This is a genomic window from Microbulbifer maximicatervae (SeqCode), assembly GCF_056231245.1.
Genome location: NZ_CP174334.1, coordinates 1,172,501 through 1,287,843, shown reverse-complemented (window position 1 = coordinate 1,287,843; position 115,343 = coordinate 1,172,501). Strand labels below are relative to the sequence as shown.

The 115,343-nt window shown below is 50.6% G+C and carries 100 protein-coding genes, 1 tRNA gene, 2 rRNA genes, 1 pseudogene and 1 riboswitch (2 of these 105 running past the window's edge); of the genes and pseudogenes, 44 read left to right on the top strand and 60 right to left on the bottom strand.

Going from position 1 to position 115,343, the window contains the following annotated elements; translation table 11 throughout:
* Together thrC and ACJJIS_RS05605 are read right to left on the bottom strand one after the other, a co-directional pair.
* Positions 1-385 carry the 5' portion of a threonine synthase gene (gene thrC, locus ACJJIS_RS05610; protein WP_445358741.1) on the bottom strand. The gene continues 1,016 nt to the left of window position 1, outside the view, so only the first 385 of its 1,401 coding nucleotides appear in the window; it begins with the start codon at positions 383-385; its stop codon lies beyond the left edge, outside the window.
* Between the two features lie 86 nt (positions 386-471).
* Positions 472-1,794: a homoserine dehydrogenase gene (locus ACJJIS_RS05605; RefSeq protein ID WP_475710335.1), complete on the bottom strand. Its 1,323-nt coding sequence runs from the start codon at positions 1,792-1,794 to the stop codon at positions 472-474.
* A gap of 404 nt (positions 1,795-2,198) precedes the next feature.
* Here ACJJIS_RS05605 and ACJJIS_RS05600 point away from each other — a divergent pair, with 404 nt between their 5' ends.
* The 3 genes from ACJJIS_RS05600 to aspA all read left to right on the top strand — a co-directional run bounded on the left by ACJJIS_RS05600 (position 2,199) and on the right by aspA (position 5,706).
* Complete coding sequence (locus ACJJIS_RS05600) at positions 2,199-3,212, top strand: asparaginase (protein ID WP_475709667.1); 1,014 nt, start codon at positions 2,199-2,201, stop codon at positions 3,210-3,212.
* Positions 3,213-3,317: 105 nt separating this feature from the next.
* Positions 3,318-4,133: a helix-turn-helix domain-containing protein gene (locus tag ACJJIS_RS05595; protein WP_475709666.1), complete on the top strand. Its 816-nt coding sequence runs from the start codon at positions 3,318-3,320 to the stop codon at positions 4,131-4,133.
* A 106-nt stretch (positions 4,134-4,239) separates the two neighbouring features.
* Positions 4,240-5,706, top strand: a complete 1,467-nt coding sequence (gene aspA, locus ACJJIS_RS05590) for an aspartate ammonia-lyase (RefSeq protein ID WP_475709665.1) — start codon at positions 4,240-4,242, stop codon at positions 5,704-5,706.
* Positions 5,707-5,759: 53 nt separating this feature from the next.
* Here aspA and ACJJIS_RS05585 read toward each other — a convergent pair whose 3' ends face one another.
* From ACJJIS_RS05585 to ffh, 6 genes are all read right to left on the bottom strand, one after another.
* Positions 5,760-6,509 (bottom strand): DsbC family protein, encoded by a 750-nt coding sequence (locus ACJJIS_RS05585; protein ID WP_475709664.1) that lies wholly within the window; start codon positions 6,507-6,509, stop codon positions 5,760-5,762.
* A gap of 319 nt (positions 6,510-6,828) precedes the next feature.
* Positions 6,829-7,185, bottom strand: a complete 357-nt coding sequence (gene rplS, locus ACJJIS_RS05580; RefSeq protein WP_282934563.1) for a 50S ribosomal protein L19 — start codon at positions 7,183-7,185, stop codon at positions 6,829-6,831.
* Between the two features lie 73 nt (positions 7,186-7,258).
* A complete protein-coding gene (gene trmD / locus ACJJIS_RS05575) occupies positions 7,259-8,023 on the bottom strand; it encodes a tRNA (guanosine(37)-N1)-methyltransferase TrmD (RefSeq protein WP_475709663.1) in 765 nt (254 codons plus the stop codon).
* A 12-nt stretch (positions 8,024-8,035) separates the two neighbouring features.
* Entirely contained in the window at positions 8,036-8,575 is a 540-nt protein-coding gene (gene rimM, locus ACJJIS_RS05570; protein WP_108735295.1) for a ribosome maturation factor RimM, read from the bottom strand.
* Positions 8,576-8,597: 22 nt separating this feature from the next.
* Entirely contained in the window at positions 8,598-8,837 is a 240-nt protein-coding gene (gene rpsP / locus ACJJIS_RS05565) for a 30S ribosomal protein S16 (protein WP_108733998.1), read from the bottom strand.
* Positions 8,838-8,992: 155 nt separating this feature from the next.
* Complete coding sequence (gene ffh / locus ACJJIS_RS05560; protein WP_444893186.1) at positions 8,993-10,405, bottom strand: signal recognition particle protein; 1,413 nt, start codon at positions 10,403-10,405, stop codon at positions 8,993-8,995.
* Between the two features lie 205 nt (positions 10,406-10,610).
* Between ffh and ACJJIS_RS05555 the strand changes: the two genes are divergently transcribed.
* Positions 10,611-11,411 carry a cytochrome C assembly family protein gene (locus tag ACJJIS_RS05555; RefSeq protein ID WP_413662808.1) on the top strand — a complete coding sequence of 267 codons (801 nt, stop codon included), beginning with the start codon at positions 10,611-10,613 and terminating at the stop codon, positions 11,409-11,411.
* Between the two features lie 79 nt (positions 11,412-11,490).
* Complete coding sequence (locus ACJJIS_RS05550; protein WP_413662809.1) at positions 11,491-12,753, top strand: HlyC/CorC family transporter; 1,263 nt, start codon at positions 11,491-11,493, stop codon at positions 12,751-12,753.
* 12 nt (positions 12,754-12,765) lie between these two features.
* Here ACJJIS_RS05550 and rnhB read toward each other — a convergent pair whose 3' ends face one another.
* The 16 genes and pseudogenes from rnhB to rpsB all read right to left on the bottom strand — a co-directional run bounded on the left by rnhB (position 12,766) and on the right by rpsB (position 29,342).
* On the bottom strand, positions 12,766-13,386 hold the full coding sequence (gene rnhB / locus ACJJIS_RS05545) for a ribonuclease HII (RefSeq protein WP_475709662.1): 621 nt from the start codon (positions 13,384-13,386) through the stop codon (positions 12,766-12,768).
* Between the two features lie 6 nt (positions 13,387-13,392).
* Positions 13,393-14,562 carry a lipid-A-disaccharide synthase gene (gene lpxB, locus ACJJIS_RS05540; protein WP_475709661.1) on the bottom strand — a complete coding sequence of 390 codons (1,170 nt, stop codon included), beginning with the start codon at positions 14,560-14,562 and terminating at the stop codon, positions 13,393-13,395.
* Positions 14,563-14,663: 101 nt separating this feature from the next.
* Positions 14,664-15,443: an acyl-ACP--UDP-N-acetylglucosamine O-acyltransferase gene (gene lpxA / locus ACJJIS_RS05535; protein WP_475709660.1), complete on the bottom strand. Its 780-nt coding sequence runs from the start codon at positions 15,441-15,443 to the stop codon at positions 14,664-14,666.
* Positions 15,444-15,549: 106 nt separating this feature from the next.
* Complete coding sequence (gene fabZ, locus ACJJIS_RS05530) at positions 15,550-15,990, bottom strand: 3-hydroxyacyl-ACP dehydratase FabZ (RefSeq protein WP_108734005.1); 441 nt, start codon at positions 15,988-15,990, stop codon at positions 15,550-15,552.
* A 78-nt stretch (positions 15,991-16,068) separates the two neighbouring features.
* The gene (gene lpxD, locus ACJJIS_RS05525) at positions 16,069-17,130 is read right to left on the bottom strand and encodes a UDP-3-O-(3-hydroxymyristoyl)glucosamine N-acyltransferase (RefSeq protein WP_475709659.1); all 1,062 of its coding nucleotides are present in this window, start codon (positions 17,128-17,130) and stop codon (positions 16,069-16,071) included.
* 14 nt (positions 17,131-17,144) lie between these two features.
* Entirely contained in the window at positions 17,145-17,660 is a 516-nt protein-coding gene (locus tag ACJJIS_RS05520) for an OmpH/Skp family outer membrane protein (protein WP_413662813.1), read from the bottom strand.
* A gap of 68 nt (positions 17,661-17,728) precedes the next feature.
* Positions 17,729-20,281, bottom strand: a complete 2,553-nt coding sequence (gene bamA, locus ACJJIS_RS05515; protein ID WP_475709658.1) for an outer membrane protein assembly factor BamA — start codon at positions 20,279-20,281, stop codon at positions 17,729-17,731.
* A 61-nt stretch (positions 20,282-20,342) separates the two neighbouring features.
* A pseudogene (bamA, locus tag ACJJIS_RS05510) lies at positions 20,343-21,620 on the bottom strand (outer membrane protein assembly factor BamA); the annotation flags it as partial.
* 111 nt (positions 21,621-21,731) lie between these two features.
* Positions 21,732-23,087: an RIP metalloprotease RseP gene (gene rseP, locus ACJJIS_RS05505; protein WP_475709657.1), complete on the bottom strand. Its 1,356-nt coding sequence runs from the start codon at positions 23,085-23,087 to the stop codon at positions 21,732-21,734.
* 60 nt (positions 23,088-23,147) lie between these two features.
* On the bottom strand, positions 23,148-24,332 hold the full coding sequence (ispC, locus tag ACJJIS_RS05500; protein WP_444958334.1) for a 1-deoxy-D-xylulose-5-phosphate reductoisomerase: 1,185 nt from the start codon (positions 24,330-24,332) through the stop codon (positions 23,148-23,150).
* Positions 24,333-24,441: 109 nt separating this feature from the next.
* Positions 24,442-25,287, bottom strand: coding sequence for a phosphatidate cytidylyltransferase (locus ACJJIS_RS05495; RefSeq protein ID WP_475709656.1), 846 nt, complete (start codon positions 25,285-25,287; stop codon positions 24,442-24,444).
* 122 nt (positions 25,288-25,409) lie between these two features.
* Positions 25,410-26,165 (bottom strand): polyprenyl diphosphate synthase, encoded by a 756-nt coding sequence (gene uppS, locus ACJJIS_RS05490; protein WP_475709655.1) that lies wholly within the window; start codon positions 26,163-26,165, stop codon positions 25,410-25,412.
* Positions 26,165-26,722 (bottom strand): ribosome recycling factor, encoded by a 558-nt coding sequence (frr, locus tag ACJJIS_RS05485; RefSeq protein ID WP_282933674.1) that lies wholly within the window; start codon positions 26,720-26,722, stop codon positions 26,165-26,167. The genes uppS and frr overlap by 1 nt, the downstream gene beginning before the upstream one ends.
* On the bottom strand, positions 26,719-27,456 hold the full coding sequence (gene pyrH / locus ACJJIS_RS05480) for a UMP kinase (protein ID WP_282933675.1): 738 nt from the start codon (positions 27,454-27,456) through the stop codon (positions 26,719-26,721). The genes frr and pyrH overlap by 4 nt, the downstream gene beginning before the upstream one ends.
* Before the next feature lie 162 nt (positions 27,457-27,618).
* The gene (tsf, locus tag ACJJIS_RS05475; RefSeq protein ID WP_282933676.1) at positions 27,619-28,482 is read right to left on the bottom strand and encodes a translation elongation factor Ts; all 864 of its coding nucleotides are present in this window, start codon (positions 28,480-28,482) and stop codon (positions 27,619-27,621) included.
* 113 nt (positions 28,483-28,595) lie between these two features.
* Positions 28,596-29,342 (bottom strand): 30S ribosomal protein S2, encoded by a 747-nt coding sequence (gene rpsB, locus ACJJIS_RS05470; RefSeq protein WP_282933677.1) that lies wholly within the window; start codon positions 29,340-29,342, stop codon positions 28,596-28,598.
* 325 nt (positions 29,343-29,667) lie between these two features.
* Between rpsB and map the strand changes: the two genes are divergently transcribed.
* The 7 genes from map to dapE all read left to right on the top strand — a co-directional run bounded on the left by map (position 29,668) and on the right by dapE (position 37,841).
* Entirely contained in the window at positions 29,668-30,438 is a 771-nt protein-coding gene (map, locus tag ACJJIS_RS05465; RefSeq protein ID WP_282933678.1) for a type I methionyl aminopeptidase, read from the top strand.
* A gap of 122 nt (positions 30,439-30,560) precedes the next feature.
* Positions 30,561-33,266: a [protein-PII] uridylyltransferase gene (locus ACJJIS_RS05460; RefSeq protein WP_475710334.1), complete on the top strand. Its 2,706-nt coding sequence runs from the start codon at positions 30,561-30,563 to the stop codon at positions 33,264-33,266.
* Positions 33,267-33,297: 31 nt separating this feature from the next.
* Positions 33,298-34,470 (top strand): succinyldiaminopimelate transaminase, encoded by a 1,173-nt coding sequence (gene dapC / locus ACJJIS_RS05455; protein WP_475709654.1) that lies wholly within the window; start codon positions 33,298-33,300, stop codon positions 34,468-34,470.
* Between the two features lie 74 nt (positions 34,471-34,544).
* Entirely contained in the window at positions 34,545-35,213 is a 669-nt protein-coding gene (nth, locus tag ACJJIS_RS05450; protein ID WP_413662821.1) for an endonuclease III, read from the top strand.
* A 2-nt stretch (positions 35,214-35,215) separates the two neighbouring features.
* Entirely contained in the window at positions 35,216-35,560 is a 345-nt protein-coding gene (locus ACJJIS_RS05445) for an ArsC family reductase (RefSeq protein WP_475709653.1), read from the top strand.
* A 21-nt stretch (positions 35,561-35,581) separates the two neighbouring features.
* Positions 35,582-36,613 (top strand): 2,3,4,5-tetrahydropyridine-2,6-dicarboxylate N-succinyltransferase, encoded by a 1,032-nt coding sequence (gene dapD / locus ACJJIS_RS05440; protein ID WP_475709652.1) that lies wholly within the window; start codon positions 35,582-35,584, stop codon positions 36,611-36,613.
* A 94-nt stretch (positions 36,614-36,707) separates the two neighbouring features.
* Complete coding sequence (dapE, locus tag ACJJIS_RS05435; protein WP_475709651.1) at positions 36,708-37,841, top strand: succinyl-diaminopimelate desuccinylase; 1,134 nt, start codon at positions 36,708-36,710, stop codon at positions 37,839-37,841.
* 70 nt (positions 37,842-37,911) lie between these two features.
* On the opposite strand, the gene ACJJIS_RS05430 is transcribed toward dapE, so the two are convergent.
* Positions 37,912-38,055: a hypothetical protein gene (locus tag ACJJIS_RS05430; protein ID WP_413662825.1), complete on the bottom strand. Its 144-nt coding sequence runs from the start codon at positions 38,053-38,055 to the stop codon at positions 37,912-37,914.
* A 157-nt stretch (positions 38,056-38,212) separates the two neighbouring features.
* On the opposite strand from ACJJIS_RS05430, the gene ACJJIS_RS05425 reads away from it, so the two are divergent.
* The 5 genes from ACJJIS_RS05425 to ACJJIS_RS05405 all read left to right on the top strand — a co-directional run bounded on the left by ACJJIS_RS05425 (position 38,213) and on the right by ACJJIS_RS05405 (position 46,673).
* Entirely contained in the window at positions 38,213-38,944 is a 732-nt protein-coding gene (locus tag ACJJIS_RS05425; protein WP_444896528.1) for a cupin domain-containing protein, read from the top strand.
* Positions 38,945-38,966: 22 nt separating this feature from the next.
* Positions 38,967-39,833, top strand: coding sequence for an SDR family oxidoreductase (locus ACJJIS_RS05420; protein WP_444933836.1), 867 nt, complete (start codon positions 38,967-38,969; stop codon positions 39,831-39,833).
* A 461-nt stretch (positions 39,834-40,294) separates the two neighbouring features.
* On the top strand, positions 40,295-42,370 hold the full coding sequence (locus tag ACJJIS_RS05415; protein ID WP_475709650.1) for a S9 family peptidase: 2,076 nt from the start codon (positions 40,295-40,297) through the stop codon (positions 42,368-42,370).
* A gap of 166 nt (positions 42,371-42,536) precedes the next feature.
* Positions 42,537-44,591: a S9 family peptidase gene (locus ACJJIS_RS05410; RefSeq protein ID WP_475709649.1), complete on the top strand. Its 2,055-nt coding sequence runs from the start codon at positions 42,537-42,539 to the stop codon at positions 44,589-44,591.
* Positions 44,592-44,717: 126 nt separating this feature from the next.
* The gene (locus ACJJIS_RS05405; RefSeq protein WP_475709648.1) at positions 44,718-46,673 is read left to right on the top strand and encodes an alpha/beta hydrolase family protein; all 1,956 of its coding nucleotides are present in this window, start codon (positions 44,718-44,720) and stop codon (positions 46,671-46,673) included.
* An 80-nt stretch (positions 46,674-46,753) separates the two neighbouring features.
* Here ACJJIS_RS05405 and ACJJIS_RS05400 read toward each other — a convergent pair whose 3' ends face one another.
* The 4 genes from ACJJIS_RS05400 to ACJJIS_RS05385 all read right to left on the bottom strand — a co-directional run bounded on the left by ACJJIS_RS05400 (position 46,754) and on the right by ACJJIS_RS05385 (position 49,085).
* Positions 46,754-47,215 carry a Spy/CpxP family protein refolding chaperone gene (locus ACJJIS_RS05400; protein WP_444914382.1) on the bottom strand — a complete coding sequence of 154 codons (462 nt, stop codon included), beginning with the start codon at positions 47,213-47,215 and terminating at the stop codon, positions 46,754-46,756.
* 266 nt (positions 47,216-47,481) lie between these two features.
* The gene (locus ACJJIS_RS05395) at positions 47,482-47,850 is read right to left on the bottom strand and encodes a hypothetical protein (protein ID WP_444925558.1); all 369 of its coding nucleotides are present in this window, start codon (positions 47,848-47,850) and stop codon (positions 47,482-47,484) included.
* A gap of 6 nt (positions 47,851-47,856) precedes the next feature.
* A complete protein-coding gene (locus tag ACJJIS_RS05390; RefSeq protein ID WP_475709647.1) occupies positions 47,857-48,399 on the bottom strand; it encodes a flavodoxin in 543 nt (180 codons plus the stop codon).
* Positions 48,400-48,620: 221 nt separating this feature from the next.
* Positions 48,621-49,085, bottom strand: coding sequence for a Spy/CpxP family protein refolding chaperone (locus ACJJIS_RS05385; protein ID WP_475709646.1), 465 nt, complete (start codon positions 49,083-49,085; stop codon positions 48,621-48,623).
* Positions 49,086-49,253: 168 nt separating this feature from the next.
* On the opposite strand from ACJJIS_RS05385, the gene ACJJIS_RS05380 reads away from it, so the two are divergent.
* The 3 genes from ACJJIS_RS05380 to ACJJIS_RS05370 all read left to right on the top strand — a co-directional run bounded on the left by ACJJIS_RS05380 (position 49,254) and on the right by ACJJIS_RS05370 (position 52,111).
* On the top strand, positions 49,254-49,958 hold the full coding sequence (locus tag ACJJIS_RS05380) for a response regulator (protein ID WP_444914384.1): 705 nt from the start codon (positions 49,254-49,256) through the stop codon (positions 49,956-49,958).
* Between the two features lie 10 nt (positions 49,959-49,968).
* Positions 49,969-51,345, top strand: a complete 1,377-nt coding sequence (locus ACJJIS_RS05375) for an ATP-binding protein (protein WP_475709645.1) — start codon at positions 49,969-49,971, stop codon at positions 51,343-51,345.
* 88 nt (positions 51,346-51,433) lie between these two features.
* Positions 51,434-52,111 carry an SRPBCC family protein gene (locus tag ACJJIS_RS05370; RefSeq protein WP_413662837.1) on the top strand — a complete coding sequence of 226 codons (678 nt, stop codon included), beginning with the start codon at positions 51,434-51,436 and terminating at the stop codon, positions 52,109-52,111.
* Positions 52,112-52,178: 67 nt separating this feature from the next.
* On the opposite strand, the gene rluB is transcribed toward ACJJIS_RS05370, so the two are convergent.
* The 5 genes from rluB to ACJJIS_RS05345 all read right to left on the bottom strand — a co-directional run bounded on the left by rluB (position 52,179) and on the right by ACJJIS_RS05345 (position 56,928).
* On the bottom strand, positions 52,179-53,045 hold the full coding sequence (gene rluB / locus ACJJIS_RS05365) for a 23S rRNA pseudouridine(2605) synthase RluB (RefSeq protein ID WP_444907630.1): 867 nt from the start codon (positions 53,043-53,045) through the stop codon (positions 52,179-52,181).
* Complete coding sequence (gene scpB / locus ACJJIS_RS05360) at positions 53,042-54,169, bottom strand: SMC-Scp complex subunit ScpB (RefSeq protein ID WP_475709644.1); 1,128 nt, start codon at positions 54,167-54,169, stop codon at positions 53,042-53,044. Before scpB ends, rluB begins: the two co-directional genes overlap by 4 nt.
* 10 nt (positions 54,170-54,179) lie before the next feature.
* A complete protein-coding gene (locus tag ACJJIS_RS05355; RefSeq protein ID WP_413662840.1) occupies positions 54,180-55,202 on the bottom strand; it encodes a segregation and condensation protein A in 1,023 nt (340 codons plus the stop codon).
* A 53-nt stretch (positions 55,203-55,255) separates the two neighbouring features.
* Positions 55,256-55,879 (bottom strand): L-threonylcarbamoyladenylate synthase, encoded by a 624-nt coding sequence (locus tag ACJJIS_RS05350; protein ID WP_282933701.1) that lies wholly within the window; start codon positions 55,877-55,879, stop codon positions 55,256-55,258.
* A gap of 92 nt (positions 55,880-55,971) precedes the next feature.
* The gene (locus tag ACJJIS_RS05345; protein WP_444933847.1) at positions 55,972-56,928 is read right to left on the bottom strand and encodes a PHP domain-containing protein; all 957 of its coding nucleotides are present in this window, start codon (positions 56,926-56,928) and stop codon (positions 55,972-55,974) included.
* 196 nt (positions 56,929-57,124) lie between these two features.
* Between ACJJIS_RS05345 and ACJJIS_RS05340 the strand changes: the two genes are divergently transcribed.
* The 7 genes from ACJJIS_RS05340 (at position 57,125) to rlmB (ending at position 62,047) form a co-directional block, all read left to right on the top strand.
* Entirely contained in the window at positions 57,125-57,844 is a 720-nt protein-coding gene (locus ACJJIS_RS05340; RefSeq protein WP_282933704.1) for a VC0807 family protein, read from the top strand.
* Positions 57,845-57,878: 34 nt separating this feature from the next.
* Positions 57,879-58,178, top strand: a complete 300-nt coding sequence (locus ACJJIS_RS05335; RefSeq protein ID WP_444933848.1) for a YciI family protein — start codon at positions 57,879-57,881, stop codon at positions 58,176-58,178.
* A 30-nt stretch (positions 58,179-58,208) separates the two neighbouring features.
* Positions 58,209-58,889: a TIGR04211 family SH3 domain-containing protein gene (locus tag ACJJIS_RS05330; protein ID WP_282933705.1), complete on the top strand. Its 681-nt coding sequence runs from the start codon at positions 58,209-58,211 to the stop codon at positions 58,887-58,889.
* Between the two features lie 154 nt (positions 58,890-59,043).
* Entirely contained in the window at positions 59,044-59,637 is a 594-nt protein-coding gene (locus ACJJIS_RS05325) for a peptidylprolyl isomerase (RefSeq protein ID WP_444933849.1), read from the top strand.
* Positions 59,638-59,640: 3 nt separating this feature from the next.
* Entirely contained in the window at positions 59,641-60,399 is a 759-nt protein-coding gene (locus ACJJIS_RS05320) for a pyridoxine 5'-phosphate synthase (RefSeq protein WP_475709643.1), read from the top strand.
* A complete protein-coding gene (locus tag ACJJIS_RS05315; RefSeq protein WP_475709642.1) occupies positions 60,399-61,268 on the top strand; it encodes a Rossmann-like and DUF2520 domain-containing protein in 870 nt (289 codons plus the stop codon). The genes ACJJIS_RS05320 and ACJJIS_RS05315 overlap by 1 nt, the downstream gene beginning before the upstream one ends.
* Positions 61,265-62,047, top strand: coding sequence for a 23S rRNA (guanosine(2251)-2'-O)-methyltransferase RlmB (rlmB, locus tag ACJJIS_RS05310; RefSeq protein WP_475709641.1), 783 nt, complete (start codon positions 61,265-61,267; stop codon positions 62,045-62,047). Before ACJJIS_RS05315 ends, rlmB begins: the two co-directional genes overlap by 4 nt.
* A 357-nt stretch (positions 62,048-62,404) precedes the next feature.
* On the opposite strand, the gene guaA is transcribed toward rlmB, so the two are convergent.
* The gene (gene guaA, locus ACJJIS_RS05305; RefSeq protein ID WP_444893162.1) at positions 62,405-63,982 is read right to left on the bottom strand and encodes a glutamine-hydrolyzing GMP synthase; all 1,578 of its coding nucleotides are present in this window, start codon (positions 63,980-63,982) and stop codon (positions 62,405-62,407) included.
* 100 nt (positions 63,983-64,082) lie between these two features.
* Entirely contained in the window at positions 64,083-65,570 is a 1,488-nt protein-coding gene (gene guaB, locus ACJJIS_RS05300; protein ID WP_475709640.1) for an IMP dehydrogenase, read from the bottom strand.
* Between the two features lie 174 nt (positions 65,571-65,744).
* On the opposite strand from guaB, the gene xseA reads away from it, so the two are divergent.
* Positions 65,745-67,097, top strand: coding sequence for an exodeoxyribonuclease VII large subunit (gene xseA, locus ACJJIS_RS05295; protein WP_475709639.1), 1,353 nt, complete (start codon positions 65,745-65,747; stop codon positions 67,095-67,097).
* A gap of 129 nt (positions 67,098-67,226) precedes the next feature.
* A complete protein-coding gene (locus ACJJIS_RS05290) occupies positions 67,227-69,527 on the top strand; it encodes a transporter substrate-binding domain-containing protein (protein WP_475709638.1) in 2,301 nt (766 codons plus the stop codon).
* A gap of 14 nt (positions 69,528-69,541) precedes the next feature.
* Here the strand turns inward: ACJJIS_RS05290 and ACJJIS_RS05285 are convergent, their stop codons facing one another.
* From ACJJIS_RS05285 to ftsH, 3 genes are all read right to left on the bottom strand, one after another.
* Positions 69,542-70,519 (bottom strand): NAD(P)H-quinone oxidoreductase, encoded by a 978-nt coding sequence (locus ACJJIS_RS05285; protein ID WP_475709637.1) that lies wholly within the window; start codon positions 70,517-70,519, stop codon positions 69,542-69,544.
* 204 nt (positions 70,520-70,723) lie between these two features.
* Positions 70,724-73,021, bottom strand: coding sequence for a TonB-dependent receptor (locus ACJJIS_RS05280; protein WP_475709636.1), 2,298 nt, complete (start codon positions 73,019-73,021; stop codon positions 70,724-70,726).
* A gap of 588 nt (positions 73,022-73,609) precedes the next feature.
* The gene (gene ftsH, locus ACJJIS_RS05275) at positions 73,610-75,583 is read right to left on the bottom strand and encodes an ATP-dependent zinc metalloprotease FtsH (protein ID WP_475709635.1); all 1,974 of its coding nucleotides are present in this window, start codon (positions 75,581-75,583) and stop codon (positions 73,610-73,612) included.
* Positions 75,584-75,948: 365 nt separating this feature from the next.
* Here ftsH and ACJJIS_RS05270 point away from each other — a divergent pair.
* Positions 75,949-76,025 (top strand) — tRNA-Arg (locus ACJJIS_RS05270).
* A 446-nt stretch (positions 76,026-76,471) separates the two neighbouring features.
* Here the strand turns inward: ACJJIS_RS05270 and ACJJIS_RS05265 are convergent.
* Genes ACJJIS_RS05265 through ACJJIS_RS05250 form a run of 4 tightly spaced genes read right to left on the bottom strand, consistent with a single transcriptional unit; the run spans position 76,472 to position 79,912 of the window.
* Positions 76,472-77,314: a sulfite exporter TauE/SafE family protein gene (locus ACJJIS_RS05265; RefSeq protein WP_475709634.1), complete on the bottom strand. Its 843-nt coding sequence runs from the start codon at positions 77,312-77,314 to the stop codon at positions 76,472-76,474.
* Between the two features lie 25 nt (positions 77,315-77,339).
* Positions 77,340-77,852, bottom strand: coding sequence for a flavin reductase family protein (locus ACJJIS_RS05260; RefSeq protein ID WP_444907615.1), 513 nt, complete (start codon positions 77,850-77,852; stop codon positions 77,340-77,342).
* 25 nt (positions 77,853-77,877) lie between these two features.
* The gene (locus ACJJIS_RS05255; RefSeq protein WP_475709633.1) at positions 77,878-78,906 is read right to left on the bottom strand and encodes a methionine synthase; all 1,029 of its coding nucleotides are present in this window, start codon (positions 78,904-78,906) and stop codon (positions 77,878-77,880) included.
* 28 nt (positions 78,907-78,934) lie between these two features.
* Entirely contained in the window at positions 78,935-79,912 is a 978-nt protein-coding gene (locus ACJJIS_RS05250) for a DUF1852 domain-containing protein (RefSeq protein WP_475709632.1), read from the bottom strand.
* Positions 79,913-80,064: 152 nt separating this feature from the next.
* Here ACJJIS_RS05250 and ACJJIS_RS05245 point away from each other — a divergent pair, with 152 nt between their 5' ends.
* Positions 80,065-80,967: a LysR family transcriptional regulator gene (locus ACJJIS_RS05245; RefSeq protein WP_475709631.1), complete on the top strand. Its 903-nt coding sequence runs from the start codon at positions 80,065-80,067 to the stop codon at positions 80,965-80,967.
* 179 nt (positions 80,968-81,146) lie between these two features.
* Here the strand turns inward: ACJJIS_RS05245 and ACJJIS_RS05240 are convergent, their stop codons facing one another.
* On the bottom strand, positions 81,147-81,905 hold the full coding sequence (locus tag ACJJIS_RS05240) for a substrate-binding periplasmic protein (protein ID WP_475709630.1): 759 nt from the start codon (positions 81,903-81,905) through the stop codon (positions 81,147-81,149).
* Positions 81,906-82,089: 184 nt separating this feature from the next.
* Here ACJJIS_RS05240 and ACJJIS_RS05235 point away from each other — a divergent pair, with 184 nt between their 5' ends.
* From ACJJIS_RS05235 to ACJJIS_RS05210, 6 genes are all read left to right on the top strand, one after another.
* The gene (locus ACJJIS_RS05235) at positions 82,090-82,512 is read left to right on the top strand and encodes a nuclear transport factor 2 family protein (protein ID WP_444907610.1); all 423 of its coding nucleotides are present in this window, start codon (positions 82,090-82,092) and stop codon (positions 82,510-82,512) included.
* Complete coding sequence (locus ACJJIS_RS05230) at positions 82,509-83,357, top strand: M90 family metallopeptidase (protein ID WP_413662861.1); 849 nt, start codon at positions 82,509-82,511, stop codon at positions 83,355-83,357. The genes ACJJIS_RS05235 and ACJJIS_RS05230 overlap by 4 nt, the downstream gene beginning before the upstream one ends.
* Positions 83,358-83,483: 126 nt before the next feature.
* Positions 83,484-84,188 carry a thiaminase II/PqqC family protein gene (locus ACJJIS_RS05225; RefSeq protein WP_444896503.1) on the top strand — a complete coding sequence of 235 codons (705 nt, stop codon included), beginning with the start codon at positions 83,484-83,486 and terminating at the stop codon, positions 84,186-84,188.
* A 141-nt stretch (positions 84,189-84,329) separates the two neighbouring features.
* On the top strand, positions 84,330-84,815 hold the full coding sequence (locus tag ACJJIS_RS05220) for a DUF6892 domain-containing protein (protein WP_444914405.1): 486 nt from the start codon (positions 84,330-84,332) through the stop codon (positions 84,813-84,815).
* Positions 84,816-85,075: 260 nt separating this feature from the next.
* Positions 85,076-85,405 (top strand): YceK/YidQ family lipoprotein, encoded by a 330-nt coding sequence (locus ACJJIS_RS05215; protein WP_413662864.1) that lies wholly within the window; start codon positions 85,076-85,078, stop codon positions 85,403-85,405.
* A gap of 478 nt (positions 85,406-85,883) precedes the next feature.
* The gene (locus tag ACJJIS_RS05210) at positions 85,884-86,486 is read left to right on the top strand and encodes an acetyltransferase domain-containing protein (protein ID WP_475709629.1); all 603 of its coding nucleotides are present in this window, start codon (positions 85,884-85,886) and stop codon (positions 86,484-86,486) included.
* A gap of 139 nt (positions 86,487-86,625) precedes the next feature.
* Here ACJJIS_RS05210 and ACJJIS_RS05205 read toward each other — a convergent pair whose 3' ends face one another.
* Complete coding sequence (locus ACJJIS_RS05205; protein ID WP_444959510.1) at positions 86,626-87,576, bottom strand: IS5 family transposase; 951 nt, start codon at positions 87,574-87,576, stop codon at positions 86,626-86,628.
* 39 nt (positions 87,577-87,615) lie between these two features.
* Between ACJJIS_RS05205 and ACJJIS_RS05200 the strand changes: the two genes are divergently transcribed.
* From ACJJIS_RS05200 to ACJJIS_RS05190, 3 genes are all read left to right on the top strand, one after another.
* The gene (locus tag ACJJIS_RS05200; protein WP_475710333.1) at positions 87,616-88,182 is read left to right on the top strand and encodes an acyltransferase family protein; all 567 of its coding nucleotides are present in this window, start codon (positions 87,616-87,618) and stop codon (positions 88,180-88,182) included.
* 88 nt (positions 88,183-88,270) lie between these two features.
* Complete coding sequence (locus ACJJIS_RS05195) at positions 88,271-88,795, top strand: hypothetical protein (RefSeq protein WP_475709628.1); 525 nt, start codon at positions 88,271-88,273, stop codon at positions 88,793-88,795.
* A gap of 127 nt (positions 88,796-88,922) precedes the next feature.
* A complete protein-coding gene (locus ACJJIS_RS05190) occupies positions 88,923-89,684 on the top strand; it encodes a hypothetical protein (RefSeq protein WP_445355922.1) in 762 nt (253 codons plus the stop codon).
* A 40-nt stretch (positions 89,685-89,724) separates the two neighbouring features.
* On the opposite strand, the gene ACJJIS_RS05185 is transcribed toward ACJJIS_RS05190, so the two are convergent.
* From ACJJIS_RS05185 to ACJJIS_RS05170, 4 genes are all read right to left on the bottom strand, one after another.
* A complete protein-coding gene (locus tag ACJJIS_RS05185; protein ID WP_475709627.1) occupies positions 89,725-93,732 on the bottom strand; it encodes a translocation/assembly module TamB domain-containing protein in 4,008 nt (1,335 codons plus the stop codon).
* Positions 93,732-95,531, bottom strand: a complete 1,800-nt coding sequence (locus ACJJIS_RS05180) for an autotransporter assembly complex protein TamA (RefSeq protein ID WP_475709626.1) — start codon at positions 95,529-95,531, stop codon at positions 93,732-93,734. The genes ACJJIS_RS05185 and ACJJIS_RS05180 overlap by 1 nt, the downstream gene beginning before the upstream one ends.
* Positions 95,532-95,681: 150 nt before the next feature.
* On the bottom strand, positions 95,682-96,056 hold the full coding sequence (locus ACJJIS_RS05175; protein WP_108734070.1) for a hypothetical protein: 375 nt from the start codon (positions 96,054-96,056) through the stop codon (positions 95,682-95,684).
* A 94-nt stretch (positions 96,057-96,150) separates the two neighbouring features.
* A complete protein-coding gene (locus tag ACJJIS_RS05170) occupies positions 96,151-98,130 on the bottom strand; it encodes an acetoacetate--CoA ligase (RefSeq protein WP_475709625.1) in 1,980 nt (659 codons plus the stop codon).
* Positions 98,131-98,296: 166 nt separating this feature from the next.
* On the opposite strand from ACJJIS_RS05170, the gene ACJJIS_RS05165 reads away from it, so the two are divergent.
* Positions 98,297-99,175, top strand: coding sequence for a LysR family transcriptional regulator (locus ACJJIS_RS05165; protein ID WP_475709624.1), 879 nt, complete (start codon positions 98,297-98,299; stop codon positions 99,173-99,175).
* Positions 99,176-99,208: 33 nt separating this feature from the next.
* Here ACJJIS_RS05165 and ACJJIS_RS05160 read toward each other — a convergent pair whose 3' ends face one another.
* From ACJJIS_RS05160 to thiC, 7 genes are all read right to left on the bottom strand, one after another.
* Complete coding sequence (locus tag ACJJIS_RS05160; protein ID WP_108734073.1) at positions 99,209-99,682, bottom strand: Dps family protein; 474 nt, start codon at positions 99,680-99,682, stop codon at positions 99,209-99,211.
* Between the two features lie 248 nt (positions 99,683-99,930).
* Complete coding sequence (locus tag ACJJIS_RS05155; protein ID WP_475709623.1) at positions 99,931-100,680, bottom strand: HesA/MoeB/ThiF family protein; 750 nt, start codon at positions 100,678-100,680, stop codon at positions 99,931-99,933.
* Complete coding sequence (gene thiE, locus ACJJIS_RS05150) at positions 100,674-102,227, bottom strand: thiamine phosphate synthase (protein ID WP_475709622.1); 1,554 nt, start codon at positions 102,225-102,227, stop codon at positions 100,674-100,676. The genes ACJJIS_RS05155 and thiE overlap by 7 nt, the downstream gene beginning before the upstream one ends.
* A gap of 7 nt (positions 102,228-102,234) precedes the next feature.
* A complete protein-coding gene (locus ACJJIS_RS05145; RefSeq protein WP_445355916.1) occupies positions 102,235-103,041 on the bottom strand; it encodes a thiazole synthase in 807 nt (268 codons plus the stop codon).
* Between the two features lie 2 nt (positions 103,042-103,043).
* On the bottom strand, positions 103,044-103,244 hold the full coding sequence (thiS, locus tag ACJJIS_RS05140; RefSeq protein ID WP_475709621.1) for a sulfur carrier protein ThiS: 201 nt from the start codon (positions 103,242-103,244) through the stop codon (positions 103,044-103,046).
* Positions 103,244-104,320: a glycine oxidase ThiO gene (thiO, locus tag ACJJIS_RS05135; RefSeq protein ID WP_475709620.1), complete on the bottom strand. Its 1,077-nt coding sequence runs from the start codon at positions 104,318-104,320 to the stop codon at positions 103,244-103,246. Before thiO ends, thiS begins: the two co-directional genes overlap by 1 nt.
* A gap of 111 nt (positions 104,321-104,431) precedes the next feature.
* The gene (thiC, locus tag ACJJIS_RS05130; protein WP_413662875.1) at positions 104,432-106,342 is read right to left on the bottom strand and encodes a phosphomethylpyrimidine synthase ThiC; all 1,911 of its coding nucleotides are present in this window, start codon (positions 106,340-106,342) and stop codon (positions 104,432-104,434) included.
* An 85-nt stretch (positions 106,343-106,427) separates the two neighbouring features.
* A riboswitch (TPP riboswitch) is annotated at positions 106,428-106,526 on the bottom strand.
* A gap of 262 nt (positions 106,527-106,788) precedes the next feature.
* Here thiC and ACJJIS_RS05125 point away from each other — a divergent pair.
* Positions 106,789-107,715: an SGNH/GDSL hydrolase family protein gene (locus tag ACJJIS_RS05125; protein ID WP_475709619.1), complete on the top strand. Its 927-nt coding sequence runs from the start codon at positions 106,789-106,791 to the stop codon at positions 107,713-107,715.
* A gap of 61 nt (positions 107,716-107,776) precedes the next feature.
* Here ACJJIS_RS05125 and ACJJIS_RS05120 read toward each other — a convergent pair whose 3' ends face one another.
* Complete coding sequence (locus ACJJIS_RS05120; protein WP_475709618.1) at positions 107,777-109,321, bottom strand: thioredoxin domain-containing protein; 1,545 nt, start codon at positions 109,319-109,321, stop codon at positions 107,777-107,779.
* Between the two features lie 775 nt (positions 109,322-110,096).
* Here ACJJIS_RS05120 and ACJJIS_RS05115 point away from each other — a divergent pair.
* Entirely contained in the window at positions 110,097-111,239 is a 1,143-nt protein-coding gene (locus ACJJIS_RS05115) for an SDR family oxidoreductase (protein WP_475709617.1), read from the top strand.
* A gap of 26 nt (positions 111,240-111,265) precedes the next feature.
* Positions 111,266-112,381: a DUF3419 family protein gene (locus ACJJIS_RS05110; protein ID WP_444907597.1), complete on the top strand. Its 1,116-nt coding sequence runs from the start codon at positions 111,266-111,268 to the stop codon at positions 112,379-112,381.
* A gap of 685 nt (positions 112,382-113,066) precedes the next feature.
* Here ACJJIS_RS05110 and ACJJIS_RS05105 read toward each other — a convergent pair.
* From ACJJIS_RS05105 to ACJJIS_RS05095, 3 genes are all read right to left on the bottom strand, one after another.
* On the bottom strand, positions 113,067-113,201 hold the full coding sequence (locus ACJJIS_RS05105) for a hypothetical protein (RefSeq protein WP_475709616.1): 135 nt from the start codon (positions 113,199-113,201) through the stop codon (positions 113,067-113,069).
* Between the two features lie 29 nt (positions 113,202-113,230).
* Positions 113,231-113,346, bottom strand: a 5S ribosomal RNA gene (gene rrf / locus ACJJIS_RS05100).
* Between the two features lie 204 nt (positions 113,347-113,550).
* Positions 113,551-115,343 (bottom strand): 23S ribosomal RNA (locus tag ACJJIS_RS05095); it runs 1,089 nt beyond the window's last position.

Below are 115,343 nucleotides of genomic sequence, written 5' to 3'. Positions count from 1 at the left end.
TTTTCAGCAGGTGATCAAAGAGTTGACCGAGGAACTGCAAGGCAAAATCTTTGAATGCCAGGGTGGGCCCGTGAAACAACTCGAGCACCCACTCATTGGTGTCCGTCTGCACCAGCGGGGCAATAGCCTTGTGGCGGAAGTGCTTGTAGGAGCGTCCGATAATACCGCTCAGCTCTTCATCACTGAGATCATCCCCCACAAACGGCTGGATAATGCGAAAGGCCAGCTGCTCGTAATCGAGCCCCGCCATAGAGGCAATTTCCTCGCGAGAAAACTTCGGCAAAGTCTCGGGAACATAGAGGCCTCCATCGCTGGCAAGGCCTGTTAGTACAGTATCGGCGAAGGAGAGAGACGGCGCGCTGCCGCGTGTGCTGACAAATTTCACAGTATTTCTTGGCTCTTATCGCTGGCTGGGGAGTTTATTGATTGGGGCACCGAGCCCGGGGTTATGTCACTCGGCGCCCGCGAGGTTTATCCGAGGCTCTCGACACGAATCCTGACGACTTCACCTTCGACCGTTTCCAACGCCTCTATTTGTGCAACCGCTTGGCGGAGGCTGGCTTCATCGGCTCGGCTGGTCAAAATCACCACCGGGACAAGTGCCTCACCTTCAACCGGTTCGTGCTGGATCAGAGCCTCGATGCTGATGCCCTGATCACTGCAAATGGTGGCCACCTGAGACATAACACCGGGCTTGTCGTGGGCGGCGATACGCAGGTAATAACTGGTAATAACATCTTCTTCCGGCAGAACCTGGGTTCCCCCTTGATCCGCAAGAGCGACACCCGCTGCCGGCACTCTGTGCTCCGGCTTGGCCTCAAGAGTGCGGGCCACATCAACAAGATCGGCGATCACTGCCGATGCCGTAGCTTCATCGCCCGCACCAGCGCCGTAATACAGGGTTGGTCCCACAGCATCGCCGCTGACCAGCACCGCATTCATAACGCCGTTTACGTTGGCGATCAGGCGGCGCTGGGGGATTAAGGTCGGGTGCACCCGCAACTCCACGCCCTTGTCGGTGCGACGCGCAATCCCCAGATGCTTGATACGGTATCCCAGCTCATCGGCGTAGCGAATATCTTCACTACAGATCCGGCTGATGCCTTCGGTGTACACCTTGTCAAAAGCGAGCGGCATAGCAAATGCCAGGGAAGCCATAATCACAAGCTTGTGGGCAGCATCGATACCTTCCACATCAAAAGTGGGGTCCGCTTCCGCATATCCTAAAGCCTGGGCCTGGGCCAGTGCCTCATCGAAACTGCGCCCTTTCTCCCGCATCTCAGTGAGGATGTAATTGCCGGTGCCATTAATGATTCCGGCGAGCCACTGCACCTGGTTGCCCACCAATCCTTCGCGCAGGGACTTAATAATAGGAATACCGCCGGCTACTGCCGCCTCATAGGCAATGGTGACGTTGTGCTTTGTGGCCAGCTCAAACAGCTCGTTGCCGTGTTCGGCAATCAACGCCTTGTTGGCGGTGACAATATGCTTGCCATTTTCAATCGCTGTGCGCACCAGCTCCTTGGCTACCGTAGTACCACCGATAAGCTCCACCAAAATATCCACGTTGGGATTATTGGCGACATCGAAAATTTCCCGGGTAACGTTTATCTGGCTGGTATCACAGTGTGCGTTATCGCGGCGCGCACCTATTTGTTCAATGACCAGGGCGCGACCGCATCGGGCTGCAATTTCCCGCCCATTGCGCGCCAATACATTCACCGTTCCACTGCCGACAGTACCCAGGCCACAGATACCGATCCGCACGGCACGGGGTGCCTTTTTTACAACCACCTGAGCCTCCGCCTCCGCAGTCTCTTCCACTGTTGCGCTCACAATGTTCCTCCGCGCAACTATAGGGGCAGCGAACCAGACCGGGATCTACCCCCGATTACATAGAAAGTGCCACCACAGGAAGCCGCGCAATAAATGCAAATAAAATTGACAAAAGATCATCAACCTTACCGAGCGGAACGTAAAAAAGTCAATATAATTGCGCCATAAAGGCACCGCTTCCGGCTAGAGTAGAGTCGAAACTTCTGTCACCCAAAATCACCTCTTGAAACCAACAGCGTCCTCAGTAGATGCTATAGAAGCATCTACTAGCATCAGGTAACAGCAACCTGCGAAATTGCATCCACCGCGCCTTTGCACAAAATAGGGGCGTACTGAATCCGGACTCAGATAGTGGTCGAGTAATGAAGAAAACCCTAATCCTTTATACAGGCGGAACCCTGGGAATGCGCCGAAGCGAATCGGGCTATGTGCCTGACGCCGACCTGGAAGGCGCTCTGGGCCGCCTCTTACAAGATGTTATCGGCCAGCTTCCACAATACGATTTCCAAGCACTCGACCCACTGCTGGATAGCGCCAATATGCGACCAAAGGACTGGTATCACATTGCCAGCCTGATACGCGACAACTATAGCCAGTACTCAGGCTTTTTGGTGTTGCACGGCACCGACACCATGGCCTACACCGCCTCAGCACTGTCCTTTGCCCTACAAGGCATTGAAAAGCCCGTGGTCGTCACCGGTTCCCAGATTCCCTTGCGGGAGATGCGTAGCGACGCCTATAACAACTTAATTGCGGCGCTATTATTAAGCGGCTCCGACGATATCAGGGAGGTTTGCCTCTACTTCAACGGCAAGCTTCTACGCGGCAACCGTGCAGTGAAGGTCAGTTCTGGCTCACTGGATGCTTTTAGCAGCCCCAATTACCCCTGTCTCGGGGAAGTGGGTATCCAGGTCAATATCGACCACAACGCCCTGCTGGTGCCCACCGGTGAACCGCAGTTTCAGATTCCCACCAATGCCAATGGCGGAGTGATTTTACTGAAACTATTTCCCGGTATATCTCCCTCACTGATTGAGAAAATTTTAGAGAGCCGCACCAAGGGCCTGATTATTGAAACATACGGCACCGGCAATGCGCCGACTGACGACAGCGCATTTACCGAGCAGCTTGAGAAGGCCTCAAAGCTCGGCACTATTTGTGTAGCAGTGTCCCAGTGTTTGGAGCACCAGGTGGATCTGGGTAAATACGCTGCGGGCTCCGCACTGCTTGATGCCGGCGTTATAGGTGGTCTGGATATGACCAGCGAAGCCTGTTTTGTAAAGCTCAACCACCTGTTGGCAATGGGCCATTCCGATACGGAAATTAAAACCCTATTACAGCGCCCGCTGTGCGGTGAGTGCAATCACCCCAACTGATAAAAACTGAAACTATTGGCGAGGCTATATGGCTTCGCCTTTAAAAAGGGATCGAGTGATTAACAGGGATTGAAGGGATAACCTCTATCCAGAAGCAAAATACCGATGAGCAACGATTTTTCGCAAAACCTCCGCCTTCTGTGCAGCTTCTACCCATCCATAGCCGAGGTGTGCCGGCGAATTGGGGTGAACCGTGCCCAGTTCAATAAATATATCAACGGTAACACTCAACCCTCCCAGTATACCCTGGGAAAGATATGTCATTTTTTTGGCGTAGAGCCCCATGAAATCGTGATGCCCCACGAGCAATTCAGCCAAATTGTTCGCGTGCGCAGCGCACCCGTCTCCGACAGCCTCCCCGCCAGGCCCTACAATCGCGATATTGATATTCTGATGCGGGAGTCCCAGGGGCGGGCCGATAAATATTTAGGCTTCTATTTCGAGTACCACTACTCCATGACCTTCTCCGACCATATTATTCGCAGCCTGCTGCATATTGAGTCGGATGGTGATGGGTATTATTTTCAGCGCTTCGAACGAATGCGCTACCCAGACAGGGATGAGTGGTATAAATCCCGCTATAAAGGCATGCTGCTCTTTCTTGCCGATCGTATTTTTTTGGTTGGCTATGAATCACTGACTCACAATGAAATCGCACAAACTATTTTATACCCTACCTATAAAAGCCGAGTCAGCTATTTATCCGGATTAAAACTGGGAGCATCCGCCAGTGACAGGCGTGAGCCAGTCTGCACAAAAGTAGTTCTCGAATCTCTCGGTCGCAACATCAGCATTAAAAACGCACTGAAATTATGTGGTGTTTTTGGTCCTGAGTCCGAAGAGATAAACAAAAACATCCGCGAGAATATTCGCGCAACCTCTACAGAGGGGCCGCAGAGTTTCTTTGCGACACCACTCTAAAAATACTTCCCAATTCATTACTAAATTACCCCAACACGAGGCTTGCGGGAGGTGGAGATATTACCCCACCCCACACAGGCCCATACGATGAAGAGAAGAGAAACTGATGACCAACGATTTCCACACCCTCAAACCAATGCCGGTTTTTAGTGCAGGAGCAGAAACCCGCTTGGAAAAAGATCTATTGGGTGAGCGCGAAGTACCGGCAGATGTCTATTTTGGTATTCAAACTTTGCGCGCTTTGGAAAATTTCCAGATTACCGGAATTACCCTGAATCACTTCCCCAATCTGGTAAAAGCACTGGCGATGGTTAAAAAAGCTGCCTCCATCGCCAATGGACAGCTCGGCTACCTCGAACCCAAACTGCAAGATGCCATTGCCACCGCCTGTGACGAGATTATCGATGGCAAACTGCACGATCAATTTTTGGTAGATATGATTCAGGGCGGCGCCGGCACTTCTACCAATATGAATGCCAATGAGGTGATTGCCAACCGCGCGCTGGAATTACTCGGTCACAACAAAGCCGAGTACAAAAAAGTACACCCCAACAACCATGTAAACCTGTCGCAATCTACCAATGATGTTTATCCAACCTCGATAAACCTGGCCATTCTGCTCAGCTACAGCGACCTGGTTCAGTCCATGGAGAGCTTGTGCGTTGAGTTCGACAAGAAGGCCAAAGAGTTTGCCTCAGTAATTAAAATGGGGCGCACCCAGCTGCAAGATGCGGTACCTATGACCCTGGGCCAGGAGTTTGCCGCCTTCGCCGCCACTGTGCGCGAAGATGTCGACAGAGTTAAGGAGCTGGTCGCCCTATTCAAAGAGATCAATATGGGTGGTACCGCGATCGGCACCGGCATTAATACCGACCCGGAATATCGCCAGCTGGTTGTTAACGCGCTGTCAGAAATTTCCGGCATCGATTTTATCTGCGCAGAAAACCTGGTGGAAGCCACCTCCGACATGGGCGCCTTCGTAATGTTCTCCGGCGTCATGAAACGCATCGCCGTTAAGATCTCGAAAATTTGCAGCGATTTACGCCTGATTTCCAGCGGCCCTCGCGCTGGCCTCAATGAAATTAACCTGCCGCCGATGCAACCCGGCTCATCCATTATGCCCGGCAAGGTCAACCCGGTTATTCCCGAAGTGGTTAACCAGGTTGCCTACCAGGTGATCGGCAACGACCTCACGATTACCCTGGCTGCTGAATCCGGTCAGTTGCAGCTCAATGTAATGGAGCCAGTGATCGCCTTTAACCTGCTACAGTCCATGCGCCTGATGACCCAAGCCATGACCACGCTTGCGGATCGCTGTGTAAGCGGCATCACTGCCAACGAAGAGCACTGCCTGCAACTGGTTGAGAACAGCATCGGCCTGATTACTGCGGTAAACCCGTTTATTGGCTATGAAAATGCCACCCGCATCGCCAAGCAGGCACTAATTACCGGAGCCAGTGTGAAGCAGTTAATCCTTGATGAGGGGTTACTGAGTGAGGAGGAACTGAACGATATCCTCGCGCCGGAGAATATGACCCAGCCGAGAAAAGTAGAAATTAAAAACCCTGCTTAAAAACAAAAACCGGCAACCTCTCGGTTGCCGGTTTTTTTAGCTATCAGCCGGGCTTAGATTCCCAGCTCTTTAAGCAGGCGATCCGGTGGTAAGTAACCGGGAACAACCCGACCATCTTCCATCACGATAGTCGGCGTACCGCGCACATCGATAGCCTCGTTGCCCAACTTGTATTGAGCTGCCACCGGGTTTGTCTTACAGACATCCAAAGGCACGTTTTCACGGTTCTTAAGTGCAGTCAGCGTCTTGTTGCTATCTTCCGCACACCATGCAGTTGCCAGTTTGCGATATCCCAGGGAGTTAAGACCACCGCGCGGGAACGCCAGGTAGCGCACTTCGATACCGCGCTTGTTCAACTCGGGCACATCCTGGTGCAGCTTGCGGCAGTAACCGCAGTCCACATCGGTAAATACATAAACGCTTGCCTTGGTTTCACCTTTCGGGGAGAAGACAATCATATCGTCTGTATCAAGGGCGCCCATAACCGCAGCGCGGCGCGTCGCTCTACGCTGCTCGGAAAGGTTGGCAACACCGCCAGCCTTCACCTGGTAGAGATCGCCATAAACAAAGTGATTGCCATCAGCAGAGACGAACAGGGTCGTGTTGCCGTCATCGACATCCACTTCGTAAAGCCCTTCAATTGGACTCTCCCGTACCTCTCCATAGGTTGCTTTGGGATTACTCGCCTCAAGGCGTGTCTTGATGGTTTTAACAACGTTGGTATCGACTTCTGCCAACGCTGCAGAGCCCACCAGACTGAGTAGCGCGCCAGCGATTGCCAGCGGCTTCTTGATAAGCGTCATTACCAATTGCTCCTTAAATTCTCATTGGGCTTCGACTTAATCATCGGCCTTCAGTTCCAGCCAGTATGGCAGCTCTTTGCCGCTGCGAACCTAATTGGCACGTTTTAACATATCCAGTCACCTTGGACTACGCAAAACACCGCAAGACGTGAGCGCTTTAGCGAAATTGACTGTATCCCCGCGCCAGGGCAAGCCCGTGTCCATTTATGTCAGTTAAGGCAAGCAGACCCCATCTGGCACACCAAATAAGCTGCTCGTAACCCACATACAAAAAAGGCCGAAGCGTACGCTTCGGCCTTTTTCTGCGATCAAGGAGAGCTTAGTTGAGCTTCTCTTTGATACGTGCAGCTTTACCAGTCAGGCTGCGGAGGTAGTACAGCTTGGCCTGACGCACGTCACCGCGACGCTTAACCTTGAGGCTGTCAACCATCGGGCTGTGAGTCTGGAAAGTACGCTCAACGCCAACACCGTGGGAAATTTTACGCACGGTGAAGGAGGAGTTCAGACCACGGTTGCGCTTACCGATAACCACGCCTTCGAACGCCTGCAGACGCTCACGGTTGCCCTCTTTTACTTTTACCTGAACGATTACAGTGTCGCCCGGTGCGAAGGGAGGTACTTCGCTCTTCAGCTGTTCCTGCTCCAGCTGCTGGATAATTTTGTTAGTCATTTGGATCGCTCCCAAATACAGATTGTGTAGCTTCTCAGCTAGTTCACCGAACTACTCGCGCCTCCCGGCGAATTCGGCCTCAATTTTCTTCGAGCTTCTGTTCCCGCTGGATCTCATCCAACAACAACTTCTGCTCATCGCTCAGCTCCAACCCTTGCAATAAGTCCGGGCGTCGCTGTTGCGTGCGCGCCAATGCCTGTTTCAGGCGCCAGCGGCGTATTTTTTCATGGTTGCCAGAAAGCAAAACTTCCGGTACCGCTACTCCCCGATATTGTTCCGGTCGGGTGTAGTGTGGGCAGTCCAGCAGGCCAGAGGAGAAAGAGTCCTCAACCGCCGACTGGTTGTGTCCAAGTGCGCCGGGAATCAAGCGGGTAATAGCATCCACCATCACCATAGCAGCCAGTTCGCCACCGCTGAGGACATAGTCACCAATGGACCACTCCTCGTCGATCATAGATTCGACGATACGCTCATCCACACCTTCGTAGCGCCCCGCCAACAACACCAGGTTGCCAGCTGCAGACAGCTGCTCCACTCCACCCTGATCGAGCTGTCGACCCTGGGGAGACATGTAGATACTGCGTACAGATTCACCGTCTTCACCAGCCCAAGCTCGAGCAGCCTCGAGAGCCTGGTAAAGGGGCTCAGCTAACATCACCATTCCCGGTCCGCCGCCGTAAGGGCGATCGTCCACAGTCCGGTGCCTGTCACTGGTAAAGTCCCGAGGATTCCAACAGCGAACTTCTAAAAGGCCATCTTTCACAGCCCGTCCACTGACGCCATACTCGGTCAATGCGGCAAACATCTCCGGAAAAATGCTTACCAGAGCGATTCGTTTTGTCATCGCTCCTACGCCTTAAAAAGCCGGGTCCCAGTCGACGGTTATTACACCGACTTCCAGGTCAATATTGGTAATAAACTGATCAGGTAGATAGGGAATCAAGCGCTCGCGCTTATCCGCTCCACCGCGCACCACCATTACATCGTTGGCGCCAGTTTCCATCATGCGAGCGACGGTACCAAAGTCGTGATCTTCGCCATCGAAATGGCTGACAACCTTTAACCCTTCGAGCTGGTGCCAGTAATACTCACCATGCTCAAGCTCAGGCATCAGTTCACGAGCTACAGCAATATCGCGCTGGCAAAGTCGAGCCGCCAAATCGCGGTCATCAATGCCTTTCACATGCACAATCAAGCCCTTGCCGTGACGCTTACCAGCGTCAATTTCGAGAGCTTCCCAACCTTTCGGCCCCTGCAAGCGCCAATTAGGGAACTGCAGGATGTTGTCCATCGGCTCGGTATAGGAGTGAACCTTGACCCAGCCGCGCACACCATAAACGGTAGTAACGCGCCCAACCGTGACCAACTCTTCGGAAGGTTTTCCGTTATCTGTCACAGGAGCACCACTTACGCGCAAATTAAGCAGATTCTTTCAGAAGCTTGCCGACGCGGTCGGAAACCTGTGCGCCACGACCCAGCCAGAAATCAACACGCTCGCGATCAACACGCAGACGCTCTTCCTGACCACGGGCAACCGGGTTGAAGAAACCAACACGCTCAATAAAACGACCGTCGCGAGATTTGCGGCTGTCGGTAACGGTCAGATGATAAAATGGGCGCTTTTTAGCACCACCACGGGCCAAACGAATGGTTACCATGTAACTTTCCTATAGGTTCAACACTAGGCAACCGCACTAAGCAGTCACCACAACAACTTTTTACCGGCAGCAGGGCCGGCAGAAAGGCGGCGTATTCTAATGTACCACCCCAGATTTGTATAGGGTCGCCAAGCCGCCCGGAGAACCGCGGTTCTCTACTTCTTTTTGAGGCCCGGTGGCAGGCCTCCGGGCATACCGCCCATACCGCCAGGCATACCACCGCCCATACCGGGCAGGCCGCCGAGGCCGCGCATCATTTTACCCATGCCCCCGCCTTTGAGCTTCTTCATCATCTTGCCCATCTGCTTGTGCTGCTTGAGCAGGCGATTCAAGTCCTGTAGCTGGGTGCCGGAACCGGCAACGATGCGGCGCTTGCGCGAACCGTTAAGAAGGTCAGGATTGCGGCGTTCGGCCGGCGTCATGGAGGAAATCAATGCGTCCATACGCTTAAATTCTTTGCCCATATCGGCCTGTTGTGCAGCCTGCGCTACACCGCCCATGCCGGGCATTTTCTCCAACAGGGAGCCAAAGCCACCCATATTTTGCATTTGCTGCAACTGATCGCGCAGGTCTTCCAGGTCAAAGCCTTTACCCTTCTGGACCTTCTTAACCAGCTTTTCGGCTTTCTCTTTATCAATCTTCTGCTCTGCTTCTTCAATCAGAGACAGAATGTCACCCATACCCAGGATACGGGAGGCGATACGATCCGGGTGGAAGGTTTCCAGAGCGTCGGTCTTTTCACCAACACCGATAAACTTGATTGGCTTACCGGTGACGTGACGCACGGAGAGAGCGGCACCACCACGGGCATCGCCATCGGCCTTGGTGAGAATCACACCGGTCAGCGGCAGCGCATCATTAAAGGCACTTGCGGTATTTACCGCATCCTGACCGATCATTGCGTCGATCACGAACAGGGTTTCCGCCGGGTCCAACTCGCTGTGCAGCTCACGGATTTCATCCATCAACTCGGAGTCCACATGCAGTCGACCAGCAGTATCCACAATCAGCACATCGGCAAATTGTTTGCGGGCAGCGTCCACAGCACCCTTGGCAATATCCAGCGGTTTCTGCTCAGCTGTAGAGGGGTAAAACTGTGCCCCCACTTCACCGGCCAGGGTCTCCAGCTGTTTAATAGCGGCGGGGCGGTAGACGTCCGCACTCACCACCATGACTTTTTTCTTTTCACGCTCCTGCAGGTATTTGGCCAGCTTGGCCACACTGGTGGTTTTACCAGCGCCCTGGAGGCCCGCCATCAGGATTACCGCCGGAGGTTGTACGGCGAGGTTGAGAGGCTCTGCAGCCGCACCCATCACCTTAACCAGCTCATCCTGAACAATCTTGACGAACTGCTGACCCGGGTTGAGAGCCTTGCTAACCTTCTGTCCTACCGCAGCGGTGCGCACTTGCTGAACAAACGCCTTAACCACTGGCAGAGCGACATCCGCCTCCAACAGCGCCTTGCGCACTTCGCGCAAAGTATCGCGGATATTGTCATCCGTAAGGCGCGCTTTACCGGTAACTTTCTTTAAGGCCGCCGATAAGCGGTCACTCAGGTTATCGAACATAAATTCGTCTCGATCTCTCCGTTTACGGACTCAACCCCAGTGCGGAGGGGCGCGAAATTAGGGGGGAGCAAACTGCAACTCCCTCTCTGAGGCGCGGCAGTATAGCCCAGGTCTCGCCACAGCCGAAATATCGCAAGTCTTCCTTGTTTCAACTGGCTATGACACACTCCTGCCCTAACGCAATAATGAAGACACGGATTTACCCATGGCGGCTTTCGCCCACTGGACAGCTATCGCTCTCTACCTGGCCACAACCATAGTTGCAGGTGCGGCTCTGGCCCAAAAACAACAGCCGAATTCCAAACTGCTTCTCAGCCTTTTGGCGGGTGCACTTGTCACCCACGGAATATCCCTGGGACACGTTCTCTTTTCACCCGAAGGCTATCGCTTCGACCTGCTGGCAATGCTCTCGCTGATTTCCTGGGTAGTTAACTTTCTATTATTGATCCTGGCCGTTGGCCGGCCACTTACTCTACTTATTCTTATTTTCGCACCAGTGGGAGCCGCCACTGAATTTGCTGCATCCCATATTTGGGGCACCGTAACGCCACATCAACAGATCTCTGCCGGCATTGCGGTACATGCTCTACTGTCTATTTCTGCCTATTCGCTGCTGACCCTGGCTACCCTTCAGGCGATCTATCTCTATTACCTTAACCAGCAACTGCACAACCACAGGCCGGTAGGCGCCACCCGTCTTCTGCCACCATTGCAGAGCATGGAGTCACTGCTGTTTGGCCTGATCACTTTCGGGCAACTACTGCTCACCGCCTCCCTGCTGACCGGTTTCGTCTTTGTTGGCAATTTGTTTGAAGAGGGGCCAATACACAAAACCATCCTCTCTATGGTCGCCTGGGTTCTCTACACCATACTCCTATGGGGACACTGGAGGTTGGGCTGGAGAGGCAATACCGCTGTGCGTTGGACCTTAAGCGCTTTCGCCGCCCTACTACTTGCCTATTTTGGTAGTAAGCTGGTTATGGAAGTCATTCTCCAGCGCGGGTAATCGAATATACGACTGCAAAGCTTGCGGAGGTCGGCAATATGTTCCAATATCTCCGCTTGGAAATAAAAAGAGTTCTCCCTTGAACGAGATGCCCACGGGCCTGCTATTCGGTTTGCTGGCCCTATTGATACTGATATCCGCCTTCTTCTCCAGCTCCGAAACCAGCATGATGGCGCTTAACCGCTATCGTCTGCGGCACCAAGCCAAAAGCGGGCACCGCGGGGCAAAGCGCGCCACCGAGCTACTCGCACGCCCGGACAAGCTGATCGGCTCAATTCTAATCGGCAACAATCTCGTTAACGTTCTTGTATCCGTAATCGCCGGCTCGGTATTCGCGCAAATTTACGGAGAAATACTCACCACCATAGTCTTAACTCTTGCCCTACTGATTTTTGCTGAGGTCACACCAAAGACTATTGCCGCTCTACACCCGGAAAAAATTGCTTTCCCCGCCTCATTTATTTTGCGCCCGCTGCAGTGGTTGCTCACTCCCCTGGTGCTGTTGATTGGTGGCATATCCAACGGCCTGGCGCGTATGCTGGGAGTCGAAACAAAAGCGAATAGCGAAGCGGAACACTTGGCCCCCGAAGAACTCCGAACCGTTGTATTCGAATCAGGCGCCCTGCTTCCCAGCAAGCACAAAGGCATGTTGCTCAACGTGCTGGACCTGGACCAGGCAACCGTTGAAGACATCATGATTCCGCGCAATGAAGTCATGGGCGTTGACCTGGAAAATAGCGCCGAAGAGATCCTGCAGCAGCTAGCGGAAAGCTCCTACACTCGCCTCCCCGTATATCGCGGTGACATCAATCGAGTAGTAGGCATACTTCACCTGCGAAAAGCGGCGCAAATACTGCGGGACGGACCGGAAAATTTAACGGCAGAGCGACTCAACTCCTTCACCGATGAGCCTTACTTCGTACCCGAGGCAACACCACTCCCCACACTGCTGATGAACTTCCAGAAAACCAAGCGCCGCATGGGGCTGGTAGTTGATGAGTACGGAGAGGTAATGGGTATCGTTACCCTGGAAGATCTGCTGGAGGAAATTGTCGGCGACTTCACCGCAAGTCCAGTACCCAGCGATGACGAGGAGATAGTCGCCATAGAAGATGGCTGGTACATGATCGAGGGCGGCACTTCTATTCGCGATATTAATCGTACCCTGGGCTGGGAGCTGCCCACTGACGGGCCAAAAACTTTTAACGGCCTGGCAATGGAACACCTGGAGAGCATCCCCGACGGCAATATCAGCCTGTACATCCTCAATTACCTGGTGGAAATTGAGGAGGTCTCAGACAAGATGATTACCCGGGCCAGAATCAAGCGAATCGATAAATAGCGCTACAACCGTTTATCTCTCAACCTCTTCTAGCAAGCGCCTTACCGGTGCAAAGCTGGTGCGGTGTATTGGAGTGGGACCCTGCAACTGTAAAGCTTCCATATGCGCCTTGGTGGGATACCCTTTATGACCTGCAAGGCCGTAACCGGGATATTCTGAGTCCAGCACCACCATTTCCCTATCACGGGTCACCTTAGCCAAAATAGATGCCGCCCCAATTGCAGCGACACGACCATCGCCCTTTACAACGGTATCGCAAGGGTAATCCCAGTTCGGTTTTTTATTGCCATCCACCAACACAAATTCGGGCTGCACGGATAGCTGCGCAACTGCACGATGCATCGCCAGTAAACTTGCCTGCAAAATATTTAGCTGGTCAATTTCCTCAACTGTTGCACGAGCTATGGAGTAACTGAGCGCTCGCTCACAAATCTCATCAAACAACCGCTCGCGCTTTTTTTCAGTCAGCTTTTTGGAGTCGGCAAGCCCGGCAATTGGCTTGTTAGGATCAAGAATCACAGCTGCGGCAACTACATCACCAGCTAAGGGGCCGCGCCCAACCTCATCGACACCTGCAATCAAATCACCCTTGAAAGGGCAAACATAGGGGGGCAATTCTGTTTTACTACTCATAACTAACTACTCGGCAGATTCAGGCTTAGCTTCCAGTAGCCCCACCACGGCATCGGCAGCCCGCTCAGAAGCATTGCGTCTCAACTGTTGATGCATTTCGAAAAACTCGCGCTCTAAATGATCCCCAAGAAGCGGATCTTCAAAGTACTGCATCACCGCCGCACCAAGATTCTCCGGAATAGCATCATTCTGCAAAATTTCCGGTACCAGTTCTTTTTGGGCAAGTAAATTTGGTAGCGAAACCCATGGGGTATGCAGCATCCGCGAGACGATCATAGACGTCAATCTGCCCAGCTTGTAGGTAACGACCATGGGCTTTTTAAGCAACATCGTTTCAAGGGTTGCTGTACCCGATGCAATGAGCACACAGTCTGCCGCAGAAACGGCCCGTCTCGATTGCCCCTCAAGTAAAGTGATAGGGAGTTCAGGGTAATCTTTAAGCTGCTCTTGAATCTCCTCCATACGCTGCTTGTTGGCAGCGGGAATAACAAATTTAATATCCGAGTGACGCTGGTGGCACCATCGGGCCGTCTGCAGAAACAACGGCCCCAGCATGCGAACCTCACCTCCACGACTGCCTGGCAAAAGGGCAATTACCCGGTCGTCTTTCTCAAAGCCCAATGCTTTGCGTTCGCCGGCGACATCCACTTGCAGGGGAATTTCATCAGCCAAAGGGTGACCAACAAAGGTCACCGGTACTTGGTTATCTCGGTAGAAATTCGCTTCAAATGGAAGCAGGGTCAACATGTGGTCGACAGCCCGCGCAATCTTTTTAATTCGACCCTGCCGCCAGGCCCAAACCGAAGGACTGACATAATGGACGGTGGGGATACCCTCAGCCTTGAGTGCAGCCTCAAGAGTCAATGTAAAGTCCGGGGAATCTATACCAATAAATAGATCGGGAGGGTTATCAGTAAAGTGGCGACGGAGAGATCTGCGGATTTTCAACAGTTCCGGAAGGCGCTTCAATGGCTCTACCAGCCCCATTACCGATAGCCGCTCCATAGGAAATAAACTTTTAGCACCCAGTTCCTGCATGCGCGGCCCGGCAATCCCCTCAAACTCTACATTGGGAAGCCGAGTTTTTAATGCGGCCATCAAACCAGAACCGAGGATATCTCCTGACGCCTCACCGACAACGATACCAATTCGTATCGGCTTATTTTTTTCTGACACGCCTAAATCCCTCCTCTTGGGGAGCTGTTTACGTTGGAATTAAATGGGAGTTGCATAAAGTGCAATCGGAGCCGCACGAAACAGCTCCAAAGAGAAGTGAATTACCGAACAATGCCGCGAGCAGAAGACTGCAAAGACTCTATCCACGGCTGAATAACTGGAGATTGTTCGCGCAACTCCATCAAGGCCTGCAGCGCCTCTTGCATAGTAAGACCGCGACGATAAACGGTCTTGTAAGCTTTATTGATCAGGGCAATATCTTCTCTAGAAAAGCCCCGTCTGCGCAGCCCTTCTGAGTTAATGGTCTTTGCTTCGGCAGGGTTTCCGGCAACCATAACATAAGCAGGGACGTCTTTACCGATAGCAGCGCCCATTCCCAGGAAAGCATGCTCTCCCACAGTACAGTTCTGGTGAACCAAACTATAACCACTCAGAATCGCCCAGTCCTTAACAACAACATGACCGGCCAAACCACAGTTATTCACCATAATAGTGTGATTACCAACAACACTATCGTGGCCAATATGGGCATAGGCCATGATCAGGTTTTCGTCACCAATAGTGGTCTCACCTCGGTCCTGAACGGTACCACGGTGGATCGTAACCCCCTCGCGAATCACGTTATTGTCGCCAATAACGAGTGTCGTCTCTTCACCACGATACTTTTTGTCCGGGGTATCCTGCCCTACGGAAGCAAACTGGTAGATTCGGTTGTTCTTCCCCAGTTTGGTCGGCCCACTAAGCACCACATGAGAGGCAATATCACAGCCATCACCTATCTCTACGCCGGCTCCAACAATGGTGTAAGCACCAATACTCACCCCGGAACCAATTACTGCCGTAGAGTCGACAATAGCTGTAGGGTGGATACTTGTCTGCATTCTGGGATCTACTCCTCGGCATTAATCGTACTGGGTAACCTGTACCCTTAAAAACAAAGGCTACCCGGAAAATCCTGAATCTAACTCTCCAGCGAGCTTTACAGAATTACTGAACCTTTTTGACGGCACATAGGATATCAACAGAAGCTGCCAGCTCGCCATCAACACTGGCTTTACAAGCGAATTTCCAGATATTTCTGCGAACAGATACCGCTTCAGACTCGAGCTCAAGGCGATCACCTGGGATCACCTGACGCTTAAAGCGCGCCTTATCAACCCCACCGAACAGATACAGATATCCATCTTCCGGTTTTTTGCCAAACGTTTTAAAGCCGAGGATTCCCGAGACCTGAGCCAGGGCTTCAACAATCATCACTCCCGGGAAAATAGGCATTTCCGGAAAGTGGCCATTAAAAACTTCTTCATTTCCAGAAATGTTTTTATAGCCTTTTATATACTTCCCTTCTTCGAGTTCTACTACACGATCCACCAACAAAAAAGGATAACGGTGCGGCAGATACTCGCGAATTTCACGTACATCCATCATTCCAAATGCCCCCAGAAACCACTTCGGGGCGTAAAACGCCCCGAAAACAACAAAGCCAAATTAATTAATAACTAAAGTTCAATCGTCTGTCCCACTCTTTTGGGACAGTGCCTGAACCTGTTTTTCCAAATCTTTCAATCTGCGCGCCATTTGATCCAACTGACCAAAACGCACAGCATTACGACGCCAGGTAGAACTATCGGCAAAGGATAGCGCTCCAGAGTAGCTACCAGTATCCTTTATCGACTTAGTAACAAACGTGTTACCCGACACCTGACTGCCATCTGCAATCGTTATGTGCCCGTTAATACGGCTACAGCCACCGAGAAGACAATGCTTCCCTATCTCAGCACTACCGGCAATTACGGCACACCCGGCTATGGCCGTGTAGTCACCAATCTTCACATTGTGCGCGATTTGGACCAGATTGTCGATCTTGACTCCTCGCCCAATCACCGTATCACCCAAAGCTCCACGGTCTATACAGGTATTGGCTCCAATTTCCACATCTTCGCCAATTTGCACTCCACCAAGCTGGTGAATTTTCACCCAGCTGCCTTTATTAGGCGCAAACCCGAAGCCATCGGCTCCAATAACCGTCTGGCTGTGAATAATACCGTGTGCACCGATAGAGCAGTTATGATGAAAAACAACGCCGGCATACAGGCGTGTTCCTGCACCGACTAAACTGCCCTCGCCAACATAGCAGTTAGCACCAACAATCGCTCCAGGCTCCAATTTTGCGTAGGCCTCGACCACAGAGCCGGGCCCCACACTGGCACCAGCACCAATCTCTGCCGTGGGGTGAACTACTGCAGAGGGGTGAATACCAATAGGTGCTTCAGGAGTTGTATCAAACAGGGCTGTTGCTCGAGCAAAGGCCAGGTAGGGGTCCGCAACACATAAAGCCGTTACCGGGCACTCTTCAACAAACTCTTCCGATACCAGCACTGCGGCAGCTTTGGTCGTTTTCAGAAAGCGTCGATAATTAGGGCTTGCAAGGAAAGCCAAGTGCTCTGCACCGGCATCCTGCAGTGTATTTAAACCCTGAACTTTTTGATTGGAATCTGAACCGGGCGCCAACCGCAAGTCGGCCCCCAGCTCTTGCGCCAACTGGGCAAGAGAAAAGCTATCTTTCATAGAAGACTATCGACTTACTTGGCTGCGTTCATACGCTTAACAACAGCCTCTGTCAGGTCGACGCTGGGACTTACATAGTAGGCAGTATTGGAATCCAGCACTACGTCAAGCTTCTGCTCTTTAATCAGTGCGTCCAGGGCATCCCTGGCCTTTGGTCCCATAGAAGCCTGGATCTCTTGACCCACTTGAGCTTCCATTGCACGCAATTTTTTCACCGTTGTCTCAAAATCTGAGCGCTGGAAATTCATTTTGCGCTGGTACTCAGTCTTTTGCTCATCGGACCAGGTCACACTGTTTTTCTTGGCATCTTCAGCCATTTTTTGCAGTTCAGAACGAATTGACTCGGCACTGCTCTGCAGCTTCGAATATTCAGAGCTGGTCTTCAAGGAGTTAACCTTGGTTTTCGCTGCATCTGTGCTCATGATCGCAGCTTGTAGGTTAAGTACCGCAACCTTGGTTTGCGCCAGCGCTGCGCCGGACAAGGTCATACCTGCAAGTAATACTGCAACAATTTTTACATTCTTAAGCACGTCGGTCTCTCCAATAGATTTTATTTTAATTGCGCTGATATACGCCTAATTCATTTTATCTGACAAATTTAGAAGCTGTTACCCAGAGTGAACTGGAATACTTCCACATCGTCATCTTCATTTTTCTTAAGGGCTTTTGCCAAGCTAAATGTCAGCGGACCAAAACCGGTAATCCAGGTCAGGCCAATCCCCGCGGAGACATTCATCTTACCAAAGTCCACATCGTAACAGTTGATTTGGGTATCTCCACAACTGGTATCGAAAACGTTACCCGCGTCAACAAAGAAAGCGGTTTGAAGTGATCGCTGATCCTTGACAAATGGAAGTGGGAAAATAACTTCTGCGCTGCCTTCAATCAGGATATTTCCACCAAATGGATCAGCGTCATCATAGGAGTTAACTACCAAATCACCATCATCGTCGACAAAATAACAATACTCTGTAATCTCCCCATCCTCAGTGGCACAACCAAGAGCCGAATAGTATTCATAAGGCGTAGAACGAGGGCCTAGAGTATTACGCTCAAATCCGCGTACGGAGCCAAAACCACCTGCATAAAAGTTCTTAAAGAAAGGCAGCTCATCAAGATCACCAAATCCATCGCCATAGCCCAATCGGGTACGCAAGCGCAAGGTAAGGCTCTTAGTTAATGGTCGAAAGTACTGCCCGGTATAAACCAACTTGTAATATTCGAGGTCACTGCCGGGAACGGTAAATTCCAAAGAGAGATTCTGTGAGGCCCCTCGAGTTGCTAAAACTCCTCTGTTCAAGGTGGAGCGGGCGTAAGATGCTGTTAAGGCAACATTGTCAAACGAGTCTCCGTAGCGATCGATAAATCCATCAGAAGTAGTATTAAACTGACTATCGTCAATATCCATCGCAAGATCGAGGGTCTCATCTTCTGCAAGAGCTTCCAGAATCAAATCATAGTTATCTTCTGTAATTCCCTTCCGGGCGACACCATCAAGAAGGCTTGGGCTTGATGCAATCTCCTGGACAGTACCTGAGCCCGTAGATAGCTCGAGGTGGTTAAAGCTCACATTAAGGCCGACACGAGATATTTCCGACATCGGGTAACCAAAACTAACACCACCACCATAAGTCGTGGTGTTGTAGTCAGAAAGGTTAACTTCGGAGTAATCATTCTCTGTGTAGAAGACATTAAAACCGCGACTCACACCATCCGGTGTGAAGTAAGGGTCAAGGTAAGAGAAGTTCACAGAAGTCTGGTAGGTGGAGGCATTCATCCCAATACCTACGGATTTACCCGTACCTAACCAGTTATTTTCCTGGATATTGGCTCCCAGTACCAAGCCACTGCTCTGGGCCCAACCAATTGTGCCGCCGATCGACCCTGAAGGCTGCTCTTCAACCGTGTATTCAACATCAATCTGATCGGATGTACCCGGTACTTCTGAGGTTTCCACCTCAACTTCTTTGAAGTAGCCCAGGCGTTCAAGGCGGACTTTAGACTGCTCTATACGGGCAGAGGAAGCAGAAGCTGACTCCATCTGACGCATCTCGCGGCGCAAAACCTCATCTGTGGTGCGAGTATTACCTCGGAAGTTAATTCGACGAACGTAAGCCCGCTTGCCGGGGTTGATAAAGAAGGTAATTTTTACCGTTTTCTCTTCTTTATTCGGCTCAGGGATACCATTAACCTCAGCAAAGGTATAACCCTCATTCCCCAGGCGCTTGGTAATATAATCCGAGGTTGTTGTCATCCGAACCTGGGAGAAGGTCTGCCCTTCCCGTACCAGCAGCAAGCGCTTAACTTCTTCCTCTGGGACTACAGGATCACCCGCCAGGTCCACTTCACTAATGGTGTAAACATCGCCTTCATATACATTGACGGTGATAAATACACTCTCTTTATCGGGACTCAGGGATACCTGGGTGGAGTCAATTTTAAAATCCAGGTACCCACGATCCAGGTAGTAGGATTCGAGACGCTCCAGGTCGCCGGTCAATTTTTCGCGGGAATACTTGTCATCACTGCGCAACCACGACAACCAGCCGGTGGTTTGCAGCTCAAAAATCTCTCCAAGCTCTTCATCGGAGAACGCTTTATTGCCGACAATATTGATGTGCTTAATTGCGGCTACTGAGCCTTCATCAACAATTACGCGAAGCTCAACCTGGTTGCGCGGCAACTCTTTTACTTCAGTTTTAACACTGGCGTCATAGCGTCCCTGGCCAACATATTGACGCTGCAGCTCCTGAGCCAACCCCTCAAGGGTTGCGCGCTTGAAGATCTGCCCCTCTGAAAGGCCATTCTCCTGCATGCCTTTCAACAAGTCTTCTGTTGCAATCGCCTTGTTACCCGTAATTTCAATCTTGGAAATTGCAGGTCGCTCGCGCACAGTGATAACCAGGACACCATTCTCCTGGCCAATTTGAATATCCTCAAAGTAACCAGTGCGAAACAGCGCCCGAGTGGCACTCTGAATTTCCAGAGTCTCCACCTCATCCCCCACTCGCACAGGGAGAGCTGAGAATACGGTACCGGCAGAGACGCGCTGCAGCCCTTCCACACGGATGTCATCAACTACAAATGACTGTGCTAAAGCACTGAGAGGCAGTGCCAGACTAAGAGAAGCCGCTTTCAGGAAATGTTTCATCTACTAATTCCAGGTGTTTTTATTCGCAATCCAGGAGTTACAGCGCCAACTAGCGCCCCGCTCCCCCAGAATCAGAGGGTTGCCCCTCTACCATGTAATCAACATCGGGCCGGTCTGAGGTGCCGGACACCTTAGTTGTTTCAACTTTCACTACCTTCAAGTATCCAAGGCGCTCAAGACGCACTTTGGATTGCTCTATACGCGCAGAGGAAGCCAAAGCTGACTCCATCTGGCGCAGTTCACGCCGCAAGACTTCATCTGCGGTGCGAGTGTTCCCGCGAAAACTAATACGTCGCACATAAGTGCGCTTTCCCGGATCAATAAAGAAGGTAATTTTTACTGTACTCTCGTCTTCATTGGCCTCAGGAACACCATTCACTTCGGCAAAAGCGTAACCTTTGTTGCCCAAGCGTTTAGCAATATAGTCTGAAGTGGTCGTCACCCTCGCTTGGGAAAACCGCTGACCTTCTCGCACCAATAGCAGGCGGTTGATTTCCTCCTCCGCTACTATCGGGTTTCCAGCAATTTCCACCTCACTAACCGTGTAAACACCACCCTCAACCACGTTAATAGTAATGAATACACTCTTCTTGTCCGGCCCTAGAGATACCTGAGCCGAATCAATCTGGAAACCAAGATATCCACGATCCAGGTAATAGGACTTTAAGCGCTCCAAATCACCAGTGAGTTTCTCACTAGAATACTTATCATCGCTGCGCAACCAAGAGAGCCAGCCAGTAGTTTTAAGCTCAAAAATCTCTTCCAGCTCTTTATCAGAAAAGGCTCGATTTCCTACGATATTAATATGTTTTATCGCAGCAACAGCCCCTTCATCGACAGCAACCCGTAGTTCAACCTGGTTGCGTGGCAGCTCCTTGAGCTCCGCTTTAACACTGGCGCCATATCGACCCTGCGCCACGTACTGGCGTTCAAACTCCTGGGTCAACCCCCTGAGGGTCGAACGCTTTAGGATCTGGCCTTCGGCGAGACCGTATTCCTTCATCGCCTTCAGTAGATCCTCAGTGGCAATCGCCTTGTTCCCGGATATATCTATCTTTGATATAGCCGGTCGTTCTCTCACGGTAATAACAAGAACGCTGTTTTCGTGGCCAATCTGAATATCTTCAAAAAAACCAGTGCGAAACAATACTCGGGTTGCATCCTGAATCTCGCCAGGCTCAACTTCGTCGCCTACCCGAATCGGAAGCGCTGAAAAAACTGTACCTGCAGAAACCCGCTGTAACCCGTCTACTCGGATATCGCTGAGAACGAACGACTGTGCCAAAGCGCTGAGAGGCAGCACCAGGCCCAGAAAGATCGCTTTCAGCAAATACTTCATACCGCTTCCGAGTCGCTTTTACTCACAACACAATCGTGCCAAGACAAAACGTCTCACACGTATAAAAATCTCACTCACATTATCAGCCCGGAAAAAAGCCAATCCAGGGCACTACAAACGTAAAATATCGTTGTACAGAGCCAACCCCATAATGCAGAGCACCAGGGCCATGCCCACCTGTAAACCAATCACCTGCACCCTCTCTGACACAGGGGACCCCTTGATCGCCTCAATACCGTAGTAAAGGAGGTGACCACCATCGAGTACCGGGATAGGCAACAGATTGAGTACACCAAGACTAATACTGAGCAACGCCAGCAATGACAGGAAAGACTGCCATCCCGCTTCCGCGGAAGTACCCGCCACTTTAGCAATGGTAATGGGGCCACTCAAGTTTTTGGTCGAAAGTTGACCAAATAATAGTTTCTTCAAGCTATTCAGGGTAAAGACTGTTTTATCCCAGGTCTCCTGCAAGCCCTTTACTAAAGCGCCGCCCACCCCATAGTGGTAAATCCGTACTCGATCATCGGGCCAAGTCTCTGATACCGGCTGCACTCCGACCTGCCCTATGGTTTCACCGCTGTCCAGCTTGATCTCCGCCGGTGTTACGGACACCGTCAGCGGTTCGCCTCCACGCTCGACAGTGATATCCATTGGAACACCAGCGCGGGCTCTCACATAATCGGTCCAGCTTTGAAAAGATGAAAAGTCACGGCCATCGGTCGAGACAATCTTGTCTCCAGCCTTGAGTCCAGCTGAGGCTGCCGGACTCCCCTCCACTACATTATGAAGAGTCATACTCACCGGTGGAGTCCAGAGCTGCAGTCCAATCTCCCCGAGCGGATCGGGAACTTCACGGCCGGCAAGCCAGCGATTGATATCCGCCACCATATGGTATTCGAGGTTGGAATCCGAATAGCGCACAGAGAATTCTATGGTGCCACTATCACCCAGGCGGTTTGCCAGGCGCCAATTGAGGGCCTGCCAAGTGGGGGTAGCCTCACCATCAACAGCAACAATTTCCTGCCCGGACTCAAGGCCTGCCGACGCAGCAATACTCCCGGGCTCAACGGATTTCACAATAGGAACCGGGCCCGCTGTTCCACCGAGGAACACAGCCCAGAAAAAGACTACCGCCAAAAGAAAGTTAGCGGCAGGGCCGGCAGCGGCAATCGCCATCCTCGCCCATACGCTCTTGCGGTTAAACGCCTGATCCAGCTCTTCAGCCGCTACAGGCCCCTCGCGCTCATCGAGCATTTTTACGTAACCACCGAGGGGGATAGCGGAAATAGTGAATTCGGTACCGTGGCGATCATAGCGGGAGATCAACCGGCGGCCGAACCCCACAGAAAAGCGCAGCACCTTAACACCACACAGACGTGCTACAAGAAAGTGCCCAAACTCGTGGAAAGATACCAGTACACCGAGAGCCACCAAGGCCCAGATTACCGTCTGAATTAGATCCATACTCAGCTACAACTTCTTGTCATACGCAATTTAGCGGCCATTATACGCCGGGCAATGTGTTTAGAGGGCGGCAAGCGCCTGCTTGGCCAGTTCTCGCGCATTGAAATCAATGGCTTCGACTGCCTCGAGTCCCGACAGTTCAACAACGGGAGCCCTATTCATCACTTTTTCTATCACCAATGCAATATCAGTAAATGCTAAACGCCCCTCCAGGAAGGCTTCTACTGCAATTTCATTCGCTGCATTTAAGACTGTTGGAGCACTTTTTCCCTCATTAACAGCCTCTCGCGCCAAACGCAGACAAGGAAAACGATTAAAATCCGGGGCCTCAAAATCCAGCCTGCCTTGCGCAATCAGATCCAAAGCTGGCACCCCTGCATCAATGCGCTGGGGAAAAGCCAGGGCATGGGCAATAGGCGTGCGCATATCCGGATTACCCATCTGCGCCAGTAAAGAGCCATCCCGGTACTGTACCATCGAGTGAATAATACTCTGGGGGTGCACGACTATCTCAATCTGCTCAGGGCGCGCATTAAACAAATAGCACGCTTCTATAAACTCGAGCCCTTTATTCATCATTGTGGCGGAGTCAACAGAGATCTTCCGGCCCATCGACCAATTGGGGTGTGCACAAGCTTCATCCGGCGTCACCGCCCCCAACTCATTCGCAGCCCGTGTGCGAAATGGCCCGCCCGAACCCGTAAGCAGTATTTTTTCCACGCCCGCAGCTTCGAGATCCTCACAGGGGAATGGCAAACATTGAAAGATTGCATTGTGCTCACTATCAATCGGCAACAGTTGCGCGCCACTCTTATTCAAGGCCCTCTGAAATATTGGGCCCGCCATAACAAGCGCTTCCTTGTTCGCCAGTAACACTTTCTTGCCCGCATCTACTGCCGCCAAGGTTGGGCGCAATCCCGCAGCTCCTACGATCGCCGCCATGACTGTATCGACCAGAGTATCGGAGGCAACACGACACAAACCCTCCACCCCACTTAGGACTTCCGTATCCACTTCATCGCCAAGCAGTACTCGCAACTCTTCAGCTCGCGCCTCATCGACAACAACAGCATATTGAGGCTTAAACCGCCGACACTGCTGAGCAAGATCGGCAACCCTTTCACGGGCGGTAAGGGCAAAAACAGAATATTTTTCCGGGTGTCGCGCCAACACATCCAGAGTGCTCACGCCGATCGAACCAGTGGAGCCGAGAACGGTAATTTGTTGCGGGGGAATTACTTGCATAGGCCCTTTTCGTACCTCTGATAGCAATATTGCTGCCACCAAACAATTGCACGCCCAGCATTAAGCTGGGCGCTAGCGAATAAAACACAAAACTGGAGCGGAAACGCCTCTACAGGTATTTCGGCAGCTCGCTCGCTAGTGCGGCCATCGTAAACACTGGAAGAGCCGCGGAAAGGCTATCTATCCGATCGAGGATGCCACCGTGCCCCGGTAACATATGACTACTGTCCTTAATCCCTCTGTGCCTCTTAAACATGCTCTCCACCAGGTCCCCAATAACTGACGCCAGTGCAGTAACCAAGACACCAAAAGTGAACAAGACAGTATTTTTCAGTGGAAGCTCAAATAGGTAGGAAGTTACGAGAGCCAAAATCAAGCAAGCACCCAAGCCACCGAAAAAGCCCTCCCAGGACTTGCCCGGACTAACTTCTCTAGCCAACTTCCGCTTACCAAACTTGCGGCCTACAAAATAAGCACCGACATCCGCCGCTGCAACGATCGCCACCACATAAAGAACCAGCCAGGCTCCGTGATCCAAGCCTCGCAAAACTACCAGTGACAACCAGGTTGGAACTAACACAACAAGGCCTATCAGGCCTCGTACCCATCGGTTGCCCCACAGAGCAGCACTGGACGGGTAGCTTTGCACCCACAAGAAAGCGAGCGCCCACCAACCACAGGCTACAGCCAGAATCTGGCGGCCACGATCGATATCTGGATCATCAAAATTCATTGAAAAGACGTATTGAGCCGTGACCATTAGGGTTAACCCCAGTGCGGCCAAAAAAACGACGCGCAAGGCTCGATTCAAATTCGAGAGGTTGGCCCACTCCCAGCCCGCCAGCAAGATAACCGCCACAAATATCAGTGAAAACCACTGCATTGGAAGTAAAAACAATACCCCCATGAACAGTGCCAATAGCACCAAAGCAGTAATTATTCTTTGTTTTAGCACCGCAAACCCCTTTGTTAGTAACTTGACCACTCTGTCTGGATACTCTGTACAGATCAAGAGCGTGTCGGCAAAGATTTCCAACCAATTTGTATCGCAAGCCTAGCGCCGCAGACTTGCCCGGATCACGCCTGAGCGATCGCGTCATCCCCCTCCGCGCGACCGCCGAAGCGGCGATCACGTAACTCATATTCTGCGATAGCCTTATCCAGTTCGGCTTCGTCAAAGTCGGGCCAAAGCGTATCAGTAAAATAGAATTCACTGTAAGCGGCCTGCCAGAGGATAAAGTTGCTAATACGCTGCTCACCGCTGGAGCGGATCAAAAGGTCTACCGGTGGCAGTTCTTGAAGCCGTACGTACTTACCAAGTACATCCTCAGTAATCGACTCTGGGGAGCGCGTACCATCGGCAACCTCTTGAGCCAATCTACGGGCCGCCTGAGCTATATCCCAGCGCCCGCCGTAATCAGCAGCAATTATCAGGTCGCCCTCAGTCCCTTCGCGGGTGATATCTTCCGCTTCGGCTATAGCGCGCTGCAAGCGAGGAGAAAATCGGTCCCGTCGACCAATAACTCTCAGGCGAACCCCCTCCTCCCGCATCCGCCGGGCCTCTTTGCGCAAATAGGAATTAAACAGGCTCATCAACAGCTCGACCTCCTTCGGAGGGCGCTGCCAGTTCTCGCTGGAGAAGGCGAACAGAGTAAGCGCTTTAACGCCGCGAGCTTTACAAGCTGAAAGCAGGTCGCGGATACGCTCGACACCGGCCTTGTGGCCGGCTGAAGGGGAAAGGCCCTTTCGGGCAGCCCAGCGCCCATTGCCATCCATAATAATGGCGATGTGACGTGGGCCGGGAGCATGTAGCTCGGTACCACCGATGCTCATTAAATTTCCATCAGATCTTTTTCTTTCGCTGCCAGTGCTTTGTCCACATCAGCGACAAACTGATCGGTAATTTTCTGAATGTCGTCACTTGCGCGACGCTCATCGTCCTCAGAAATTTCCTTGTCCTTGACCAGTGACTTCACGTCCGCCAGCGCATCGCGACGAATATTGCGAATGGAAACCCGCGCCGTCTCTGCCTCACTTTTTGCCTGGCGAGTGAAGTTCTTGCGGGTCTCTTCGGTCAGCATAGGCATTGGAATACGGATAACCGCACCAGCTGTGCTGGGGTTGAGGCCCAAATCGGACTTCATAATGGCCTTTTCGATATCCGGGACCAGGTTTTTCTCCCAGGGAGTTACGGAAAGAGTGCGCGCATCCTCAACAGTAACATTGGCAACCTGAGATAACGGAGTATCAGAACCGTAATAGGAGACGTGGATGCCATCGAGAATACTCGGGTGTGCACGGCCGGTGCGAATCTTGTTGAAATTTCCAGCCAGGGCATCAAGTGCCTTACCCATACGAGCTTTCGCGTCTGTTTTTATATCTTCAATCACGATTTCACTTCCTCTTCAATTAAGGTGCCTTCCACGCCGCCAACCACAATATTTAACAGCGCTCCGCTTTTATCCATGCGGAATACACGTACAGGCATATTGTGTTCGCGACACAGGCAGATAGCGGTCAAATCCATCACGCCGAGCTTCTTGTCGAGAACCTCATCGTAAGTCAACTGGTCATAGCGAGTTGCTGTCGGGTCGAGTTTGGGATCAGCAGAGTAGACGCCATCGACCTTGGTCGCCTTCAAAACCAATTCGGCTTCAATTTCGATACCGCGCAGACAAGCTGCAGAATCAGTGGTAAAGAAAGGGTTGCCGGTACCGGCAGCAAAAATCAGAACTTCGCCACGCTCCAGGTAGCGAATAGCCGCACGGCGATCGTAGTGATCGACAATACCGCTCATTTGAATCGAAGACATCACTCTCGAGGAGATGTCAGATCTTTCCAGGGCATCGCGCAGTGCCAGGGCGTTCATTACCGTGGCCAGCATTCCCATGTGATCACCGGTCACACGGTCGAGACCTGCAGCGCTCAACGCAGCCCCACGGAACAGGTTGCCGCCGCCAACAACCAAACCCACCTGGACCCCAATACCGACCAGCTGCCCAATCTCCAGGGCCATTTTGTCCAGCACCTTGGGACTGATACCGAAACCCTGATCACCCATCAGCTCTTCGCCGCTGAGCTTTAACAAAATTCTCTTATACTTGCGGTCTTTAATACCGGGCATTCGTTAGTCCCCTTCAATGTACCTGTTAGTGGCCAGGCCTTGCCGCTGAACATTACAACAATTTCAGTCATTTACACAGAGGGGTGCTCCACTGTGGGTAAGAAACCCCAGCGGAAGCACCCCACTGCGATTGAGCGCCCGAGGGCACCCAATAATATGCGATTAAGAAGAGGACTTAACCTGGGCCGCAACTTCCGCTGCGAAATCCACCTCTTCCTTCTCGATACCTTCACCCACTTCGTAGCGAACAAAGGAAACCACATCGGCACCGGCATCTTTAACCAGTTTGCCAATGCTTACGTCCGGGTTCTTAACAAAAGGCTGCTCTACCAAGCTGTTCTCTTTCAGGAACTTCTTGATGCGGCCACCCATCATTTTCTCTACGATTTCAGCCGGCTTGCCTTCCATATCCGGCTGAGCCTTGATGATGTCCTTTTCTTTTTCCAGGACGTCAGCAGGCATATCTTCCGGCTTGTTCACCTGCGGGTTAACCGCAGTCACGTGCATGGCAACATCTTTGGCCAGCTCGATCTCTCCACCGCTCAGAGCTACCAGGGCAGCGATGCGGTTGTTGGAGTGAACGTAAGCACCTACAACTGGGGCTTCAACCAGCTCGATACGACGCACGCCGATGTTCTCACCGATTTTCTGAACCAGTGCTTCACGAGCAGTTTCCAGCTCGCCTTCCATCAGGGCAGCTACGTCTTGCTGGCGATCGGCAAATGCCTTCTCCACAACCTTGGCAACAAACGCCTGGAAGTTTTCATCGCGAGCAACGAAGTCAGTCTCGGAGTTCACTTCAACCAGTACGCCGTAGCTGCCGTCTTCTGCAACTTTAGCGGCAACAACGCCGTCAGCAGCGGTGCGGCCAGCTTTCTTAGCGGCCTTCAGGCCGGAGGCTTTGCGCAGGTCTTCAATCGCCTTTTCGATGTCGCCATCAGCAGCCGTCAGAGCTTTCTTACACTCCATCATCGGCAGGCCGGTACGCTCGCGCAGTTCTTTTACCATAGACGCGGTAATCGCCATGATTCAATCCTCGGGGTTCTGTCACTAAAAATTAGAAAAAAGGGGCCGTAATTCGGGCCCCTTTTTGAGTTCGTAGTGTAAAACGACTGTGTTACACCACTTAGCCCTGCAAATTACTCTGCAGCGGCTTCGTCATCGTTAGCTTCGACGTACTCGTCCTTCGCAACGGTGTTACCAGCTTCTGCAGCGCCAGCAAGTACTGCGTCGGCTACAGCTGTGGTGTACAGCTTGATTGCGCGGATAGCGTCGTCGTTACCGGGGATCACGTAATCAACACCAGCGGGATCGCTGTTGGTGTCGACAACACCGATTACGGGGATACCCAGCTTGTTAGCTTCCTGGATAGCAATGCGCTCGTGCTCAACGTCGATTACGAAGATCGCGTCAGGCAGGCCACCCATATCCTTGATACCACCGATGGAGCGCTCAAGCTTATCCATGGCACGGGTACGCATCAGAGCTTCTTTCTTGGTCAGCTTCTCGAAAGTACCGTCCTGAGACTGGGCTTCCAGCTCACGGAAACGCTTGATGGAAGCGCGGATGGTTTTGTAGTTGGTGAGCATACCACCCAGCCAGCGGTTGCTGACGTAAGGCTGGCCACAACGCTCTGCCTGCTCTTTGATAGACTTCTGTGCAGCACGCTTGGTGCCAACAAACATAATCTTTTTCTTTTGAGCAGTCATGCCCTTGATGATCTGCAGGGCTTCGTTGAAAGCCGGTACAGTGTGCTCAAGGTTGATGATGTGAATCTTGTTGCGGGCACCAAAGATGAATTGACCCATCTTCGGGTTCCAGTAGCGGGTCTGGTGACCAAAGTGAACACCAGCCTGCAGCATATCGCGCATACTTACTTGCGGCATAATAAACCTCTATATATACGGGTTAGTCCTCCACGTATCCCATGCGTCAACCCCTTTCAGGGCACCCAGACACATGTGTCGATGCGTGTGCGGCTTTTACTCGCCCAGGGAGTATCCCCAGGCGGCGCGCTTTATACCACAAGTGCACCCCATAGTGAAGAATTGGCACCGATTTCGCGCAAATGATCACGCCTCAATACTATTGGCGGGACGCCTGGGCCACGCTTGCGCCAATAGCGGCAAAATGTGTCCTACAGCCAGCAATCCGCTACAATAGCCCGCCTCTTGGGCGCTACCCGCCCCAACCCAGAAACAAAGGATACGCATGACCTCAGCCATTAAGACCCCAGAACAAATCGCCAAGATGCGCACCGCAGGCCGCCTCGCCGCAGAGGTGCTGGAAATGATTGGCGAGTATGTCGTTCCAGGAGTCACTACCGAAGAACTGGATCGACGCTGCCACGAACACATCGTGAAGGTACAGAAAGCGATCCCGGCCTGCCTCGGTTATCGCGGCTTCCCAAAATCTATATGCACTTCCGTCAACGAAGTGGTGTGTCACGGTATCCCCTCCGAGAGCAAAATTCTCAAGAAGGGCGACATCATTAATATCGATGTGACCGTTATCAAAGATGGCTGGTACGGTGACACCAGCAAGATGTTCTTTGCCGGCAAGCCCGCCGCCCACGCTGAACGCCTGGTACAAATCACCCAGGAGTGCATGTACAAGGCCATCGAAATTGTCCGCCCCGGCACTACCCTCGGCGATATTGGCCACGTCATCCAGCAGCACGCTGAGAAAAACTATTACTCAGTGGTACGCGACTTCTGCGGACACGGCATCGGCGACGTCTTCCATGAAGACCCACAAATTCTTCACTACGGTCAGCCGGGAACTGGTGAAGTGCTCAAAGAGGGCATGACCTTCACCATTGAACCCATGATTAACGCAGGCAAAGCGGCCACGCGCGTGCTGGGAGATGGCTGGACTGCGGTAACCAAGGACCGCCGTCTCTCCGCCCAATGGGAACACACCATGGCAGTGACTAGCGACGGGGTAGAAGTACTCACAGCACGTAGCGAGGAGAACTTCTAAAGCCGTACTGACAGTGCCGCGAGGAATAATTGCAATACTCGCGGCACCACAGTAGCGAATCTCCGCAAACCGAACCCAAGCCGCCCCCACCTGCGGCAGCCCAAGAGCAAAACGGACTTCCCATGCAGCCAGTCAGCCCTCCCTACTTTGAACGCCCCCTGTTTTTCTTTGATCAGTCTCGTTTTCGCAGGGATTTAAGCTCCGGTGACAAACCCACTCTGGAGATATTCAAAGATGCTGTCGGCGCAGCCGAACGGCAAATGGCAGAGCGCTTTCGCGAAGGAGAGGACGTTGTCACACTGGTACACGAGCGCGCCCTGTTTGTTGACTGCCTTCTGCATTACGCCTGGCACCAGTTCGAGTGGAGAGACGGTATCGGGCTTCTCGCTGTGGGCGGATACGGGCGCGGAGAGCTGCACCCCCACTCCGATATCGATTTACTCATCCTCTCCAGCGATCACCCAACCCCGGATACCATCGACAACATAGAGCGCCTGGTAGCCTTTTTATGGGACCTGGGCTTGGATATCGGCCACTCTGTACGAAACATCGAGGAGTGCCTGGAGTTGGCCGCGAAGGACATCACCGTGGCCACCAACCTCACCGAATCTCGCACAGTTGTCGGCGACAGCACTGTTGGCGAGCAACTAACTGCACAAATGGAACACAAAAGGCTCTGGCCCACCGAAGAATTCTTCAAGGCCAAGCTCGCCGAACAGAAAAAGCGGCACAGCAATCAGCAGGCTGCTGAATATATTCTCGAGCCCAATATTAAGAACTCTCCCGGGGGCCTGCGGGATATCCAGACAATTGCCTGGGTTGCCAAATATTTTTTCCAGGTGCGCACCCTGAAGCAACTGCAGGGAAAGGCATTTTTTACCGAGGAAGAGTTCGCCATATTACAGTCCGGGGAAACCTTCCTCTGGCGTGTGCGCTACGGCTTGCACCTGCTCGCCGGCCGCGCGGAAGAGCGACTATTGTTTGACTACCAAAGAGAACTGGCGAAGCAATTCGGTTATGTAGATAGCGACACCCAGCTCGCCGTTGAGCAGTTTATGCACAACTACTACCGCATCGTGATGGCACTGCAGGAATTGAACGATGTACTTCTCCAATATCTCGGCGAAGCCATCCTTCAGCGCAAAGGCAGCCAGCTGGTCATTCCGCTAAATGAGCGATTCCAGCTGCGCGACGGCAATATTGAGGTTACCCACCCCCAGGTATTTAACCAGGAGCCCTCGGCCCTGCTCGAGATCTTCGTGCTGATGGCCAACAACCCGGATATTAGTGGGGTACGTGCCTCCACCATCCGCCTGATTCGCGAGCACCGACACCTGATCGACGACCAGTTCCGCGCAGATCCGAAAAATACCCAGTTGTTTATGCAGCTGCTTCGCTCACCCCGGGGCTTGTCGACACAGCTATCCCGAATGACCCGCTACCGCATTCTCGGGCGATACCTACCAGAATTTGGGCAGGTAACCGGGCAAATGCAGCACGACTTATTCCATATCTACACCGTGGATGCCCACACCTTGCAAGTTGTGCGCAATATGCGCAGCTTCCGGAGCCCCGAGGCGCGGGAAAAATTCCCGATTGCAGCGGACATTCTCGAGCGCATGCGCCAACCGGAACTGCTGTATATCGCCGGCCTCTACCACGATATCGCCAAAGGGCGCGGTGGCGACCACTCCAAACTGGGCGTTGTGGATGCAGCGGAATTCTGCCAGCGCCACCACCTGCCCGCCCGCGACCGGCGTCTGGTTTGCTGGCTTGTAGAAAAGCATCTATTGATGAGCCAGGTTTCTCAGAAGCAGGACATCAGTGATCCCGAAGTCGTGCACGCATTCGCCCGCGAGATGGGTGACCGCGAACACCTGGACTACCTGTACGCCCTCACTGTCGCAGATATCAATGCCACCAACCCGGAGCTCTGGAACAGCTGGCGGGCCAGTTTGATGCGCCAGCTCTACCAGGCCACCCGGCACGCCCTGCGCCGAGGCCTGGAAAACCCCATCGACCGGGAAGAAATCATCGAGGAAACCCGCTGCCAGGCAATGGAAAAACTGGACGCTATGGGACTTCCGCAAGCTTCGGTGGAAAATATCTGGGCACAAATGGGGGATGACTATTTTGTTCGCGAGACCGCTGACAATATCACCTGGCACACTTCAGCCATCCACGAACTGCACAGCAGCCCCGACACCAGCCAAAAAGACACCCTGGTTTTAACGCGAAACTCGGGGCCCGGCGAGCACGATGGCGCTACCCAGGTTTTTGTCTACACGCCTGATAGAGCCAACGTATTTGCCGCAGCGGTTACCGGGCTGGATATGCTCAACCTGAACGTTCACGATGCGCGCCTGTACAATTCTGCCTCTGGTTATACGCTGGATACTTTTTACGTGCTGGATGAAGCGGGCCAACCGCTACTGGACGAACCCCAGCGCCTAGCGCAGATTCGCGACACTCTACAGCAGGAGTTGGCCCTGGTTGAGGACTACTCAAAGATCATTCAGCGACGTACGCCCCGCCGCCTTAAAATGTTTGAATTGAAGAGCCAGGCTCATCTCTCCACTGAGCCCGGCGATCATTACAGCACCCTGGAAATTACCAGTGCCGACAGACCCGGCTTGCTGGCCCGCATCGCGCGTATTTTTATTTCCCACGATCTGCGCCTGCACAATGCAAAAATTTCGACACTCGGCGAACGAGTCGAAGATATTTTTCACATTACCGACGCCGAGGGATCACCACTTACCGACATCGAGGCCAACGGCGCACTGGAAAAAGCCATTTGCCTGGAACTGAACAACCAAGACGCCTAACCGAAAAAACGCCCGAGGCCCGCTCACGACCATGAACCCAAATCTGGAACAGCTGCAGCCCTATCCATTTACCAAGCTGCAAGCCCTGAAAGAGGGCCTCCAAGCGGCGGACAAACCGCATATTGCACTATCCATCGGTGAGCCCAAGCATGCGCCACCGGAGTTTGTCAGTGCAGAGCTTGTTCGACACCTGGACAAGCTTGCCGCCTACCCACTGACCAAGGGAATAGAGCCCCTGCGGCAGGCGATCGCCAATTGGCTGAGCCAGCGTTTTCAGCTATCCAATGTGAGCACAGATAGCCAGGTGCTGCCGGTCAACGGGACCCGGGAAGCACTTTTTGCATTCGCCCAGGCGACCGTTTCCGCAGGCAGCAAAGTCCTGATGCCCAATCCCTTCTACCAGATCTATGAGGGCGCGGCCCTTCTCGCCGGGGCGCAGCCGCACTTTATTAACTGTGTAGCAGAAAACCAATTCAAACCAGATTTCACCTCGGTGCCGGAATCGGTTTGGCAGCAATGCGAATTGCTTTACCTCTGCTCTCCCGGCAACCCCACCGGCGCTCTTCTCGAAGCTGAAGATTTTAAACAGCTGATAGAGAAGGCAGACCGCTACGATTTCACCATCGCCTCCGATGAATGTTATTCGGAGCTGTATTTTGACGAGTCATCACCGCCGGTAGGATTATTACAGGCCTGCGAGGAAATGGGGCGAACAGACTTTCGCCGCTGTGTAGTATTCCACAGCCTATCAAAGCGCTCGAACTTACCCGGGCTTCGCTCGGGCTTCGTCGCCGGTGATGCCGATCTGCTGCAAAAGTTTTTGCTCTATCGAACTTACCACGGCTGCGCCATGCCGCTGCCCAATCAATATGCTTCGATCGCAGCCTGGCAGGATGAGGAACACGTCCGCCAGAATCGCGCGCTTTACAGTGAAAAGTTTTCTTCAGTTCTCGAAATTCTCGACGGCTGCCTAGAGGTACAACAGCCACAGGCAAGCTTTTACCTATGGCCCAAGGTCGGGGATGGTGAGCGTTTTGCCAAGGAACTCTACGAGGCGCGAAATATCACGGTACTTCCCGGTGCATTTCTCGCCCGCGATAGCATCGGCTTGAACCCCGGTCGCGAGTATGTGCGTCTGGCACTGGTAGCGACACTGCAAGAGTGCATCGACGCAGCGCACCGTATAAAGGCATTTTGCAGGTAAGGCCAACTCACTTTTCAAGAACAACTGACAACTCGAGCACATACAGGAACTCCACGCCCAGGCATATCTTAACAATGGCAGTAAAAAATCTACTCAAGCAAGAGCGCGTTACTTATATTTTGCAGCGCCTGGAGGAACTCTACCCGGAAACTCCCGTTCCTCTCGATCACAAAGACTCCTATACCCTGTTGGTTGCGGTACTCCTATCCGCGCAATGCACCGATGAGCGTGTCAACCAGATAACCCCTGCGCTCTGGCAGCTGGCAGACAACCCCAGGGATATGGCGCAGGTCCCAGTAGAGGAGATCCAGAAAGTCATTCGCCCCTGTGGCCTCTCACCGCAAAAATCCAAAGCCATCAGCAAGCTCTCGCAGATCCTGATCAACGAATACCACGGCGAAGTGCCCGAGAATATGGCCGCACTGGAGACCCTGCCCGGGGTCGGACACAAGACGGCGAGCGTGGTTATGTCACAGGCTTTTGGGCACCCGGCGTTTCCCGTCGATACTCACATTCACAGATTGGCCCAGCGCTGGGGCCTGACGAATGGCAAAAATGTCACCCAGACGGAAAAAGACCTGAAGCGGCTGTTCCCAAGAGACAAGTGGAATAAATTGCACCTGCAGATTATTTTCTACGGTCGCGAGTTCTGCTCTGCGCGAGGCTGCGACGGCACCGTCTGTGAAATCTGCACAACCTGCTACCCCAACCGTAAAAACCCCAAGAAAACCAAAAAGGCGTAACCGTGATTACTCTGTACGGCATTAAAAACTGTGACACCGTAAAAAAAGCCCGCAAATGGCTGGAGAAAAATGGAGTCGATTATCGCTTTCACGATTTTCGCGTAGACGGCATGGAAGATGTTCCCCTACAAGCATGGCTGGATAAATTTGGCTGGCAGGAGGTCCTGAATCGCCGCTCAACGAGCTGGCGTGAACTGAGCGATGAACAGAAAAACAAAATGGACAATGCACTCGCCTTAGATCTGGCCAGTGCGACCCCTACCTTAATCAAACGCCCGGTCACCACCACCTCAAAGGAAACCCTTTTCGGTTTTAAAGAGGCGACCTTCGAACAACTGCAAAGCTAGTCGAATTAGGAGATAACCACCATGAGCAATATTTACAGCATCGGTTTTGGTGTCGGCACTTGTAACAGCAAGGGCGACTGGCTCGAAGTTTACTACCCCAAACCCCTGTTTAAACCCAGCGCAGAAATCGCTAACGCAGTTACTGAAACTCTGGGCGTGGCAGAGGGAAATCACAGCCTGCCTCTGGACTCCACCCAGCTACAGAAATTAGCCGATGCTCTCCACAGTGCAGGCGCCGCTGACCAGGCGGAAATCCTGCAGCAATTCGCCAATTCCCAAAGACCACTCGCAGTAGTTATTTTGGCTACTGACGAAGCCCCGCAGTCAGTGCCCGAGGCCTACCTAAAGCTACATCTTCTCTCCCACCGTCTGGTAAAACCCCACGAGACCAAACTCAATGGTATTTTTGGCAAGCTGGTTAATGTCGCTTGGACCAACCAGGGGGCCATCGATCTCGAGGAATTACCGCAGCGACAACTGGATGCAAGACTCAAAGGCGAGTACCTGGATGTCTCCTGCGTTGATAAATTCCCCAAAATGACCAACTACGTAGTACCGGCTGGGGTTCGTATCGCACACACCGCTCGAGTGCGCCTGGGCGCATACCTTGGGGAAGGCACCACAATCATGCACGAGGGCTTTGTTAACTTTAATGCTGGCACCGAAGGGCCCGGCATGATTGAAGGCCGTATTTCCGCCGGGGTATTTGTCGGCGCAGGTTCCGATCTCGGTGGCAGCAGCTCCACCATGGGCACGCTTTCCGGCGGCGGAAATATCGTTATCTCGGTAGGCGATAACTGCCTGCTCGGCGCTAATGCCGGCATCGGCATTCCCCTTGGCGACCGCTGCACTGTCGAGGCAGGGCTCTACATTACCGCTGGAACCAAAATCGCCCTGCTGGATGACAGCGGCAAGCTGGTAGAGCACATCAAGGCCAGAGATCTGGCCGGAAAATCCGATTTACTATTCCGCCGCAACTCCACTAATGGTGCAGTGGAATGTCTCACCAACAAGAGTGCTATCGAGCTCAATGAAGCTCTACACAGCAATTAAAATTGCACGGTGCGGAACTTCAGTTCTGCACCGATGCACCCCACCCCTCTAGCCGCTTCTTTGCGGCCCATCTCCCTATACAAGGAAAGCCCAAGTGACTCCCACCCTCCAACTCGCTTTCGACCTGATTTGCCGCCGCTCTGTCACCCCCGAAGATGCGGGGTGTATGGACCTTATGATCCAGCGCCTGGAAAAAATAGGATTCCAGGTAACAAAATTGCGCAGAGGTGACACCGATAATTTTTGGGCAGTACGCGATGGCTCTAGTGAAGGCTCCCTACTCGCCTTTGCCGGGCACACCGATGTCGTACCCACAGGCCCAGAAGAAAACTGGAGCTCCCCCCCGTTCGAACCTGAAATTCGTGACGGTTTTCTATATGGCCGCGGTGCGGCGGACATGAAGGGTTCCCTGGCAGCCATGGTGGTTGCCTGTGAGGAGTTCGTTGCGGCACACCCAGACCACAGTGGTCGCATAGCATTTCTGATCACCAGCGACGAGGAGGGCCCCGCAATAAACGGCACCGTTAAGGTTGTCGAGTGGCTAGAGGAACAGGGAGAAAAGATTGACTGCTGTATCGTCGGCGAGCCATCCAGTAGTGAACGGGTTGGCGATATCATCAAAAATGGGCGCAGGGGCTCACTCGGCCTGGAACTAAAAGTTCTCGGCACCCAAGGCCATGTAGCCTACCCTCACTTAGCCGAGAATCCGATTCATACCCTGGCCCCTGCTCTCGCTGAACTCGCTGCCGAAGAGTGGGACCAGGGGAACAAATTCTTCCCCGCAACCAGCTTCCAGGTTTCCAATATCAATGGCGGCACCGGCGCAACCAATGTTATTCCCGGCGAAGTGGATTTACTCTGCAACTGGCGTTTTTCCACTGAATTAACCGCCGAAGACCTTGAGACTCGGGCCCGCGCAATCCTGGATAAGCATAACCTCAAGTACGAGGCGAATTTTAAATTATCCGGATTGCCTTTTCTCACTGCCGCAGGCCCACTGGTTCAGGCAACTCAGCAGGCAATTCTCACCATCACTGGGGAAAAAACGGAGCTATCGACCGCCGGTGGCACTTCCGATGGCCGCTTTATTGCCCCTACCGGAGCCCAGGTCGTAGAACTGGGACCAGTAAATGCCACTATCCATAAAGTGGACGAAAGGGTTGAGGCCGACCACTTGGATATCCTTAAAGATATTTATCGGGAAGTCTTAAAAGAGTTACTCACTTAAATTAATCCGACTCAACCTAGAGGCTCATAAGGGCGAAAGCTCAAAGTATTCTTTTGAGAGGCCCCGGCTTTCATGGCTGGGGCAGTAAAACTCCAGTAGGTTTATCTTGCCAAAAACTGGCTACCTCTTGAATATTACTATTCAGCGTATTTGCCAACTCTGCCAATACAACATCCCATTGCTCCAGACCGTGCAGGGTGGCTCGGGCCGACACAATTTATCGAGAGCAACATCTATCGCCAAGTTGGATTAGACTACTAAATGAGTTGCGGCAGAGATACTTAGTGAATCGCGCCGACGACCACCAACCGCTCACTGATTCTCGAGTCGCGCGGCTCCTGCCACCAACTCGAGCCCTCGAGAAAGACGCCATGAAAAGCGTAATCAAGTTGGACCCGCACAACCCAAGTGGCGAAGGCCTTGAGTCCTGGGCTGTCATCCCTCCCTCTTTTCTTACCGGCCCGACACCTATCCAGCGAGGGTATAAAGCCTTTGAGCGCAACGGCCTCTGCACTGGGACCTGGGATTGCTCTGGCGGAAGCAGCACAGGGCTCAATCCCTATCCACTCTTTGAGTTCATGCTTCTGATCGAGGGCCACGTCGGCATTATCGACGAAACAGGACACAAAGAAGTTATCTCTGCTGGAGAGCCGTTTTTCCTCCCGCAAGGCCTTAATTGCGCATGGGACATGCCGGTATACTACCGCAAGTACTTTATCAATTTATTCAATGATGAGTATCCTGCAGAGACTGATCCGTCTAAGCTGAGAGTCGTGCGCCCGCTTCCAAACATTTCAGAAGACGACTGCAAAGAGACCAGTCTCAGCACTCTAGAGCCACACCAAGCCCGGCATCTGGCATACGAGTCTGGTGATGGCAGGATCCAGGTCGGCACATTAATATCCGGCCCTTGTCGTTGCGATATCACAGATTTCAGTCGGAGCGAGCTGATATGTATGCTGGAGGGGTCGGTACGGGTCACAACGTCAAACGGCGAGGAGGCCTTCCACGCCGGCGACAGCTTCTTCGCACCATTGAATGCCCCGGTAGGGTGGCACGCCGACAAACCTTTTCGCGCATTCTTTTGCGCAGTCTGGCCCTGAGCATCATCAATGGATCACATCGATGACTGTCCTCATCTTTGGCGGCTCAGGAAACGTCGGCCGGGCCCTCATTCCGATCTTATATGCGAGTGGAGCAAAGATCCGGGTCGCCACACGATCGACTGCCTATGCCGCAAGTCTCCCCGATGATATTGATACAGTCATTGCCGATATGGACGATCCTTCCACCCTGAGGTCCGCATTTAAGGGAGTTGAGAGTGTCTTTCTTCTCATCGCAAATAGTCCCAAGGAGACTCATCAAGGCCTCTCCACACTGGCGATCGCCGCTGAATCACCCCCCAGGCACATCGTTTATCTATCGAGCGATCTTGCAGTTCGCGCACCGATGATTCCCCATGCGGGTGGAAAATTCGCCATTGAAACAGCGCTGCGAGCAAGTGGGATCGCGCACACGATACTACGGCCCACCTACTTCGCTCAGAATGATCTTGTTCAGAAGGATGTGATCACTGCAGGAGCTTATGCAACGCCGTTGGGGGCCCACCCGGTTGCACGCATCGATACCCGTGATGTTGCGCTCGCAGCAGCGTCAGCACTCTTAGACATAAGGGCGAAGAACGAAGTATTTCTTTTGTCGAGTTTGGATGCCCCTAACGGCAATGAAACCGCTGCACTCTGGTCCATAGCACTTGGTCGCGCCGTCATCTACCCTGACCTAACGCCGGAAGACTTTGCCAACAGCATCGAAACCATGGTGCCTCCATGGCTGAATTTCGATCTTCTGATCATGCATCGCTGGTTCAAAACAAACGGCCATCCAGTCAATCAGGAAGATCTCGAGGCTCAGGCCGCACTTTTACCACAGGGTCCGCGAAGCTATCGAAGTTTCGTAGAGGAAACGGCCAACACATGGCAGAGTGAAACCTAAAGCCACCAAGTACCGTAGCTCACCTCCTTTTCAATACAGCCGCTATTATCGTAGTGGTAGGTCACCCCTTGTTCCGTTAGCCCAATACACACCCAGGTCCCATTAGAACCGTGCCCACCAGAATTGTGGTTACCGAATTAGAACCCGAAAACTACTATTCACACAGTGTGACGAAATGGTTGGGATCGACCAGTTTGATACTCTCAAAGATATTTATCGGAAAGTATTAACATAGCTACTATTTCGATTAATCTGGCTTATTTTACAGGCTCAAAAAAGACGAAAGCACCAAGTTTAATTTTGATCTGCCCCGGCTTTCCTTTTGAGAAAGTAAAACTCCAAAAGGTTTATCCGCCAAATAAACTGACTATCCCTTCAATACTACACTTCAGCGTATTTATCCCCTCTGTTGACACCCCTTCGGTATGCTGTATCTAACAATAAAAAGGAGCTCACGGGCCATGGATAGGTTTATAAAGTTTATTGCTGCGGCAGTTATTGCAAGCCCGGCATTTTCCACCCACGCAAATACAAATGAACATTCACCCAATTTTAGCTACGAGGATATTTTCGACCTGGAGTACGCCAGCGACCCACAGTTTGGCACTAACGATAAAAATATTTATTACGTGCGCAACTCCCTGAACAAAATGGCAGATACCACAAGGGCAAACCTCTGGTATATCAGCGATGATGGCAAAGATCATCGCCCCCTAACCTCGGGAGATTTTCACGATCACTCGCCACATCTATCTCCAGATGGAAAAACCATTGCCTTTATCAGCGACAGGAGTGGAAAGCCCCAGATACATTTGTTGTGGCTAGACAATGGTAAAAGTGAGCAAATTTCCCATCTACCCAAAGCCCCATCAAATATCCAGTGGTCCCACGATGGTCAGCATATAGCCTTCACCATGTTCGTGCCCGAGAACAAACCGCTGCCAGTGGAGCTTCCCACACCACCAGAAGGGGGCGAGTGGGAGGAAACACCTAAGTTTATCGACAAGAGCTTGTATCGCATTGAGGGCCAGGGATACTTAGAGCAGGGTAATTCACAGGTTTTCATGATTTCCCGTGAAGGAGGCACTCCCCGTCAGCTCACCAGTGGGGACTACGAGCACAACAGCCAGCTCAGCTGGGGCAAAAATAATAAGGCCATTTACTTTTCAGCAAATCGCCACCCAAATCATGAAATTGAACTGCTGGATTCAGAAATTTACAAGGTAAATATCAACGATGGAAATATTGAGCAAGTAACCGAGAGATTTGGCCCCGATTTTCAACCTCAAATCTCACCCGACGGAAGAAAGCTGGCATATTTAGGCTATGAAGATCAGCGGTTTTCCTACCACCAAAACACTTTGCGAGTGATCGACCTCGCTAGTGGAAAAAACCAGCTAATAAAAACTGCCAGCGATCGTAGCGTTTCCGATTTTCAGTGGCTCGCTGACAGTAAGCGTATTGCTTACAGCTATGACGATCATGGCTCAACCAAAATTGCCATTAAGAAAATTGGCGGAAAGGAAACCTTGATAGCGGATGACGCTGGTGGACTGACACTAGGCGCGCCCTATAGTTTTTCAGATTTTGCTGTCTCCAAACTTGGAAACGTAGTTTATACCCGAACCACACCTCAAATTCCCGCAGAACTTGCAATTTCTCGTGGCGGTAAGATAAAAATTCTCACGGCGATCAACAGTGATTTGATACCTCTACGCAATATGGCCCATGTGGAAGAGATCAACTATAAATCCAGCTTCGATGGTCGCAATATCCAGGGCTGGATCGCCTACCCCCCAAATTTCGACCCCCAAAATAAATACCCCCTGTTACTTGAGATTCACGGTGGCCCACTATCTAACTACGGCCCGCGCTTTTCTGCCGAAATGCAACTATTTGCCGCCGCAGGCTATGTCGTGCTCTACACTAACCCTCGTGGCTCTACCAGCTACGGCAATGAGTTTGCCAACCTGATCCATCACAACTTCCCTAGCCAGGATTACGATGACCTAATGGCAGGTGTCGATGCAGTTATCGCCCAAGGCTATATCGATGAGGATCAATTATTTGTCACAGGTGGGAGTGCCGGCGGCACACTGACGGCCTGGATTATTGGTAAAACTGAACGATTCAGGGCTGCGGTAGTTGTCGCACCGGTAATCAATTGGGAGAGCTTTGTTCTAACCGCCGATTACTCCAAAATATTTACTCGCTACTGGTTTTCCGGGATGCCTTGGGAGGCCCCCGGGGAGTATCGACGCCGCTCTCCACTCACATATATTGGCAATGTCACTACACCGACCATGCTATTGACTGGAGAAAACGATTATCGCACCCCGATATCTGAGACCGAGCAGTTTTACCAAGCACTAAAGTTAAATGATGTAGAGGCAGCTATGGTGCGCCTTCCAAACACATCCCATAACTTTTCCGATAGACCCAGCAAGAGAATCTCTAAAGTAGCTTCGACCCTCTACTGGTTTGATCAACACAAACCCGATAGAGAAAATGAAAGCGAGGATTTGGCAACCAACTAATTCAAAATTTTACAGGTATATTCGGCCAAATAACGGAGTAGCAGGTCAGCCACCCTGTTGCTCCATCACGGATTATCCCGTCGAGCACACCAGTCAACGGATCACTCCCTTTGTCCCCCCTTCCTCAGGTATCCTCTAGGAAACAAGAAGGAGGAGCCTAAAGATCATGAACCGGCTAATAAAAATTGTCGCAGCGATGTTTATCGCCAGCCCTGCGCTCGCTGATAACCAACTACCCAATTTTAGTTACGAGGATGTATTTAACCTCGAATACGCGAGTAGCCCTCAGTTCAGCAGTGACGGGAAAAGTATTTATTACGTCCGCAACTCAATGAACAAAATGAAAGACGGCAAGCGCGCGAACCTTTGGCGTATCGGTACCGATGGCAAAGATCACCGCCCTCTGACCTCTGGAGACTACTCCGATTACTCCCCACAGCTATCTCCAGACGGGAAGACCATCGCTTTTATCAGCACCCGCAGTGGCAGCCCGCAGATCCACCTGCTGTGGTTAGATAATGGCCAGAATCTGCAGATTACTCACCTGCCAAAATCCCCCTCCAATATCCAGTGGTCACGGGATGGTAAGCAAATAGCTTTCACTATGTTCGTACCGGAAAGCAAACCTCTGCCAGTACAGCTCCCCAGTGCCCCGGAAGGCGCAGAGTGGGCTAAGCCACCACAGTTTATCGACAGCAGTATTTATCGTTCAGATGGCATGGGCTATTTAAAGCAGGGGCATGTACAGGTTTTTGTGATCCCTCGAGAGGGCGGTACCCCTCGCCAGCTTACCGAAGGCGAGTACGATCATCACAGCAGTCTCGCCTGGAGTAAAAATAACGATGCAATTTACTTCTCAGCCAATCGTCATCCCGATCACGAAATCGAGCTGATGAACTCGGAAATTTACAAGGTGAGCCTACAAAACGGCAGTATCGAGCAAATTACCGAACGTTATGGTCCCGACCATCACCCGCAGATGTCTCCAGATGGTACGAAGCTGGCCTATTTAGGCTTTGAGGATCAAAAGCTCGGATACCAACAACATACTCTGCGCGTCCTGGATCTCAATAGCGGGAAGTCCCGTAAAATAAAAACTGCCAAGGATCGCAGCATCTCCAACTTCCACTGGCTGGGCGATAGCAAGCGAATTGCCTATAGCTACGACGATCACGGCTCCACCAAAATTGCCATCAAGAAAATTGGTTCCAGCGAAACCCTAATGGCCAGCGACGCTGGAGGCCTTTCGCTGGGACGCCCATACTCCGGTGCCAATTTTGCAGTCTCCAAACGCGGGGACATCGCCTACACACAAACAACCCCTCAAAATCCCGCCGAACTGGCTCTAGCGCGCAACGGCAAAACCCAGGCACTCACCGAGCTCAATGGCGACCTGATGCCACTGCGCGAGATGGCAAATATTGAGGAGATCAACTACAAATCGAGCTTTGATGGCCGAGATGTTCAGGGCTGGGTCGCTTACCCACCCAATTTCGATCCCGAGAAGAAATATCCCCTTCTATTGGAAATTCACGGTGGCCCCTTCTCTAATTACGGCCCCAGATTTGCCGCCGAAGTCCAGTTATTTGCCGCTGCTGGGTACGTTGTTCTGTACACTAACCCCCGCGGCTCCACCAGCTACGGCCATGAATTTGCCAACTTAATTCACCATAACTACCCGAGCCAGGATTACGACGACCTGATCTCTGGCGTCGACGCTGTAATTTCTCAAGGTTATATTGATGAAGAGCAGTTATTTGTTACTGGTGGCAGCGGCGGAGGCACGTTGACAGCCTGGATCATTGGTAAAACTGACCGTTTTAGGGCCGCTGTTGTCGCCAAGCCTGTCATCAACTGGGAAAGCTTTGTCTTAACTGCCGATTATTCCAGATTCTTTACCAGCTATTGGTTCTCAGGGATGCCCTGGGAGAAACCTGAGGAATACCGGCGTCGCTCACCGCTCACCTATGTCGGAAACGTTACCACTCCCACTATGCTCTTAACCGGGGAAGAGGACTACCGCACACCGATGTCGGAAACAGAGCAGTTTTATCAAGCACTAAAACTTAATGACGTTGATGCTGCCATGGTTCGCATTCCGGGGGCATCCCACAGTATCGCTGCCAGGCCAAGCCAGCTAGTGGCAAAAGTTGCATCGATTTTATATTGGTTTGATAAACATAATCCCAACCAAGAAAGCGAAGACCTTGTAGCAAGATAAATAACCATTCAATTTGTTATATTTTGACACTTTATTTTCAGTGGGCTCTTTGAGCCCACTGAGTAATCTTGTTACTAGTGTCATTTGTACCGCATAATCTCTTAAACAACAGACATGGACGAGATCATGCGCAAACTAATATTTCTACTATTTCTCTGGCCCACCTTAGTCCTCTCTAGTCAAATTCCCTTAAATGACTTAATACGTCATGCTGATATAGAAGAAGTTAAAATCTCACCAACAGGTACACATATAGCAATACGAAAACTCCACGAAGGTGAGAGAGTGCTTATTTTCATGTCTTTGGAAACAAGGAAAGTTACAGGTCTTTTACGTTTTCGCGGTGAGGAAGAGGTAGGAGATTTTTTCTGGGCCAACCATGAGCGGGTTGTTGCTGAGATAGTGTCCAGACAAACCTCACTGGAAACTCCTGTCACTTATGGTTCGCTTTATGCAGTCAATTACGACAATACGAAAGCCAAAAATATTTTTGGTCACTCAAGTGGTGAAATGCAAACTGGCACTCGCTTTAAAAAAGCTAAAGCCACATATGCACACGCTGACTTGGTAGATCCTCTAATCCATAAAGATAAAAAGATACTGATATCCACACGCCCATGGGCTCAAAACCAAGAAGCTATTGGAGAGATTTTAGAGCTAGATATCTACAGTGGTATCAAGAAAAAAGTAGCTCGACTTCCAGAGGTTGACGGGGTTGTTCACACAGATAATGCAGGTAATATAGTATTTGCCACTGGCACACATGAAGAAGGTTATCAGCAGCTTTATCAAATGACTGATAATGGTTGGAAGTTAGTAGACCAACCTGTATTAAAAAATGGCACCCCTGTTGGTTCAGACTCAACAACCAATGAGTTCTACCTATCGATATATCACAGTGACAACACTGAACAACTTATTAAATTAGATACCAAGTCAATGGAATTCAAGTCTGTATTCCAGCATGAAATTTCAGATATCGAAGGCATCATTTATAACCCCAAAGATTTAAGACCACTTGGAGTGTATCTCCACCCAGACTACCCTGAGGAATATTTCTTTGATGATGGCGATGGATTTTCTGCATATTTCCGCGGCCTAAAAAAGGCCTTTGATGGATACAACCTTCTATTTACAAGCTTTACAACTGACGGTTCCTTAGGGGTATTAAGAGTATATGGCGACAGGCTTCCTGGAGATTATTTCTTAGTTAATACTAAAACCAAAAAAGTTGACTTCCTAATTTCCTCATCAGAGTGGCTAGACCCACAAGCACTCAATCCAATGGTTGCAGATTCATTTATAACTGACGACAAGCTTCGCATTGGCACCTACTTAACATTCCCCAAGAAGAGAAAAGAAAGACTGCCAATGGTCGTAATTCCTCACGGCGGGCCGCACTCTCGTGATTATTGGAATTACAACCAAACCGCTCAAATATTGTCTATGAACGGTTACTTGGTTCTGCAAATGAATTTTCGAGGCTCAACGGGATACGGTGGAGGGTTCTATACCGCTGGAGAGAAGGAATGGGGCAATAAGATTCAACAGGATATTGCCGATTCAGTAATGTGGGCGATAGAAAAAGGTTACGCTGATCCTGAGCGTATATGTATCTATGGTGCAAGCTTCGGTGGCTACTCGGCACTTATGAATCCAATTCGCCACCCCAGTCTCTACAAGTGTGCGGCAGGTTATGTTGGTATATATAACTTAGAAATGATGTATACAAAAGGGGATATCAAGCAGAGGGATCGCGGAATTGCTTACTTAAACCGAGAACTCAGCAGGGATAAAAATTTCCTCAATGAAAACTCCCCCCTTTACAGCTTGGAAAAGCTTAATTTGCCGATATTTTTGATTCATGGTGAAGAAGACCAAAGGGCTCCCTTTGAACACGCAAAAGCCATGGTGAAAGAGTTCAAAAAAATGAACAAGCCTGTTAAAACTTTATTTGTGAAAAGAGAAGGCCACGGGTTCTACACAGAAGAAAATAATATGAAACTCTATACAGAACTTCTTGAGTTTTTAGACGAGCATATAGGTGTTGGAGCGGCCGAAAAACAGCCCAGCAGAGGGTAGAGTATTAAACTGATAATGTAGCCCCAATCAACCAGGGGCTACATGTTCTCTATTTCGCGATCACCTAAAAAGACTCTCACTCAACCATGATCGCGATACGCCTTCCACTTCTTCATATGACGATCCTTTTTTTCAGCCTTCAGGGTTTCCAGCTTGGCGAGCTGCTCATCTGTTAATACAGACTCAAATTGAGTACGCATCTGGTTGCGGCTCTGCATTTTAGCGACTTCCAGTTTGCCAATCTCCGCCCCCAGGCTTGCCAGTGTCTGCTGATCGGCACCGGAACGTATTGCTTCACGCAACTCTTCATACGCTTTGTGCATTTCTTCGCGCTTAGCTATTTTTCCTTCACGGTTGGACTCGCGAAGCTCCTTCAGTTGATCCTTTTGAGCTTCCGTCAGGTCCAGCTCTTTAGCAATTTTTTCTGGTCCATGGCCGCGACCTTCCATACGTCCTTTACCATCACATGCCATACCAACGGCTGGTACTGCTACAACGCCAGCCAAAGCCAAACTACCTACTACAGTTTTCCAGTTTTTCATCGTTCAACCCTCTCGTTTGCATTCAGTAAGTACATAGTAAGTGGGCGCCGTGTAAACGGGGGATAACTGTGGTAAACCTTTGTTAAGAACTCACAACAAGCGCTTTTTATAATAAATACAGCTTACAAAATGCACCAACTGTAAAAAAATTTTCAAACTAATTGCTGTGAAGGGAAATAAAAGAGAGGGATAGAATTTAAGTTAGAAATTTAATCCGGAAGTTATACAGGCCTGACTAGTATAACTTCCACAACATCAAAATCTTTTTAATGGAGAGCGGCTGAGGAGGGATTTTGTTTCGTATCCACATCTTCCAGTGAGTGAGTCAGAACAAAGTAATAAACAACCTGTTCGCGCCCCTGGACTTCTGCTACCAGGTCAAAGTTGTACTCTCCCCGCTCCCCGGGAGAAATACGCACAGCGGCTATATGTTCAGGCTCAATAAACAGCTCGGCGACGGGTCGTTTACCGCGCATTACCTGAACCAACTTGGTACGGGCATCTTCAGCGGTGAAGCGCCAGTGGTAGTCATCATCATCGTATACTACCGAATCACTACTTCCGGCCCTGACGATGCAATTTGTATGCTCTGCCAGCCAGGGCCAAAACTCGCTGAACAACAGGGAGTTTTTCATAACGAATCAGTCATCCAGCTCAAGAACATCACTGTCAAGCGCAAGCTCTTCAGCTATTTGCTGACACCAGCGATTCAGCCGCTCTGTGGTCAGCTCTTCCTGCTGGTCTTCATCAATAGCCAGACCGACAAACTTTGCTCCACTTTCGACTTCAGCTTTTGAGGCTTCATACTCATAGCCTTCAGTGGACCAGTGACCGACTATAGTGGCTCCTTTTTCCACAATAACATCGTGGAGCATGCCCATCGCATCCAGGAAATAGTCGCCGTACCCAAACTGGTCTCCCAGGCCAAATAAAGCGACGGTCTTTCCACTAAAATCGATTTCCTGCACATCCTCCCAGAACTCTTCCCAGTCAGATTGAATCTGACCAAAGTCCCATGTAGGGATTCCAAAGATAAGGTACTGATAATTAGCAATATCCAACTGGGTGACATCGGCAATATCAAACAGGTCTACATTGTCTTCGCCAAGGCGGGCGCGGATGCGCAAAGCTACAGACTCGGTATTACCCTCATCACTGCCATAGAACAAGCCGATTTTATTCACAGTCAACCCTCTCCGCCCAGTCCGGGCCGCTACATACTAAATTACAAGGCGGCGTATTCTCCCAGCAATAACCGGGCTCAGCAAGTTACCTATCTGATCAGGTTTCGGCAGGTATAAAGAAAAATGCCCCCGGGGCAGCGGGGGCTAAGGGTTATGAACCTGCTGGGCCTTGGGGAAGGGTGCACCCAGCGGATCGCACAAGGAGTCTTTGGTTGGGGGGCCTAGGACTCAGTATCCTGGCTTGCAGAGCTTTCATCGCGCCGTTTCATTTGGCGCGCTTTGCGCTCACTCTTAAGCTGCTCCAGCTTGGCCTTCTGCTCATCAGTCAGAATGGCCTTGAACTGTTCTTTCATCGTATCGTGATTCTGCATCTGCTGAACCTTTAGTTTGCCAAGCTCCTCACCCAGCTGGTCCAGTGTCGTCTGGTCAGCACCAGATTCGATCGCTTCATTGATTTGCTGGCGCAGTTCAATCATTTGCTCACGTTGCGCCATTCGCGCTTCACGAGTACTCTCACGATTGGCCTTCAGCTGTGCTTGCTGGCCTTCGGTCAACTCAAGCTGGCGGACCATATATTCAAATCCGCGCCCCTGACCGCTTTCACCACCGCCGAAAGCCATCGCTGCTGGAGCAACCAGGACACCTACCAAGGCCAAGCTTCCTATCGCTTGTTTCCAGTGTTTCATTCCTTCGTCCTCATGTTCGCGTTCAGTGACTTCATAGTAAGCGCAGCTTATGTAAACGGGGGAAAACGCCGGTAAACATTTGTTAAGAACGGTAAAAAGCTCCATCGCCGGCGGTAACCAGCGCCAGCGCTTTGCATATAATGGCCACACAGAAACTGAGAGAACGCCATGAGCCGCATCCTTTTAATCGACGATGACACCGAACTCACCGACTTACTAAGGGAGTACCTTACCGGAGAGGGTTTTCAAGTAACTGCTGCCAATGATGGTGGCCGGGGATTAGAGCTTGCTCAGAGCGAGAGCTTTGACGCTCTGGTTCTGGACGTCATGCTGCCCGTTCACAATGGCTTTGAAGTACTGCGCAAACTCAGGGAGGAGGCATCAGCAGCAAGCCGCTCCCTGCCGGTTTTGATGCTTACTGCAAAAGGAGACACTGTGGATCGTATCGTCGGCCTTGAAATGGGTGCCGACGACTACCTGCCCAAACCCTGCAATCCCAGGGAGTTGGCGGCCCGACTGCGCGCAGTGCTCCGCCGCGGCCGAGTCGAAACTGAAGAGAGCGACGACAGTCTTAGCAGTGGCCAGATTCGACTACTGCCTGCAGAGCATCAGGGTTATTGGAACGATCAGGCTTTGGCTCTGACCGGCGCAGAGTTCGCCGTGCTCAAAGTACTGGTTCAGCATGCCGGTGAAGTGGTTGGCAAAGAGGTTCTCACTGAAAGTGCCCTTGGCCGTAAGCTGATGCCCTACGACCGCTCCATCGATGTCCATGTCAGCAACATTCGCAAAAAGCTCGCGGATAAAGGTGCCAGCCGCGACCTGATTATCAACATCCGAGGCGCCGGATACATGCTCACCCAGAGCAAGCAGTAGGTTTTCCACGATGCGCAGTCTCTTCTGGAAAATGTTCTTTGGGGCCTGGATCACCGCCATGGTGATGGTTGTAGCCGCCATTTACATTACCCACTTCGGTGAATTCGGCGATCCCCGACAAGAGGAACGCTGGGAGGGCCCCGCCCTTTTTCGCGAGGTCATGCGAAATATGCGAATCGCCCGCCGTCACGGTCCCGAACAATTCCAGCACTGGCTCGAGAAAGCCCCCAAAAAAGTCAAACGGCGGGTTTATGCGGTTGATCAACAAGGCAACGACATCCTCGGTCGCGAAGTGCCATCAAATATGGGCTCGTTGATCGACAGTCTTGATTACCGCAATCGCGAAGCTCACAAACTGGTAAATAACAAGCCCACTGTAGGCTTCTTCCTGCCGCTGCGCACCGGAGACCCCTTGCGTATCGTCGTCGTTGCTGGGGATAGCAAGGAAGGCCTATTGCTGCGCTTCCTGTGGCGCAACTTTTGGCCGATGTTACTGCTTTCCATGATCGCCTCAGGCCTAGCCTGCTACTGGCTGGCCCGCTACCTGAGCCGCCCTCTTGAACAGTTGCGCGCCGCCACCAAGCGCGTGGCTGCCGGCGAACTGGACTACCGCGTGGCTCCATCCCTGAAGTCTCGGAATGATGAACTGACTGACCTGGCCCTGGACTTCGATTCTATGACTGCCCAGCTTCAGGAGTCGATGTCCGAGCAGCGCCGCCTGATCAAGGATGTCTCTCACGAACTGCGCTCGCCATTAGCGCGCCTGCAAGTGGCACTGGCCATCGCCCGCCAAAAGCAAATTAACGGGCTCGATACAGAACTGGATAAAATCGGCAAGGCAGCGGACTACCTGGAAGATATTATTGCCGACGTGCTATCACTTCCTATTAGCAGCCAGGAGCAGCGCCCCCTGGATGACGTAGTGGAAGTAAATGCCCTGATAAGCGCCCTGGCGGAAGACCTCCACAGCGAAGCTGCTGACAAAGACCTATCCTTTGAAATTCGCTCCGAAGGGGAAGAGCTCCTTGTCGCAACCCGGGGCAGCTCCCTGACCGCTGCCCTGGAGAACATCCTGCGCAACGCAATCAAGTACAGTCCCGAGCACGGCCGGGTCAAGGTGTCGATTAAAGAATCCTCAGAATCCTGCACTATCTCAGTCATTGACTCAGGTTCCGGCGTGGCAGATGAGGAATTGGAGGCTATTTTCCGCCCATTCTATCGCACAGATAGTGCACGCACCCGGGAAAGTGGTGGCTTTGGACTGGGACTCGCTATCGCCCAGCGCACCATCCTGCATCACCAGGGAAGCATCAGCGCCAAAAACAGCCGGGATGCGGGCCTGTGTGTTGAGATTAAGCTCCCCCTGCTACATATTGCCGACGATTAAGCATCGCAGCAGCTAATATAAGCATCTCTACCGCCAGAGTTTTCTGGCGGTTGCTTCCTTGCACCCGCAAATAGCAAAGGAACCCGCTATGCGCTGGATTATTTATATTCTTATTGCCTTGGTAATTCTCGTGCTCGCGGGATATTTATTCCCACGCGAAGTCACTGTTCATCGCAGCGTATTTATCAACAAACCGCCACAAGTGGTTTTCCCCTACGTTAATAATTTCCACAAATTCAACGAGTGGTCCCCATGGCGCCATATCGACCCCTCGGTACTCTATGAGTACAGCGGTCCCCTGGAAGGCGTCGGCGCCAAAATGAGTTGGCGCGGCGAAAACTCCAAAGCCGGAAGCGGTAGTCAAACTATCTTCGCCAGCAAGCGAGATTCTGTAGTCGCCACCAAGCTGGATTTTGGTGATGGCAGCCAGGCCACGGCAGAATTCCAGCTGGAACCAAAGGATGGCGGCACCCTTCTTACCTGGAACTTCCACAGCGATACCGGCGGTGGTCCCAGAGAACGCTGGATGGGCTTGGCAGTGAAAAAAATGGTGGGAGAGTCTTATGAACAAGGGTTGGAAAAACTTAAAAACCTGGTTGAAACAGCACCGGAAAATAGCACCTCCGACGGAACCTCCACCGATTCAGTTTCAGATATTCCATCCGATGTAGATGATGCAATGGGTGATGGCCCTCAGGGTGTCCCCAGTGAACTGCGAGACCAGAATGAAGAGGAAGCAGGAGAAACACCGGAAAACCAGCAGTAACACTCAGCAATTAAGAGTAGCGATTACTGAAATACAAAAAAGCCCGCAATTTGCGGGCTTTTTCTGTTTAAACCGACTTCGGTCGATTGCGTCGCGCGGCTGGCGCCGGTGACTTGCGCAACTTCCTGCGCTGGCGCTCCAGGTTTTGTTTCTCACCCTGGGTCAATGGGCGCTGGCCCAGTTTCGGCATTCCCGCCGTTACGCAGAGGTCATCGATCTCGCGGGGCTCCATCTCAATCCACTGCCCGACGCGCACATGGGAGGGAATAAAGACGCTGCCGTAGCGCACACGCTTCAAGCGGCTAACTCTAACTCCCTGGGACTCCCACAGACGACGCACCTCGCGGTTGCGGCCCTCCATCACTACGCAGTAGAACCAGCGGTTTTTACCTTCACCACCACTCTCTACGATGTCGGTAAAGCGCGCCGACCCATCATCCAACAACACGCCCTTGAGCAGGCGCCGCCTCATTTCCTCATCCACATCACCCTGGATTCGAACCAAGTATTCGCGGTCGATTACCGAGGAGGGATGCATTAATTTATTGGCCAGCTCTCCGCTATTGGTAAACAGCAATAAACCACTGGTGTTGAAATCCAGACGCCCAACAGAAATCCAGCGGCCGGTTTTCAGTCTCGGCAGGCGATCGTAGACCGTCGGGCGGCCCTCCGGGTCGTGGCGGGAGCATATTTCCCCAACCGGTTTGTTGTAGAGTATTACCCGGCAGCGATTCTGCTCTGCCGAAGGCAGCCGGCTACCATCAAACTCGATATGATCCGCGTCGGTTACACGCTCGCCGAGCTCCGCCACTTTTCCATTTACGGTTACGCGGCCCGCATCAATTGCGCGCTCCATTTCACGGCGCGAACCGAGGCCGGTGCGCGCTAATACTTTCTGTAATTTCTCGCCTGCTGGCGGGGTACCATCACTCATGGGGTGGTGCTTTCCACTTGTACTACTTCTTTGGAATCTTCATCGACATCAGCATTTGCCTCCACCGACTTCTCGGCGACCTCTTCAGCTGTGTCGTCTTCGGCAAACATACTGCTGGGTGGTAACGTTGCCGTTAGAGAGTCCTCGCTCTCTTCTTCTGCTTGCAGCGATTCAGCGCTGCTTTCCTCATCACTGTGAAGTTCACTCTCTTCACTTAGATCAACATCTATATCCAACTCCAAATCATCTTCAGAGTCTTCCTGCGCCATCTCCCACTGAATCTCTGCTGCCGCAGTTTCCACTGGGTCTTCCTCTGCATCCGTCTCGGCGGGCGCTACTTCGGCGTCTACTCCGGGCTCGGACTCGGACTCGGCGCCTGATGCTTCAGCAGCAACTTCCTCAGCCAAAGCCTCTACCAAGGCATCGTCTATATCTTCATATTCGGCCGCAGGGGCTTCAGTAGAGGGCTCTGCCTCGGAGCCTTGCTCTGACTCAGAGTCTTCCGAAGCACTACTGCCCACCTCGGACTCCCCCTCCTCGGGAACCGGCTCTGGAGGCAAACCTTCCTGCTCCAGAATCTGGTTCAGGCTCTCAATATCGCGGATCTCCGCCAGAGTCGGCAAATCATCCAGGGTGCTCAAATTAAAATAATCGAGAAACTCCCGGGTTGTTGCGTAGAGAGACGGCTTACCGGGCACGTCCCGCTGTCCCACAACTTTAATCCAACCGCGCTCCAGCAGGGTTTTAACAATATGCGAACTCACCGCAACGCCGCGGATATCCTCGATATCACCACGGGTTACCGGCTGTCGATAAGCGATAATGGCGAGGGTCTCCAAGGTTGCACGGGAATACCGTTGCGCCTTTTCCTCCCACAGCCGATTCACCCATGGAGCCAGGTCTTCCGGCACTTGAAAACGCCAACCACTCGCAACTTTCTTCAGTTCAAACCCTCGGTCAGCACAACTCTGGGCGATTTCTTCAAGCACATCTCTCAGGGTAGTCTTGGAGGGTTGCTCTTCCTCGTCCAGCAAAGACAACAGTTTTTCTTCACTGAGAGGCTGGCCCGCGGCCAACAGGGCGCCTTCGACGATTTTGCGCAGTAATTCGGGGGCGATTGTCATCTTCTATTTTCTAACTCGAATACATTTCCGATGCTTTATCCAAGGCCTCTACAGCGTCCTCTGGATCTTCAACCTCTTCGAGAATCTGGTCCTCAGGCTCGCTGTCAGCACCGTCTTCGCTTTCACTGCTGTGGGTCGCAGCGCGAGCGCGCACGTGGATCGGGCCAAAAGCTTCATTCTGCACCAGCTCCACCAGTGACTCTTTTACCAGCTCCATCACTGCCAGGAAGGTCACTACGACACCGAGGCGACCCTCCTCAACGGTAAACAGGCTTACAAAGGGCACAAACTGGCCGTGGCGGATCTTATCCAGCACCTGGGTCATACGCTCGCGGGTGGACAACTTCTCCCGCTCAACCTGGTGGCTCTCAAACATATCCGCACGCCGCAGCACATCAGCCAGGGCGACCAGGACTTCTTTCAAGTCAATTTCAGGGTCGGGGCGTGTGATGCTGCGATCGGGAGCCTCTGCGTTGGCCTGATGAACATCCCGGCCAACACGAGGGATTTCATCGAGATCCTCTGCCGCAGTTTTGAAACGCTCATACTCCTGCAAACGGCGAATCAGAGCCGCGCGGGGGTCCTCGCCCTCTTCCTCCTCCGCTTCCGGCGGTCGCGGCAACAGCATCCGCGATTTTATTTCCGCCAACATAGCGGCCATGACCAGATACTCGGCGGCCAAGTCAAAGCGAATTGCCGTCATCATCTCCACATACGCCATATATTGATGGGTGATGTCGGAGACGTTGATCTCGAGAATATCCAGGTTTTGGCGGCGAATCAGGTATAGCAGGAGATCCAGAGGCCCCTCGAAAGCCTCCAGAACAACTTCCAAAGCATCTGGTGGAATAAAGAGATCCTGCGGGAGGTCGTTAAAGATTTCGCCCTGCACCAAGGCCAGGGGGGAATCCTCATCCGAGTCCTGGCCCTGCGATTCCGCATCGCCAGCCTGGGCAGGAGCTTCATCATCGCTCGCCGCAACCTCGGCCAGCACTTGCTCCTCGACCTCTGCTAGTAACTCATCACTGGACACCCTGCCCCACCCTCAATCGTGCAAACGCGCGATTATACACGGCGCCGCAGCTTTCAGCCGAGTATTTCGTCAGTTGCCCCACATCCCTGACGAATCAGTTGGGGCTCATCACCCGTCAGGTCGATCACGGTGGTGGGCTCCAACCCGCAGAAACCGCCATCGATAACCAATTCCACCTGGTGCTCCAGGGTATCGCGGATATCGTAAGGTTCGGTTAGGGGCTGTTCTTCGCCGGGCATAATCAGGCTACAGCTCATCAACGGCTCGCCCAATTCTTCAATCAGGGCCAGGGCGATGGGATTATCCGGCACGCGAATACCGATGGTCTTGCGCTTCGGATGAATTAACCTGCGCGGCACTTCGGCGGTCGCCGGCATAATAAAGGTATAGGAACCCGGCGTATGATTCTTTAACAGCCTAAACATCTGGTTGTCGACCTTGGCATAGGTCGCCAGCTCCGATAGGTCTCGGCACATCAATGTGAAGTTGTGCTGCTTGTCCAGCTGGCGCACTCCTCGAATGCGCTCAACCGCCAGCTTCTCTCCCAGTCGACAGCCTATGGCGTAAGCTGAATCGGTGGGAAAAACAATAACGCCCCCTTGGGCGACGATCTCTGCTGCCTGAGTGATCAGGCGGCCTTGAGGATTATCCGGATGAATCTGAAAAAACTGCGCCACAAAGCCCCCCAAAAGCCTTACCGATTGAAAATACCTCACTGCCATCCACCAGGCTTAAAGCCGGACGATGGCCCCCAATTCACAAGCCGGAATCAGGGCAGCGAAACGTGACCCCGCTGTTCCCGGTGCAGAGTGTGCCACAGATTCCACACCGGCTCGACGTCTGCGGGCAACCTGACACAACCCAATTCACGCCAGGGCTGCTCCGGCTGGTGAAAATCGCTGCCAAGAGAGCAATATGGCATTGATTTGCCCGCCGCTTCCGCAGCTGAGAATAGTAGTTTCCTCAACTCCCTCGTCTGTGTCGGGTTCTGCCGACCGCACAACAATTCGACAGCATCTCCTTTTTCTTCCAGAAATGCGCCCAACAATCGTAATAACTGGGTGCGGGTCAATCCATACTTGAGGGGATGAGCCAATACCGCACAGCCACCGGCCTGGTGAATAGTGGCGATAGTCTCTCCCAGCTGGGGCCACTCGACCCGCACATCCCCCACCTTGCCGGCACCCAAGTAACGCTTAAATGCCTTACCGGTATCATCTATATGCCCAGCTTCCACCAGCCATCGTGCGAAATGGGGCCTACCCAGTACCGAGTCGCCCGCCAGGGCACGTCCACCCTCCAAGGCACCGCTAAAGCCGCGTTTTTCTAGCTTCTCCGCGATACGCTCTGCCCGCTCCTCGCGCAACTGCTCACGCAGCTGAATGGCTTCTTGCAGAGGCCCCGATTCGGGATTAATGTTCAGACCAACAATATGTACGGGTCTGCGCCCCCAAAGACTGGAGAACTCAATCCCCGCCACCACATCTACGCCCAAGCAGTCACCTTCCTGTTGAGCCTCATGCACTCCATCCACCGTATCGTGGTCGGTCAGGGCGAGCATCGTCACACCTTGGGATTTCGCTCTCGACACCAGCTGCGCAGGACTTAAAATACCGTCAGACGCGGTACTGTGGCAGTGCAGATCTACCAGGTCTGTATTCAAATCGGCTGAAAGGGTCTTCAACAACAGGCTCTCACTCAGTTCGACGATGAAAAAGATCGCCATATCCGTCTTTTCAGGAACAATCGCCCTATTGCGCTGTCTATGCGGCACTCGGCGTTTTCAGGGATAAGGCCCGGACTAGCAGTCACTCACAGGTGACTCGCCAGGGCCGAAGTCTGACAGTAGTTTTGTCAGCGGGGAAATTGAACGGGCTATCAGCCCCATCAGTTTCCAGCGGGCATTATCACCGGAATTGAGTATGACCGAAACGAATTCGACCACGACATCTCCCGAGAAACCTAAAAAGGAAGGGTTTCTCAGCAATATCGCCTTCAATGTCATTATTCCGACATTGATACTGACCAAGCTTTCTGGGGATGACTGGTTGGGCCCAACCTGGGCGTTGATAGTGGCCCTGGCCTTCCCGCTGGGATATGGCCTTCGCGACCTGCTGCGCCTGGGCAAGGTCAATTTCTTCTCAGCCCTCGGATTTATTGGCATCCTGCTCACTGGCGGCATCAGCTTGCTCAAGCTGGACCCGCAGTATATTGCGATTAAGGAAGCTGCAATCCCTGGCCTACTGGGTGTTGCCACGGCACTATCCGTTTACACCCGCTGGCCGCTGGTCAAAACCCTGCTGTACAACGATCAAATCCTGAATACGACAAAGATCGCCGAGTCATTACAGGCCAATGGTAACCAGCCAGCCTTCGACCGCACCTTGCGCCAGACTTCATGGATCGTTGCCGGGTCATTCTTTTTCTCCTCGGCGCTGAATTACATTCTCGCCAAAATGATCGTCACCAGCCCGCCGGGCACAGAGGCCTACAACACCGAGCTGGGCGAAATGACCGCCTATGGATATCTGGTTATTGCGATCCCATCAACCCTGATTCTGATGGGTGCTCTCTTTTTCCTGTTCTCCCGTATCGGCAAGCTGACCGGGTTGAAACTGGAAGAAGTGATGGTCGCGCAATAACACCTTAAAAAAACTAACAAGAGCATTCAAAACAATGTGGTACGCAATCATCAGTGAAGATGTTAGCGATAGTCTCCCTTTACGCAAAAAAGCCCGCGCCGGTCATTTGGCCCGACTCAACCTTCTCAAAGATGAAGGTCGTCTCCTGGCTGCCGGCCCAAACCCCAGCATCGATAGCGAAGAACCCGGTGAAGCCGGCTTTACCGGCAGTCTGGTAATTGCTGAATTCCCCTCTTTGGAGGAGGCCAAAGCCTGGGCTGGCAGTGACCCCTATATCGAAGCTGGCGTCTATGCATCGGTTACAGTCAAGCCCTACAAGCTTGTACTGCCCTGATAAAAACTCTAACTAAAAAGCTGCATCACAATGAAGAAATTACTGTCCGGTGTGCTCGCTGTAGCGCTGTTGAACTCAGCACCAGCGGCACTTGCAGCGGAGACCCGCTATATTACCGACCAACTTCACGTGCCCATGCGCTCTGGCAAAGGCAATGAATTCCGGATTCTACACCGCGGCCTGGCCAGTGGTACCGAGCTGGCTCTGCTCGAAGATGCCGCCTCGGACGGCTGGGCAAAAGTGCGCACGCCCAACGGCACCGAGGGCTGGATCAGACGCCAATATTTAGTCAGTGAGCCCGTGGCGAAATTAAAGCTGGCAACTGCAGAAGCCAACCTGGCCCGCTTTGAAAAAATGGAAGGTAACCTGGGGGGAGAAGTTCGTCGGCTGGAGACAGAAAACGGCGAACTGAATAGCGCCCTGACCTCTGCCCAGCAGCAGAGCCAGGAATTGGCCGCCGAACTCAAGAGCCTGAAATCCCTTTCTGCCGACGCAATTTCGCTCAACGATCGCCATCAAAAGCTCCTGCATCAGTACGAATTACTGAAACAGGAAAAAAGCATGGCGGAGGCGGAAATTCAGCGCCTGTCCGGTAGCGATGCCCGCAAGTGGCAAGTGTACGGTGCCCTATCCGTTGTATTAGGCGCTATTCTGGCGATGATTGCCCCCCATGTGCGCCCGCGCAAACGCAATTCCGAGTGGGCCAACTGATCTCCCTCGCCACATCCAAAATCGCTTACTATACGCCTGTGGGAATGCTGAAAAGCATCCCTCAGGCAGCGATATTCAAATACTTTTTCTCTACCTATAACCATTCGCTGGCACAGAGGTAAACCGATTACCCCCGGACACTCAAAGGACACGGATGATGCGTAAATTAGTTATTTTTCTTTTCTGTACTCTATTCAGCCTTCCGCTATTTGCCCAAAACCCTCAGGTGAAACTAGAAACTGATCTTGGGGTTATTCGTATCGAGCTATATGCCAAGCAAGCACCAGTCACCGTAGAGAACTTCCTCGTTTATACCGATAGCGGCTTCTACGATGGAATTATCTTTCACCGTGTTGTGCCTGGATTTGTCGTCCAAGCCGGTGGTTTCACTTTTGATTTCCAAAGAAAAGAAACTCGCGAGGCTATCGCCAACGAGTCAGCTAACGGGCTCCAAAACCTGCGTGGCACCCTTTCCATGGCGCGCACAAACGATCCCGATAGTGCCACGTCCCAGTTTTTTATTAACCTGGTAGATAACACCCGTCTGGATGCCAGCGAGGATAAGCCTGGCTACGCAGTTTTTGGCAAGGTTATCGAGGGAATGGATATCGTAGAAAAAATTGAGCGGGAACCCCGAGGCCTTTATCGCAGGCACCCAGAGGCTCCCAATACTCCGATTCGGATTCTTTCCGCAAAACGAATTACTACCAGCGACAACACAGTCGCTGAACACAGCAAGGGAGAATAAGCATTGATCGCTCTCAGCGTAAATCTCAATAAAATTGCCTTAATCCGCAACTCCCGCGAGGGCAATTTTCCCGACGTAATCGCCCACGGGCGCACTTGCCTCGACGCCGGAGCCCAGGGGCTGACCGTACACCCCCGTCCAGACCAACGACATATTCGCCCCGGCGACGTGCGCGACCTGGCAGAACTCTGCGCCAGCCGCAAGAACATAGAATTCAACGTTGAAGGCAACCCCTTCGCCGCTCCCCTGGGGGACTACCCCGGCCTAATACCACTGGTTTTGGAAACCAAACCGGACCAGTGCACTTTGGTTCCCGACACTAATGATCAGCTCACATCAGATCACGGCTTTGACCTCAAGCAAGATGGAGATCGATTAGTTCCGATAATTGATCAACTTAAAAATGCCGGGATACGTGTCAGCCTGTTTATGGATCCAGACCTGGACCAGATCAGCCTGGCCAAACAGGTCGGTGCTGACCGTATTGAGCTCTACACAGGCCCCTATGCCGAAGCCGTAACCAAACAGAGCCCAGGGCTGGAAACAATTTTCTCTGCCCACTGTGCCGCCGCCGAGCACGCACATCAGTTGGGACTGGGGATTAATGCCGGCCATGACCTCAACCTGGTTAACCTACCGCGCTATCGCACATTACCGGGCTTGCAGGAAGTCTCCATTGGCCACGCCTTTACTGTCGATGCTATCAGTATGGGCCTGGAGAATGCCGTTAACGCCTACGTCGACTGCCTCGCTGGAAACTGATGCAAAGCCTCAACATTATTGGCGCAGGCCGCCTTGGCAAAACCCTGGGGCGGCTGTGGCAGGAGAGCGGTGTATTCGAGATACAGTCAATTTATAACCGCAGTCTCGAAAGTGGAAAAAGTGCCTGTCGATTTATCGGTGCAGGCAATGCTGTCGATTCCCTCTCAGAAATGCCTTCAGCAGACCTATGGCTGATTGGTTGTGTCGATAGTGAAATCGCTATATTTGCGCAGAGGCTTGCCGATAGCGGGCTGGTCGATGAGCGCACTATTATATTCCACTGCAGTGGCGCTCTCAGCTCTAAAGAACTAGCCCCCTTGGGACCCGCCCTGGTTGCCAGTGCCCACCCGGTCCACAGTTTTGCCGAACCGGAAACCTCGCTGCAAACATTTGCCAAAACCAGCGTCGCTGTCGAAGGGGATAGTCATGCGGTAGAGGTTATTTCTGCGGCTTTTGCAGCCATTGGCTGTGAAACACTGGCTATTGATCCCCTTAACAAGTCCCTGTACCACGCTGGGTCAGTGATCGCCTCCAACTACCTCACCACCCTAATGGACCTGAGCTTACAAAGCTTTGCAGCCGCTGGCATAGAGCGGGACAGTGCTCTTCGCCTGTTGGCGCCGATTGTTTCACAGACTCTGCAAAACAATTTGGAGCTGGGACCAGAGAGGTCTCTGACAGGTCCCATTGCCAGGGGGGATGTGGAAACCGTTGGAGCCCAGGTGGAAAGCCTTGCATCAGTAGATAGCCAACTGGCACTTTGCTATCGCCATCTGGGCCTCGCCTGTGTAGAGTTGGCGCGGCGCGGCTCGCTCTCACCTGAGAGCGCAGCCAGATTGATCGAACTGCTGAGTGAGCCAACGCGGTGAAAGACTCCTCCGAATACCTGGAAAAGAAAGCCTTCTTCGATAGCCTCCTGACAATTTATGGGCGCAAGCCTGTGCTCGAGGCTCTCGAGGATTTATCTGTACCCGTCCATAAATTACATCTGGCCAGCAGCAACCGGCGCGACCAGCTGATCCAGCGGATGGAAACCCTGGCGGAAGAGCGTCAGATTGAAATTGCTTACTGGGATCGCAAGGGCCTGTCCCGGATTTCGAAGAATTCCCGTCAGGACCAAGGTGTAGCCCTCGACCTGGCCCTGCCCCACTACGGCAGAGCGGAGGACTTTTTACAGAAGGTTGCAGCCCCAGAGCACAAAAACACCTATGAACTTCTGGCCCTGGATGGCATAACCAACCCTCAAAACCTGGGCATGATTATTCGCTCAGCCTGTGCCGGCGGCATTGATGGAATCATCCTGCCAAAGAAAGGCTGTGCACAGATAGACCCCCTGGTTATCAAAGCCAGCACAGGCACACTGTTTAAAACCCAGATTTTGCGCTGTGACAAATTGGCAGCCACCCTGGGGGAGTTTCGCGAAGCGGGGGCTCAGGTTTGTGGGCTGTCATCCCACGCCCGGACCACCTTGAAAGAGGTCTCCAGTAACGTCTTCACAATTTTTGTGCTGGGCAATGAAACCCACGGTGTTAGCGATGCCGTCGCAGCTCAGTGCAATGAACTGGTGCGTATCCCCATGCAAAACGATGTGGAAAGCTTGAATGTAGCGGTCACGGCCGCACTAATTAGCTTCCGTCGAGAAATCTAACTCTGCCCCTATGGGAGGTGCCCGCCTCCCACTCCCTCAACTTATCCCACGAGTTCAATCCCAATCTAACCAGGATTATCCACTACCCACAGATTCTGTGGATATCTCTGTGACTAACTTAGAGTAGTAGGCCGGAAAGGCCCGCCATTTGGTCTTTGTGACAATATGAAGAAAAAATAAACAACCCGGGAAACGCTCAAAAAATCAACGAGTTAGCGAAGTCTTAGCTGAGCGTTTAGCGACAATCCGTACCAATTAAAGATCGAATAGAGAGAAGGGGCCGCTGTGGAAAATGAGACGCGAAGCCCAAAACAAAAAAAGAAAGGGGTGCTAAGCACCCCCCTCTTGATTCGGCAGTTACTCCCACTCAATTGTCGCGGGAGGCTTGCTGGAAACGTCGTAGACCACACGAGAGATGTGCTCTATCTCATTGATAATGCGGTTGGAAACCTTCTCAATCAGCTCATAGGGGAGATGCGCCCAGCGCGCTGTCATAAAGTCCACAGTCTCTACCGCGCGAAGAGCAACCACGTATTCATATCGACGGCCATCACCGACAACACCCACAGATTTTACCGGAAGGAATACGGCAAAGGCCTGGCTGGTCTTGTGATACCAATCGGCGTTGTGCAGCTCCTCGATAAAGATCGCATCTGCCTCTCGCAGAATATCGGCATACTCCCGCTTTACCTCACCGAGAATCCGCACGCCCAGACCCGGTCCCGGGAAGGGGTGGCGGTAAACCATGTCGTAAGGCAGGCCCAGCTCCAGGCCGATCTTACGAACCTCGTCTTTGAACAGTTCACGCAGGGGCTCTACCAGCTCAAACTGCATATCCTCCGGTAAGCCGCCCACATTGTGGTGAGACTTAATCACATGTGCCTTGCCGGTTTTTGCGGCGGCGGACTCAATAACGTCTGGGTAGATAGTGCCCTGGGCCAGGAATTTCACGTCCTGTAACTTGGAAGCTTCGCGATCAAAAATCTCAATAAAGGTATTACCAATGATTTTGCGCTTGGCCTCAGGGTCTTTTTCACCTTGGAGGCGCCCAAGGAAATCCTCTTCCGCATCAGAACGGATAACGCGGACGCCCATATTGTCGGCGAACATCTGCATTACCTGGTCGCCTTCGTTTTTACGCAGAAGGCCATTATCTACAAATACGCAGGTCAGCTGATCGCCAATAGCCTTGTGCAGCAAAGCGGCGACCACAGAGCTGTCGACACCACCGGATAAACCGAGCAGCACCTTGCCCTCGCCCACTTGATCGCGGACTTTAGCAATAGAGTCTTCAATAATGTTCGCGGGAGTCCAGAGTTTCTCACACCCGCAAATATCAATCACAAAGTGCTCATAAATACGCATGCCTTGCAGGGTATGAGTCACTTCCGGGTGGAACTGTACACCGAAGAAATTCTTCTCGGCGTGGTACATACCGGCAATTGGGCAGGAATCGGTGGAAGCCAACAGCTCGAAGCCCTCTGGCATCGCCACTACCTTGTCGCCGTGACTCATCCAAACATCCAGTAGGGAACTGCCATCATCAGCGATATGATCTTTGATATCGCTCAACAAGTTGGATTGGCCTTCAACTTTTACCTGGGCATAGCCAAATTCGCGAATATCGCTGCCCTGTACGGTGCCTCCAAGCTGATGAGCCATGGTCTGCATGCCATAGCAAATGCCCAGTACCGGCACGCCCAGGTTATAAACCGCTTCCGGCGCGCGCGGGGAGCCCTCTTCCGGTACCGACTCGGGGCCACCGGCGAGAATAATGCCCTTGGGCTGATACTCACGAATTTCCTCTTCGGTCATATCGAAAGCGCGAATTTCAGAAAATACGCCCAGCTCGCGGACACGGCGGGCAATCAATTGTGTGTACTGGGACCCGAAGTCGAGAATGAGTATTCGGCTGGAATGGATATCTTGGCTCATGACTTACTCGATAACTGGATTAAATAACGGCAAACGGACCTTAAAGGTCCGTTTGCTGCTTGTTCCGTCTAAATTTTTTCACCTGGGGAAGGTCGAAGGCTTAGCGTCGGCCCACCGGGTAGTTGGGGGCTTCTTTAGTAATTTGAACGTCGTGGACATGGGACTCACCCATACCGGCTGCCGTGACCCGCACAAACTCAGGACGAGTGCGCATGATCTCGATATCGACACTGCCGGTGTAACCCATGGCTGAACGCAAACCACCCATCATCTGATGAACAATGGCTGACAGCGGACCTTTATAAGGCACTCGACCTTCGATACCTTCCGGTACCAGTTTTTCAGCGCCCTTGCTCGCATCCTGGAAATAGCGATCGGAAGAACCCTGGGTGCGGGACATAGCACCGAGAGAACCCATCCCACGATAGGACTTGTAAGTACGGCCCTGATAGAGCTCAACTTCGCCCGGCGCCTCTTCGGTACCGGCGAACATGGAACCCATCATAACTGATGAGGCGCCGGCAACAATTGCCTTGGAGATATCGCCGGAGTAACGGATACCACCGTCGGCGATCATGGGCACACCAAATTCTTTAAGGGCTGTGGCAACCTCTGCAATTGCCGTCACCTGGGGTACGCCGATACCCGTTACGATACGGGTGGTACAGATAGAACCGGGGCCAATACCCACTTTAACCGCATCCGCACCGGCCTCAACCAGTGCACGCGCTGCATCAGCCGTAGCAATGTTGCCACCGATCACGTCCACCTGGGGGTGCATTTCCTTAATGCGGCGCACGCGCTCAATCACGTTGCGGGAGTGACCGTGAGCGGTATCTACTACCAGCACATCAACGCCGGCTTCTACCAATGCGGCTACGCGATCATCGGTGTCCGGGCTGGTGCCCACAGACGCGCCCACACGCAAGCGACCGTCGGAATCCTTACAGGAGTTCGGGTACTGCTCTGCTTTGTTAAAGTCTTTAACAGTGATCAGGCCGCGCAACTCAAAGTTGTCGTTAACCACCAGTACCTTTTCGATACGGTGCTTATGCAGCAGTTCGCGGACTTCGTCGGGGCTCGCATCTTCGTGGGCCGTCACCAGACGCTCTTTCGGCGTCATGATGCTGGCGACACTGACATCGAGATCAGTTAAGAAGCGAACGTCGCGGCTGGTGACGATACCTACCAAATCGCCACGATCCATTACCGGTACACCGGAAATATTGTGGTGACTGGTCAGCGCGATCAACTCGCGCACAGTGGCATCGGACTCAATAGTAATAGGGTCTTTTACAACACCGGCTTCAAACTTCTTCACCGCGCGAACGGCAAGAGCTTGCTCTTCTATCGACATACTCTTGTGAATAATGCCGATACCCCCTTCCTGGGCCAACGCAATGGCCAGGCGAGCTTCCGTCACTGTATCCATAGCAGCGGACACAATGGGGATGTTCAGGGTAATGTTGCGGGAGAGTTGGGTTTTTAAACTCACATCCTTGGCCGTGACCTCGGAATATCCGGGCACAAGTAGGACGTCGTCAAAAGTGAGGGCTTCGCGCGCGATGCGCAGATTGGATTCAGACATTGTTGACACTCAAACCTCGAATAGGCGGGATTGGGTATCGGCGCGATTATACCTCTACGCGCCCAAAGCGCAAACATCAATTTGCAGAAAAACGGATTTGTACGGTAAAGCTCTTTACCTATAAGGGCGATACTGCAATATTGCTCCGCCCAATACGCCCGACGAGATTCACCGATGCAGACAATTCCCCCTAGTCAAAATGCCAAGCGCAGCGTGCTGTCGGTAAGTGACCTGAATCGGGAAGTTAAACATCTTCTGGAAAGCAGTGTGCCCCTTCTATGGATCAGTGGGGAGATTTCCAATTTTTCCATACCCAGCTCCGGGCACTGGTATTTTAGCCTTAAAGATGCGCGGGCCCAGGTGCGCTGCGCCATGTTTCGCGGTCGCAATCGCAGTGTCGCCTTTCGGCCGCAAAATGGTCGCGAGGTTTTAATCAGGGCCAGGGTGAGCCTGTACGAAGGGCGCGGAGAATTTCAGTTAATCGTTGAGCATATGGAGGAGGCCGGCTTTGGCGCCCTGATGCGCCAGCTGGAACAGCTCAAAGCAAAACTGAATGCTGAGGGCCTGTTCGAAACAAGCAGAAAACGCTCTCTTCCGTTTTTGCCAACCAATATCGGCATTGTCACTTCGCCGACAGGCGCAGCAATACGGGATATGATTCACGTATTGGGCAGGAGACACCCTTCTGCACAAATTGAAATCTGGCCCGTAGCCGTTCAAGGTCAGGATGCCGCTCAGCAAATCGCAGCAGCGATTGAAAAAGCGGGCCGCAGTGGTCGCCACGATTTATTAATTGTCGGTCGCGGCGGAGGTTCCCTGGAAGACCTGTGGTCTTTTAATGAAGAAATTGTCGCCCGCGCACTGGCCGCAAGCCCTATTCCCACTATTTCTGCAGTCGGCCACGAAACCGATACGACTATTGCAGATTTAGCCGCAGACCTGCGCGCACCCACCCCCTCTGCCGCAGCGGAAATAGCCAGCGCCAATGCTGCAGAAATTTTACAGCGGCTTGACCAGGTCCAGCGCAGATTGCACCGCGCCATGGACAACCAGCTGAAGCATTTATCTCAACAGGTTCAATTGCGACGCAACCGTTTGCGCCACCCCAAGGAGCAGCTCCTCAATCAAGCCCAGCGCCTGGATCATTTGGAGATGCGCCTGGTAGCAGCTTGCCAACAGCAAATCCAAAGTCGCAAATCCCAATTGGATTCCGCCTCCAGAGCTTTTGCCCACAACCTACCGACACGCCGACTCGACAATAGTCGAAAGCAGTTAATGCAACTCAAGGGAAACCTGGAGCGTGCGATGCAACTGATATTACAGCGCGGCAGCGACAAACTCTCCCACGGGGCCCAATTACTACAAAACATCAGTCCCCTGGCAGTATTGCAGCGAGGCTACGCCATTGTTCTGGATTCAGAAAATCGCGCAATTCGCGATAGCGCAGAATTGGATACCGACCAGCAAGTCCATATTAAGCTGGCCAAAGGGAACTTCACTGCAAAAGTTAAAACCATCGAAAACTGATTTCCTTAACAATTAAAGAGCGCAAATCAAGCGACACTATGACACTATGACACTATGACACTATGACACTATGACACTATGACACTATGACACTATAATGGTTGAGGTAGAGTGCCTTCGGAGCAATATATGGATAGTGAATCTACTGCTATCCACCTCAACCAGTGGACCTTGATACTACTTTCAGTACTACTGCTTGCCCTTGCAGCCTGCACGGAACCAGATCGTGAATCTGGAGTAGCCGAATCAGTCACCATGTCAGCTGCCGAAGCGCAGGATGCCGACAAGCGATCAGGGCAACTGCCTGAGATAACCCCCGCTAAAGAACAGCAAGTCAACTACATCGAAACCGGTGACCTTAGGGACATAAGAAAACACGGCACAATTCGGTTCGTTAATTTAACCGGCGCTTCCGAGGACCTGCTACCTCGTGACGATGTGGTGAGTCTCCGTCACTTCGAACTGGCCAACAAACTGGCCAAACAGTTAAAGCTGGAGCCCAAGTGGATAAAAGCTGAAACGCCCGATGACGCGGTGCAAATGCTGATCGATGGCCAGGCAGATGTAATTGCCTATAACCTGACTGTCACTGACGCCCGTGAAGAAATTATTGACTTCACGGTTCCTCTTCGCCATTCGCGGTTAGTACTCGTCACTGGCCCTGAAGGTCCAGATATTTCAGATGCGAGCAAATTAAAGGACCTGGAATTTATTATTCCCGCCGGCTCCTCTATTAAAGAAACTGCAGAGCAACTTGTTGCCGAAAATCCAAACTCAAACCTAACTATTCGAGAAATTGATATCAATGGTAACCGAGATACCCTGCTGGATATCATCAATGGCCAGAAGAACCGGGTTGCTATTTTGGAGGATTTTTCAGCCCAGGATTTGCGCAATTACCGCGATGACATGCGGATTGGTGCAGATGTATCTGAAGTGCAAAATATTGCCTGGGGCGTACGCAAAGATTCCAAACGCCTACATACCACTCTCGATAATTTTTTGACCCGCAACCTGGTTAAGTCCCAGGAAGAACGTATTACCGATTGGAAGGGTATTAAAAAATCGGGGGTAATCAGGCTACTCACTTACAATGGGCCGACAACCTATTTCTTATGGAAAGGGGTATTAATGGGATTTGACTACGATCTTGCCCAGGCTTTTGCCAATAAGCACAAACTCCAACTCCAGGTTATTGTTGTCCCCTACGAAGAAGACCTTGCTGACTGGTTGAGGGCGGGTCGCGGTGACTTTGCCGGGGCTGAACTCAATATTACCAGTGCCCGTGAAGACCAGGGCATGGTATTCACCAAGCCCTATGTCGAATCCACAGACCAGATCGTCAGTGGTAAAGGCAGCCCTCCCATCACCCAGATTCAGGATCTTAATGGCCGCAAGTTAACCCTGCGCGCCTATTCATCATTTATTGAAACCGCTGAAACATTGAAAGAAGCAGGTATTGATGTCGATATCCGTGTGGCGCCGCCAGATATTTCCCAGTCACAAATCTTCTCATTAATCGCCGACGGGCTGGTAGATGCGACTATATCCCACTCCGGTCGAGCCAAGATTGAGGCATCCGTTCAGCCACAACTGGTACTCGGAACCCTTATCGGTGACCCGCGTCCACAGGGCTGGATGGTATTAAGACAAAATTGGCACCTGTTACAGAACTTGAATAAGTTTTTGAAAAATTACAGAAAAACGAGCCAATATCAAAAACAATACCAGGCTTATTTTGAGCCGAACAAACGATTTACCCAGCGAGTAAGTTCCCGGGTAATACCGGGAGAAAACCTCTCTCCTTACGATGAGTTGGTGAAGGAATCCGCCTTTAAATACGATTTTGATTGGCGCATGATCGTCGCGCAGATGTGGCAGGAAAGCAATTTCAACCCTAAAGCCGTATCTCCAGTTGGCGCGCAGGGATTGATGCAGGTAATGCCTGCCACAGCCGAGGAAATGGGATTTCCTCCGCCGCTGTTCGAACCTGAAAGAGGTATTAAAGCGGGGGTAAAATATATGGATTGGGTACGCGATCGCTTTAATCCCGCTTTGCCAACCGTAAATAAACTCTGGTTTACTCTCGCTTCCTACAATGCAGGATACGGCCACTTACTCGATGCCCAGCGGCTGGCTAAAGAACTGGGACTGGATCCCAATGTGTGGTTCGACAATGTGGAAGTCGCCATGCTGAAACTGGCCCAGCCCCAGTACTTTAAGCGGGCTAGATACGGCTATGTGAGAGGCTCCGAGCCCGTGCAGTATGTGCGCAATATCAGCAATCTCTACAAAGCCTATGTGGAAATGATGAGCGATGATGTGACAGTCCGCCCACCTCTACAGCGCCTGCCCGGCAAAATCTATTGTGAACCCGGGGATGTGCCTGAGGGCGTCATTCAGCGGATGCCCACTTACTCCTCGCCCTAGGCAACCACAAGCCCTCACAAGGTTAAAACGATTTTTCCGGTGATAGTGCCGGACTCCAGTAATTTATGGGCCTCAACCGCCTGGTGCAGAGGAAACTCAGCGGCTATTTGCGGCTGAACTTTACCCGCTTCAATTAGCGGCCAAACCTTTTTTTTCAACGATTTCGCAATACCGGCTTTCACTTCTGGCGAGCGTGCCCTCAAAGTTGAGCCGGTCAATGTAAGTCGTTTCAACATCACCGGCATCATATTTACTTCTACTTTAGCGCCAGCCAAGTAGGCAATATTCACGATTCTGCCGTCGTTAGCGGCCACACGAATATTGCTATTGATATAGCTACCGCCCACCATATCTAAGATAACATCAGCTCCGTGATCATCTGTCATCTCGCGCACAACGGAGACAAAATCTTCATCCCGATAGTTAATCGCCTTCTCCGCTCCCAAAGCCACACAGGCTGCGCATTTATCTTCTGTTCCCGCAGTAGTGAAAACCCGGGCTCCCAATTGATAGGCCAGCTGGATCGCCGTGGTACCAATGCCAGAGGAACCACCATGGATTAAAATCACCTCGCCCGGTTTTAAACCGGCGCGGTCAAATACATTAGTCCATACGGTGAAAAAAGTTTCCGGCAATGCAGCTGCCTCAATAAGACTAAGGCCTTCGGGGACCGGGAGACACTGCCCCTCTGGAGCTACTGCATAATCTGCGTAGCCTCCACCATTGGTCAGGGCGCAAACTTTATCTCCCACCTGCCAGCGCACAACTTTTTCCCCAACTTCAACAACCTCACCAGCCACTTCCAACCCCAATACCGGCGATGCTCCGGGAGGTGCCGGATAATGCCCTTGGCGCTGCACAAGATCAGGGCGATTAACCCCAGCTGCGGCTACACGGATAAGGACTTCGTCTGCGCCGGGAGCAGGCTTATCCATCTCCTGCAATTGCATGACTTCAGGCCCACCAAATGTAGGCAGATCAATAAACCGCATATTTTTCCCCTTTATAGGTCCACTTTTATTGCCACGCTAACAAAACAAGAGTATCAAAAATCATCAAGCAGTTTTTATTCAACACGCAACCCAATAAAAAACGGCCAGCCCCATCACAACTTTTAATTGTGAAAAGGAACTGGCCGTTTCGAAGTCTGCTGACTTAAAAAATATTTTCTCTAAGCAGCAAGTTCTCAGCCGGGATTAGAGTTCGTAAATAAACTCAACCCCCATAACACGACCTTTATTCAGCGGGGTAAAGCTGGCACCGATACCACCAAGGGTAACTGGTAGCTGTGTGTCATTACCCTCAGTAACTTCATCAAGCATATTTTTGCCGAATACAGAAACTGTATATTGGCCGCTATCCGCAGTATAACCAATACTAAAGTCCACCATTTCCACTTCAGACAGCATGCCTCTGTTGTCATCCGTATACGGTGCTTCATCGCGATGATTGTAGTTAATGCGGGAGGTGATTGTTCCGTAGGAACCCAGAGACAAATCGTGCACTAACCCTATACCATAAGTCCATGGCGCCAGGCGTGGGATCTCGAGACCCAGGTCTTCATCATCCACAAGGCCGTCACCATTCAGGTCACCGAGTACCTTATCGTAATCGCCATCTACATAGCCCACGTTGAAGGTAAGCAGCAGGTTTTCACTAAGCGCAGCCATGGTCTCCAGTTCAGCACCACGAATTGTCGCATCTGCGGTGTTTCGAATGATTTGCGCCACACCGGTCACTGCGTCAGCGAGATTCTCCTCCCGCTGCATATCATCAATAGTGTTGTGGAATACCGCCATATTGGTACGAACACGGCCATCGAGCCAGTCTACCTTAGCCCCAATTTCGAAGCTGCTTTGCTCTTCCTGGTCCGTTGCCTGCGGGGTATAAGGCATTCCTGTGGTCGGATCTATACCTGCGTTGCGGAAGTTGTACCCTCCACTGCGGAAACCCTTGGTCCAGAATGTGTAGAGCTGCGTCTCGTCTGAAACAGTCCACTGCAAGCCAACTTTGGGAGTGAAGGCATTCCAGCTTTCGCTATCTTCAAAGTCGTAGGCAGCACAGCCGTCCAGTGTGCAGAGGTTCAGGGGAATAGAGGCAATCTTCGCGTCTTTCTCCTCACTCGAGTAGCGTCCACCCAGGGTCAACACCCAGGCCTCGTTCAGGTCGATATCAGCCTGGGTAAAGAATCCATAAGTGCTGTGATCCTGCACACCACCACCGGTCCAATCGATAATACCGCCCTCACCGTCGGCCAGCAAACGATTTTCCAGGTAGGTTACATCCTGAGAGAACCAATAGGCACCGGCAGTTATGGCCGTGCGACCGAAACGGCCGGCATAGCGCAACTCGTTACTCAACTGGCTCTGATCCACACTTGAGTCCGCATGGAAACCAACAAAAGGCAGGGAATCAATATCCCCTAAGCCCCGCGCCTCATATTCACGCCAAGCCAGGATATTTGTGATAGTGCCATCACCAAACTCAACATCTTTATTGAACTCAGTAATGATCTGGGACCACTCGTCTTTTTGATAACCCTCTTCGTCCTGGGCTACCTCAAAAGAATCTTCACTGTTGTCCCAATCAGGAATACCGAAAGCCTCAGCAATCTGGGTTGCACTCGGGTAGGCAACAATACCGTTCTCAGTGGTAACTATATAAGGTTCATTACCACGGTTTTGCGCAACCACCCCATCGGAGTCCATGCGCCCGTGCTCCATCCGCACAAGCAGCTCTGCCGTTTCATTGAGTTGAACACTAAAGCTTGGGCGAATAAACCAGCTGTCAGAGGCACCGGCATTATCATTGCCGGTGGCAACATTTTCGAACCAGCCACGGTCATCGTTGTAGTAAACGGTCAAGCGGCCGTTAACATCGTCAGAGATGGCACCATTAATTGAACCCGCAGTCACCACATCCAGATTATCCGTTGTGGACACTTTGACGCGAGCAGAGAATTCATCAGTTGGGCGCGCTGTTTTAACTACGACAGCACCACCGGTAACATTACGACCAAATAGCAGGCCCTGCGGACCACGGAGAACTTCGATACCCTCCAGGTCAAACACATCGGTAACAACACCCGCATTCACACCGAGGTACATACCATCGACAAAGACCCCTACTGTGGGATCAATTGATGGAATAGAGCTATTCACTCCAAGACCGCGCACAGTGAAGTTTGCCGTATTTTTTACGGTACCCACATCCTCCAGCTGGACGTTGGGCATTTTGAAAGAAAGGCTTTGTAAATCCCTGGTTTGCAGAGCCTCCAGTTGGTCACCGGAATAGGCGGTTGCCGCTACCGGAACATCCTGAAGTAATTCTGCGTCTGCACGCTTACGGGCTGTTACCTGCACTTCTTCCATAAGGGTGCCGACTGCTCCCTCTGCGGCATAACTGGGGCTAATACCACTGGCTAACCAAAGAGTTGCTACGGAACAGGCGGAAAGCAGAGCAGAGTGCTGCTTGGGTTTTGACGGACTTCCCATGTTTTCTCTCCATTGTTTTATTTTTTTTATGTACAACAACGGACTTATCGCAATCGGTACTGCCTGGCTCCACCGCTCTACCTCTATAAAGAGGCTCCGACTAAGTGAAGCTCCGATTCAAGACCGCGCTGATAAAGAGGCACAGATTTCGTAGTGAATCTGTGACATGGACAGGTTACAGGCTCACAACCGTGTGTGGAAGTCTATTTAACGTAAATGTCTGTAAAAATAACTCAATTAGTCTGGAAAGTTCTTTCAACTTGAAGAAAAAAATTAAAGGGAATGGAAAAAATAAAATTATGCACTGTTTAAGGGCGATACCCTAAGTTGCCCTTTTACATAGAAAATTGATTATTTTCAAAAAAGCCAATGACAATATGTATCTAAACCACCCCAAAAACACAAAACTTTTTGTCTATTTTAAATAAATGCGCTCTCAGCTCTTTTAGATTAGCCTGAAAGTGCCCTTCGATATTTCAGGTTAACGGCAATTCAAAACTAATAAACTCAATTAACCTGGTACATTTAAATACATTAAATTTGACCAGTGGGTCTACCTGAAAAATAAATTTCCATTAAAGCCAGGAGCTATTTCGGCGCAATAGATGTGTCATCACCACCCGCAGCCACATGGGAAAGTATTTCATTTATTTCCGCTGCATCGAGGGTTTCTTTTTCCAAAAGAGCCCCAGCCAATGCATCTAATTTTTTGCGATTTTTTGTCAGCAACTGATCTACTTTCATCTCAATACCGCTGATCAAAGCAATAATTTCGTCATCAATAATCTCTGAGGTGTGTTCGCTGAAGTCCTTCTGCTGGGCCATCTCGCGCCCCAGGAATATATGCTCCTCTCCCCGGCGGAAAGCAACGGGTCCTAATTTTTCACTCATCCCCCAGTGCGTCACCATGTGACGGGCCAGTCGCGTCGCCTGCTTTAAATCTGCCTCTGCACCAGTGCTCACCTCCTTGAATACCACCCGCTCAGCGACCCTCCCTCCAAGCATTACGCCGATACGATCACGGAGATAACTGACCTGCATACTGTGATGCTCTTCGGTGGGAATCTGCTCGGTAGCGCCGAGACTGTGCCCTCTGGGAATAATAGTCGCCTTCTCCAAGGGGTCTGCATTCGGCAATAGCGTTGCTACCAGCGCATGTCCCGCTTCGTGGTAGGCGATAATCCGCTTGTCCTCTTCACTGATAACCATTTCGCGCTCGCCACCGAGAACCACTTTATCCCTCGCCCTCAATAAACAATCCATATCCACTGCGGACTTATCTTCTCGCCCCGCCAACAGCGCAGCCTCATTAATCAGGTTTTCCAGATCCGCGCCGGCAAAACCCGCGGTCAGGGCCGCGAGCCGCTCCAGATCCACCTTGCCGTGCAATGGGACATCGCGGGAATGAATCTCAAGAATTTCCTTGCGTGCGGCCTTGTCTGGAAGGTCCAGAGTAACTTTTCGATCAAAGCGCCCCGGTCTTAGCAGCGCCGCATCGAGAACGTCGGGCCTGTTGGTTGCCGCAACCACCACCACCGCTTCCTGGGGATCAAAGCCATCCATCTCACCAAGGATCTGGTTGAGCGTCTGCTCCCGCTCATCGTGTCCACCACCAACACCCGTTCCCCGCGCCCGGCCGACGGAATCAATCTCATCGATAAAGATAATTGAAGGAGCATCTTTCTTGGCTTCGGCAAACATATCCCGCACACGGGAAGCGCCCACCCCTACAAACATCTCAATAAACTCAGAGCCACTAATACTGAAAAATGGCGCTTCACTTTCACCGGCCAGCGCTTTCGCCATCAGGGTTTTGCCCGTACCGGGAGGCCCCATTAGCAAAATGCCCCGGGGGATCTTCGCTCCGAGCTTGCGATAGTGCTCCGGGTTCTTGAGGTACCCCGCCACTTCTTGCAGATCCTTCTTCGCATTTGCCAACCCGGCCACATCATCGAAAGTCACCTGGGACTCACTGCGCTCAAACCGCTTTGCTGGTGATCGAGCAAAACCGAAGGGACTGCCGGGAGCCCCACTCGCCATCTTTTCCTGCATTCGCCGCCCCATCCAAACCAGGAGCCCAATAATCAGTATCCAGGGCAGAAGCAGAATCAACATCCGCTGCATAAAGCCCCCTCCCGGGGACTCTGCCAGGATTTCCACTTTCTCCTTTTCCAGCAGGGGGAGCAGATCGGGGTCCTGAACGGAAGGTAGAATGGTTGTGAAGTGCTCAGGCTGTGGAGCCTTTTTTTCTTTCTCGCCAGTGTTTGACGCCGGCAGCTTGCCCGCCTCCGGCTTAAAAGTGCCGCTGACTCTATCCCCCTCGATAACCACGCTGGCAACTTTGCCTTCGGCGACCTCTTTCTTAAAGTCACTGTAAGCTAACTCAGTCCGCTTGCCAGAAAGCTGTCCGTTAGTGCAGTACTGTACAGTCAGTATTAAAAGGAAAATCCACAGGAAGTACTGAAGCCAATTCAGCGGCCCTTGCGGAACCGGCTTTCCCGATGGCGGTGAAGGAGACTCCCCCTGCGGCAGCTTTCGCTCTTGGTCCTGCTCGTCCGCCATATATTCTCACTATATCTCTGGAGAAGCCTGCCGCCGGAAGATAGGCCGGACCTGGCAATGGGCAATGGAAAAGGTGCGAATCATCGGAATCCCGGTAGAGTAATGAGTATAGTTCGCCGCCAATCACACCGAAGAATTTAATGCCTCGCCCCTGGATCACTGGCGCAATCGGTACTCAAGGCATATTTTTCAAAGTAAGACTTGCAAATTGAGGAAAGGCACGGCAGAATTCGCGCCCTGTCGAGACTGGTCGACCGCTCCCAGAGGGCCCCAGAAACTCGATAAGTTGCGGATTTTTAAGGATTTTTTTCAAAAAGAGGTTGACGGCAACGAATCAATTCTCTATAGTTCGCACCCATAACGACGCGCTCGTAGCTCAGCTGGATAGAGTACCTGGCTACGAACCAGGCGGTCGGAGGTTCGAATCCTCCCGAGCGCGCCATACAAAGAAAAGGGCTTACGTTTCACGACGTAAGCCCTTTTTTGTTGTAGAACAGCTAGTGCCAAACTGCTCTTTGCACAATTTATTCTTCGCGGCCTCGCCCTACCCCAGCAACCCCCCTTCACTTCAAGCAATCACAAACAACTTGAATGACCCAACAGGGTTAAAAACAATCTTTTTCATTCGCTCCATACAGCGGATAGATATGCGCACATCAGTCAGCGGGAGCAATTGCACCAACTGTCCAACCTCCAGATACGTTAATCCATTTTCATCTCACTAGGGTCCTGTGCTCGACCAGAGATTTCGACACACAAAAGAAAGTAAGGAGTTAATACTCCTAACTTGGGCCCGATCGCACCTGGAAGAGGATTGAAGCCCCCTCCCACCTTTGCAGCCGCGCCTACACCGAGATAGCAATCGATAGACTGCAATTCATTGATGCCTCAGAGAAGAAAACTCCCACCCACGCAGAGCAACAGCAGGGCAAACAAACGCTTAAGCAATCGCGGAGATAACTTGTGGGCCAGTCGCGCTCCAAAACGGGCGAAGGACATGCTGGTGATAGCGATGCCGACCATGGCTGGCAGGTAGATAAAACCAAAACTCCACTGCGGCAGTTCAGGTTGCTGCCAACCAATAGCCACAAAACTCAGAGCGCCGACGGCAGCAATCGGCAGACCACAGGCTGAGGAAGTTGCCACTGCTTGCTGCATCGGCACGCTGCGCCAGGTTAGAAAGGGTACTGTCAGTGTGCCGCCGCCGATGCCAAAGATGGCAGAGGCCCAGCCTGTTACCCCGCCGGCCGCTGTCAGCCCCAGCTTGCCGGGAACAGCGCGACTGGCCTTGGGCTTAAGCTCCAGTGCCATTTGAATGGCAATGGTGATAGCAAATACACCAATAATCTTTTGTAGCATCGGCCCCTGAATAGCTGCCGCAGTAAAGGAGCCGAGACTTGCACCGAGAAGAATACCCAGGCTCATCCAGGCAAACGTCGGCCATAGCACCGCGCCTTTGCGCTGATGCTCCAGAACCGAGTTAATCGAAGTAAACACAATAGTCGCTAGCGAAGTGCCCACAGCCAGGTGAGTCAGTACATGCGGATCGATACCCTGGGCTGTAAAACTGAACACCAGCACAGGTACAATGATGATGATGCCACCACCGACGCCAAACAAACCGGCCAACACCCCGGCCACAGCCCCTAGCAGCAGGTAGAGTAGAAATTCCATAAATTCCTCGAATTGATTGATGCGGGTTTCTTCTGGGAGCAGGCGATGGGGCCGCATGTCCGCAACCCGTTGCTCACATGTATTACCCGACTGGGGACACCGCAGTAAGGTTGCGATATTGACCCTTGAAATACAGAAGTGGCTGCCTTGCAGCAGCTTTTTGTAGGTTTAACGCCTTCACCTCACCAATCACAATCAGGTGATCTCCCGCAGCGTGTTCAGCATGAATTTCACAGTCAAGCCAATGCAGGCTGCCGGCGATAATGGGATTCCCCAGCGGCGATTCCTGCCATTCAACTTCGCTCCATTTGTCCGCGCCTTGACGAGCAAACTGGTTGGAAATCTTGACCTGATCATCCGACAGGATATTGACTGAAAATCGGCCTGCCTGACGAATTTTGGGGTAGCTGTACGAACTCGACATAACGCTGAATGACACTAATGGCGGGTTCGTCGATACGCTATAAAACGACTGGCAGGTGAAGCCTATCGGCTCACCTTCACAGTGCGATGCGATCACCGTAATACCGGAGGCGTAATGCCCCAGCGCTTCGCGAAAGCGCAATGGTTCTATAGCTGTACTGGAAAGTGACATGGGGACACCTAAATATTGTAGACAGCTAAACCGAGAGCTCTCTTCGAACAATTTCTGCACCTGCACTTAACGCATTGAGCTTACCGTTTGCAACTTGGCGGGATAGAGGCGCCATACCACAGTTCGTACAGGGATAGAGATCCTTAGCATCCACATACTTGAGTGCTTTTCGTATGGTATCGGCTACTTCCTCCGGTGTTTCAATCGTGTTGCTTGCCACATCAATAGCGCCCACCATCACTTTTTTACCACGAATCAGCTCAAGGAGATCCATTGGAACACAGGAGTTGTGGCATTCGAGCGAAATTAGATCGATATTGGATTTTTGCAGTTTTGGAAAAGCTTCTTCATATTGTCTCCACTCTGACCCCAGAGTTTTCTTCCAGTCTGTATTGGCTTTAATACCGTAGCCATAGCAAATATGTACGGCAGTTTGGCACTTCAGCCCCTCAATGGCTTTTTCTAAAGTGGCAATCCCCCAGTCATTCACCTCATCAAAAAACACATTAAATGCGGGCTCATCAAATTGAATAATATCAACACCAGCAGCCTCTAACTCACGCGCTTCCTGATTGAGAATTTTGGCAAATTCCCAGGCGAGCTTTTCGCGGCTTTTGTAGTGGCTATCGTAGAGAGTATCAATCATTGTCATGGGGCCAGGTAATGCCCACTTGATAGCTTGACTGGTTTGCTGGCGTAAGAACCTGGCATCTTGAACAAATACTGGTTGTTGCCTAGATACTTCGCCAACAACTGTCGGCACGCTCGCTTCATAGCGATTGCGGATTTTAACGGTTTCCCGCTTCTCGAAGTCAACGCCGTTGAGGTGCTCAATAAATGTAGTCACAAAATGTTGGCGGGTCTGTTCCCCGTCACTAACGATATCGATACCGGCTTGTTGTTGCTCTTGTAATGTCAGGCGCAAGGCATCCTGTTTACCTTCTTGTAATTGATCCCCCTGTAATTTCCAGGGAGACCAAAGTTTTTCGGACTCTGCGAGCCAGGATGGTTTAGGCAAGCTTCCAGCGCTTGAAGTTGGCAATAGGCGATTCATGAAAAATAATCTTATCTATATTTGTTAATTAAAGCGCGTAATTAGCGGCCCACTGATCAAGGATACTTCTGTATGGCTTGATAAATTGTTCTTCAGTAAACTTCCCTTGCTTTATAGCCAGCTGGCTACGCTCTTCCCGGTCATAAACAATTTTAGTCAGTGAATAATCCTCGTGCTTCAAGCTGGGCTGATAGCAGGTCCCCGCTACAGAATTTGCATTATATATTTCAGGTCGATATATCTTTTGAAAGGTCTCCATCGTGCTGATAGTGCCGATAAGCTCAAGATTCGTATAATCACCAAGCAAATCACCTTGGAAGTAAAAAGCCAAAGGGGCAACACTATCCGGTGGCATAAAATAGCGAACCTGCAATCCCATTTTCTCGAAATACTCATCAGTTAAAGAGTATTCGTCCTGCCGATACTCAACACCCAGCACGGGGTGATGGTTTTCAGTTCGATGATAAGTTTTACTACTCGATACACTCAGACAAATAACAGGGGGCTTGCTGAAACTATCCTTGTAGGCATTTGAACTCAGGAACGATTGAAAAATTTTCCCGTGAAGATCGCCATAACCTTCAGGAAGGCTAAACTTGTCTTGCTTCTTGTTATGCTCCAACAACAATACGCTGAAATCATAATCCCGCACATATGAAGAAAAGTTGTTTCCTACTATGCCCTCAATCCGTTGATTGTTTTTATGATCAACAATATTCGTCTTCAATACTTCAATGGTAGGAAAGGCTTCTCCGTTGCCTTCAATATCAATATCAACGGAAATAATATCCAGCTCTACAGAGTAACGATCTGCACTAGGGTTGTCCCAATGCGCCAAGGCATTGAATCGACGATCAATCATTCTCAAGGTGTTGAGCAAGTTATCCCGACGGCTCTCCCCTCTCGCCAAGTTCGCAAAATTGGTGGTGATCCGCGTGCTATCCGCTGGACGATAGTTTTCATCAAAACGTAAGCTCTTGATGGTGAATGCAAACTCTTTATTCATTGCGGCCTGGTATCCTGATTCCTAAGGCAAAAACTGAGTTCTTTGCTTGGTGATTGACATTGCCAGGCAGGATAAGCCTCTTTATAAATGAACAAAAATGGTATATTTTCAACCATCCATTAATTTTACTCATGGTTTGCTCGGGTAAAGCTATGCTAGAGCGCACGCACTTAACAATAATCCAGGCCGTAGACCATCACGGTTCGCTAACCGCTGCGGCCAAGCACCTTTGCCTAACCCAGTCGGCGCTGAGTCACACGGTACGCAAGCTGGAACAGAACCTCGGGGCCCCTATCTGGTTGCGTGAGGGCCGCAGCTTGCGCTTGACCCAGGCTGGTGAATATCTACTTGGATTGGCCAACCGTGTCCTGCCACAACTGGAACATGCTGAGAGCAAGCTAAAGCAAATGGCTCAAGGTGAGCGCGGTACCCTGCGTATCGGTATGGAATGCCACCCCTGCTATCAGTGGTTACTGAAAGTAGTGTCGCCATTTCTGGAAGATTGGCCGGACGTGGATGTGGATGTTAAGCAGAAATTTCAGTTTGGAGGTCTCGGCGCTTTATTGGGTTACGAAATCGACCTGCTAGTTACCCCTGACCCTTTCTATAAAGCCGGACTGCGCTTCGATCCTGTATTTGACTACGAGCAGGTGCTAGTCGTCCCTCGAGATCACCCAATGGCAAAGCGAAAGTACCTGACAGCAGAAGACCTACGGGATCAGGTGTTGTTAACTTACCCCGTGCCGCCGGACCGCCTGGATATCTATACCCAGTTTCTCAACCCTGCGGGCGTGGTGCCACTGCGCCACAAGACCAGTGAAACTACCGACATCATGCTACAGATGGTGGCCAGCGGCCGCGGGGTCGCAGCCCTGCCTCGCTGGCTTGCAGAGGAGTACTCTACCAAGCTGGCACTTTCGGTGGTGCGCCTCGGACAACAAGGTATTGCCAAACAGATTTTCTTAGGAACTCGTGAAGACGACAGCGAGGTTGAATACCTGAGCGCTTTTATCAAACTGGCCAGAGGTTATGAGCACTCAGAAACTGGGACCTAATACCGATAAGATTTATCGATAACCCCGCAAGAATTCATTAAGCAGCAAGTCTCTATTTGCCGGCAACGAACTAGGTGCAGTAGATCCGAACCCGCCCCACTACACCAATCAAGAAAGGCCTAAATCACAAGATTCTGGCCCCTTCTTTCTCGATTAATTGTTCCGCAGTTTCAGGCTATCTACTTACAAATATCCTGCTTTTGCACCACATCGTATTTCTGCAATAGGGCCTTGTAGCGGCCACTGCTGCACAGCTCTGCCAGCCCGCGATTAAAGTCATCTCGCACTTTTTCATCGCGGAAACCGACTCGAAAGTCTGTCATCATCGGGAATATCTGGAATAGGTCAACCTGAGCCATGGTATGGCCCATTTTATTGCTGTAGTACTTAAATAGCTCCATATCCACCACGGCGACCGCATCTGGCATTTTCCAGAATTGGGCAACCAAGTCACGAGCTGTTGGCGCCTGCATAACATTTTGTTTCTGGGTGCCATTGGGCCCAAACATTTTTTCAAATTCGGGCCCAAGATCCATAGGAGCTCCCTGCCAAGTGATCACTTTCTTGCCCGCGAGATCTGCAATACTGCCAATCTTCATTTCTGCGCTGGTTTTAGCAATAGCGTAATTGGCAAAGCTGATCATATTGTTCGAGTAAAATAGGCCATCATTCTTCTTGAGTACATTCACCGCTGCCTGAACCATACCCTGCTCAAGTGCCGGGGCCGTCTCCGCAAACCCCATCTGTACGAACTCCAACTTATAGCCAGGGAGAGCTTGCCGAACGATATCTATTTCCAAACCACTGGTCGCACCGTCAATCACATAGGGCGGTGCATCCCCCGCGATCGCTACTTTTAACGGAGTTTCGCCGGACTGGGCCAGCACCTGGATGCAGACTCCAAACATCAAGACAAGAAAGGCCAATAGCGAACGCATAAGCTTCTCCACAGTGACAGGAAAATCACCCAGACGCTCTAAGTGTTGGCAGACATCCCCCATTTATCAAGCTTCGCTTCCGGATTACTCTATCCACCCGAAACCTTGAATTCGGCAGTAAACTCCCCATTCTAAAACCAGGCAAATAGTAATTTGTCGCAACTGGGGCATACCGGGTAAAACAGTGATACATGAGATTGCCGATATTCTGATTGAGAATGAAACAAAGCTGCATCAGTTCAAGATACGCAAAGACCCTGAAGTCATATGCAAGCTACTAAGCCCTGATTTTATAGAGGTAGGGAAATCCGGGCGGACCTTTGATTTCAAGGCAATAGTGCGATCAATGCAACAGGAGGAAAATACGGGCTGGGAAATTCACAGCCAAAACTATGAGTGCATTCCTCTCTCTGACACAGTCATTATGCTGTTGTATAAATCTGCACGGCGAGGCCAGCAAGGGGAGTACAAGGGGTTTTGTAAGCGATCATCTATTTGGGTTAGAAGTAAAGGGCAGTGGCAAATGAAATTTCACCAGGGGACTCCCTGCCAAGAATTTAAGCTGGAAGATAATATCTCACGCAAACAACCGGCGTTTAAGCTGTGAGTGCTTTTATCGCAATTATCCTGCTGGCCCTGGCGATATGGCTGGTTCCCCACTTCTACCGACAGTGGCGCATTTTTTACCTCCGCTCACAACCCTTAACACGGGAACAGCTACAACTCATTAGGGAAAATCTTCCTCTCTATCACTACCTTAACTCCAATCAACAGCAAGAGTTATGCAGTAATATCGCCCTATTTCTCCACGGCAAAGAGTTTGTCGGTTGCGAGGGGCTTCAGGTCAATGAACGCATGAAGGTGGCCATCGCTGCCCATGCCTGCCTACTCCTATTGGGCCGCAAGAATGAATGCTACCCCAACCTTTACAGCCTGTTGCTCTACCCGGACACCTATGTCGCTCACGAAACACGTCGGGAAGGCTATATAGAAACAGCCAGGCACAGTGCCCGTGAAGGGGAGGCACATTATCGTGGACCCGTAGTCCTCTCCTGGGGTGACCTGGAGAAAGATTTACAATCGCCTGAACGGGGCCACAATGTCGCCCTGCACGAGTTCGCCCACAAAGTCGATGAAGAGGATGGTTACTTTGATGGCCGCCCTCTATTTGAAAGCAGTGATGAAGGGGCCACCTGGGCTGAGGTTATGAGCCGGGAATTCCACCGTTTGAGACAAAGAGCTGAATTCGGTGAGTTTCCTGGTGATACACCCTCTGTGCTCGATTTATACGGCGCCCAGTCTCCCGCTGAGTTCTTTGCTGTAGCAACAGAAAGTTTCTATACGATCCCAACGGCTATGCACGCCTTACACCCGGAACTCTATAAGGAGTTAAGTCATTTCTATCGAATTGATCCCGCCGAATTAATACGCGGAAAAAGTACTGTGGCCTGACAAATACGCTACCAGTCCGGTTTCTGTCTTCCTGCTATGCTTATTTCGTGCACCAGCGGAGTTGGAATAGTGGCCAATACGCATTGTTTAAGATTCGCTCTTGTGGGACTGGTTGTTCTTTTGGTCATGACTCAACCGGCCACAGCAGATATCGCCACAAACCAACAGGATGCAAAAGCTCTGATAGAGCGCCTTGAAAAACTGTATCTCAAGGGCCCTACTCCTGTCTTTGTTCTACAGCTGGAAAAAAATACTCTACCGGACGCTAAGTTACAGGCTTTTGCAATGGAGCAACGCCTTATTAACTTATCGGACTTGAGAAGTAATGCACTATCTCTGCATCGTTTTGGTGGCTTACCGGGACATAGTACCAGAGCATTTTTTACTCGAATTACGACAGCAGAAATTCAAGCTAATACCCTGCTACCCAATCTGATTCAAGCATTGGGCATCTCACCCGAGCAGATCGCCCAGTACCAACCACTCGCAGGTGCCCAAGCCTATCCAGCCTATACTACCTGGCTAGCCAACTACGCTACACCCGCCGAAATTGCCGCTGCCCTGTTAATAAACTTTCAGAGTTTTGGCAAAAATGCTGAGCGCGTTGCAAAAGCTCTCAAACAAAATAAACGCTTTACTAATGAACAGCTCAGTTTCTTAATGACTTTTAGCCAACTTCCAGAAGGGTTCAGGGAACAGGCTATCGATATAATTGCAAGGGGACTAGCTTCAGGTGTTCGAGAAAATGATATTGCCATTCGCGTGCGGTTAATCCAAGCCTATGAGCGGGAGTTTTGGCGGGCATTTGAAACAAGCAACATTCGCAATTAGTACGATAACTCAAATCCTCCAACTTTCCGACATTACTTAACCGCCAAAGAAATACCTAAAATTCTTGACCAACCTAGTAAAAACTACTTTTATTCGTTCAAGCCGAAAGAACTTCCCCTATTACGAAATATATTGTAGACAATGAAAAAAATGGATTTCACAATACTTATATGGGAAGAAAAGGCGGACTTAAAAATGAGCGAATATGCAGAATTCAAGGATGAAAACTTCAGGTTATTAGTCTTGGATAAGTTGATGTACCATTATAAGATAATACAGCCTGAATTCGATATTTTTCAGTTTGCCGATAGTTACACCAAAAGAAATATAGATATAGAAGAAGAAGGGTACGAGCCTATCCCCGAAGCTCTCGACCACTTCCGGTCCATTCCAATTAAGAAAGAGTGGCTAAACGATATTACTGACCTTCATCAGGATGGGGGTGGCCATATCTGGTTACAAATCATTCCCTTCTGGTGTGGAACTACTGACGACTTTGATATCCATTCCACCGAAGACACAAACCTCCTACCAAACCTGAAAAAGCTCATACTTTTCTACAATGAAGAAAATCCAGAAGTTTTAGAAGATTTCAAAAGAAAAGGCATAGAGGCCAAATGGGTATAACTCTAAAAAATTACCATCAGGTAAAAAATATTTAAATTCCAACCAATATCGTATATCAGCCTGCCCATTACTTGAAACTAATGTTCTAAATTTGAGATACCGCTAAGCAGCGACAAAGTAAACCTCAGATGTGAAAATTTTGACTTTCTTCACTTCCAATTGAGTACAGATAATACTTATAGTACACACAAAATCTGGAACCAATTTAGAAAACACTACTCTATAGCCCCGCAAAAGATCACATCAGCAAGGATTAGTTTGTGAAACGTATTATTTCTTTAGTATCAGCCTCTCTAGTTTGTGTCTCATGCGCCACAGTGAAGACAGTTAACCCTAAGAATAATCAGGTAGATATTACTCATAGAGGCCACAAAAGCTATTGCGAAAGTATTCCAAGAGTTTATAGCGGAACCTCTTACTCCTTTTGCTTGCTAAATAGCGAACCCAGTCAGACTGTAAATACTGGATCAACTATCAACCGTGTTCCACTGGTAGCTATAGATGCTGTTTTTTCTGTAGCCGCTGATACCGTTGTTTTACCGTATACCGTAGTGACTCAAGCGAAGCATGGTAATATCGAAGTAAACTGATATGCTCCACCTGTAGCTTAATAATTTTAAAGTAGTTATTAATAAGCCCAACTGAAAAATCTCTCTTTTAACCACAGAAAAATATATTTATTGGGAACAGGCCGCGATCACTGATTTTGTCTTACTTTCAAATCCATGATCCGGCCTCTAGCTGCCCCCAGGCTAAAAGCAAAACTAAACAAATTAAATAATATTGATTATTAGGTGGGCAAAATTCCTTGGACTTGCCAGAACCAAAATGCCTGCACTATCGTCCCTCCTCCTACATATTACACGATTAAAAAGCAATTGGTTGCCTGAAGAATATATGTACAATATGAAAGGTAGACAGCTCCCACCTGCCCCTAAACAACAATAAACAAAGATCGAGAGACATCATTTATAGCCCTCTTTAACCGCCTCTACATTCCAACCTCATGGTAACAAGAACCCTTAGAGAGAAAACACTATAGAACTCACTAACTTTGGAGATAACAAATTGCGATATCCGGCAATAGACATCACTAGAGGTATATTAGTAATTATTATGGCCCTCGATCATACTCGAGATTATTGGACTTCGACCCAGTTTGACCCATTGAACCTATCCCAATCGTCCATCGCTTTGTTTTTAACTCGTTGGATCACGCATATATGTGCCCCTGGATTTATATTTCTTACAGGATTGAGTGCCTACTTTCACGGTAAAAAACTTAACTCCAAGCCGGAGTTGGCAAAATTCTTAATACTTCGAGGGTTAGTACTAGTTATCCTCGAACTAACCTTGGTAAACCTCTCTTGGCAGTTTGCTTATAATTACGCTTTTGTACAGGTAATCTGGGCCCTGGGCGTATCCATGATCATACTGGCGTGCTTAATCTATTTGCCAATGATATGGACCACCATCGTTTGCCTGGCCGTAATATCCTTACATGGATACCTGAATGATGACTTCATGCGCCAGCTATTAGGTGGCTATGAATGGCTTTGGATTCTTGCGCATGTACGCACTAGTTTTAGACTTTTCGAGTTCAACACCGGGATTTTTGCTGCTTACAATATTATTCCCCTCTTTGCTCTTATGTACCTAGGGATCCTCTGATCAACGAAGCATTTTTCCAGAATTAAGCTGAGCTGCTTGAAAAATTCACTTTATTACGCACAAACGCGTAATTTTCGCGTAATAGTCCCCTAATTTTTCATCTGAAACCCTCAATAGGTGGGTTTCAGGCGAACCACCCCTAGGCAGCCAAGTATTTTCTCCCTATTAATAAGTTGGTAAAGCCTGCCAGTAAGCACAGCCTCTCAGTATTTTTTACCAGTCCCCGATAGCGGACCTTGTCATAACCAAATACCCGTTTGATGTAGCGGAAGGGGTGCTCGACCTTCGCTCTTATCTGCGCCTTGATCTTTTCCGCTTTACGGAGTGCATCACGCCCTGGAAGAGTTTTTAGCTTGCTCGGCTTCATTGCTATATACCAATCCGCCTCCCGCTCTTTCAACTCTTCACGTTTCTCCGCACCAATGTACCCAGAGTCTCCCCAGATTCTTTTCTCCTCCCCGTGGAGAACTCGCTCTGTGGTTGTGACATCATGCGAATTCGCTGCTGTTGTATCTATGCTATGTATTACTCCGAGCACATCATCAACCCCGATATGCATTTTCATCCCAAAATGCCACTGATTGCCTTTCTTTGTTTGATGCATTTCCGGGTCACGTTCTTTCTTTTCATTCTTAGTTGAAGTTGGCGCAGAGATAATAGTGGCATCTACAATCGTACCTTCACGCAGTACCATCCCATTCTCAGCAAGGTGTTTGTTGATTTCATCAAAAAGAGCTGCACCTAGCTGATTGAGCTCCAGTAAGTGGCGAAAGTTAAGAATCGTTGTTTCATCGGGAATTGGGCTACTCAAAGTCAATCCAGCAAAACTACGCATGGATTCAATTTCATACAGTGCATCTTCCATAGCGGGATCACTGAGATTGTAAAATAGCTGCATGCAATGAATACGAAGCATGACACTCAATGGATATGGCTGTCGGCCACGTTTACCTTGTGGGTAACAAGGAGTGATCTGAGCTTCTAGTCGCTGCCATGGGACGAGGGTTTCCATTTGAGAAAGAAACTTCTCTCGGCGAGTTATACGACGCTTTAGCTTATATTCTGCTTCGGCAAAGGTGACTTGGTGCATGATTCATCGTAGTCTTGATGGGTAGGTGAATATTACCAAATTGACTCAGAATTATTCAGAGGTTCCCTAGGTTATGTATTTGGGCCTCTTTACGAGATGGCAAACAAGCAACGAGTGCGTCTACTAATAACAACAGCAACTGCGCTATCGATTATATTTATTGCGGTTAGACTAATAGGCTTTGGCGACCCCAATGATTGGATTTCACAGCAGGGGCTTCTGGGCTTTATCAACACCGCCAAGTACCCAATGTCGTTCAGCTATATCCTTATGACAATGAGTATAGTTTTCTTAATCATGGCTATCGTAGAAAATCGGCAAAACCGAATACTGGATGTATTGCTCCTCTTTGGGCAGGCCTCTTTGTTCTTCTATTTAATCCATGTCCCAGTGATCAATCTGTCCGCACATCTATGGAGTTACTTAGAGTTTGGAGTTGCAACTAATTTCTTCAACGGCTCCAAAGTATGGCCTGAGGGCTACACACCTAACTTACTGAGAACCTATGCTTACTGGATTGCTCTGATTGCGATACTTTACTATCCCTGCAAGAAATATCTTCAAAAGAAAAAAGAAAGTGGGTCGGTGATATACTCCTACGTATAACTCTCGGCACAACTTTATTTCGTATATTAAAAATTCTGCTCTGGGGTGAGCAAAGCCCCAGAGTTACCTCCCAATCAGGACGATATAGATGTTGCAAAAAATAGACCAATGGATTGATCAAATACTGATAGACTTCAAAGAAGAGAGACAATCTTGCGCAAGGTTCACAGAGAAGTTTTCAGGGTATTATACGAAAGAATTTCTTAGCGAAAGCTACTTTGTAGTGGTTGATAATATTCCAAAACCGAGGTTTCCCGAGCTCTACCAGGCTGGTCTGGGTGACTTTGTCGACATGGAAGTAGCCGGTATCACTTACAAAGATACCTACTTTGTCAAAACACCTTTTGCTGCGGAAATTTCCCTCCATTTCCATGAGTTAGTCCATGTCCACCAATGGTCTCTCTTGGGAGCAGAGTCATTTATCAAACGTTATATCAGTGAAATTCAGACTTACGGCTACAACGGTGCACCTCTGGAAAAAATGGCCTACAGCCTGCAAGATAGATTTATGGGCAATTGCACTCCAACAGATGTTTTAAGTTACGTTCAGAATCATTTGCAAGCACTCAACGATCATTGGACTTCATCTATAAAAAGGTTACCTTCTGGATAAGTGAAAGTGACCTTTGTGCTACCAGCCAAAATTGACCTTATTGACAGGCTAAACATTTCTACTAAAGCCTGATCATCAAGACACAAACTATAATTTATTGAGTTTTATAGTTTGCAAGCTCCACGCCATGCTACAAGCAACCCGACTCTTCCTGATCTTTGCTGCCCTATCCACCTTAAATCTGGCATCAGCAACAACATGTAAGCCCATATTCAATCATCAAGATGACAAAGTGGCCAAGAACAATCGCTGCACTAAAATCAGCTTTCAACCAAGCAATACGGAAGGATCCGCTGTTATTATTATGGATGGCGATACCAAAGGCTCCTGCGCTTATACATCTGCGGTTCAGTGCGGGAATACCGAGATTAGAATGAAAGATATTTCTGCAATTGACTTTAAGGTTGACGTGCCCCCAGGTAAATGTGGTGCTAAAGAGTGGATTGCCGTTTATATGTTCCCCTGGTGTGAACAACCCGGTGGATGTTGGGCCGGGGGGCAGCGGGAAGTCGATTTTGTAGAAACAACAGGCTCCAATGGTCCGGGAGGTTTCGCTTCCAATTGGGGAGGGCTTCCCAAACAGGCGGCGTGGACAAGCCAAACAGGTCCCCTACAGGTGAAGAGTGGTGCCCAACAGCATATAACTTTTACATCCAGGAAAATCATATCGGGTGAAGCTAGTGGAACCTATCAATGGGATATAAGAGTGTGTGAAGCATCTGCGTATAAGTGCGATGATTCAAATCAGCTTTGGCATGCCTACCGGGAAAAGGGGCCTGTAATTTTTGATGAATCCATGATGATCGTGATCGACAACTGGGGCGTCAACAATCCACCCCAGCCAGGTTGCACGTTAAAAATAACGGATATGCTAATCACCAAATATTAGCGATGCTTTCTACAACGATAGGGGGTTAGTGGCGAAAACCCTAATAATCTTTTTTCCACTGTAACTCTACACTACCGGAACCACTGTCACCGTCATCGGCACTTTTGAACTCCAGGTTGAGGTTATCCCTAAGTTCTATTTGCATCTCCGCCTGCCAGGGACTGAGAGGATCGGTACTTCTCTGTAATTCCACATAAATTCGATTGGTAATATATTTGCCCAAGCTCAATGCGTACTCATCACCTTCATCTCCCTCCTCCTGCTCAATATTGAGTGTATCCAGGTGCAACAGCTCGCGTGTCTTAGCGATAGGGTCCAATACCGCTCGACCCGACTGCAAACTGCGAACAACACTAACCAAGCGAACAGCCTGTAAAGGTGAAATATCTGATAATGACTTCCCAAAAAGCAATTGCGCCAGTATCTCATCCTGAGAGGCCGAGGGGTCAGAGGTAAATGTAATATCCAAGTCCGCAGCAGTACCTGATATCTGCGCGGTTATTTCTCCATCGCTATATTCATAGACACCTTCAACCAGGATAGCGACCTCATTATTCTCGAAGCGAATTTCTCCATCTTCCAGATCAAATTTCTTGCCGAATAAATCAAAGCTGCCGCGAACAATTGTTAATTCGCCGGAGGCTTTTGGCTTATCTGCGGTGCCTCGAATATCTACCACGCCGCGCAATTGAGAATTTAATCCAAGTCCGCGCACATAGGATTGCTGGTCCAAAACAATCTCTACATCCAATCCAATTTTGCTAAACAGGGGAGAGGATCGCTGCACCTGTGGGCCATCGACCTGAACTTCCACCACCTGGATTTCCGGAACACTGCTGCCAATCCATTGCTCAATCTGTACGGCCAGCGGCTTCAAAGTGAATCGCCCGGTAATTTCTGCATCCTGGGTTGAGCCCGACAAACGGGCATCACCGGATATTGCACCGCGTACTCCCGGTGAGTTCAGCAAGTGGGCCCGACTGAGGCTTAATACGATATCAAAACTGGGCGAGCTATCCGGAAGTAAAAAGACCGCCCCTCCCAGATTTATCCGCCCACCATCACCATCGGTAGCGCTTCCTCGTACAATCCGCCACTCCTCAGGAGACAGCTGCGCGTAGAAGTTAATATCCGCAATGCGAGTATGGCTCGGTCGGTGCTCATAGCGACCATTACTCAATTCGATATCGCCGGTTAATAGAGGACGCTGCCAATTTCCGGTACCGTCAACATTGAAACTGAGCAAACCGCGCATACGGTGGACACGGGGATCAATATATTCCGCAATCACTGACAAATCGGCCGTACCGCGCCCCTGCAATTGAAAGGGCACATTTCGCAGGCCACCAGTTTGATTATTCTCAGCAAATAGTTGCTCGAAGATCGGCGCAATCAAGACACTTACTTGGCTATTTACCGCGTTGCTACCGCCGTGTTGGGCAATCAGGGATGCATCCAGCTCTCCATTCTCTGTCTGCCAATCCAATACTATCGAAAGCGGTTGAACCTGGATTCCGCGCTGCCCTCGCCCCAGGGCTTCTCCAGTAGCGCGCAACTCCCCTTGGAATTCAGGCTGCTTGGGACTTCCACCAATACTGGCATAAAGGCTGACATCACCATTACCCGCCCTACCGCTGGAAAAACTATTCGCCAAATCCGATAGATCACCCTGGCCGCGCAACTCTAAATCCAGTCGCTCTGCATTCAAGCTACCCAGTATTGATAATTGGTTGCGACCCGCCCAGAGCAGCTCGATACCATCAGTTACCAGACTCCTGTCTGCATAGTCCAAAGTACCCTGTAAATGCCAGGGCTCCAGATGAAACTCTCCCTGGGCGATCAGGTTGGTTTTAATCTGCGGGTTTGAAATAGCCCCATCAACCCTGCCATCCAAGCTCAACTCCCCTTCAAGGGAGTTAGGGAGAGAGAGACCGACGAGATCTACCAGGAACAGCGGTAGATTGCGCGCGCCCATATCAATTTGTAATCGGTCTTGCCTAGGTTCGATAGAGCCATCGGTCTGCAACAATGCCACCCCCACCCGACCCAACTGCTGGGCATCTTCAGCGAGGGCTGTCAGGCGGCTTTGGCTCTGTAGGGGCTCCGGCTCCCCTTTATCAAAACCTGAGGCAATCACGGGGGACTGAGGGCCTCTGCTTGAGGATGAACCAAACTGGTTGCCATTGCCGTTGGTAAATAACTCCAATCGCAGGTCACTGACCTCTATCAGGTCCATATCGCCACTGGCTTCCCCTTTTAAGTTAAAGGGGTAATCCTGCGCGACGCCATTGGAATCCAGTAAAATACTTACCTGGGGATTACTCCACTCCCCCCGGACTGTTACTTCGGAAGTCCCCCCTAGACTTACCCCCTCTGCCTCGGTAACTCCAAGGTCATCGCGCAAGCTAATATTTTTGCCATCGATCTGCCCGTGTAAATCCAACTGCTTCTGTTCAATATCAAGCTGACCGATTACTTCCAGATTGAGCTTCTCACCGGTAAATACCAATTCATCAATAGTCAGCGCGTGCAGGTTTCCACTTATCGCCGCCGTCAACTCACCCTGTAAGTCGTGGTAAGTACTCACTGCACTCAGAGACAAATTGAGGTTTGGGTTTTTCCATGAGCCGATGGCCTCCACACGCAACTGGTGCAAGGTGCCGGATAAAGCAGTGGGGATATCTACCCTATCAGCCTGGGGTAGCGAAGCTGCAAGCCGGCGAATTTCTTCAACACCCAACTCATCAATCTCTCCCACCAAATCCAGTGCTTTCAAATTCGTATCTACAGTACCGAGCACTTCGATCCGTGCACCGGCAAAGTGCAAAGACAAGGCTTGCAAGTCAATCACACCTGCCTGGGTATCGACCCGGCCTTCCAATTGCAGGGGCTGCTTCCGATAGCTGCTTTCCACTTGTAAGCTGCCATTAATATTCGGCTGTTGCAGGGAGCCCTGCACCGAAAAATCTGCGCTGAGCCAACCACTGTCCAGGATATCCTGCCAAGGGCGGGAAAGTGTTAGCGGGATTTGATTGAGATTAACTGTCGCATTGACACCGTCCGCGCTAATGTTGCCTTTAATCGTACTGCGCCGCTCATCCACTCGCAGCCAAATCCCCTTTGAAGAGAGACGCCAGGGGTTAATATCGGCTTCGATACTCCCTGTCAGATCCAGCTGATGTTCTGCTAGAGGAGCTGCGATCGAATTAATATCCAGCAGCAGTTTTTCACCCTGCTTACGCAGGGATAGTTCGCCGCGAGCATCCAATACCTGATTTTCCGGCAGATGCAGCTGTCGGCTGACAAACCCCTGGCCCACCTCACTGGTAGAGAAATCGATTACAAAGCGCTCGCCCTGCATCCGGCCATTTACAGTGAGATTAAACTCGGAACCATTCAGCTCACTCACTTCGATAAATAGCTGCGCCGGTTTATCCTGCCAGCGGTATTGGGCGTTAGCCTGAATAGCAACAGGGGGAATCCCCGTCAACCGGCTGTCCACCAATTGCAGGCGAGCTATATCCAGCTGCGCCAAGCGAAACCCGGGAACTAGCAACTCCCAAGTAGTCGATGGCTGCTCCTCTCTGACAACTTCAACCTCCTCTTCGCCAGAATCTGCCAGCGCAGAGAGAAGTTCATTGAGGATATTTAGGTTGAGCAGTAAATCTTTGGCCCCCACTCGCTCAATATCGATGGGATCTCGGGACAAGCTGTTGAGGTTGACTTCCAGGTCCTGGGCTTCGGCAAGCGTATTAGCTCGATAGTCAATTCTCAGTCGCTCGAAAAACCAAAATCCTAATTTTTCACTGTGAATTCCCTCTGCCTCAATTTCGAGGTCGTCCACCAATTGCTCGGCAGCGTAAAAAGCCCCACGAGTAAGGCCGACGCGCCCCGGTTCCGTGCTGAGGAAATAGATAGCGGACATCAGGAGGAACAGACAAATGCCTGTTACCAGGGAACCCCCAGCACCCAGGGAGCGCCAGAGCCCACGCAGGAAAGCACCCACCCAGTGGGCAACGCCCAGCCCAAACAGGCCCAACCAGCGCATCAGAATGCCTGCCCCAAGCTCACATACACCTGGTAGCGATCATCGATGCCCTCACGGCGATCGAGGGGAAAGGCGATGTCCATGCGGATGGGGGCAAAGGAGGTGATATAGCGCACGCCAAAACCCGTTCCCCAAAACAGGTCGGAAAACTTGGGCGCTGCGTCCTCATAGGCATTGCCGCCATCGAGAAAAATCACACCGCCCCAGGTATCCGTAAAACGAAAACGGCCCTCAAAAGAAATCTCGCTGAGTCCCCGACCACCGATAGCATCGGAGAGGGTTTCCTCACCCTCATCATTAATCTCAATAAGTCGCGGACCCAACTCCTGGTAACCATAACCCCGCACGGAGCCACCGCCACCGGCATAAAAGCGCTCATCCGCAGGCAGCTCAAGATTCGACTCCCCTGTAATTGCCCCGGCTTTCAACCTTATTGCCAAGGTGGGCTTATAACGCCAGTCATCGGCTGTTTTATACGCTGTGAGCTGTAGGGTATTTTTAACAAAGGTGGTATTGGTATTTCTAAGATCGATATAGGGTTTTACTTCCAGCGCAGAAGTGGCGCCACGACGGGCATCCAGGGGTTTGTCTGTCGTGTTTAATTTAAAGCCCAGGGGGAAAGCTAACAGTGTGTAGTTTTCATCGGGATCATCTGCTTCAACTGCCCCTTCCACCTTCTCGTCCACTTCACTGAATTTCAGCTCGGCGCCACCACTCAGCGTGCGATGCTTACTGATTTTTCTCGATACCAGTGCACTGAATGTCAGGGACTCTGAACGGTAGGAATCAACATCCTCACCTTCCAAAGCAATACTGGCGGTCAAGCGTTGCTTGTCATGGAAGAAACGGGGAATAGTGAGCTTGCCTTCCAGGGTTTGCTTTACCTCGTTCAGCTTACTTTCGACTTCAATTTTTTCCCCACGATGGAAAACATTGCGGTGTTCCCAGGCTGCTGAAATACCGGCTCCCTCATCGGAGGTGTACCCCACCCCCAAGGTTATGGTGCGGTGATTGCGCTCCTGAATAACAAAAGTAACATCCACCAACCCATCGTAAGGTTCAGAAACTTCAGTATTTACATTGGCAATTAAGTTGGTGCGCAGCAGACGCAACTGCGCAGCATCCAGTTTACTGCGGCTGAAGCAATCCCCGGATTTAATCTTGACCTTATCCAACAGGTAGTCCTCTTCGATAGAGGTGACTCCTTCAATGCGGACTTGGCCAACATGGACTTCGGGGCTGGGGGCCACCCGATATTCCAGTCTCGCAGCAGCTTCCCGGTGAATCACCGTTGCCTGGTAGCTGACATCCACATTCAGCAGACAGGCATTTTCATTGAGGTACTTGGTAATTTTTTCTACGCCCTCAAGTACCTTGCTGGCAATCAGGGGATCTCCAACATGGATAGGTAAGCCGCTAAAGCCTGCCCGCAAACCGGCCGGCATATCAATATCCAGGCTCTTGATATGGTATTGGGGGCCGGGAGTGACACTATAGAAAATTTGGTTACCAGAAACAGACTCATACACAGTGGCATCATAATATCCCTGCGCACGCAGTAATTTTTCCAGGTTACCCCGCTCATAGTGCGCAATATCTGCCGGATCATCGTAGTTTTCCAGCGCACTACTGTTCTTGCGCAACTCGTTGAGTTCGGAGGTCAATTTTTCCTGCAGCTGGGGATCGCCCTGCACCAGTAGGGTAAAACCCGGCAAGCGATCAAAAAATGGGATTGCTGCTACCAGCTGCATTGGCAGCGCTAGAAGGGCAACAAGTAGGGAGACAAAGAGAATTCGCAAGATCTTTATCCAATGTCAGTAGCGGCTACTCCGCAAAAAATCCGGGTATCCGTTCCCTCCGTAGGCTGGAATATCCAGCTGATGACAACAGCTTGGATAATTAAATCGACTTATTGAGCAGCCAATAAGCCGATTCGGCGTTTGGGACTTCTATGGCTGAGTGCCTTGGCTGGGCATTAAGGGATTACAATCCTGGATAATCACCCGCCCTTCCAGAATATTTCCTTTGGAATACTCAGTGAAAATACACTGGTTAGTCTTGGGGTTATAATTCTCGATCCACAAATTATCTTCTTTCCAGGTGGCGCCGATATGGCGGTACCCATCGGGCACAGAGATACGCATGACCCCGCCAAAACGCTTCACGAAAACCTGCTCATAGTGAAAGTAGTAGGCAAGCCAGCCGCCAACAAAGAAAACCGCAGCCACGATTGCGCCGATCTTAAGGCTGCCCAGGCGACTGCCGATAAAAAGAGAAGCAATAACCAGGGCAATCACCGCTGCCCAGTACAAATAAGTAACCATGACTGTTTTTCTACCGTGAATTATTGGTGTTTATAAAGTGAAGGGTAGCGCAGAACCGCAGCAAACTAAATGGCGCCGGGTTACGCTCCCTAACTTACTCCTCTGCCAACTCCGGCAGCTTTTCAAATAGCGATAAGGCTTCAGGGTTGGCCAGGGCCTCCATATTTTTAACCGGTTTACCCTCCACCACATTGCGCACAGCCAGTTCCACAATCTTACCGCTGATAGTTTTAGGAATATCCGCCACCTGGATCACCTTTGCCGGTACATGGCGAGGCGTGGTATTGGCGCGAATCGTGGAGCGGATTTTCTGGGTCAGACCCTCGTCCAGTACAATACCCTCTCGCAAAACCACAAACAGCACTACCCGTACATCGTCGTGCCAGGGCTGGCCGATACAGATACTATCGAGCACCTCCTCGACTTTCTCCACCTGGCGGTAAATCTCTGCGGTTCCGATACGCACACCGCCGGGATTAAGTACTGCATCGGAGCGGCCATAGATCACAACACCACCGTGTACCGTAATCTCGGCATAGTCCCCATGCGCCCACACACCAGGCCAATTATCAAAGTAAGCACCGCGGTACTTGGCTCCATCTGGATCGTTCCAGAAGCCAATCGGCATACAGGGGAAGGATTTGGAGCAAACCAGCTCCCCTTTCTCTTCAACCACTGCACTGCCTGTATCATTCCAGACTTCCACCGCCATACCCAAGCCGCGACACTGCAATTCACCGGCATAGACCGGTAGAGTTGGGTTGCCAAGGGCAAAGCAAGACACAATATCGGTGCCGCCGGAAATAGAGGATAAGCAGAGATCTGCTTTTATATCTCTGTAGACATAGCGGAAGCCTTCGTGGGTCAGCGGAGAGCCTGTGGAGAGCACCGCACGCAATTTCTCCAGTTTGTGGGTCTCCCGGGGTTTGCAGCCACTCTTCTCCAGCGCAGCAATATATTTGGCACTGGTGCCAAACACACTGATTCCCTCTTCATCGGTCATATCCCATAGACTTTGGGATGAAGGGTAGAAAGGTGAGCCATCAAACAGCACTAGAGTCACCCCACAAGCCAGGCCACTCACCAGCCAGTTCCACATCATCCAGCCACAGGTGGTGAAGTAGAAAAGTGTATCCTCACGGCGCAGATCGCCATGCAAGCGATGCTCCTTCAGGTGCTGGAGCAAAGTGCCCCCCACTCCATGGACGATGCACTTGGGTACACCAGTAGTACCTGAGGAGTACATGATGTACAGGGGGTGATTAAATTCTGTTTGTACAAAGGAGAGTGCGCGAGCGGGCGCCGCTGCTTCAAAAGCTTGCAGTAGTACCGCCTTACCCAGCGGCTCTGCCGCTAGTACCTGAGCAGTTTCCTCTTCTGAGCGAGCAACCGGCACCACTACCAAAGTTTCTATGGATTCGATTCGCTGCATGATCTCGCGCAGACGCGGCAATGAATCAATAACCTTGCCGTTATAGAAGTATCCTTCACAGGCAAATAGCACTTTCGGCTGCACCTGGCCAAAGCGGTCAAATACTCCATTGATACCAAAGTCTGGTGAGCAGGAGGTCCAGATAGCTCCGAGGCTGGTGGTGGCCAGCATGGCCACTACGGTATCGATCACATTGGGCATAAAACCCGCTACCCGATCTCCCTCAACAACGCCCTGGGCAACGAGGGCCGCTGACAGGCGCTCCACCCGATCGTACAGCTCCTTGTAGCTCAGCTCGCGGCGGCTACCGTTCTCCAGGCGCTCGACCAGGGCAGCCTTGTCATCGCGATATCGCAGCAGGTTCTCAGCAAAGTTCAGGCGTGCCTGTGGAAACCACTGCGCTCCGGGCATGGAATCGTTACTGAGTGTCTCATCACCCTTATCTGCAGCAATAACTCCGGTGTAATCCCACAACTCCTGCCAGAAAGCTTCGCGATTATCTACTGACCACTGATATAAGGCCGCGTAATCATTGAGATCCAGCTGATATTGCTGGTTGACCCTGAGACGAAATTCATCCATCTGAGTGGCGGCAATAGCCTCTGCGCTGGGTTGCCAGAGCGGTTGGGAGTTGTCCTTCATTTCAACAGACCTTGTGGCTCATTATTGTGTTTTCAAATCGCCCTCTCGGGCACAAGGGGAGCAATCATGCCCTGCCCCACCACTTAAAACTATTTTAATCTTTTTTAGATTTGTTAAATAAAAGTTAACATAGCTAAATCTATCAATTCCCCAGGAACCTGCCGCTGTGAGTGCCACGATCAAACAACTACGCGCCTTTGTCACAGTGGCCCGCAGCCGCAGCCTGGCCCAGGCCAGCGCTCAGTTGCACACTTCCCAGCCAGCCCTGTCCATTGCCATCCGCAACCTGGAGGATGCGACTGGCGGCCCTCTTTTCAGTCGAGAAGCCCGCCAACTCGCTCTCACCCCAGAGGGCGAGGAATTTCTCTCCCGCGCCGAACAACTATTGCACAACTGGGATCAATCCCTGGATGCGATACAGCAGGCCTTTCGTCTGGAGCGAGGGCAGTTGCGCCTAGCAGTAATTCCCGCCTATGCGCTCAACCAACTCCCCCAATTATTAGCCAATTTTCACCGCCAACACCCACAAATCAATATCCTGCTGGAAGATGTGGTGATGGAGCGAGTAACCCAAGCGGTGCAAGATGGCCGGGCAGAGCTGGGCATCAGTTTTCGCCCCGAGGATTTAGGCGGGCTTGAGTTTGTGCCCCTACACAGGGATCGTTTTATCGCAGTCATGCCACCCCAGCACCCCCTCAGCGAAAAAGGAAAAGTGCGCTGGAGTGACCTGGCCAGTTTTCCTTTTATAGCTATGAACCGCGGCTCAGCGGTGAGGCGCTGGACCGATGAGGCCTTCGGGCAAAGTGGCAAAGGCGTTCACTATATCTGCGAAGCTAATCAACTAAGCACAATCGGCCAGTTAGTACGTGCGGGAATGGGGATTAGTGCTGTACCGAGCTTGTGTGAAACACAGGTTCGGGAATATGGGCTGGAATCCCTGCCGCTATCGGCACCAGTAGTGAGCCAGGAGGTGGGGATATTATTAAAGAGCCGAGGCACCTTGTCGGCACCAGCAACCGCGTTTTTATCCGCGATTACTGGTTGAGGTCTATAAAAGTGCCTCTACTTATTTGAGCGACTAGTGACTGCTGGTTGCGCGCAGCATCCAAGCCGTTTTCTCGTGAACTCTCATACGATCAGATACCAGGGCAACTGTGGATTCATCTTCTCCCGCCTGGGCATCTTTTAAAACTTCACGACAGGTTTTGATCACCTGTTCATGCCCTTTAGTGAGAATTTTTACCATTTCTTCCGCCGGTGGTACCTCAACAACTTCTTTGATGGAGCTGAGTTGAGCAAAAGCCTGGTAAGTACCGGGAGCGGAAACCCCGAGGGTACGAATGCGCTCGGCAATATCATCCACCGCAGTGGCCAGCTCGGTGTAATGCTCTTCAAACATCAGGTGTAATTCGCGGAACAGAGGCCCAGTAACATTCCAGTGGAAGTTGTGGGTTTGCAGGTAAAGGGTGTAGCTATCTGCCAACAAATGTTTCAAACCGGCAGCAATCTTTTCCCGATCCTTTTCACTGATACCAATATCGATTTTTTTCATAACACAAATCCCTCTTCCAAAAACTGTTGTCACCGAAATGGTTATGAGGCCATTTTGGTACCTTTATTCACTTCTCACAAGCTATCGAGCCAATAGCTTATTTATATAGACAAGTAAGATTTATAAGGTACAAAAATGGCGTGAATTTTAACCCGGCTATTGGAAGAAAATTTTGCGACAAGACATTGCCAATAAGGGACTCTCCAAATAAAACTATTTATCGAGCCCCCTGCTGGCAACACAAGAAATCAGGCACTACAAACCGGGCAATTACTATGGCTCGGCAGCTGCAAAGTTTGCAGGGCTAAGGTTTCCGTCTCGATTAAGTGCAATTTATTCAAGCTCGATACCGGCAAATCCATCAGGTATTTCATGGCCTCCAGAGCCTGCATGCTACCAACTACCCCCAGCGCAGGACCGATCACACCTGCTGTAGAGCAGTTCTGGACTTCAGCCTGCTCCTGGGGCGGAAACAGGCAGGCATAACAAGGGCCTTTTCCTTCAGAAAAATCAAAACTAATCAGCTGGCCGGAAAACCCCTGCACCGATGCCATTACCACCGGACACCCTGCCTGATAACAAACCCGGTTGATCGTATGGCGGATTTCCAGGTTATCGGTGCAGTCCAACACCAGATCCACCTGTTTTACCTGCTCAAGCAGCCAGGATTCATTCGCCATTTGGTTGTGGGGGTGAATGCGAATAGTTGGATTGGCTGCAGCCAATTGTTGTGCAGCCACCATGGCTTTGGATTTTCCCTGGTGATTGGTTTTGTACAAAACCTGGCGCTGTAAATTGGAGAGATCGATATGATCACCATCCACTAGGTGCAACTCTCCAATACCGGCTGCGGCCAGATACATCGCTGCCGGGCTGCCGAGCCCACCTAAACCAACAATCATAATTCGAGCAGAAGACAGCTTTTTCTGTCCCTCTTCACCCACCTGGGGCAACATTATCTGGCGACTGTAACGCTGTAATTCCTTACTACTTAACATGGCTCTACTTCCGCATGCTTACCTTTCAACAGGACATTAAAATCGGCAACCGCCTGCTTGTAATCTTCCGCTTTAGTTATAGCGCTGACCACGGCGATACTGCCAACGCCACTAGCGATAACCTCACCGGCCCGCTGCATATTAATACCACCAATTGCCACGAGTGGATAATCGGGCAATAGTGCGGCCATTCGCGCAAGTTTCTGCACGCCCTGCAACTGATCCGACATATCCTTGGTGTTGGTTGCATAAATTGCACCAATCGCCAAGTAACTGGGGCGATAACGGTAGGCCAACAGTAATTCATAGAAGCCGTGGGTACTGATACCCAGCTTCAATCCTGCCGCTTGAATTGCCCTCAGATCAGCAGACTGCAAATCCTCCTGGCCCAAATGCACGCCGTAGGCACCGCACTCAATCGCCAACTGCCAGTAATCATTGATAAACAGGCGCAGGTTATACGCCCTGCCAATAGCCACTGCCCTCTCAATCTGTGCGCGCAGGTCCCCACCCGGATTCTTTATTCGCAGCTGTAAAGTACGCACCCCCAGCTCAGCCAGGCGCTGCAACCACTCCACTGTATCCACTACCGGATATAAACCCAATGCTTGAGAGTCTGTTTGGGCAAACCCTTGAACAAGAGGCTGGGCCGCACCAAAACCATAATCCAGCGCACGCTCTTCTCCCGGCACCAAAATCTCCGGGAAGTCGATTAAATCCAGAGGCCAGCCACAATGACCTACAGGTCCAGCACCAGCGCCGATATGTGCATTATTTCCCCGACGCAAGCCCCGCTGAACATAGGCTTTACCCACAACGCAGGCATCTCGCAACGGGTAGCCCAAAGCGCGGCAGGCGGCAATAGCGGAGGACAGGGTGCAGCCAGTGCCATGTGTGCCCGTACTGGACACTTCCCGGCCAATAAACCAATCGGCTTTTTCACCATCCCACAGTAAGTCGGCAACTTCTCCCGCACGCAACTGCGTATGGCCGCCGGTAACTAAAATTGCAGTACCGCCGTGGGCGTGCAACTGACGCGCAGCTTGCACAATAGATTCCGCACCAGTGACACTGGCTCCGGTAAGCCATTCCAATTCATGTAAATTGGGAGTGACCAGATCACACTGTGGCATCAACTGAGCCAACACCGTTGCGGTAATATTCCCTTCGGTGAGCCTGGCTCCGTTGGTAGCAACAGCAACCGGGTCGTAAATAACCGGAACCGGCTGCACCGCTTTCAGCTGGCGCAGAAAATCTGCCACCGCAACAACTTGTTCAGCATTCGCTAGCAGACCGATTTTAATTGCGGCAGGAAATAGATCCCGCTGTAAGGCCCGCAATTGTGAAGCCAAGACCTCTAGGGAAACTGCATTAATTGCAGTGACTTCCACCGTATTCTGTGCGGTATTGGCCGTGATAGCACTGCAACCATGGCAGCCGAGATCGGCAAAAGTCAGCAGGTCCGCCTGAATGCCGGCGCCACCGCCGGAGTCACTGCCGGCAATGGTCCAGACAATTGGCTTTTTCAATTGGAGTTGATCGCGCATAAAAATACTAATCCTGCAATATGCTCTCTGCCTGCTGCCAGAAAGGCATATCCAGGGTGGGGGTACTGGGGCTGGCAGTTTGACGCCTGAGCATCAAGCCGGCATTAAAGGCGGCGCGCCCGGATTCCACAGCCAGTTTAAAGGCATTAGCCATCAGTACCGGATCCTGGGCTTTTGCAATCGCGGTATTCAATAACACCGCATCAAAGCCCATCTCCAGCGCTTCTGCCGCCTGTGATGGCGCACCGATTCCGGCGTCAATAATAAGCGGTACATCACTCAGGCGCTCGCTCAGTGTTTGCAGGTTATATTTATTGAGCAAGCCCTGCCCGGTACCGATGGGAGCCCCCCAGGGCATTAATACCTCGCAACCCACATCCAAAAGTTTTCGACACAGAACCAGGTCATCTGTGCAATAAGGCAAAACCTTGAAGCCTAACTGAATTAATTCCCGCGCAGCTTCTACCAGACCAAAGGGGTCTGGCTGCAAATTGTAATCATCGCCAATCACTTCCAGCTTGAGCCAATCGGTCTGGAAAATTTCCTGGGACATTTTTGCCAGCTCCACCGCTTCTCGCGGCGATTTACAACCGGCGGTATTGGGCAACAACTGACAACCGGACTCGCGAATATAATCCCAAAATCGATTGTCCTGCTGCTGTGCCGGATTTTGCCGGCGAAGAGACAAAGTAATAATTTCTGAAGCTGAGGCTTGCACCGATTCGCGCATAATCGCTGGGGAGGGATACAGGGCAGTGCCCACCAAAAGCCGGCTGTTAAATGTTTTTCCGTAAAGTGTTAATAGATCGCTCACCTTTACCCCCCCACTACCGGAGCAACAATATCCAGGCTATCGCCGTTATTTATCTCAGTATTGCTATATTCCGTACGGGGAATAAATCCACCGTTGATCGCAACGGCAAACGTTTCTCCGCGATAGCCGAGCTGCTGTAAAAGCGCAGAGAGTTTTAGCGGGGATTCAAGGCTCTGTGTTTCCCCATTAATTAGTACCTGCATCAAACCACCTGTAACAGTTGTTGTGCCACTTGATTCTCCACTTGCTCCACTACTGCCGGCGCTAAAAGATAACCGTGACGGTAAAGGCCATTCACCCTAATCAGCCCGTCCTCGCTGTGGATATAAGGCATATTATCCATAGTGGCGGGGCGACAATTTACGCGGGTCTCAACAATACGAGCCTCGGCAAAAGCCGGGTTGAGGGAGTAAAGCGCGGAAGACAATTCCATACTGGAGCGCACGGAAATGGGCGACTGGTCTTCACTCTCAATTTCCGTGGCGCCAATTACTGTGCGTCCATCGCTTCGGGGTACAGCATAGAGCTTATAGCGCGGGTGGAGCAGGCGCACTGGACGCTGCAAAACCACTTCCCGGGATTCCACCACCATCACCTCACCACGGACACCGCGTAAGCCTTCAATCTGCCCCTTGGCACCGAGACCACGGCAGTCGATCACGCAATCAAATTGTTCGCATTCCGAGTTCACAGAGATATACCCGGCTTCGCAATTTACCTTGCTCTGCTCTCGCAGAGTGACTGCGCCTCGGCGCAATACTCTGAGTAACGCAGGCAATAGGCGGAGATTATTGATATCCGCCTCACCCCGCAGGTAAAGCCCCTGTTCAAAGCCGTGTAAGGAGGGCTCTAATTTCGCTAAAGTATTGCAATCGAGTGGCTGCACCTGCTCCCTGGCAGACTCGCCCAACTTGCCCTGTAGCTCCCTCAGGAATTGCAGCAGCTCACTTTTATCCTTGCCATGAGCAACCAGCACTGAGCCCGCTCGGCGGTATTCCACGTCCTGCCCGCTCTGCTCCTCCAACTGCCGGACCCACTCAGACCAAAGCTCAAGGCTTTTCAGCCCCAGGTTGTAAACCTGTTTATCGCTGTGCACCAATTCCGATAGTGGTGAGATCATTCCCGCTGCCGTCCAGCAAGCTCCCCCGACTGGTGCCGACAGATCACCCGCTTCAAACAGGGTAATATCCAGTTCCCGTTGGCAGAGCCGCCAGGCGAGCAAGCGACCTAACAGGCCGCCACCGGCAATAGCTACTTTGGCTTTGGTTTCGCTTGTCACAGACCACCTATCTTCGCAAATCCAAATCGACACCCAGCGATATGCGCTATGCACTCACCGTACTTTTGCTATCCGATTCTTGGGGGAGAGGACTCTCCCCCAAAATACTCATTAGCCCTTGTGATAAATCTCGCTACCCATGTCCTTAAATTTAATCGACATTTCCTCCATGCCCTGTGCCGCTTCCTGCTTGGCCGCATAATCGCGCACATCCTGGGTAATTTTCATGGAGCAGAATTTCGGGCCGCACATGGAGCAGAAGTGAGCTACCTTGCCAGATTCCTTTGGCAAGGTTTCATCGTGATAGGTGCGTGCCCGCTCCGGATCCAAGCCGAGGTTGAACTGGTCTTCCCAACGGAATTCAAAGCGAGCTTTTGACAGGGCGTCATCGCGCTTCTGTGCCCGAGGATGCCCTTTGGCCAAGTCTGCGGCATGAGCCGCAATCTTATAGGCCATAAGGCCCTCTTTAACATCCTCTTTATTGGGTAGACCCAGGTGCTCTTTGGGGGTCACATAGCAGAGCATGGCGCAACCGTAGGTGCCGATAAGTGCAGCGCCGATGCCGGAAGTAATGTGGTCGTAGCCGGGAGCAATATCCGTGGTCAATGGACCTAGCGTGTAGAAAGGTGCGCCGTGGCAGTGCTTCAGCTGCTCATCCATATTTTCTTTGATCTTATGGATAGCCACATGACCGGGGCCTTCGATCATCGTCTGAACATCGTGCTTCCAGGCAATTTCAGTCAGCTCGCCAAGCGTGTGCAGCTCGCCAAACTGGGCTTCATCGTTAGCATCCGCAATGGAGCCCGGGCGCAGGCCATCACCGAGACTAAAGCTCACATCGTAAGCCTTCATAATCTCGCAGATTTCCTCGAAGTGGGTGTAGAGGAAATTCTCTTGGTGATGGGCGAGACACCATTTGGCCATAATGGAACCACCGCGAGAGACAATCCCGGTCATACGTTTGGCAGTGAGCGGCACATAGCGCAAAAGCACACCAGCATGAATAGTGAAGTAATCCACCCCCTGCTCCGCCTGCTCAATCAAGGTGTCGCGGAACACATCCCAGTTAAGATCTTCAGCAATTCCGTTTACTTTCTCCAGCGCCTGGTAAATCGGCACAGTACCGATGGGCACTGGCGAGTTGCGCAGAATCCACTCGCGGGTTTCGTGGATATTGGCACCGGTAGACAGATCCATCACCGTGTCCGCGCCCCACTTGGTAGACCAAACCAGTTTCTCCACTTCCTCTTCAATGGAAGAAGTCACAGCCGAGTTACCAATATTTGCATTCACCTTGCACAGGAAGTTGCGCCCGATAATCATCGGCTCCACTTCCGGGTGATTAATATTCGCCGGGATAATTGCCCGCCCCTCTGCAACTTCCCGGCGCACAAATTCCGGCGTGATTTGCTCGGGGATGTAAATACCATCACGTGCCTTCTGGTATTCACTTTCACTCATTTCCGCTGCCAACTTGGCTCGCCCCATATTTTCGCGCACTGCGATAAATTCCATCTCTGGGGTAATAATGCCGCGGCGGGCATAGTGCATCTGAGATACATTCTGTCCCGGTTTGGCCCGGCGAGGGCTGGGAAGGTTTTCAAAGCGGATATGATCCAGCCCCTGGTCCGCCATACGCTTCTGGCTGTAGGCCGCTTGGCGAGAGTCCAGCAGTTCAGTATCTCTGCGGGCCTCTATCCAGCCCTGGCGCAATTTGGGCAACCCTTCCCGTACGTCCACTTTAAAATTGGGCTCGGAGTAGGGGCCCGAAGTGTCGTAAATGGTTAGGGGCTCATTGGGTTCAAACACCGGATTCTCTGCATCCCCCCCTACCAAACTATCTCCCAAACAGATCTGACGAGCACCAACCTGAATGTCGGGAGTTTCTCCGGGCAAATACACCTTGCTCGAGTTGGGGAAAGATTGAACCGTGAGATTTTCAAGAAATTCTTTAGCGGAATCGCGACTGGCAGCGCGGGAGGACTTTCCGGCTTTACCGGATTGTTCAATGATCTCAGACATGCGTAACCTTAAAACTTGGAAATTTAAAGGTCGCAGCATCCAGGGCACACACAAAGAGAAAAGACGCCAAACTGTAACAAAACAGGCGACTTCAGATCTTGTTCCCTACGCGGGGGTTACCCCGATCAGGTTCAACGGATCTCGCAACAGCGATCTCAGCCCACAGGCACTCCGACAAGTAGAGCGCAGTATAGTGGAAGCGCCCGAAGAAAAACAGATGGCATAAAACTGTGCCAGAAAAAGTAAAGCTTTTAAACGCCAATAAAGTAATCAATGCTCTTGGCGACAAAACTCCAACAGACTTCAATTTATTGATAACTGACCAAAGGGTCTCAAGCATTCATCACTCACAATATCTGAGTGCGTCCTACACTCCTTCTCGTTTACCGGAGCAGTGAATAAAACGATAACAACTTACGGCGAAAGTCGGTGTGGGAGAAAATACAATGTTGAATAAATATGGAGTTCTAGTAACGCTCTGTTTGAGCATCTTATCGATACAGCCAGCAATGGCAGCCCCCTCCAAGTCTGTTGCTGCGGGTGACAGTATTACCATGGCATTCGGTGCAGACTGTACCCGCAATAAGTATTTCTGGGACCTGTTTTGTCTTCTCGGCGGGGACCAACCCGAGCATTCCTGGTTTGACGGCGACGACAATTCAGTGGAGAGTGTTCACGATAAATATAAAGTTAGCTACCCCAATATGGCTGCCAATAAAAGTGCAGCGGAATCCGGTGCTGAGATGCGTAGTGGAGGCGACAATTTCTCCACTCAAGCCGATCGGATTCTATCCCAAAGTAATTTACCTGATCATGTCGAGGTAGTATTGGGCGGTAATGACATCTGTAACCGGGATTGCGTCGATCCAGCCAACTGTAACGATCCACTCTACACCGATAGCGAGTGGCGCTCGGCAGTTCAAGCTGGACTGGACAAATTAGTCGATGGTCTCCCTAACGGCTCAACGATAGTACTCGGCTCAGTACCACGAGTACACGATCTCCGGGCAGCAGGTCTGGATAAGCAAAGCGGTAATTCCCGGGTAGATTGCGAGAGTGTCTGGTCGACTTTCGGAATCTGCCGAATTGCAACGAATGGCGGCTCGATGAATGGAGAGAGCTTTGCTACTCGTTATAACGGAATAGCCGCAGCCCAACAACGTTATAACGAAATCCTTGTTGAGGAAGCAGAAAGTTACAACGGTATGAATGGGGTAGAAGTTGTTGCTGAATATACCGGTGAGGATCAGTTAAATGCCGGGACTTTTCAGTTTAATAAAGATGATATTGATGGTGGAGACTGTTTCCACCCAAGCATTCAAGGACAAAATATTGTCGCTGACCTACTGTGGCAAGGAAATCCGGATAAATAAGTAACTTTTACTGCTCGGTAAATTCAGGGCCCGCAATAAAGTACCGCGGGCCCTAATCAATTCACTTACCTAAATCCTCATCAAAGTAACCACTCTCTTCAACCACATACTGCAATCTATGCGGCAAACCCTTTCTCATAAAGGCAACATCAATTACTTTTCCACTGGTAAGAGCACTCCAAAGCTTATTCTGACCACTGTGGACCCAACTGTCATTGACCCTCAACAGCACATCGTTTTCCTCGAATCCAAGTGCAGTAAAGAACTCATTGTTGGCCACCCCCTCCAAGCGCATCAAATGGTGGCCCTCAACTTCCAGCTCCGCCTCAATAAATTTAGCCTCCAAGAATTCTCGTTGTTCGAGTTGCTTCACCAACCACTCTTGCCCAAGAGTCAACACACCAGCCGGCTCGATTAGCTTTTTACCCTTTTCTCCCTGAGGCTGTTCAATACGTTTGCGCAGCTCCTCATCGTGCTGATGGGACAAAGTTAAAGGGATAATATTACCCTCTTCACCTTGCAATAGCAGACGCTCCAGGGATCCCTGATTATCAATAACGGCATAGTGCCCTTTCAAACTCTTCAGAACGACATCTTTAAGAACAGACTGCCCCAGTGAAAAACTCTGTGCCTTCTGCCCATTTACTTCTATTAAAGCTTTGGACTTACTTTCTATACTCGATTCACTAACTCCTACCAGGGCAAGAGGTAGATCCGTAACAGGTAAATGATTCTCAGTATCTTTTTGTTGTTTCCATATATATTTTTTCTGAGGATATATATCAAGCCTGATTAGTTCTTTTTCTATCCAGTAAGAATATTGCTCAAATGATCGCGTGCCCTTTAGATACAAACCGTTTATAAAAACAACCGGCACATTTGTAAGGCCAAGCTCTAAAGCAATTTCCTGATCCCCCAGAACAACTTCTTTATAATTCATATCTCCAATACAGGCTTTAAATTGCTTGTTATCAATCAGTAAACTTCTTGCGGTCTGGGAGTAAGACTTCTCACCAAGGTTTGGAGTTTTTGCGTATAAGGCGTCGTGATATTCCCAAAAAATATTGTGCTCACCAGCACACTTAGCTGAAACAGCAGCTTTGATACCTTCCCGATGAAACTTAAGGGGAAAATCAAAATTTACCTGGCGAACCCAACCAGAATAGTCACTCAACATACGCCTCAAGGTTGGCTGAAAGGATTTACAGTGGGGAGATTGAAAGGAGCAGAACACAGCAATTGTTATAGGCGCTTCGGGATTTCCTCGAGCGGCGCGCCCGCCATAATCAAGATCAATCCGTGGTGGCTCTGGAACGGGAAGCATAACTTCTATTTCTTGACCATCTTTTGCTGTTTTGGCAATTATTTCATGCAGTTTGTTGAGCCGTAATTTATGCTCCATTTCAGCAATATCATACAGCACAAGCTGGAGTTCCTTATCCAAGGCCTCTACGCTGACCTCCTGGCCATCAATCCGTGCAGCTATATGTTGCTGATCAAGTACTTTAGTTCCTACTGTTATTTCCGCATCCTTTGAACACCCCCCCATTAGGCTCAAAATACCCAACGCCATTAACTTTGCTATAACATCCCTTAGTCGCTTCACTGGTAATTCTCCTTTTACCGGTTTTGACCAATCTTACCCGCCAATTCTCATTTCAGCCGCTTACAGCAAGCTTTATTCAGAACGTGTTCAAAAAATGAGAACCAGGCAAGCTTTTTGGCATCTAAGCTAACGTCTCTCCAGTAGAGGGAATATCCAACAAACTAACCCTGAGTAATTTCGCGAGCCTATTCGATCCTTAGATCACTGTCCCCCATATGAAATCGCTTTTAAAACTACATGGGAAAATCTTGAAACCAAAACAAGCAATAGATCATATTGAAGTATCCAATAAGAGCTATAGCCAAAAGTATCGATTGCAGGAAACTCCAAATCGTCTATAAGAAGACGCTTCAGCGGAAGAATAAATTCAAGTCTCCTACAGTGATGCCAGATCCGTTTATGACGGGGACAGTAAAAATAGAGAATCTACAGTCAATCTACGGCCAAATACTCAGATGTACTACGATTACTCAACGGTACTCTACTGAAAATTCATAGCTCGAGTTATTGGTACAACTTTCGCAATGGATAACATCACCATGATACGACTACCACTTATTACCATCGTTTGACTTCACAGCGAGCCTATAGACCTTGTTAAATAGATGGATAGCTTAGTTGTGTTAATCATAAGCACCCTCAAGATACACCCGACACCAGACCAAATTTTTATATTCCACAGTAAAAAAGTAAAAGTAACTCTCAAGGAGAATAATTCTTTTGGGCTAAAGAAACACACATCTAATTCACCACTATGACTGGTTCGTATGGATCAATGAAAGAAAGCCAGCATACCTTTAAAAAATTATCAGAAATACAAGACCTGAAAAGAATACAACTGGTTGTTGGTGGTCTTGGCTTTATAGGCCAGTACTTAACATGGGGATTATTACGAAAAGGTTTTAATGTAGTTTTAATTGCGCGAAATGATATTCATGATCGATTCGAGCAACTAAAACAAAGAAATAGTTTTGCCAATCCTATTTACAAACTTTCGAAAAATGATTTCGACCGACTTATAATCATTTCAGGAGACTTGAACAGGCCAAAGCTCAGCTTAAGTTCTAGGTCTTACAGACAACTACTCTCTCTACACATTGGTTCAATTTGGAATTGTGCAGCTGACATGCGCTATAGCTATAGCAACCTACAGCAAAGCATTAATACAAATGTTATCGGTGTGGAACGATTAATAGAGGTTGCTGTAGCAGCAAAATGTCGGTTCAACCAAATATCAACCAGTTTTATTGCCGGTAAAGATCATGCCAGCGGAGTAACCATAAAGGAAAAACTCTATCAACCTAAAGAATTTTTTAATGCTTATGATTACACCAAAAATGCAGCAGAGAACTTAATCGCAAAGTCCAAAAACCTGGAATACACCATCTATAGGCCAACTATTGTCCTAGGAGACTCGGTGACTGGCTACACAAACTCTCAGTCCGGTTACTATGAATATGTAAAACTGCTAAATAGACTAAAAGAACAGAATGTACAGACCCCCATTCACCTAAAATATCTTCCAAACTGCCTTATCAATGTCATTCCGGTTGACACTTGCTGTGATGCAATATTAAAGATTTCAAACAACCATGAACTCACAAAAAACCAATACTTTAATATTGCCGACTCTAACCCAATGACAATCGACGAATTCGTTAAGTTTAATCGCGATTACTTTGAGCTAGATTTAAGGCAAATTCAAGACAGCCACGTATTGTTAAGTAGCCTACCAGAAAAAGAAAGGCGGATACTTAAGATTATTAATAGAATGCAAAATGGACCATTTTTAAACAGTGACTTCAGGTTTTGCAGCGCAAATAGCCAAAGAGTCTTAGGTCACCCTGTTCAGAATCAATGGCGTAATAGCAAGAGTTATCTGACCAAAGTGGTGGACTATTTTTTAAATCAAGCGTAACTAAATTCAGCCCGATCAGGTATGCCATGAACAAACCTAGTGACATATCACTTTCCCATTATGCAAACAGAATCAGTTACTCAGGGCCAAATGAAGATTCAAGATCAGAGCTTAAAGCTCTAAATATCAATGAAAATGATAGTATTTTATGTGTTACTGGCGGTGGAGATCGCGTATTAAGCCTTCTACTGGGTAATCCCAAAAAAATAACCGCCATTGACTTGAATCCCAGCCAAAACTATCTCTTGGAACTAAAAAAAATTGGCATCCAGAAATTAAATTATGAGGAATTTTTAAGGTTCTCAGGAATACTCCCATGCAAAAAGAGATTAAACATCTATGACAACATAAAATCCTCTTTATCAAAAAAGGCGGAGTTATTTTGGTCAAACAACATAAATATCATTGAAAAAGGGTTTATTTATGAAGGCGCTTTCGAAAAGCACTTCAAGTTAATCAGTATGATCATTAAAGTTATTCGACCCAGCAAAATAAAAACTCTAACTCACCTAAAAAGCATTGAAGAACAGCGTGAGTTTGTTAAAAACAAATGGAATACCCCAACCTGGAAAACATTTTTGCATTTCCTTACCAATAAATATTTCTTCAGAACTTTCCTTAAAGATCCTGGGTTCTACGAACACATCCCACAAGAAGTGTCAATCTCTGAGTATTTATTAGGCAGAATGGACCACTCTCTAATGAACCACCTGGTTCTCGACAATTTCTTTATGACATTCCTGCTAACTGGAAAATACAACCCCGAATATGGAATGCCTTTATATTTGGAAAAAAATAACTACCCAGTAATTAAGGGAGCACTAGATAAAACAGCCATAGAAATAGTAACCTCACCGATAGAACAATATTTATACAACTGTGAAAATAAAATTGATAAATTCTCCATTTCTGACGTCTCAGCTTATCTTGATGAAAAGAGCTTTGTTTCCCTACTAAACGCAATATACTCAGCAGCTAGCGAAAACAGCATCCTCTGCATGCGCCATTTTATTACCAAAAGAATAATTCCTGACTCTATAAAAAATAAATTTTCTTTTAACCCAGTTCTTGAGGAAGAGCTCAATAATAGCGATATATCGTTTGTTTATAGCTTTAATGTTGGAGTGAAAAGAGGACACTAAATTACCTCACCAATGTATAGCTGTTACAGTAATTTAAATGACAGCTACCTTTAGGAATTCCTAATAGAAGACTCGCCAGCTAAGCTAGAGTACAAGCGCAGGCACTAAAAAGGGCCGCCCTATTAGACTGCCCTTTTTCGAATTAGAAGCCTGATAAACCACTATACCGGTTTAGACCACCGGTAGGGCTGTCCCACACTACCCTATGGGCGCCTCCAGTGTTCCAAGCTGGCACGGCTCCGGGATCGCGCACGACTCACATGGCAGCGCAGGTGCTGCCCGGTAGTAAAAGTATTTCACCCTATCCAAACAACAGGGAAACTTGCAGGGATTTTGTTTTACGCGGATTTCCACAGTCTGGAGTTACTAACAGAAAGTCTGGATAGAGTTGTGTATAACTTTAATAAACGGGCTGCAGGCCCCGTGTTACAAGGGATTACTGCAGAGACTAAAAAATCATCGATATTTTTACCGGCTAAATTTAATTTTTGGCGGGAGTGGTATGGGTACTTTTCTGGTTTTTACGCGAGTTATTTTTGTTGGATGATTTTTTATATAAGTGCGACGGAGGTAGGTAAAGACCTATTTTTATAGGCTTTTTAGGAGAGCGTCTGTTTAAGGTGCTCAGGTAGTTTTAGGTTTTTCTTTTTTTAATTACTGACTGATTTTTTAAACAGAAAGTTGATCATAAAATTTTTTCAGAGTTACTTTTATTTTTTTCATTTAATTTCTGCCAAGTATTTTCTGCTTTCTCTTTCTTATTTTTTTGTTTTTTGCTTTTTGTTTTTTTAAATATTTTTAGCCATAAAAAAAGGGCCACCCTATTGGGTGGCCCTTTTCGGATTAGAAGCCTGACGATGACCTACTCTCACATGGGGAAGCCCCACACTACCATCGGCGATGTTGCGTTTCACTTCTGAGTTCGGCAAGGGATCAGGTGGTTCCACAACTCTATTGTCGTCAGGCAAACTGGCTTGGGTTGGCGTTGGTCTTATAAGCAAAGTGCTTGGCCTGCCGCGTTATCGCTTGTTTGCCTCGGTCATGTTATTGACCGGCGATAACCCCAAATAAGTCGGTAAAACAATCTGTAGTAATACACCGCAAGCGATCGTATGTCTCTAACTCACAATCCGCTAGCTTAGCTAGTCGTTAGTAACCATCTCTGTTGTATGGTCAAGCCGCACGGGCAATTAGTACTGGTTAGCTCAACGCCTCACAACGCTTCCACACCCAGCCTATCAACGTGGTAGTCTTCCACGGCCCTTCAGGAGGCTCAAGGCCTCAGGGAGATCTTATCTTGAAGGAGGCTTCCCGCTTAGATGCTTTCAGCGGTTATCCCGTCCGAACATAGCTACCCGGCAATGCCACTGGCGTGACAACCGGAACACCAGAGGTTCGTTCACTCCGGTCCTCTCGTACTAGGAGCAACTCTTCTCAAATCTCCAACGCCCACGGCAGATAGGGACCGAACTGTCTCACGACGTTCTAAACCCAGCTCGCGTACCACTTTAAATGGCGAACAGCCATACCCTTGGGACCGGCTTCAGCCCCAGGATGTGATGAGCCGACATCGAGGTGCCAAACACCGCCGTCGATGTGAACTCTTGGGCGGTATCAGCCTGTTATCCCCGGAGTACCTTTTATCCGTTGAGCGATGGCCCTTCCATACAGAACCACCGGATCACTATGACCTACTTTCGTACCTGCTCGACATGTCTGTCTCGCAGTCAAGCGCACTTATACCATTATGCTCATTGCATGATTTCCGACCATGCTGAGTGCACCTTCGTACTCCTCCGTTACTCTTTGGGAGGAGACCGCCCCAGTCAAACTACCCACCATACACTGTCCTCGATCCGGATAACGGACCAGAGTTAGAACCTCAAACATACCAGGGTGGTATTTCAAGGACGGCTCCACAACAACTAGCGTCGCTGCTTCAAAGCCTCCCACCTATCCTACACAAATAGGCTCAAAGTTCAGTGCAAAGCTGTAGTAAAGGTTCACGGGGTCTTTCCGTCTAGCCGCGGGTACACTGCATCTTAACAGCGATTTCAATTTCACTGAGTCTCTGGTGGAGACAGCGTGGCCATCGTTACGCCATTCGTGCAGGTCGGAACTTACCCGACAAGGAATTTCGCTACCTTAGGACCGTTATAGTTACGGCCGCCGTTTACCGGGGCTTCGATCAAGAGCTTCGCCGAAGCTAACCCCATCAATTAACCTTCCGGCACCGGGCAGGCGTCACACCCTATACGTCCTCTTACGAGTTTGCAGAGTGCTATGTTTTTAATAAACAGTCGCAGCCACCTGGTCACTTCGACCGGCCTCAGCTTAGGGAGCAAGTCCCATCACCAAAACCGGCGTACCTTCTCCCGAAGTTACGGTACCATTTTGCCTAGTTCCTTCACCAGAGTTCTCTCAAGCGCCTTGGTATTCTCTACCTGACCACCTGTGTCGGTTTAGAGTACGATTCACTATTACCTGAAGCTTAGAAGTTTTTCCTGGAAGCAGGGCATCAACCACTTCACCCACTAAGTGGGCTTCGTCATCAGTTCTCAGCCTTAGGGACCCGGATTTGCCTAAGTCCCCAGCCTACAACCTTAAACATGGACAACCAATCGCCATGCCGGCCTAGCCTTCTCCGTCACTCCGTCGCAGTAATAGCGAGTACAGGAATATTAACCTGTTTCCCATCGACTACGGCTTTCGCCCTCGCCTTAGGGGTCGACTAACCCTGTCCCGATTAGCGTTGGACAGGAACCCTTGGTCTTCCGGCGGGGAGGTTTTTCACCTCCCTTATCGTTACTCATGTCAGCATTCGCACTTGTGATACCTCCAGCAGACCTCCCGATCCACCTTCAACGGCTTACACAACGCTCCTCTACCATGCTCCTAAGAGCATCCGCAGCTTCGGTTATCAGTTTGAGCCCCGGTATATCTTCCGCGCAGGCCGACTCGA

Coding starts and splice junctions, on each gene's coding strand:
- ACJJIS_RS05395 (WP_444925558.1), bottom strand. CDS start 47,850: ATGAAAAACTCCCTGTTGTTCAGCGAGTTTTGGCCCTGGCTGGCAGAG.
- ACJJIS_RS05345 (WP_444933847.1), bottom strand. CDS start 56,928: ATGGCGATCTTTTTCATCGTCGAACTGAGTGAGAGCCTGTTGTTGAAG.
- ACJJIS_RS05385 (WP_475709646.1), bottom strand. CDS start 49,085: ATGAAACACTGGAAACAAGCGATAGGAAGCTTGGCCTTGGTAGGTGTC.
- ACJJIS_RS05260 (WP_444907615.1), bottom strand. CDS start 77,852: ATGTCACTTTCCAGTACAGCTATAGAACCATTGCGCTTTCGCGAAGCG.
- rpsP (WP_108733998.1), bottom strand. CDS start 8,837: ATGGTAACCATTCGTTTGGCCCGTGGTGGTGCTAAAAAGCGCCCATTT.
- ACJJIS_RS05110 (WP_444907597.1), top strand. CDS start 111,266: ATGAACAAACCTAGTGACATATCACTTTCCCATTATGCAAACAGAATC.
- dapC (WP_475709654.1), top strand. CDS start 33,298: ATGAACCCAAATCTGGAACAGCTGCAGCCCTATCCATTTACCAAGCTG.
- nth (WP_413662821.1), top strand. CDS start 34,545: ATGGCAGTAAAAAATCTACTCAAGCAAGAGCGCGTTACTTATATTTTG.
- ACJJIS_RS05405 (WP_475709648.1), top strand. CDS start 44,718: ATGCGCAAACTAATATTTCTACTATTTCTCTGGCCCACCTTAGTCCTC.
- thiS (WP_475709621.1), bottom strand. CDS start 103,244: ATGCAGGTACTAATTAATGGGGAAACACAGAGCCTTGAATCCCCGCTA.
- xseA (WP_475709639.1), top strand. CDS start 65,745: ATGCAGACAATTCCCCCTAGTCAAAATGCCAAGCGCAGCGTGCTGTCG.
- pyrH (WP_282933675.1), bottom strand. CDS start 27,456: ATGCCCGGTATTAAAGACCGCAAGTATAAGAGAATTTTGTTAAAGCTC.
- ACJJIS_RS05555 (WP_413662808.1), top strand. CDS start 10,611: ATGGCGGCTTTCGCCCACTGGACAGCTATCGCTCTCTACCTGGCCACA.
- ACJJIS_RS05160 (WP_108734073.1), bottom strand. CDS start 99,682: ATGAAAAAAATCGATATTGGTATCAGTGAAAAGGATCGGGAAAAGATT.
- rseP (WP_475709657.1), bottom strand. CDS start 23,087: ATGGATCTAATTCAGACGGTAATCTGGGCCTTGGTGGCTCTCGGTGTA.
- ACJJIS_RS05330 (WP_282933705.1), top strand. CDS start 58,209: ATGAAGAAATTACTGTCCGGTGTGCTCGCTGTAGCGCTGTTGAACTCA.
- uppS (WP_475709655.1), bottom strand. CDS start 26,165: ATGAGCATCGGTGGTACCGAGCTACATGCTCCCGGCCCACGTCACATC.
- ACJJIS_RS05425 (WP_444896528.1), top strand. CDS start 38,213: ATGAAAAGCGTAATCAAGTTGGACCCGCACAACCCAAGTGGCGAAGGC.
- ACJJIS_RS05290 (WP_475709638.1), top strand. CDS start 67,227: ATGGATAGTGAATCTACTGCTATCCACCTCAACCAGTGGACCTTGATA.
- ACJJIS_RS05220 (WP_444914405.1), top strand. CDS start 84,330: ATGAAAAAAATGGATTTCACAATACTTATATGGGAAGAAAAGGCGGAC.
- lpxD (WP_475709659.1), bottom strand. CDS start 17,130: ATGAAAGATAGCTTTTCTCTTGCCCAGTTGGCGCAAGAGCTGGGGGCC.
- ACJJIS_RS05115 (WP_475709617.1), top strand. CDS start 110,097: ATGAAAGAAAGCCAGCATACCTTTAAAAAATTATCAGAAATACAAGAC.
- ACJJIS_RS05175 (WP_108734070.1), bottom strand. CDS start 96,056: ATGGTTACTTATTTGTACTGGGCAGCGGTGATTGCCCTGGTTATTGCT.
- ACJJIS_RS05170 (WP_475709625.1), bottom strand. CDS start 98,130: ATGAAGGACAACTCCCAACCGCTCTGGCAACCCAGCGCAGAGGCTATT.
- ACJJIS_RS05240 (WP_475709630.1), bottom strand. CDS start 81,905: ATGCGTTCGCTATTGGCCTTTCTTGTCTTGATGTTTGGAGTCTGCATC.
- lpxA (WP_475709660.1), bottom strand. CDS start 15,443: ATGCAGACAAGTATCCACCCTACAGCTATTGTCGACTCTACGGCAGTA.
- tsf (WP_282933676.1), bottom strand. CDS start 28,482: ATGGCGATTACCGCGTCTATGGTAAAAGAACTGCGCGAGCGTACCGGC.
- ACJJIS_RS05410 (WP_475709649.1), top strand. CDS start 42,537: ATGAACCGGCTAATAAAAATTGTCGCAGCGATGTTTATCGCCAGCCCT.
- ACJJIS_RS05315 (WP_475709642.1), top strand. CDS start 60,399: ATGCAAAGCCTCAACATTATTGGCGCAGGCCGCCTTGGCAAAACCCTG.
- ACJJIS_RS05420 (WP_444933836.1), top strand. CDS start 38,967: ATGACTGTCCTCATCTTTGGCGGCTCAGGAAACGTCGGCCGGGCCCTC.
- ACJJIS_RS05205 (WP_444959510.1), bottom strand. CDS start 87,576: ATGCACCAAGTCACCTTTGCCGAAGCAGAATATAAGCTAAAGCGTCGT.
- ACJJIS_RS05245 (WP_475709631.1), top strand. CDS start 80,065: ATGCTAGAGCGCACGCACTTAACAATAATCCAGGCCGTAGACCATCAC.
- rluB (WP_444907630.1), bottom strand. CDS start 53,045: ATGAGTGATGGTACCCCGCCAGCAGGCGAGAAATTACAGAAAGTATTA.
- ACJJIS_RS05225 (WP_444896503.1), top strand. CDS start 83,484: ATGACTCAACCGGCCACAGCAGATATCGCCACAAACCAACAGGATGCA.
- ACJJIS_RS05195 (WP_475709628.1), top strand. CDS start 88,271: ATGTTGCAAAAAATAGACCAATGGATTGATCAAATACTGATAGACTTC.
- ACJJIS_RS05600 (WP_475709667.1), top strand. CDS start 2,199: ATGAAGAAAACCCTAATCCTTTATACAGGCGGAACCCTGGGAATGCGC.
- dapD (WP_475709652.1), top strand. CDS start 35,582: ATGAGCAATATTTACAGCATCGGTTTTGGTGTCGGCACTTGTAACAGC.
- ACJJIS_RS05460 (WP_475710334.1), top strand. CDS start 30,561: ATGCAGCCAGTCAGCCCTCCCTACTTTGAACGCCCCCTGTTTTTCTTT.
- guaA (WP_444893162.1), bottom strand. CDS start 63,982: ATGAGCCAAGATATCCATTCCAGCCGAATACTCATTCTCGACTTCGGG.
- ACJJIS_RS05370 (WP_413662837.1), top strand. CDS start 51,434: ATGCGCTGGATTATTTATATTCTTATTGCCTTGGTAATTCTCGTGCTC.
- scpB (WP_475709644.1), bottom strand. CDS start 54,169: ATGACAATCGCCCCCGAATTACTGCGCAAAATCGTCGAAGGCGCCCTG.
- rnhB (WP_475709662.1), bottom strand. CDS start 13,386: ATGAGTAGTAAAACAGAATTGCCCCCCTATGTTTGCCCTTTCAAGGGT.
- ACJJIS_RS05250 (WP_475709632.1), bottom strand. CDS start 79,912: ATGAATAAAGAGTTTGCATTCACCATCAAGAGCTTACGTTTTGATGAA.
- ACJJIS_RS05375 (WP_475709645.1), top strand. CDS start 49,969: ATGCGCAGTCTCTTCTGGAAAATGTTCTTTGGGGCCTGGATCACCGCC.
- rpsB (WP_282933677.1), bottom strand. CDS start 29,342: ATGCCGCAAGTAAGTATGCGCGATATGCTGCAGGCTGGTGTTCACTTT.
- ACJJIS_RS05585 (WP_475709664.1), bottom strand. CDS start 6,509: ATGACGCTTATCAAGAAGCCGCTGGCAATCGCTGGCGCGCTACTCAGT.
- ACJJIS_RS05280 (WP_475709636.1), bottom strand. CDS start 73,021: ATGGGAAGTCCGTCAAAACCCAAGCAGCACTCTGCTCTGCTTTCCGCC.
- ACJJIS_RS05380 (WP_444914384.1), top strand. CDS start 49,254: ATGAGCCGCATCCTTTTAATCGACGATGACACCGAACTCACCGACTTA.
- ACJJIS_RS05335 (WP_444933848.1), top strand. CDS start 57,879: ATGTGGTACGCAATCATCAGTGAAGATGTTAGCGATAGTCTCCCTTTA.
- fabZ (WP_108734005.1), bottom strand. CDS start 15,990: ATGATGGATGTACGTGAAATTCGCGAGTATCTGCCGCACCGTTATCCT.
- guaB (WP_475709640.1), bottom strand. CDS start 65,570: ATGTCTGAATCCAATCTGCGCATCGCGCGCGAAGCCCTCACTTTTGAC.
- ACJJIS_RS05400 (WP_444914382.1), bottom strand. CDS start 47,215: ATGAAAAACTGGAAAACTGTAGTAGGTAGTTTGGCTTTGGCTGGCGTT.
- ftsH (WP_475709635.1), bottom strand. CDS start 75,583: ATGGCGGACGAGCAGGACCAAGAGCGAAAGCTGCCGCAGGGGGAGTCT.
- ffh (WP_444893186.1), bottom strand. CDS start 10,405: ATGTTCGATAACCTGAGTGACCGCTTATCGGCGGCCTTAAAGAAAGTT.
- ACJJIS_RS05155 (WP_475709623.1), bottom strand. CDS start 100,680: ATGTTAAGTAGTAAGGAATTACAGCGTTACAGTCGCCAGATAATGTTG.
- map (WP_282933678.1), top strand. CDS start 29,668: ATGACCTCAGCCATTAAGACCCCAGAACAAATCGCCAAGATGCGCACC.
- aspA (WP_475709665.1), top strand. CDS start 4,240: ATGACCAACGATTTCCACACCCTCAAACCAATGCCGGTTTTTAGTGCA.
- ispC (WP_444958334.1), bottom strand. CDS start 24,332: ATGCAAGTAATTCCCCCGCAACAAATTACCGTTCTCGGCTCCACTGGT.
- ACJJIS_RS05340 (WP_282933704.1), top strand. CDS start 57,125: ATGACCGAAACGAATTCGACCACGACATCTCCCGAGAAACCTAAAAAG.
- thiC (WP_413662875.1), bottom strand. CDS start 106,342: ATGTCTGAGATCATTGAACAATCCGGTAAAGCCGGAAAGTCCTCCCGC.
- ACJJIS_RS05595 (WP_475709666.1), top strand. CDS start 3,318: ATGAGCAACGATTTTTCGCAAAACCTCCGCCTTCTGTGCAGCTTCTAC.
- ACJJIS_RS05415 (WP_475709650.1), top strand. CDS start 40,295: ATGGATAGGTTTATAAAGTTTATTGCTGCGGCAGTTATTGCAAGCCCG.
- trmD (WP_475709663.1), bottom strand. CDS start 8,023: ATGACAAAACGAATCGCTCTGGTAAGCATTTTTCCGGAGATGTTTGCC.
- bamA (WP_475709658.1), bottom strand. CDS start 20,281: ATGAAACATTTCCTGAAAGCGGCTTCTCTTAGTCTGGCACTGCCTCTC.
- ACJJIS_RS05285 (WP_475709637.1), bottom strand. CDS start 70,519: ATGCGGTTTATTGATCTGCCTACATTTGGTGGGCCTGAAGTCATGCAA.
- ACJJIS_RS05190 (WP_445355922.1), top strand. CDS start 88,923: ATGCTACAAGCAACCCGACTCTTCCTGATCTTTGCTGCCCTATCCACC.
- thiE (WP_475709622.1), bottom strand. CDS start 102,227: ATGCGCGATCAACTCCAATTGAAAAAGCCAATTGTCTGGACCATTGCC.
- ACJJIS_RS05185 (WP_475709627.1), bottom strand. CDS start 93,732: ATGCGCTGGTTGGGCCTGTTTGGGCTGGGCGTTGCCCACTGGGTGGGT.
- ACJJIS_RS05265 (WP_475709634.1), bottom strand. CDS start 77,314: ATGCGGCCCCATCGCCTGCTCCCAGAAGAAACCCGCATCAATCAATTC.
- ACJJIS_RS05125 (WP_475709619.1), top strand. CDS start 106,789: ATGTTGAATAAATATGGAGTTCTAGTAACGCTCTGTTTGAGCATCTTA.
- ACJJIS_RS05325 (WP_444933849.1), top strand. CDS start 59,044: ATGATGCGTAAATTAGTTATTTTTCTTTTCTGTACTCTATTCAGCCTT.
- ACJJIS_RS05255 (WP_475709633.1), bottom strand. CDS start 78,906: ATGAATCGCCTATTGCCAACTTCAAGCGCTGGAAGCTTGCCTAAACCA.